Here is a 115343-nt window from a genome sequence, read left to right as displayed (position 1 = left end):
GACGCGAGAAAATTCTCGAAGTTCACATGCGCGGCAAGCCGATGGCGGCTGACATTGACGTCAAATATATCGCACGCGGCACGCCCGGCTTCTCTGGCGCGGATCTGGCCAACCTCGTCAATGAGGCAGCCCTGCTGTCGGCACGGCGCAACAAGCTCAAGATTACCATGCGTGAGTTCGAAGATGCGCGCGACAAGGTGATGATGGGGGCTGAACGCCGGACGCTTGCCATGTCCGATGAAGAAAAGGCGATGACCGCCTATCACGAAGCCGGTCACGCCATTGTCGGCTTGAACATGGAAGGCAGCCTGCCGATCCATAAGGCGACGATCATCCCGCGTGGGCGTGCGCTCGGTATGGTGCAATATCTACCCGAGCGTGATCAGATCAGTCAGAGCCGTCAGGAAATGATTGCCCGCATGGCGATGGCGATGGGCGGCCGCGCCGCCGAAGAACTTCACTTCGGCTATGACAAGGTTACCTCTGGTGCGAGCTCGGACATCGAGCAGGTCACACGGATTGCAACGGCCATGGTTACGGAGTGGGGCCTGTCAGATGAAATCGGCCCGATCGCCTATAAGGATACAGACCAGCAGAGCTTCCACCCCGGCATCGGGCGCGGATCTGCCATTTCGCCTGAGACGGCAAAACTGATCGAGAGCGAGATCAAGCGTTTCGTGACCGAAGCCCATGACAAGGCGCGTGAGATACTGACCGATAAAAAGGATGACTGGATCGCGCTGGCCGAAGCCCTGCTGGAATATGAGACGCTGTCCGGTGATGAAATCAAGGCGCTGCTGGACGATGGGACCAAACCGAAACGGCCCGACCTGTCCGGCGGAAAGCGCCCGACCGTCAGCCCCGTGCCGACGACGAAATCCAGCAAAGGGCCTAAGACCATCGGGGGCCCCTCGGAAGCGTAATACCGTTCGCAGCAATGAAATAGGAGGCCGGGGCGACCCGGCCTTTTTCTTTGACCGGGGAGAGGCTAAGCTCTGAGCATGTTTACACGGCCGAAGATCATGGGGATCCTCAACGTTACGCCGGATAGTTTTTCCGATGGCGGACAATTTGTCGATCTCGATCGGGCTGTGGCGCAGGCGCGGCGGCTGATCGATGACGGCGCAGATATGCTCGATATTGGCGGTGAAAGCACGCGCCCCGGTGCGCAGGCCGTGCCTTGGCAAGTAGAACGCGACCGGGTCGTTCCCGTCATTCAGGCCATTCGCGACGCAACCCGCGATCAGGACCCCGAACCCATCATCAGCATCGATACGCGCAAGCCCGAGGTCGCCGAGGCGGCTGTTCTGGCGGGGGCCGATATATGGAACGATGTGTCAGCCCTGACCTATTCGGACGACAGCTTGACGCTCGCCGCCGAGCTCGGCTGCCCCGTCATCCTGATGCATGCCCAAGGCACGCCGGAGACGATGCAGGACCGTCCCCATTACACAGCGGTCGTCGAGGAGGTGCTGGACTGGCTCGAGGGCCGGATTGCGGCCTGCGAGTCCGCCGGGATCGATCGCGCGTCAATGACCATCGATCCGGGGATCGGGTTCGGTAAGCGGCTGGAGGATAATCTCGTCATCCTGCGTCACACGGCCCGCTTCGCAGCCCTCGCGCCGACCCTGATTGGCACGTCGCGGAAGAGCTTCATTCAGAAGATCGACGGGAGTGCTGTGAACCAGCGTTTGGGAGGCTCACTGGCGAGTGCGCTCTATGCGGCGAAGGAGGGGGCCGCGATATTGCGCGTCCATGACGTGGCAGAGACGCGGCAGGCGTTGCGGGTTTGGGAGGAAATATATGCCCACTGATCTCGACCTCTTCAGAGCGCAAACGTCGTTAAAGTCAGAGTTTCAAAACATTGAAGTGAATAGTTCAGTCTTTCTATCTTCAGAGATGAGGAAAGAAGGTGTCTCGTTACGAAAGACGCTTTTCCTAGGAAATACCGCGGCTGCAGGGGCCACCTTCCTGTTTTCAATTTCGACTATTGCTGACCCATCAATAGCTAGCGAGTTTAAGCATTTGTCTAAGTACTCAGCGTTGTGGTCGCTATTATCGTTAATAACCTCATACCTATGTATGATGAGTTTCACATCGCACCTAATTTATGGATATGAACACAATAGACTGCACGAAAAATCCAAACAATTGGTAGATTTGAATGTCAGAACTCTCGAAGCGCAGTCATTGAGCTCAAACCATCAAGGCACTCAAGACAACAGGATCGCATACGATAACTACATCAAGACAACGCTGACAGAACTTAAAAGTATGTTCGAGACTTCTGAGGCTGACAGAAGAACTAATGAGGTCAAGGCTGAGCGAAGTCGTCTCTTTGCGACTAAATTATTTTGCTTGTCAGCCGTTTTAATTTTCCTTTCTTGGGTAACTCCACTGGCGAGTTTTCTAGTTTATGAATACTTCTGACACACCGACGGCCCGCGTCCTTATCATCGCTGGGTCTGATTCCTCCGGGGGCGCGGGTATCCAGGCCGACATCAAGGCCTGCGCGGCGTTTGGGGCCTATTCCATGACGGCGGTTACAGCCGTGACAGCGCAAAATACCCTGGGTGTGCATAAGGTGGATTTGATGAGCCCCGACATGGTGCGGGCGCAGATCGAAGCTTGCGTCAGCGATATTGGCGTCGATGTGATCAAGCTCGGCATGCTGGGATCGGAAGCCATTATCCGCACCGTATATGAGCTGATCGAGCCGCTGGACGCGACCGTTGTGCTGGACCCGGTCATGGTGGCGACATCCGGCGACCGGCTTCTGGAAGAAGGCGCTGTTGCCGCCATGAAAGAGCTGCTGGTGCCGATTGCCGATCTGGTAACGCCTAACGTGCCCGAAGCGGAAATCCTGACGGGTCTGTCCATCACCGATACGGATGATCTGGCCAAGGCGGGCGAAACGATTCTGGCGATGGGGAGCTATGCCGCGCTTATGAAGGGCGGGCATCTGGACATGACGTCCGTGGTCGATGTGCTGGTGTCCGAAGACGGGGCCAGTGTGATGACGGGGCCGCGCATCCATTCGCGTCATACGCACGGCACGGGGTGCACGCTGGCCAGCGCGGTCGCTGCCGCATTGGCGTTAGGCGCCAATCTGGACGAGGCGGTCAGTTCAGCCCGAGACTATGTGTTCGAGGCGATCCGGACCGCGCCGAAACTGGGCGGCGGCAGCGGGCCGCTCAATCACGGTCTGGCCGTACCGCAGGGATCGGCGGACGGGGACGACCCTGATCCGGATCCGGCCAATCCATTTGCGGCGCTGAAGGGTCTGTCCTCCTGATCCGGCTGACGAAGACGCCGAGAATGATGATGGCGAAGGCGAGGGCGATCTTCCACGTGAACGGTTCGTGCAGGAACCAGACGCCGAAGACGACGCTGGCGACAGGCGGGAAATAGTTCAACCGCGCCATCGCGCTCGGCCCGACCCTTTCGATGAAGACCAGATAGAGGATCGTCGCGATCCCCGTCGCGCCAAAACCCAGCAACAGGATCATGATCAGCGCCGTCAGATTGGGCACATGGCCGCCGGGATCGACGATCAGGGCGGACCCCACGCCTGCAACACTGGCGGCGATCATCATGATGGCCGCGCCCACCGCGGCGTTAGTGATGGGCGCATTCTTCGCCGCCACCGTTGTGCCGCCATAGCAGAAGGCTGCGCCGAGGATCAGCAATTGCGCTTTCCAGTCGCCCGTCAGCCCGACAGCGAAGTCATCCGGCAGGAACAGGACGGCTACGCCCAGAAAGCCGATGAAGAAGCCGACTATCTTGAACAAGGTCAGTTTTTCGGATGTGAAGAAATGCGCCAGCAAAATGGTGATTAGCGGCATGGCCCCGACGATGACAGCGGTCAGTCCGCTATCGACCGTCTTCTGACCTTGCGCCATCAGCAGGAACGGCACGACTGCCCCTGTCAGCCCCAGGCCGGAATACCAGACCCAGCGTCGATCGGTTAGCGCTGGGAAGCGGGCTCCGCTGAGCAAGGCATAGGCTGTCAGGAACAGCGCCCCGACGACCAGACGCCATGCCGTCAGCCAGAACGGGCTGATATGATCCACCCCAACGCCGACGAAATTGAACGCACTGCCCCAGATCAGGATCAGTGACAGGCAGAGGGTCAACAGGACTGGACGGCTGAGGGGTTTGGGCTGCACGACCTGCCCCGTGGCAGCTTGGTCCAGACCGGTCAACGCATCTGTTTTCCGATCTTGTGAATAGGGCTGCGGCATCTAAGGGTGGCGTAAACCGAGGGAAAGACGCGCGAAAATGAAACGAATTCTGGCATCGGCCCTAGTTCTAAACGCGTTCGCCGCCGGCGCTTTTGCGACCGCGCCGGGACCGCTCAATCCGCTCGCCCCGAAGGCGATGCTGGCTTACACCAATGGATCGGACGTCGTGCCGGGACCCGCCATTCCACAAGCCGATCTGATCGCCGCGCTGGAAAGCGTCGTGGATCACGGGCTCGACCCGACGGATTATCACCTGGCGCTGATCCGGGACAAGGGCACCTCTGGCGAGATGGCGCTCTATGCCGTTGATGCGTGGATGAGCGCGGCGTCGCACATCGCATTCGGTAAGTTGTCGCCGACATCGGTTGAACCTGACTGGACCGCAAAAGGGCGACAGGCCGATCTGGTTGCGTCATTGCGCGGGGCGCTGGCGGAGGGGCAGCTTGCGGGCAGTCTTGACGCGCTGGCACCACAACATTCCGCTTATCAATCGCTCGTGACCGAGATGCGCCGCCGCCGCTCTGCGCCGCAGACGAACGACATCGAAATTCCGTCTGGGGAGACGCTCAAGCCGGGCATGAGCTCACCCCGTGTCGAGACGCTGCAAAGACGTCTGAGCATGGATCCGACGGGCCAATTCGATACGGCGACGGCGGATGCAGTCATGACGTTCCAGTCCGAAAATGGCCTGGATGCAGATGGTCTGGTCGGTCCTGCAACCCTGCGGGCGCTCAATCGCGGGTCGTCGCAGGCGATCGATCAGCTGCGTGTCAATCTGGAACGCTGGCGCTGGCTGGCGGATGATCTGGGTCGTCGACATGTGCGTGTCAACATTGCCGATTTCTCCGTTCAGGCTTGGCAGGACGGCGCGATCCACCGGGTTCACGGGGCCATCGTCGGACGCCCTTACCGGAAGACGCCCGTCTTTTCCGATCAAATCCGCTATGTCGTGCTCAATCCCTGGTGGGAGACACCGGCCAGTCTTGCCCGCCGTGACAAGCTGCCGCTGTTTCAGAAAGACCCCGCAGCCGTGAAACGCCTCGGTTTTCAGGTTCTGGACCGCTCAGGCGCTGTGATCGATGCGTCGACGGTTGACTGGAAAGCGGTACCTGCCGGAACCATGCCCTATCGTATCCGTCAGGCTCCCGGCGATCAGAATGCGTTGGGTCAGGTCAAGATCATGTTTCCGAACAGCCACAATGTCTATCTTCATGACACCCCCAATCGGGGCCTGTTTGCCCAGCGACAGCGCGCCTTTTCCTCAGGTTGCATCCGGACGCAGGATCCCATCGATCTGACGGAGTGGCTACTCTCGGAAACGCCAGACTGGAACCGCACTCGGATCGACGCTGCGCTGGATGGCGGGCGGGAAACACGCGCCAATCTCTCCCAGCCGGTGCCGGTCCACATTCTCTATATGACGGCGGTCAGCGATGCTTCGGGCGTGCGGTATCTTGACGACATTTATGACCGGGATGGGGCCGTGCTGGCCGGCCTTAAAAAGACGGCGAAAACCCGGTGACGACCGTCCTGACCAAGGTCACGGCAGGAGTCCTGCTGATTGGTGACGAATTGCTGTCGGGACGGACGCAGGATACCAATCTGGCGACGATTGCAGACTTTCTCGCGCCGCTGGGCGTATCGGTCGGCGAGGCACGCATTCTGCCCGACGACGCGGCGATCATCACCCGCACGGTGCGCGATTTCTCGGATCGGTTTGATTATGTCTTTACCACAGGGGGCATCGGACCGACCCATGACGATATCACGGCGGACTGTATCGCCGCCGCCTTCGATCTGACGATAGCCGAACGCGCCGACGCGCTTGCATCGCTGCGCGAGCGGTATGCGGAAGGTGAGCTCAACGCCGCGCGGCGGCGTATGGCGCGTATTCCGGACGGGGCGTCCCTGATCGCCAATCCGGTCAGTCAGGCCCCCGGATTTCAGACCCGCAACGTCTTCACGCTCGCCGGTGTACCGCAGATCATGCGGGGCATGCTGGCCGACATTGGTCACCGGATCGAAGGCGGCGCCAGGACCCATCAGATCAGTGTCACTTGTGAAGGCATTGGCGAGGGGGACGCGGCAGAGCCGCTGGCCGGGATCGAAGCGTCCTATCCGGACATCTCCATCGGCAGCTATCCCTTCTTTAATGATGCACTGCGCGGTGTGACATTCGTGGCGCGGGGACCGGATCAAGAGCAGCTGGCGCGTGTAAAAGCCGACCTTGAAAGGCTTGTCGCACGACTGACGGACGGTTAGGTCGAACGCGCTGTTCCGCGGGCGTGGTGGAATCGGTAGACACGACAGACTTAAAATCTGTTTTCCGAAAGGAAGTGCCGGTTCAAGTCCGGCCGCCCGCACCAAACTTGACGACCCGGAAAGAAATGACCTTCGTCGGCTGTTTCGGAATGGCCTGAAATAGACTGGGAAGGATGCTTCGTGACATGCCTCATGGGAGTCCGTTGGGTGCCAACAGCTCATGACGTGGGGCAGCCCACATGACGTGGGGCAGCCCACAAAAGGCGGGCATGATGGCTCAACCCTGTTAGTCGTAAGTAAGGTACGAAGGGGCGAACTTGCGATCGATATTCTCAGAGCTTCAACGACGAAACTGTCAGAAAACAATTCATCGCAATTTTGGACCAGTCAATAGACCCGGATTATCCCGTCACGAGCAGCACTGTCGGCGCATGGCGTATGTTGGGCGAAGTTGATCGGTTCATGGATGCCATCGATAGTCACATCTATGCCCACACGCCGACAAATCTGATTTTTGTCTGGGGCGAAGGTGAGGGAGGAAGGACGATCCGGCAGCACCCCAGATCTGCCGCATGGGCCGACAAGGTTGGCCTTGTGACGGCCTGGCAGGAAACCGGATGGCCTGACACGTGCAAGCCCAACGCCGGGACAGACGGGAGCGGTGGGCAGTTCACCTGCGTCTGATCGCCGGGGTCAAACACATCCCCGGATCTTGCAATTGCGGCTGATCGCAGGACGTTGGCAAGCCGATCTGCGAGATGTGATCTTGAGGTGATCGCATCCGCGGCAGGAATGCGCTACGCCACGCATATGAAAACCGAACGTTTCACATTTCCCGGCGCGCTGGGTCACGATCTCGCTGGGCGACTGGACTTGCCGGATAATGGCGAGGTGCTGGATTACGTCGTGTTTGCGCACGGCTTTACAATCGGGAAGAATTTCAAACCGCTGCAGACGATCGCCAAGGCGCTGGTCGAGCAGGGCTACGGCATGCTGCGGTTCGACTTCACCGGGCTGGGCGACTCGGGCGGTGATTTCTCCGACACGAATTTCTCGACCAATGTCAGCGAGATTCAGGCCGCCGCTGGCTATCTGGCGGATCATTACGGAGCGCCCGGTCTGCTGGTCGGCCATAGTTTTGGCGGGACGGCTGCATTGAAAGCGGCGGAGAGTCTGCCATCCGTGACTGCCGTGGCAACGATCGGCAGTCCCTGTTCGACCTCCCACATCGTGCATAATTTTGCCGACAAGCTGGAGGAGATCATCGAGAGTGGCCAGGCGGAAGTCATGCTGGCGGGGCGGCCTTTCGTAATCAAGAACCAGTTTCTCGACGACATCAAGAAACATGATGTAGCCGAAGGGCTGGCCGACCTGAACCGGGCCTTGCTGGTCTTTCATTCACCGCAGGACCGGGTCGTGAATATCGACAATGCGAGTCACATCTTCCGCTATGCCAAACATCCGAAAAGTTTCGTCAGTCTGGACGGGGCCGATCATCTGCTTCTGAAAAATGATGACGATGCCGATTATGTCGGCCGCGTCCTCGCGGCGTGGGCCTTGCGCTATGATCGCGGCAGTCCGGACAGAGACTCGACCAGCGCCTGATAATCCGCTGGCGGCGGCGTTTCGAATGTCATCGCCTCCTTCGTCATCGGATGGACGAAGCCTAGCAGGCGCGCATGCAGGGCCTGCCGTTTGAAGGTGGCGATGGCGTCGCGCACCCGACCTTCAACCGCGGAGCGGTTGGACAGAAAGGCGCGCTGATTGCCGTAAAGCGGATCACCGAGCAGCGGGCAGCCAATATGCGCCATATGCACACGGATCTGGTGCGTCCGGCCTGTCTCCAGGCGACATTCGACTTCGGCGACGACGGGCGTACCGACGCTGGCATTCTTCTTCTGACCGAAGCCGCGCAGGCTGGCGTAATGGGTGATCGCGTGTCGACCATGATCCGAGGCGTCGAGATTGTCATCCGTGCCCCGGACGACCGACTGTTTTTTGCGGTCATGGGACGAGCGGGCCAGTCGCGTCGCGATCCGCCCGGATCGCGGATTGGGCCGCCCCCGCACCAGGCAGATATAGGCTCTTTCAATCGTATGCCGGGCAAACTGCTTGGCCAGTCCGCGGTGCGCCTTGTCCGTCTTGGCAACGACCATGACGCCGGACGTATCTTTGTCGAGACGGTGCACGATGCCAGGGCGCATCACCCCGCCAATTCCCGATAGCGTGTCGGCGCAGTGGAACAGCAGCGCATTAACCAATGTCCCGGCACGTGATCCGGGGGCGGGATGGACGGTGAGGCCAGACGGCTTGTCGATCACGATCAGATGCTCATCCTCATACAAGATGGAGAGCGGGATGTTTTCGGGCCTGGGTGTATCATCGACAGGGGGCGGGACCAGAACGGCATATTCGACGCCCTCGCGAACCTTGCCAGTCACTTTTCTGATGATGTCGCCATTGGCGCGGACATGATCGCGCTCAACCAGATCGCGCACGCGTGCCCGGGACAGTTCGGTCCAGCTGGAAAGCCACTTGTCGACCCGTTCGCCGGCTTCGGGGGCTTCCGCGATACGGGTTTGCCAGTGACCGTCAGTCATGCGGCATTCCGTTACAGGCTGGACGACAGGCCGACATGGTGAGCTTACGCGGCAATGAGCGCCGCCGCACATAACAGATAGGCACGACCCGTTGCGGAGCCGAGCTTGGCCTGCAAGGCGTCGTCGCTATGTATCGATAGGAGCGTATCGGAATAGGCCCGGCGAAAACTCTCTGCTCGCAGCTTGAATTCCAGATCTTCGTTCAGGACCCGCTGCAAATGCGCGATCGGCCCGTCCAGCCGCGCCTGCACGCAGGCATTCTGGGCTTCTTCGCCCCCGGTCCGGCGGACGGCGGCCGCTTCGTAGATCGTCCCCTCATCGACGACGGCACTCGGGGCCAGCTGCACTTCACAAAGGCGCGCGACGATATCCGACCCGTCATTGACGGACTGCAAGCCTGTGACAGGCGGGCTCAACGGCACGCCGGCCGGGGGGCGATCGACACCCTGTTGTGGCAATGCGGGCTGTATTGATGCGGGTTGCGCAGCTGCGTCATTTGACGGCGCCTCATGGAGCGGATCGATCCCGCCCAGCATGTCGCGCCAGCGCCAGCTGCCAGTCTTCGCGCTGTCGGAATTATCGCTGCGCTTGGGACGACCGAAGGGGCCTTTCGCCGACGCGTCAAGACCGGGTCTGCGGACGACATCGTCAGCGGGCGTGACGCGGCCCGACAGGTCTGCGGGCGGCGAAACTTCGACGATTTCGACGAGATCCAACAAGGATTCGTTCGCATCATCCGTCGGTTCTTCCGGAATATCCAGACTTTGCGGTTCGAGCGGCGGGAAATCGGTTTCGAGCGGCTGCAGATGGATGCGAGCGGATGGAGCTTCGAGAAGGCTCTCCTGCTTGTCTTCCAGTCCGAGCGTCATGGCGGACTGGTCTTTCATCCGGGATTGAAGAACGCGCAATTCGCCTTCCATTATCGAGAGTTCGCGGCGCGTCTGGGCGATCGAGTCGTTGACCCGGTCCGACATGTCGGCGGTAAAGGCGCGCGAGCGGCGGTCGGCTTCGGATAGCGTACTGTCAATGTCAGACAGGCGTGAGGCCAGTTGCGACTGAATGCCCCGGGCATGGTCCAATACGGCGGTCAGCCGGTCATGCGTCGATGCGATCTGGGTGTCGATCGCCTCGAGCTGTCCGATCTGATGCGTCAGAGCGTCGTCCGTGCGGCTCGTTTCTGCCGTCATGCGATCCGACAGATCCTTCAGATGTTGCGAACGGCGGTCATAGGCGGACGTCAATTCCGTCGTCCGTTCCGCAACGCGGTCCGAGATCGCCTGCAGGCGCGCTTCCGCTGCCGAAAGGGTCTGGTCGGCGCTTTCGACATGACCGGACAGATCGCGCCCCCGATCGGAGACGGTATTGATCGTTTCACTGAGTGATTGCGTGACGGTTTCCATACGTGCCGCACTATCCATTCCCGCTGTTTCGAGCAGGGTTGCATGACGTTCGACGCTTTGTGCCAAGCTTTGCAGCCGGATTTCAAACTCGGACAGAAGGGAACGGAATTGTTCGCGGTGGCTGGTCACGGCCCGGTCGATCGCTTCGGCATTGTCCGCCGCGCTCTGTGTCATCTGCGCCAGTTCCGCACCCTGCACGGCGGCCTGTTCGGCGACGCCCAGCAAATGCTGGCGCGTGGCAGACAGATGGGTGTCGACATGGGTCAGCTCGGACCGGATGGCTGCGGACATGCTGGCCACATCTTTCGCAACGCGATCATCGACATGGGTCAGCCGTTCCGCTGCAACGGCCAGATGGTCGGCCTGCTGCGTCACGCGCGACAGGGCCCGCAGCGCAGCCCATAGCGTGCCGACTGTCGCAGCCGGAACGATGGCGGCCATCGCAATGATGGCCATCTCCATCGGGGTGAGCGCGCTGTCAGCAGCCAGCATGACATATACCAGCCCGCCAATGCAGCCCGCGGTCAGTACGGTCAGAATGAAGCCGATCCAGCCATAGGCTCGGCCCGGCTTCGGCGAAGCCGGATAGCGATCGTCAGTGCGTTCGCGCGGGGCAAGGGCGGCGACGAGGCTGGGCGAGGGGCCCGGATCCGGCGTTATCGTGGCGGGCGGGCGGTCGATGACGGGATGAACAGGGTCGCTTGCGATGGACTGTTCGGTGTGATCAGCGGTGATCGGCGCAAAGGGTCTAGAGGAGCGGATTGACTGGACGATGTCGCGATCGGTCAGCTCGTCGACCGGACGCAGCTGAATACGACTGCGTTGCGGCGTGTCGACATCGGGTGTGTCCAGATCCAGTATGTCGTCCGGCGCGTCCGGCTTAGTGTCATCGGGCAAGGGCGGAACGATCGCGATCGGGTCTTCGTCCGGGTCGGGATCGATGGAGAAGATCTTCTTGCTGATATCCGACACGATCCCCTGACCATCCTCTCTTCGCCATATTGTCAGCGATTCTTACTGACCGCGCTATCATAGGGCCGGAATGAACAAAAGCGACGATAGGCGCTGATAATCAATCCGCAGCCCCGACCGTCGCGGGCGTCACGTCACGGTTTTTCTGTCGTGTCAGGTAGAGCAGTCCCAGAACGATACTCAGGATCAGGATCGTCGAAATGGCATCCCCGGTCGGTTCTGCCCGGACCTGCCAGATGGACGGTGTCGGCAGAACAGAGTTCTCATAGTTCACGAAGATCGCCGCGAACGTGTTATTTGCCGCATGGACGCCGATGGCGGATTCCAGACCGTCATCGATCAGGACCATCAGGCAGGCCGCAAAGCCGAAGAAGAAATAGCCGCTCATGACGATGGGTAGATTGCCGGATGCAGCTCCGGCAGAAGCTTCGGGGTTGGCCAGATGCAGGGCCATGAACAGGCCGCTGGTCAGAATGAATGCGACCCATTTATTGCCGAGAAAGCGGATCGCAGCCTTGTTCATATAGCCGCGGACGACGATTTCTTCCGTCGCGCTCTGAACCGGCAGTAGCAGCAGCGACAGAATGGCATAGGGTACGAAACGGGCCGCATCGAAGACGAATTGCGGGGCATTGTCGGTGAACTGGCTCAAGGTCAGACCGTAAAGACCCAGGACGATCCACATGATCAGAAATGACTGCGCCACGCGCAGCCAACGAAAACGTTTGGCTGTCGTATGCAGGGCTCGCAACGTGCCTTTGTGAACCCGCGTCCAGCCCCAATACAGGCCGATCAATGCAACCGGGAAGGTCAGAAGCATCAACATATAGGCAAAGGGTGATAGACCGATGACCGACAGGACGAGTTCATTGGCTTCCGTCATCTCTGCGCTGCTCATGAAGAAGGGGACGAGGCCGAAGAAGGTCAGGAAAATACCGATCATCGCGATCCACAGCGCGCCTTTTTCGCGCCCGCCCAGAAAGTAAGCCAGCAATCCAAGGCCGCCGGTCAGCGTGCCGACGACCAGAGACGGTGTGCCGATACGTTCGAATAGCGATTTAGGTCGTGCCGTTTCGGCATCGAACAGCTCGAACAGGCGGGCAAAACCCTCCGGGTCATAGGCCCCCAGCATGAAGGGCAAGGGCACCGTCAGGATCAGCTGTCCGCCAATCCAGACGATGATCGTCATCCACAGGACGATGGGCCAGGTGAACCAGCGCGTATCGCCGATCGGGCTAGGGTCATAGTAACGCATGGCTAGATCAGCCCTTTCCATAGTCTGCCGACTCGCATAGCCGTTGGCGCGCCCTAACGACAGAGTTCCTTTTCATGTCACAGACAGAAATCGATTTCGACCATTTGAACCGCTATGTGGGGGGCGATGTCGCGCTGACGCGCGAAATATTCTCGCTCTTCACCCATCAGACCGAAATGTGGGGCAAGGGGCTGACCGCTGATGCCGATGACGAGGTCTGGGCGTCCGTGACCCATTCGCTGAAGGGATCGGCTAAGGCCGTGGGCGCGACGCGTCTTGCCGCGCTTTGCGAGGATGCTGAGCAACTGATAGGGCCTGAACGTCGCATGGGCGCGCGCGACGTAGCCGTTCAGAATATCGAATTTTCGATCGAACAGGTCCGGACGGAAATCCAGCGCTGGGAGCATCGCCAAGGCTTGCGTGACTTGCGGACATGAAAACGCCGCCGCCAGGGGGAATGGCGGCGGCGACACAAGAGAAGAATGCGTGAACGTTTTCTCTAGGGCCCAACCTCTGTCGAGGTCAGTCTGTACGCAAGATGAATAGCCATCGACCCTTAAGACGGGTTTGAGGTATAGGCTTAAGCCGACGTAAAATAGACGGACGCCAACCCCGTTTTCGCCTCGCTTTGGACGTAAAGCGCTTTCACTATAGAGAAATGACGATCATACCGATTCACTAGATAGCGGAGGTGCGGCTTGTGAGCACGGGTAAGGGCTGGGTACTTGGACTGATTTTGGTCGGACTATTGGGGGCGTCCGGGCTGGCCGGTTATTATCTGGGCCCGACGCTTGGCTTTGCAGCAGGTCCGGATGACGCTGCGGATATCCGTTCATCCAAAAATCCGGACGTCGAAATCACGACGCCTGCGGACTCTGGTGTGACTGGAGATCGTTCGGTAAACACCCCCGTATCCGATGTGCTGCTTTATCGTGGTCTCGATACGCGACGGAATGATGGCGTGCCAAAAGCCTGCTTCCGGTTTTCGGAGGCGCTCGATGCGGATGGCGTGATCGATGACCGGGCCTTTGTCCGGATCGAACCGGATCAGCCCATCTCCCTGCAGGTCGACGGCTCGACGCTGTGCGTCCTCGGACTGGACGAGACTCAGACATCGACAGTGACGATCCGGGCCGGCTTTTCCGCCACGAACGATGCCCAGCTGCGCGCCGATCTGACCGAGACCGTCAGTTTCGATCCCAAACCGGCCATGGTCGGCTTTGTCGGCGACGGGATCATCCTGCCCCGCCAAAATGATTCCGTTCTCGGCATCAGGGCGATGAACAGCGATCAGGTGCAGCTGACGCTGTACCGAGTCAATCACCGGGCGCTGTTCGATCAGAGCCCGGAAATCGGTGAAACCAGCATCGAAGGTGACTGGTCCTGGAACTCAGCCGCTTGGTCGACGCGGGTCGAAATACACAGCGAGACTCTGGATATGTCCGGAGCCGTCAATGAAATTGTCGAAGCTGGCTACGCCATGGAATCGATCGTCTCCGAACACGGACCTGGCGCCTATGTCGTTCAGCTGGATCAGCAATCCGGTGATGATAACCGCCGCAATGCGTCGTCCTGGCGATGGCTCTATGTCACCGATCTGGCGATCGCCTCCTACCGGAGCGCGGACTCGCTGCATGTCACTGTCCGGTCGATCACTTCGGCAAGGACTGTGGGCGACGTCAAACTGACACTGATCGCGCGCAATAATGATGTGCTGGCCGAAGCGCGGACGGACGCCACAGGACGCGCGAAATTTCCGGGCGAAGCCTTGCGCGGGGCAGGGAATATGGCACCGAAAATGCTTCTGGCCTATGCGGGCAATGATGACTTCGCAGCGCTGGATCTGGCGCGAAGCCCACTTGATCTGACGGCCTATGACGTCACCGGGCGAGAGGCGACCGGTCCCGTCGACGCCTGGCTCTATACGGAGCGCGGGGTCTATCGGCCTGGAGAGACGGTCAATCTGACTGCTTTGATCCGCGACGGTGCTACGCAGGCGGCTTTCGATCGGGACGGTCTGCTAATCGTGCGTCAGCCGGACGGCACGGAGTGGCTGGAACGACGTATCAGCCCCACCGATATGGCGGGTGCGATGATCGAAACGATCCGCATTCCCCGCGACGCACCGCGCGGTCGCTGGACGGCTATCGTGCAGCTGGACGGGCTGGACAAGGTCGGCACTGTTCGGTTTGCCGTCGAGGATTTCATTCCGGAACAGCTGCGCCTCGATCTGCGCGCAGACAAGGCACCGCTCCGGCCGGGCGAGGCGCGAGAACTGACCGTGGCTGCTGATTTTCTCTATGGCGCAAAAGGTCGGGATCTGGACGCGGAAGCAGAAGTGCGCATCAGTGTCGACCCCGACCCCTTCCCGCAATGGGACGGTTACCAGTTCGGCGATGCGGTCGAAACCTACCGCGAGCAGTTTCTGCGGCTGGGTGACGGCCGGACGGATGCTGACGGGCTTTATACAGCGTCCATCGATCTGGCGGGGGACGAATATCGCTCCCGTTCGCCCTTGCGGGCCTTCGTGACGGCCGGGATCGCAGAACCTGGTGGACGATATGTTCGGGACAGCCTGTTCCTGCCGCTACGCAGCGAAGACGTCTATGTCGGCTTCAATCCACTCTTCGATGGCGGTTATGCCAAGCGCAACACCCCTGCCGAGATCGATCTGATCGCCGTGAACGCCACTGGCGACGTGGTGGCTGCGGATGCGACAATCGCTCTGATCCGCGAAGATTACGATTATCACTGGTACCGGGAAGATGGCCGTTGGCGCTATCGTCGTGACCGCCGCGATTTCGTCCTGGAGGAAGCAAAGGTCAGCCTGGGCGCGGATAGGCCATACCGTTTTGCGCAAGCCTTGCCTTACGGACAATACCGTTTGCAGGTGACAACCTCTGAAGGGGCGCGCTTTTCCTATCAGTTCGGCTCGGGCTGGCGTCGCAGTGGCGGCGAAACCGCCGCGCCGGACCGGATCGATATGGGGCTGAGTCAGTCGGATGTCCGCCCCGGCGATACGGTGGTGCTGAGCGTCAATTCACCCTTTGGCGGCGTAGGCGAACTGGTTGTCGCCGACCGCGATGTGCGCACGGTGCAAACGGTCCGCATCGATGCGGGCGAGTCGCAGATCCGCTTGCCGATCGACCGGGACTGGACGACCGATCTCTACGCCATGCTGACCGTCTATACGCCGGGCGAAGACGCGCAGCCCCGCCGGGCTGTCGGGTTGGTTCACATTCCGGCCGATCGCAGCGATCAGCGCCTGAGCGTAACCCTGGATACTCCGGAGAGGATCGCGCCGCGACAGATGCAGGACATTGTTGTGCAGGTTGCCGGTCTGGACGGGGAGGAGGCCTTTCTGACACTGGCTGCCGTCGATAGCGGGATCCTGCAGATCACGGACTTCACGCCTCCCGATCCGGAAGGACACTTTTTCGGCAAGCTGGCCTTTCCGATCGATGTGTTCGACGATTATGCGCGCATGCTGGCGCCGTTTTCAGGTGCGGACCGCGTCGGCGGGGACAGTTTGGGCGGGGCTGGCCTCTCTGTTGTGCCGACACAGATCGTCAGCCTGTTTCACGGCCCGGTCAGGGTCCGCAACGGACGGGCGACCATCCCGCTCGATATACCGGACTTTCAGGGGGAGCTGACGATCATGAGCGTCGTCTGGTCTGAGACGAAGATCGGCAGCGCAGCGTCGCGTATGGTCGTTCGCGATCCGGTCACGGCACAGCTGGCCCTGCCACGCTTCCTCGCGCCGGGCGACAATGCTGTGGCAACCGTCGCGCTGGACAATATTGATGGCGCAGACGGGGATTATGTCGTCACCGTGTCCCGGGATGACGATTTGGTCGATGAGCTCACCGTGCCTCTGACCAGAGGGCAGCGCCGTGAAGGCGGGGTGAACATTCAGGGCGGCGATCGCGGTGTTTCCACCTTCAATCTGTCAACGACCGGGCCAGACTTTGACGTGACGCGCAATTACCAGATCGAAACGCGTGCAGCGACTTTGCCGGAGACCCGCACCCGCTTCATCCAGATCGATCCGGGGCAATCTCTGTCACTTGACCTGACAGCGGATCGTAGCGGTTTTCGACAGGGGCAGACGGACACACTGATTTCGGCCTCATTCTCGCCGGGGCTGAGCCCGCAACCTTTGCTCGCTTCGCTGCAGCGCTATCCATATGGCTGCTCGGAGCAGACCACGAGCGTGGCCATGCCGCTGCTATTGTCCGAAAGTCTGGGCCGCTTGCCGGACTTTTCTGATGCGCAACGACGCGCCTCCATTCAGTCTGCCGTGGAAACCCTGCTGAGCCGACAAAGCCAGAACGGAACGTTCGGGCTGTGGCGGCGCGATGACGGGGCCGCCAGTCCCTACCTCCAGCTCTATATCAGCGATTTCATTCTCCAGGCTGATGCTGACGGGTTCGACATCGCGCCCAGCGCCCGCGAACGGACGCTCGATGCCGTGCGGCAGCTCGCTCAGCTTGACGGGTCATCCTCCTTGTCACTCGATTATAATTTTGGCTTGGATTCCGAGGCTCCGGATTATGCGCTCAGGACGGCGGAACGGGCTGCCTATGCGTTTGCGCTACTCGCGCGTCATGACCGGGTCAAGAAAACGGAACTGCTCTATCTGGACCGTCGTTTCGGCGACCGGTTCCGCAGTTCCGCCGCGCAGTCGCATCTGGGTTACGCGTTGGCAGCCATGGGCGCGGACGAGCGCGCGAATGCGGCTTTCCAGCGCGCCGCGGATCGGCTGAACGACGACCCGGTCAGCTATTACGATACGGATATTCGCAATGCGGCCATGTTGCTCGCCCTGTCGGACGACCTCTCCGAATCCGCTCTGACGGATGCCATGCTGACCCTGCAGACCGACAGCCCGGAGCAGTTGAACACCCATGAGAAAGCCTGGGTGCTGCGGGCACTGGCAGGACGCCGAACCAGCGGTGTTCCCTTTGTCCAGCAGAAGGATTGGACGGCCTCTGGCATGACAGCGACGCGCTCCGTTCCGAGCGATCAATCCGTCATCAGCATAGGCAATGACGAGAGTGCTCCCGTCTGGCTGCAAGTGTCCGTCACAGGCTTGCCGGACGGGCCGATGCAGGCGCGCGCGCAAAGTGCCGAACTCCAGAAGTCGCTTTTTGCCATGAATGGACAGCGCCTGTCGGGCGCGTCCGTTTCGCGCGGAGAGCGAATGGTGGTTCTGCTCGAAGCCAGCGGAACGAGTCGGGGATCGGCCATGTGGGTCCTGGCCGATCTTCTACCGGCAGGGTTTGAAATCGAAACCGTCCTGAATGCAGACGATGCGGGGGACACCGGACCGTTTGGCTGGCTCGGCGTGCTATCGTCGGTCGACATGACGGAAGCCCGCGATGACCGGTTCGTTGCGTCCTGGCGCACGGATACGCGCTGGGACGAACCGGCGCGGCGTCTGGCCTATGTGCTGCGGGCGACGACGCAGGGGGATTTCGCCCTTCCGGGCGCGCATCTGGAAGATATGTACCGCCCCAGCCGCATGGCATCGACGGCGGGTGGCCGCATAGCCGTGACTCCGCCGCCAACCCTGTGATCAGACGCCGCACCATAGCCGCGATCGCCTGCGCCGTACTGGCGCTAGGCTGGCTGGCGTCCCCGGTCCTGCCCGAGGATGCCGACAGCGTATCGTCCGTTCTGCAGGCGCGGGACGGGACGGTGCTGCACATGGCGTCTGTCGATGATGGGCGCATTCGACTGCCGGTCGATCTGGCGGCGGTCGATCCCGCATTCATTGCGGCTCTGATCGCGATCGAGGATCGGCGCTTTCATCGGCATGTCGGCGTGGATGTGCTGGCGATCGGGCGGGCTCTGCGCAGCAATCTGAGCGCCGGGGAGATCGTGTCAGGCGCATCGACCATTACCCAGCAGCTGGGACGCCAATACAGGCCGCGACCGCGAACCGTCCCCACCAAGATGATCGAGGCGCTGGAAGCCGTCCGGCTTGATCTGCGCATGGGTAAGCGCGAGCAGTTGGAGCGTTATCTGACGCGGATTTCCTACGGATCCAACATTGAAGGGATCGAAGCGGCAAGCCGGATCTGGTTGGGCAAGTCGGCGCGGTATCTGACGGTTGACGAGATCGCTTTGCTGCTCGCCTTGCCGCAGTCGCCGGAAGCCAGACGGCCCGACCGCAATCCCGTGGCCGCCAAGGCGGGACGCGACCGGATCATCGACAGAATGCTGGATGCGGATCTGATCGACCCTGACATGGCGACAGCGGCCAAGTTGCAACCCGTTCCCACGGCCAGACAGGCCCTGCCGGATCGGGATATTCTCGCCCATCAGACCTTCGGCGACGGGATCAGTACGCTGGACCCGGATGAGCAGGCGCGCGCAACGCGTCTTCTGGCCGCCTGGACGACCAGACAGGCCGTCCCCGTCAATGCTGCCGCTCTGATCGTTCATGCCCCGAGTCGTGAGGTGAGAGCGCTTGTCGGGACGGGCGCGCGGCATCATGCAGGGGGCTGGATCGACATGACGGACCGGGTCCGCTCGCCTGGCTCAACTCTGAAGCCATTCATCTATGCCATGGCCCGCGATGACGGTACGCTCGATCTGCAGAGCGATGTGCGCGATGCGCCAACCCGGTTCGGTTCCTATCGTCCGGAGAATTTCACGCGGCGCTATCATGGTCAGGTTACGATCCGTGAAGCGCTTCAGCATTCGCTGAATGTCCCGGCCGTGATGGCGCTTCATGCCGTCGGGGCTGATCGGTTCCGCGCCGCCATGTCGGCTGCGGGGCCGCAGGCGCGAGGACGGATCGGCGATGCACAGGGAGACGGCCTCGCCCTGGCGCTCGGTGGAACGGGATTGTCGGCGCGCGATCTGGTCGTGCTCTATACGGCCTTGGCCAATGGTGGGGAGGCGGGACCTCTCCGATGGACGCCCGACGCGCCGGAGGGGGATCGCTATAGACTGGTTTCAGAGGCAACCGCCGCCGCGATCGTCGACGCCTTGCGGGACGCGCCCGTGCCGAAAGGCTTTGCCAACATGCAGGGTGTCGGACGTGTCGCCTACAAGACCGGGACCTCCTACGGCTTCCGGGATAGCTGGGCAGCAGGTCTTGCGGGTGATTACGTCATTATCGTCTGGACCGGTCGCCCTGACGGTGCGCCGCGTCCGGGACAGACAGGGCGCGCGTCGGCAGCGCCCTTGCTGTTCGATCTTGCAGCGCCGTTCCTGGACGATGACAGTTCACAGCGCGTGACGGAGGCGCCCGAGGCCTTGTCTACTCTGCCGTCAGAGACGGATAGGGGGCCTGTCATTCTGTTCCCGGCAGACGGGACGGACGTTCTGGCTAGCGATCGCGGCCTGTCGATCGCTGTCGACAGCGACGAGCCCGTGACACTCTTCGTTTCCGGTCAGGCCGTGCGCAAAGAGGCGGGACTGGCGGTCTGGACCCCCCGCAATGCCGGTTTCTATAAAATCAGTGCGGTTGATCGTCTGGGGCGTTCAGCGAATGCCAATATCCGCGTCGTGACGCGTGACCAGATCGTCGACGCGCCGCCGCAATTCCGCTAATTCATCGGCAAACCAGTCATGCGTTTTGATCCAGGCATTATTGCGCCATGACGGATGGGGCAGGGGCATGATGCGGGGGCCGTAGTGGCGCCAGTTTCGGACGGTCTCGGTCAGCGTTCGCTCGGCGGTCGGGCCCAGATAATGTTTCACGGCATAAAGCCCGACCAGCAGGATCAACTCCACATTCTGGAGCTTTGCATCCAGCCTGGCCTGCCATAGCGGGGCGCATTCAGGGCGCGGCGGAAGGTCACCGCCTTTCGCGTCCTGACCCGGAAAGCAGAAGCCCATCGGCGTGATCGCAAAATTGTCAGTGTCATAGAAAGTCGCCGGATTGACCCCCAGCCAGTCCCGCAAGCGCCGCCCGCTCGGATCGTTGAACGGCAGGGAACTGGCATGCGCGAGCGTTCCCGGAGCCTGGCTGATGATGCGTATTTTCGCGTGTTCGCTGGCGCGCAGGATCGGGTTTGGCGTCACTGGCAGGGGCGGTGTCGAATGGGCGCACACGTCGCAGGCGCGAATGGTCTGAACCAGGGACTGCAGTGACGACATGGAAGGTTCCTTTCGGGTGACGGCATGGCCCAAGGGGCATAGCTTTCCACCATGATGACAAGATAATAGGTGAAGTCCCGGTTTGTTGCCTTATTCAGGGTTCACGATTCAGGATTTAATATTCAGGGTTCACGCCTTGGCCGCTTGGTCGAGACTGCGATATTGGAGCTGCAACATGACTCAGACGATGAAAGCCCTCGTCAAGGCCAAAGCGGAAAAAGGCCTCTGGATGCAGGACGTGCCTGTGCCGGAGATCGCGCCCAATGAAGTCCTGATCCGGATTGAGCGCACAGCGATCTGCGGCACGGACATGCATATCTACAAGTGGGACGACTGGGCACAGAACAACGTCCCCGTTCCGATGGTGGTCGGCCACGAATATGGCGGAACCGTCGCCGCTGTCGGGAGCACCGTCACGCGGGTCAAGATCGGCGAACGTGTCAGCGGCGAAGGCCATGTCGTCGGGCGGAAGTCCCGCAACGCACGGGCCGGCAAGTTTCATCTCGATCCGGACACGAAAGGCATCGGTGTCAATCTGCCGGGCGCTTTCGCCGAATATCTGGCTTTACCGGAATTCAACGTGATCCCGCTGGGCGATGATTTCGATATCGAAGTGGCTGCGATTCTCGATCCGCTGGGCAATGCGGTCCACACGGCTCTCGCCTATGATCTGGTGGGCGAAGATGTCCTGATTACGGGTGCAGGTCCGATCGGCATCATGGCGGCGCGCGTCTGCGAACGCGCCGGCGCACGCCGTGTCGTGCTGACCGACATTAATGACTGGCGGCTGGACTTTGCGAAAACGCTGACGCGGCGAACGACGATGGTCAACACGATGAACCAGGATCTGAAAGCGGTCATGGCTGACATCGGAATGACAGAGGGGTTCGATATCGGTCTGGAGATGAGCGGCGCAAAGCCCGCCTTCGATCAGATGCTCGATACGATGCTGATGGGCGGCAATATTGCCATGCTCGGCATCCCGGCGCAGCCCTATCCGGTCGATCTGGCCAAGATCGTCGGCAAGGCCCTGAACCTGAAAGGCATTTATGGCCGCCAGATGTATGAGACCTGGTACAAGATGCTCGCCATGCTGGATAGCGGTATGGATATGAAGCCGATGATTACGCACCGCTTCGCTGCGCGGGATTTCCAGCAGGCCTTCGATCTGATGGAGACAGGCAAGACCGGAAAGGTCATTTTGGACTGGACGCAGTTGTGAGTGCCCGGACCGTTCCACTGACCGGGTATGAAGCCCTCTCAGAAGACGAAATGGCGATGCGGCTTGAGGCCTTCCGCGCACACATGGCCAAGCGCCGAACGATCCGTGACTTTTCTGATCAGGTCGTGCCGCAACACCTCATCGAAACGGCTATACAGGTCGCTGGAACGGCACCGAGCGGCGCGAACTTCCAGCCTTGGCACTTCGTCGCCATTTCCGACCTGACGACGAAAAAGGCGATCCGCGAAGCGGCAGAAGCCGAAGAGCGCGCCTTTTACGCCGGTCGGGCGTCCGATGAATGGCTGGACGCGCTGGAACCGCTTGGAACAGATGATCACAAGCCGTTTCTGGAAACCGCCCCTTGGCTGATCGCAGTCTTCGCGCAGAAACGCGGCGATCACGGCAAGAACTACTATGTGACGGAATCGGTCGGTCTGGCGACCGGCATGTTGATCACGGCGCTTCATTCGGTCGGGTTAGGAACCTTGACCCACACGCCCGCACCGATGACATTCCTGCGGGAGATTTGCGGTCGGCCCGATACGGAAAAGCCCTTCGTGCTTCTGGTTGTCGGCTACCCGGCGGAGGGCTGCACCGTCCCGGCCCATGCGCTGGAAAAGAAGTCACTAGACGAAATCGCGACATTCAAAACTTAGTTTGATCTATACTCGCCAGATATTCTCATCTCTTCCATGGCGCTGATTGTCGATCTCACAAGTTGTGCAGAGTCCATTCTCTCTTTTGAAGCAAGTCGTTTCTGAATTATGCTAATTGGATAACAGACGATTTGAGGATCCGGGAGACCAACGGCTGTTTCTTCACCATATTTGTCTTCCACTCTCAACCATATGTAGTCGCTTTTCGAGAGAATAAGATCGCCTAAAGCTATGCCTAATGCAGACTGGAATAAAATGTTGCTCGCGGTATTTTCAAGGACATCAGCATAGGCTTGGTCAAAGGCATTCGTCGTAAAATCTGTGGTCGCGTTCATCAATCGCAAAGCCAATTTACGAGACTGATCTAACCCTTCCATCTCAAGTTTGTTGAGATTACGGACATTCATTGTTGATCTCACCTCATGTCCTTAAAGCCCGCTCCAGCACGTCCGGGTCGACGTTTCCGCCCGATAGTATGACGGCCACGCGCTGATAGTGATCTGGCAACCGACCCGTCACGACCGCTGCCATTGCGGCGGCCCCGCCAGGTTCGAGTGTCACATCCAGATGCGTTCTGGCCAGTTTCATTGCGTAAAGACAGTTCTCGTCGGAGACGTCGAAGACGTCCGTGAGCAATTCTGCGTTGATCGGCCAGGTCATCTGCCCAGGCGTCGGAGTCATGATGGCATCACACAGGGTCGGTGGTGCGTCGTCGCGGATCCGCTGTCGCGAACCGCTGCGCAGGCTCATCTGATGGTCATTGTAATGGGTCGGTTCGGACCCGAAGATATGGGTCTCGGGGCTTTCCTGTCCCATGGCGAGGCTGATTCCTGCACAGAGCCCGCCACCACCCATACACGTGACAAGCGCATCGAAATCCAGATCGGAGCGCGCGATCTCCAGCCCGACCGTCCCCTGTCCGGCTATGATGTATGGATCATCGTAGGATGGGACGATGGTGCGCCCGTCTTCCTCTGCGATCTGGGCGGCGATCGCTTCGCGGCTTTCGTTGAGGCGATCATAGCTGACAATGGTCGCCCCATCGCGGCGGACACCGGCGACCTTCACCGCAGGCGCATCCGACGGCATGACGATGATGGCATCGATGCCCAGTTCTTTTGCAGCGCGGGCCACACCTTGCGCGTGATTGCCGGAGGAAAAGGCGACGACGCCGCGTTCGCGTTCAGTGTCCGACATGGCCGCCAAGCGGTTGCGCGCGCCGCGATATTTGAAGGCCCCGACATGTTGCAGGCACTCGGCCTTGAAGTGGATTTCCGCGCCTGCGATCGCGTCAATATCCGGCGAGTGCAACAACGGTGTCTTCACAGCGTGACCGTCGATACGCTCCGCCGCTTTCAACACATCTTCGTAAGATGGGGTGTTCATCGCGCTCTCCGAGTTGACCCATCCGCCCATGTCTGAAAAAGACGCCCACAATCAAGAGAAACATAACCGGGGAACCTGCCAATGCTGGGCCTTATGATGAGCCGCGAGCTCATGATTTCAGATCTGATCGAACATGCCGCGACGGTGCATTCGAAACGCGAGATCATGTCTGTGAACACCGACCTGACCGAGCACCGCTACGGATGGGCGGATTGCGCCGTCCGTGTGCGCAAACTGGCGAATGCGCTGCTCGACGCCGGTGTGAAGATGGGCGACCGCGTCGCCACCATCGCGTGGAACAATTACCGTCACATAGAAATCTACTACGCCGTCAGTTCCATCGGCGCGATCGTGCACACGATCAATCCGCGCCTGAAACCCGAACAGATCGCCTGGATGGTCAATCATGCCGAAGACAAATATGTCATGTTCGATACGACCTTCGCGCCCATCGCCGCCGGCATTCACAAGGTCTGCCCGACAGTCGAACGCTGGGTCAGCCTGACCGATGCGGATCAGAAACCTGACAGCGTGCCCTTCGCAATCGACTATGAAGGCTTCATCGCAGGCGCAGCGGATACGATCGACTGGCCAAGGTTTGACGAAAACACCGCCTGCACCCTCTGCTACACGTCAGGTACGACCGGCGATCCGAAAGGGGTTCTCTACAGTCACCGCTCGACCATCCTGCATGCCATGGCCGGCTGTGCGACGGATGTTATCGGCGGCGGCGGCGCAGACACAATCCTCGGCGTCGTCCCGATGTTCCATGTGTCCGCCTGGGGTCTCGTCTATTCGGCGGCCATGGTCGGGGCGAAACTGGTCATGCCGGGTCCGGCACTGGATGGTCCGAACCTGACACGCGTGATCCTGCAGGAAGGCGTGACGCTGATGGCGGGCGTGCCGACCGTCTGGCTCGGCATTTACAATCACTGCAAGGCGGAAGGCATCAACCTGCCCAAGGTCAAGAAGGCACTGGTCGGTGGTTCGGCACTGCCGGAAAGCCTGCTGCGCGCCTATGAGCTCGATCTCGGTATTCCGATGCAGCAGGGCTGGGGTATGACGGAAACCTCTCCGCTCGGCTCGACCTATGCGCCGCATCCGGACACGGACATGGATGATTACGAAGCGACAGTCCGGCACAAATTGCTGGCTGGCCGCCGTATCTACGGCGTCGAAATGCGTATTGTCGATGATGAAGGCCATGAGTTGCCTGCAGACGGCGAAGCTTCCGGACACCTGCATGTGCGCGGCCCTTGGGTTGCGTCCGGCTATTTCAAGGGTGCCGGTTCCGACGCATTTACGGATGATGGCTGGTTCGCGACAGGCGACGTCGCCGCGCTGCATCCCGAAGGCTATATGGAGATCACGGACCGGTCCAAGGATGTGATCAAATCCGGTGGCGAGTGGGTCTCTTCGATCGAAGTCGAAAATGCTGCCTGTGATCATCCGGATGTGGCCATGGCGGCCTGCATCGGCGTGCGTCACGAAAAGTGGCAGGAACGGCCCATGTTGATTGTTCAGCCCGTGCCCGGCAAGGAGCCGAACAAGGACGAGATCAAATCCTGTATCGCCAATAAATGCGCCAAATGGTGGATGCCTGATGCCATCGTGTTCCAGGACGAACTCCCACTCGGCGCGACAGGCAAGATCCTGAAGCGCGAGTTGAAGGTGCAATATAAGGACTTCGATCTGGAAGGTGCCGACTAGGGCCGTGTTCGAGACGTGATCGTGTCAGCCCTCGCTTCGGCGAGGGCTTTTTTATGCCTTACCCGCGCCGATTTCGAACAATTTTCCACGCTCCGTGATCAGAATAATGGTGAGCGATGTCAGGCCCAGGCCGACGAAGCCGATCAGGATCGGTATAACGGTGCCGTTGAACTGCTGCGCGATGAACAGGCCGATCAGGCTCGCCCCGGTGGAGGTGAAGAAGCCATAAACCGCATTGGCGGTCCCGGCGATATCACCCATCGGTTCGAGCGCCAGGCTGGCGAAGTTCGCGCCCATCATGCCGAAACAGGCAAAACTGACGATGAACAAGGTGTAGAACACCCAGAAATTCTGCCCGATGAACTGCATATAGGCGAGGTTCAGACCAGCCGACAGGATGAAGATGATCACCATGGTATGGCTGATCCGCCGCATGCCGAGCTGTTCGACAACGCGGGAGTTCAGATAGTTCATGACGGCGAGGCCGCCCGCAATGCCGGCGAAATACGCCCAGAACAGGTCGGCGCGGTCAAAGACTTCGTCAAACACCTGCTCGCTGGCAGCAATGAAGGCAAAGAGCGAACCGAAGATCACGCCCGAGGCGCACATATAGCCGAAGCTTGTCCGGTGGCTGAAGACACGGCGAAATCCGTCTACCACATTGGCCAGATTGATCGGACGCGGTTCTTTCATGGTCGCGGGCAATCGGAATGCCGTCCAGAAGAAGACAAGGAAGGCAAACACGCCGAGCATCCCGAATGTCCACGGCCAGCCCATCAAGGCGATAATCAGCGTGCCGATGCCGGGCGCAAGGATCGGAACGACCATGAAAACCGTGAAAACCAAGCTCATGATTCGGGCCATGGCACGGCCAGCGGAGACATCGCGGATGATCGCGCCGGCGCTGACCCGCGTCCCTGAGCAGCTGATGCCCTGCAGCAAACGGAAGAGTAGTAGCATCTCGAAGCTTGGCGCAAACATGCAGGCAATGCCGAAAATGGCATAGCCGACGAGCGAACATTGCAATAGAATCTTGCGACCGTACCGATCAGCAACAGGTCCCCAGATGAGCTGCGGAAAACCAAATCCGAGAACAAATGCGACGACGATCCATTGTTGATCATTCGGATCGGCGATCTGGTAAAAGGTCCCGATCTGCTCCAGCGCGGGCAGCATGATGTCGATGCCCAGGGCCTGCAGCCCAAAGATAGCCGCCATCATGGCCACGAACTCGCGCATGCCGATATTGAGAGTACTCTCAGGGGCTTTGGGATGTGTGGCGGGATCGCTCATTCATGGCGACTAGGCCCGGTGCCGAGGCTTAGCAATTGCAAAATCGCAAGTCAGAGCATCATAAAAGCGGGGCATCACAGCGAAAGAATGGCACGTCTAAACGGCCCGTTAATCATTTCGGGCGAGACACACTTAACTATACGTTGACCATATTGGGTGCTGTCGATGCCGATCACGTTCCAAATGCCGCAATCCGTTGAACTCAAGCCGCGTATCGTCGTCATCGGCGTTGGCGGGGCCGGAGGGAACGCCGTCAACAATATGATCGAGGCCGGCCTGGACGGGGTCGAATTCGTCGTCGCCAATACGGACGCTCAGGCTCTGGCGCTCTCCAAGGCTGATCGTCGGGTGCAGATGGGTTCCGGGATCACCCAGGGTCTGGGTGCCGGTATGCGGCCTGAGGTTGGCGAGCAGTCCGCCGAAGAAAGCCTGGACGAAATTCTGGTGCATCTGGACGGCGCGCACATGCTCTTCGTTGCCGCTGGTATGGGCGGTGGCACCGGGACAGGCGCAGCCCCCGTCATTGCACGTGCAGCCCGCGATCGCGGCATTCTGACCGTCGGCATTGTCACCAAACCCTTCATGTTCGAAGGCTCGCGCCGCATGAAACTGGCGGATCAGGGGATCGAAAATCTCTACGCCTCCGTCGATACGATGATCACCATTCCGAACCAGAACCTGTTCCGTGTTGCGACAGAGCGCACCACAATGGCTGATGCCTTTCAGCTGGCCGACGAAGTGCTTTATTCCGGTGTTCGCGGTGTGACCGACCTCATGGTCGTGCCCGGCCTGATCAATCTCGATTTCAACGATGTCCGCACGGTTATGGACGAAATGGGCAAGGCCATGATGGGGACGGGCGAAGCGACCGGCGAATCACGCGCCGTCGAAGCCGCACAGAAGGCCATTAACAATCCGCTGCTCGATGACGTGTCGCTCAAGGGCGCGAAAGGTGTTCTGATCAATATTACGGGCGGTGACGACCTCACGCTTTACGAAGTGGACGAAGCTGCGCAGATGATTCGCAACGAAGTCGACGAAGATGCCAATATCATCGTCGGCTCGGCGCTGGATGCGGCGCTGGACGGTGTCGTGCGCGTGTCCGTCGTCGCGACGGGTGTGGATGCTGCGATCCGGGCTGAATCGCCGGGCCGCTTCACCGAAGCGCCTGTTGCCGAACCGGCCCCGATCGTCGAACTGGGTGCACACGAAAAGGCCGAGGCCGAAGCCCGCGCCGCCTACAAGGACTACGGTTTCGAGGACGAAACTGTCGCGGAACCGATCGCAGTCAACGGCCCGCCGCCATTCCAGTCGCGAAACGACACAGCCTATCCGCCACGCGTTCAGGGCGGCAGTGCGCAGCCCGCTCCGACGCCTCCATCGGCAGGCGTGACGCCTGTCGCCGAGGTTCAACCGCAGATCCAGCCAGTCGTACCGATCGCGGCACCCGCCGTGCCGGAAACCCCTGTAGCTGCAGAAACACGGCGTCCCTTCGGTCTCTGGGGACGAAAATCGCGCCGTCCGGTTGCAACGCCGGAGCCGCGCGCCACAGAAACCAAAAGCCGATCAGGCGATCTGTTCGGCGATGACATGGATGACGAGCTTGAAATTCCGAGCTTTCTGAGGCGTCAAAACCGCTAAAGCGCCCCATATTCGCCTGACAGGCGATGGTTTGATTTCGATTCCCCTTTCGGGATAAGTTTTCAACAATTTCAATGACATTGCTTCGTAACATTGCGTCACGGAGCGTTGCTTGTTCTCGCGCGTTACACGCCGTAGCAAACTTGCGAGAACCTCTATGGCCAATGTCAGACGACAATCTACGCTTCGCGCTCCGGCAGTCTGCGCCGGTATTTCGCTTCATGGCGGACAGCAGACGCGATTGGTGATGACGCCTGCTGCGCCCGATACGGGTCTGATGTTCCGTCGCAGCGACATTACGGACCGCGACAATCTGATTCCGGTCACGCCTGAATCCGTTACGGGCGTCCGGAACTGCACGACCATTTCCAATGCAGCCGGAATTGGAGTCTCCACGATCGAACACCTTATCGCCGCTCTATGCGCAGCCGGGGTCGATAATCTTCTGATCGAACTTGATGGGCCTGAACTGCCGGCGCTCGATGGCTCGGCGGAACCCTTTTTGAAACTGATCGAACAGGTCGGCCTTGAGCGTCAGGCGGCGGCTCGTCGTTACGTCCGTATCCTGAAACCGATCGAAGTATCCGACGGCTACGGGTCGGCTCGGATCGAGCCCTGTGATGCGTTCGAGCTGGATGTGACGATCGACTTTGACGATCCGGCCATCGGGCGACAGCGTCTGCAAATCGCACCAGACGTCCGGGCCTTTCGTGAACGACTGGCGTCGGCGCGGACCTTTGCCCGCATGCATGAGGTCGCCGCCCTGCAAGAGGCCGGTCTGTCCAAGGGCGGCTCGCTGGATAATGCGGTCGTGGTCGAAGATGGCGCTGTTCTCAATCCCGGCGGTCTGCGCTTCGATGATGAATTCGTTCGCCACAAGGCTTTGGACCTGATGGGCGACATGTATCTTGGCGGTCCCATTCTGGGCCGGGTCACGACTGTAAAATCGGGTCACGGTCTCAACCATGATCTGCTGACCAAATTGTTCGCGACGGGTGATGCCTGGGATTATGTGTCCTTGCCGGGGACGAAGGCGATTATTGCCATGATGAAGGCCAGATTGCGCGATTTGACCGGGCCGAACTCTGCGATTGCCGTTCCGGCTTAAGATATTCTCACTTTCGTCTATTGAACGCGCCCGCTAAGAGCCAGCGACACACTTTTGTGCGCACGGGATTCCGATGACCTCAACACTTATAAAAGGCCTGCTGGCATTATCGGCCGTCATGGTGCTTTCGGCATGCTCGACCCTTGGTATCGGCGGCGACAGGGGTGAGCGGCTGGCTTATATCGAGCGCCCTGCGGAACTGATCTATAACGAGGCCGTGGAACGACTCGAAAAGGGGCGCTGGGATGAAGCCAAGCTCTTTTTCGAAGAAGTCGAACGTCAGCACCCATTTTCGGAATGGGCGCGTCGGGCGCTGTTGATGAGTTCCTATGCTTCCTATCGGGCTGCTGATTACGAAGACAGTATTGCGACGGCGCAGCGCTATATCGGCCTGCATCCCGGCTCCGATTCTGCGCCTTACGCCTACTATCTGATTGCCATCAATTTCTATGACCAGATCTATGATGTCGGTCGGGATCAGGAAACGACTGTGAATGCGGCCTCCGCTTTGCAGCAGGTTGTCCGTCGCTACCCGGAATCCGATTATGCGCGCGACGCGCGTCTGAAACTGGAACTGACGCAGGACCACTTGGCCGGTAAGGAAATGTCCGTGGGCCGCTTCTATCTGCGCCAGAACCAGCCGCTTGCCGCCATCATACGGTTCAAGAATGTCGTACGCGACTATGATACGACGTCACAGGTGGAAGAGGCCATGCACCGCATGGTCGAGGCCTATGTGACGCTGGGCGTCATCGAAGAGGCCCGCAAAGTGGGCTCCGTACTCGGCTATAACTACCCGCAGAGCGAATGGTACGCAGACAGCTACGCGCTGCTGGCGGAATATGGTGTCGATCTGGACGACGAGATCACCAAACCCCGTGATCGCGGTTATTTTGAGAGGCTCCGCGACCGTCTCTTCTAGAGTGCGTGGAAGGAAAGCTGCTGCATGCTCAACGGCCTGTCTGTCCGCAATGTCGTCCTGATCGAAAGCCTCGATTTGACCTTCGAAGCGGGGCTGACTGCGCTGACGGGTGAAACCGGGGCCGGGAAGTCCATTCTGCTCGACGCATTGGGTATGGCTGCCGGGGCGCGGTCTGATCGCGGTCTGGTCCGGGCCGGAACCGACAAGGCCTCGACGACGGCCAGTTTCACATTGTCCGCAGATCACCCTGTCTGGGGACTCCTGTCCGACAATGACATTGACGGCGATGCGGCAGAGGATTTGCGCCTGAAACGTGTCGTGTCTGCGGATGGCCGTTCACGGGCCTATGTCAATGACCAGCTGGTGGGCGTCAAAGTCCTGTCTCGCATCGGACTGCTGTTGCTGGAAGTCCATGGTCAGCATGACGGACGTGGACTGCTGGATCCGCAGACGCATATGGGGTTGCTCGATATGTTTGGCGGCTATGACGACGTCTTGCTGACCGTGTGGAGCGCGTTTCAGGACCGGCGCGACACCCAGACGAAACTCGACACATTGCTGGCGCGACAAGCCAAGGCCGGGGACGACAGGGACTTTCTCGTCGCGGCCATGGCGGAACTCGACAGGCTCGATCCGCGCGCAGACGAAGAGGATGCGCTGGTCGAGCAGCGCCGCTTTCTGCAAGGGGCTGAAGGGGCGCTGACCGAGCTAACGGCCGCGCAAGATACGCTCGGTGAAGGGGGAGAATTCGAACAGCGTCTGACGCGCGCTTTGAGCGGGATCGAACGCGTGCGGGCGAAGTTTGGCGACGGGGAAGGCCGTGCGGCCACAACACTGCAGGCCGCTGCCGATGGTCTGGAAAGAGCGCTGCTGGAAACCAATGAAGCGCGCGCCGCGGTCGGTCACGCCGCCGAAACATTCGATGTCGAGCCCGGAAAGCTTGAACAGGTCGAGGAGCGTTTGTTCGCCCTGCGGGCGGCGTCGCGAAAATATGGTGTTCCGATCGGGCAGCTCATCGGCAAGCGGGCTGCATTCGCACAGGAACTAAGTGACATCGAAACAGTCGATGCCGATATTCAGGCCGTGAAGGCGGCACGGGACGCTGCGAAGCAGCGTTATGATCAGGCCGCGGGGACATTGACGGCAGCGCGGCAAAAGGCGGCCCATTTGCTGGATAAGGCTGTGGCGACCGAACTGCCGCCCCTGAAGATGGACCGGGCCCGATTTGTCACGGACATTGCGCCAGCCTCGGAAACGGCGGCTGGAATGGATCAGGTTCGTTTCACCGTGTCGACCAATCCGGGCACGCCGCTGGGGCCTCTCGACCGGATTGCATCTGGCGGCGAAATGGCGCGCTTTGCATTGGCGATCAAGGTCGCGCTGGCCGCGCGGACGCAAAGCGTAATGGTCTTTGACGAAGTTGATCAGGGTGTTGGCGGCGCCGTTGCGGCGGCGGTCGGGCGGCGTCTGGCCAAACTGTCCGAAACGGCGCAGGTTTTCGTCGTGACGCATAGTCCTCAGGTCGCAGCAGCAGCTGACCATCAGTTCCGCATCGAAAAGACCTCCGCCGACGCGACGACGACGACGCAAGTCCACGCCATTTCGGAGTCCGAACGCGAAGAAGAGATTGCCCGCATGCTGGCTGGCGCCACGATTACCGATGCGGCCCGGGCGGCGGCGCGGCAATTGATGGACCCGACAGCATGAAGGAAAAGCAGGCCGCCTATGACGATCTGGTCGCCAGGATAAAGGCAGCGGATGCGGCTTATTATCAGGATGATGCCCCGGAGCTGACGGATGCACAGTATGACGCGCTCCGCATGGAACTTCGTGCCTTGGAGGACCTCCATCCCGAACTGATCCATCCGGACAGCCCGACGCAGACGGTTGGATCGACCCCAGCCGGGCGCTTCGGAAAGATCAGTCACGTCGTGCCAATGCTGAGCCTCGACAATGCGTTTACCGATGACGATGTCCATGACTGGGCGAGCCGGGCCCGCCGCTTTCTCGGCCTGCCCGAAACAGAGATCATGGCGTTCACGGCGGAGCCCAAGATCGACGGTCTGTCCGCCGCTATCCGCTATGAAAAAGGGCAACTCGTGCAGGGGGCCACGCGCGGCGACGGCAGGGTCGGCGAGAACGTGACCCGGAACCTCCGCACACTGGACGACATTCCGAAAAAGCTTGAAGGTAAAGGCTGGCCGGACGTTCTGGAGGTGCGCGGCGAAGTCTATATCGAGCATGACGCATTTGCGGCCATGAATGTCCGACAGGAAAAGGCCGGCGACAAACTCTATATGAACCCGCGCAATGCGGCTGCAGGCAGTCTGCGCCAGATCGATCACCGCGTCACGGCAGAGCGCCCGTTGCGCATGTTTGCCTATGCCTGGGGTGAGGTCAGCGAGCCGATCGCCGCGACGCAGTATGATGCGGTTCGGCGACTTCAGGACTGGGGTTTTCAGGTCAACGATCTGACCCGGAAACATCGTCAGCCGGGCGATCTGATACAGCATTACGGATCGATCGAAGCGCAACGCGCGGATCTCGGCTACGATATTGACGGGGTCGTATACAAGGTTGACCGTCTGGATTGGCAGGAACGGCTTGGCTTTGCGGGCCGGGCGCCACGTTGGGCGATCGCGCATAAATTCCCAGCCGAAAAAGCGATCACGACCTTGCTCGGTATCGATATTAACGTTGGCCGCACCGGCGCGCTGGCACCCTTGGCGCGTCTTCAGCCCGTCAATGTCGGTGGCGTGCTTGTCTCCAATGCGACGCTACACAACGAAGACGAGATTGCGCGTCTGGGTGTTAAGCCAGCGGACGTCGTGCGCATTCAGCGGGCCGGCGATGTGATCCCGCAAATCCTTGAAGTCGTCGAGGACGGCGGCGGAGAGCCATTCATCTATCCCAAGGTATGCCCGTCCTGCGGATCGGACGCCATCCGGGCTGTTGATGAGAAAGGGAAGCGCGATGTTGTTCGACGCTGCGTCAATACGCTATCCTGTCCTGCACAAGCCAAGGAATATCTGAAATATTTCGTCTCCCGACCAGCCATGGACATTGACGGACTGGGTGAGCGACAGATCGAGGATTTCTATGAGCGCGGCGATGTGCGCGAGCCTGCGGATATCTTCACGCTGCGGGACCGCAATGACACTTTGAAACTCGAAGCTCGTGAAGGCTTCGGTGAAAAAAGCACGCAGGCCCTGTTCCGGGCGATTGAAGAGCGCCGCACTGTCGCTCTGCCGCGCTTTCTGCGTTCACTCGGGATTCGTCATGTCGGGCAGGGGAATGCGAACCTTCTGGCGCGGCATTTCGGCGATTGGCACTCTCTGTATCAGAGTGCCAAAGCTGGAATTGACGAGATGCTGACGATTGACGGTATCGGTCAGGCGGCAGCCACGGCGCTGTACGATTTCCTGCATGGGGACCAGTCGCGTGACGCGCTTGATCGCCTGCTGGAACAGGTTTCAGTGGAGGATGTCGAAGCCGTCGACACGGGATCGCCTGTCGCCCGGAAGACCGTCGTGTTTACTGGCAAACTGGAACGTTTCACACGCGATGAAGCCAAGGTAAGAGCGCAGGCACTGGGCGCGAAAGTGGCCGGATCCGTCTCTGGCAAGACCGATTATCTGGTCGCAGGTCCCGGTGCGGGCAGCAAGTTGAAAAAAGCCGAAGCGCTCGACGTTGCCGTCCTGACGGAGGATGAGTGGCTGGAACTGATCGGACTGTAGGCCGGCGACTATTCGGTCGGGCTGACTTCGGCGAAGGCCCCGGTGCGTTCCATCATCAGCAGCTTGGCCGATATGATCGAGAAATAGGCCCCTTGGAGGACGAGTTCTCCGTCGCGCACCTTTTGCGCGATGAAGTCGAAACTCATCAGGTTCTGCAGGCTCATCCGCACGGCTTCCAGCTCCAGTTCGGTCTGTGCATCCTTGCCCGTCAAGCCCCGCGCCAGTATCCGGTCGCGTGCGGGGGACAAATGCCGGATCCATGCGCCGACATAGCCGTCTTCGATCCCGTTCAGGCACCCCTCGATCCCGCCGCAGCTCTCATGACCCATGACAAGGATGACCTTCACCCCGAGAATGTTGACCGCATATTCCAGCGCAGCTGCCGTACTCGGGGTCGGTGTTTCGACATCGCCGCGAGGCACGATATTCGCGACATTGCGCAGCACGAACATCTCGCCAGGGTAGGCGTGAAAGATGTCGGTCGGATCGACCCGGCTGTCGGAGCATGAGATCAGCATGACGCGCGGCGACTGTCCGCTCCTGCCGAGCGTTTCGTAGAGATTCTTCTGCTCTTCGAAATCGGAGAGGCGAAACTCGCGATACCCTTTGATTAACTTATCCGGCATGGTCCCAATCTTTACGTTTTGGGCTGTTCTATCCCGCCTTGTCGGCGGGTCAAGCCGGGTGAAGGCACCGCATTGACTTGACTGATCATGACGCGCAATTTGCCCGCATGGGAGCGTCTGCCTCATATCTGCGTCGCGAGACCGTTCAAGCGCTGTCCCGGCGGTCCGATCTATGGGGCCTCTGGCTGACATTGCATGTCTGGGGTGTGATCATCGCGGCCTGGGTCATGGCCGCGGTCTGGACCCACCCGCTGACCCTGCTGCTCGCGATCCTGCTGGTCGGATCCCGGCAGCACGGCATGGCGATCCTGATGCACGATGCCGCGCACGGGGTTCTATTCAAGACCCGCGTCCTCAACGAATTTGTCGGCAAGTGGCTGCTGGCGGCGCCTTATGGGGGCGATCTGATTGCCTATCGGCATTATCATCTGAAACATCATCGCTACACTCAGTCCGACGATGATCCGGATTTGCCGCTCTCGGCCAAGTTTCCCGTGACGCGGGCGAGCCTGCGCCGGAAGTTCATCCGCGATCTGACCGGGCAGACGTTCTTTCGGCTGCGCATGGCGGGACTGAAAGCGGCACCGGAGCCGGGGATGGAGGCCTTCCAGAAAACCTCGCCGGTGCCGACGCTGGTGACCAACGCCGTCCTGTTTGCGGGACTCGCCGCAACGGGTCACTGGTGGATCTATCCGGTTCTCTGGCTGCTACCGCTGGCGACCTGGTTCATGGCTGTGCTGCGTAACCGCAATATCGCCGAACATGCGCTGACCACGACGGACGGCAATGTTCTGACACAGGCGCGGACGACGAAAGCGGGTTGGCTGGCGCGTGTTTTTCTCGCGCCCTACTGGGTCAACTATCATGTCGAGCATCACGCCTATATGTATGTGCCGTGCTGGCAGTTGCCGCATTTGCACAGCGCCATGGCGGCGCAGCATGGTGAGATGGAAATCCAGCCATCCTATCGACAGGTTCTGAAACTCGCCGCAACAGGGTGAAAACTATGCGCTCTCTTCTTCTTGCCAGCGCGGTTGCGCTGATTGCCATGCCTGCATCGGCGCAACCTGCACCACCCGGAGAAGTGACCGCGCTCTATGATATTGCGACGGCGGCCAGCCCGGACCGTATTCGCGCCGACATTCAGACTCTGGTTGACTTCGGCACGCGCCACACGCTCTCAGAGACACAGAGCGACACACGCGGCATCGGCGCTGCACGGCGCTGGATCTACGACGAGTTCGAACAGATCAGCGCAGACTGCGGTGGCTGTCTCGAAGTGATCTACGTGTCGGACACAATCAGTGGCGAACGGCGCATTCCCGATCCAACGGATGTGGTGTCGGTCTTGGCCATTCAGCGTGGCACGACGGATCCGAACCGGTTCGTCATGATGAGCGGCGACATTGATAGTCGGGTGACAGACCCGCTTAACGGCACATCCGACTCACCCGGTGCGAATGACAATGCCTCGGGCATGGCCGGCGCGATCGAAGCCGCGCGCATCCTGTCCAAATATCAGTTTGCCGGGTCCATCATCTATGCGGGCCTTTCGGGGGAAGAGCAGGGCCTGTTTGGCGGTGAAATCGTCGCTGCCCATGCGCTGGCGCAGGGCTGGGAGATCAAAGGCGTCCTGAACAACGATATGATCTCAAACATTAGCGGAATTGACGGCGTGATCGACAATACGACCGCGCGAGTCTTCTCCGAGGGCACACGCTTCGTCGAAACCGAGCAGGAAGCCCGCAGCCGCCGCTTTACCGGCGGCGAAGTCGACAGCCCGTCGCGCAATCTGGCGCGCTACGTCAAGGCGCAGGCCGATCAGTACATGACCAATCTGAACGTGATGATGGTCTACCGTCTGGATCGCTTCGGGCGCGGCGGTCATCATCGGCCCTTCAATCAGGTCGGAATCCCGGGCGTCCGCATCATGGAAACGCACGAACATTATGATCGCCAGCATCAGGATTTGCGTACGGAAGACGGCGTTGTCTATGGCGACACAATGGACGGCGTTGACGAGGATTATGCCGCCAAGCTGACGGGCCTGAACATGATCACGCTCGCGGGAATGGCTGGCGCGCCGCCGTTTCCGGCCAATGTCGCAATCGAAGGCGCGGTGCAGCCATCCGCCAAAATGACGTGGGAAACGCCTGAAAATGCAGGCAATCTGGCTGGCTATCGCGTCCACTGGCGGCTGACGACGGACCCTGAATGGACCCGCTCGCGCTATATCGGCAACGTCAATGAGTGGACGTTCGATAATCTGGTGATCGACAACTATTTCTTCGGCGTCAGCGCAGTCGCCAAGGACGGCAGTGAGACACCGGTCGTCTTCCCGGGGCCTGCAGGGCGCTTCTAGTCAGACCGGTTTTCTTCGGGCGTCCCAGCTTGCAGGGCGACGACGCGTTTTGCGGCTGCGATCGCCCGTGCCTGCAATGTGTCATGCTCATCCCAGACGGCGTCGAGTGACTGATAGACTGGTCCCCATTTGGGATCCGTCAGGCGACCGGATGTGACATAGATCGGCTGATAGGGCTCACCCAGCGTTTCCATCGCAGCACGTCCCGACGCATACCAGAGCAGGGCATGCCAGTAGCGGTTCATGTCCAGACCGGACGCTGCAAATGCGGCTTTCTCAGCCGCGTCGAGCTGGTCGGACATGGGAGATGCGTGAGACGCTTCGTGAAACAGGGTTTCGAAACTGCTGTCCAGAGCCATATCCTGGAGCGCACCGATGGTGAGATGGTTGACGGGCCGCGTTCCCGTATAGGCACCGGCCCAGCTCGCATAGGGGACGATGTCGACCCGCATCGGCTCGCTGGACCAGTCTGACTCCAGATAATCCGTCAGACGACGGGCCATGTCGTCGCCATGATGGTGCAGATCGGCTGAAAAACTGTCGATCAGTCGCTGGGCAGCTGCTTCATGACGATCCCAGAAATGTGTTTTGTAAACAGGCATGACGTCAATCAGTGCCTGTTTCAACGCAGGGTCTTCCAGGCTGTCGACGCCGCCCATGACGATCGCCACGGAAGAATAACGCAAGGGCGCGCTACGCAGCAATGACATCTCGTAATAGGGTTCATAGGCCTTGGCGACGGGCTCGAAGGCCGCGACGACGTCCGGCGTGAAGGCATCCAGATCGTCATGCGTCAGCGGTGTATAGCCTCGCACCCGCAGTCCGCTATCATTGCGCGCATAGTGAAAGGCGAGATGGTGCAGCGATAGCCACGGGTCGGCATGGATTTCAAAACGGGACGTCTTGGTCACAAGACTTGTCCCCGCTGCCTTATCCGTCGCCGTAGCGACTTTAACATCGCTGGCTGTGTATGTCGGGGAAGTTTGCGTTGCGCAGCCACCTATCGCGGCACAGCCGGACACCGCCATCGTAACTATCGCCTGTCGCATGTCTCGCTCCTTGATGTACAAGCTAGGCGAGAGGGCGGCGATCCGTCAAATTCGAGGCTGTCGGCGGATTGCGCCTAGATCGAAAAACTCGTGCCGCAGCCGCAATTCGCCGTCGCATTTGGATTGTTGATCTTGAAAGCCGCGCCGATGATTTCCCGCGAATAGTCGATTTCGGAGCCTGCGAGGAATTCCAGGCTCATTTCGTCGATAACGATTTTCGCCCCGTCGCGTTCGATCAGCAGGTCGTCATCATTGCGCGTATCGGCAAATTCGAACCGGTAGGAGAAACCGGAACAGCCGCCGCCATCCACAGCCACGCGCAACATGCGGCCCGCTGGCGCGTCAGCGCCCTGTTTCGCCATAATGGCGTTGATCTGCCTGGCGGCAGAAGCGCTCATGGTGATTGGTGCGGTTTCGGTGGCGGTCATGGTCATAAGGTCTATATAGCGCGCGAGTCCCTCTTAAAAAAGGCGCTAACGAAAGGTTGACTGTGACAGTCTTCAAACCCACCCGCCAGTCACGCGCCCCTTATGCGTCCGATCCCTATAATGCGCGGGGCCGTGCGATCGCGCAGCCATCCGGGTCGGAACGCAGCCCGTTTCAACGCGATAAGGACCGGATCATCCATTCGTCCGCTTTTCGCCGCCTGAAAGGCAAGACTCAGGTCTTTGTCGCGCATGAAGGGGATTATTACCGCACCCGGTTGACCCATTCCATCGAAGTCAGTCAGATCGCGCGGTCTATTGCACGCGTCCTGGGCTTGGATGAGGATCTCGCCGAGTGTCTTGCGCTGGCTCATGATCTCGGCCATCCGCCCTTCGGCCATTCCGGAGAGGACGCACTATCCGCGGCCATGGCGCCTTATGGCGGGTTCGATCACAATGCGCAGACCTTGCGCATCGTCACCCATCTGGAAGGACGCTACGCCGAATTTGACGGGCTGAACCTGACCTGGGAAACGCTGGAAGGGATCGCCAAGCATAATGGGCCACTGGTGCGACGGGAGGCCGATCTGAAAACGCTGCCTTGGGCCTTGCGCGCCATTCCGGACTTCGAAGCGCTCGAACTGCACACATTTGCGGGTCCGGAAGCGCAGGTGGCCGCGATTGCGGACGATATCGCCTATATCAATCATGATATTGATGATGGTTTGCGTGCCGGTCTGTTCACGATCGAAGATATCATGAATGTGCCATTCGTCGGAGATGCCTTCGTCGATGTCCGCCGCCGCTATCCGGATATTTCACGCGACAAGACGATCCACGAAGCGGTGCGGGACATGATCGGGATCATGGTGGCCGATGTACTGGCAGAAACGCGCCGTCGGCTAGAGAAATATGATCCGAAAAGTCCGGACGATATTCGCAACCTGCCCGAAGCCATCTGTGATTTCAGCGCGGACTTCCGGGAAAAAGAGCGGCCCTTACGCGAATTTCTGATGACGCGCATGTACCGACACTATCTGGTCAATCGCATGATGGGGCAGGCTTCGCGCGTGGTGGGCGAACTGTTCGAGCTGTTCATCGCTGATCCGTCCATTCTGCCAACAGATCAGCAGGCGCAGGCCGGAGGCGCACACGAGATTGCGACCGCTCGTGTCGTCTCGGACTATATCGCGTCCATGACCGACAATTTTGCCATTGAGGAACATCGCAAACTGTTCACAGTCTCCGGCTATCTCTCACGATAGACCCTGCAAAAAGCCATTAACGCTGGCTTCAAATTCCCCTATCGGTTGTCTGCGCCGGGGATGGCATGAGGCAGAGCAGGCACAGGCCGGGTCTAGACAGCAAGGGGATAGAGCGGGATGACGACGAATGGGCCTGAATTTAATCCGGCCATGCAGGCTGAAGAGCCGCTGACGCCTTTCGACGTGACGCGATCATCGGATCGCTCCGGCCTGTTCAAGCTGGTCATCGGTGTCCTGCTTCTGCTGGCCGTCGCTTTCATCGTACTGAAAATCTACCAGCCCGGCGTTCGCGACCGGGCCGATCCGCCGCTGATCACCGCCGATAATACGCCGTTCAAGATCGTGCCGGATGATCCCGGCGGTCTGCAAGTGCCCGATCAGGATAAGGAAGTCTTCGATATGATGGCCGGTACGGAACCCAGCCGCGACATCGTGACCTTGCCGCAACCCGAAACACCGGTCGATCGCACCACCATAACACCGGAGACGACCAATGATGGGACGGACCCGGTCGCGGTCGAACCGCTGCAGCCGGCCGAAACCAGCCCACCAGCTGTGCGCCAACCCGTTGAAACCCCTGTCGTGCGACCAGATCCCGCCCCGGCGACACAGCCTCCGGCAACCCCGTCGGACTGGGTCGTCCAGGTCGCTTCGCTGCGCAGTCAGGCCGAGGCGGACCGCACCTATGACGCGATCGCAAACCGCCACAGCGCCTTGTCTGGCTATCAGCGCGACATCGTCCGCGTCGATCTGGCGGAGAAGGGGATTTACTACCGGGCCCGGGTCTCCGGACTGGCGTCCAAGTCGGCGGCGGATGATGTCTGCCGCCAGTTGAAAGCGGCAGGGCAGGCCTGTTTTGTGACGCGCCGCTAAGTGTCGCAGCTTGCGGCCATTCTGGGCCTGTCAGGCCCTGCACTGACGGCGGATGAAGCGCGATTTATCCGGGATGCCGACCCGTGGGCCTTCATCCTGTTCGCCCGCAATATCGACACGCGGGCGCAGGTTCGACGCCTGACCGGCGATTTGCGCGATGCCGTCGGGCGCGATGCATTGATCTTCGTCGATCAGGAGGGTGGTCGTGTCCAGCGGCTACGCGATCCGCACTGGCGACGCTATCCGCGCGCATCCGCTTATGGCGCGGTCCATGCGAAGGATCCGGACGCGGGACGCCGTGCGGCCTATCTGGGTTACCGTCTGATTGCGGACGATTTGCGCGCGGTCGGAATCGACGCGGACTGCGCCCCGGTGCTGGATCTGCCCCAACCCGGTGCCGATCCGATCATCTCCGACCGGGCCTTCGGCGACGACATTGACCGCATTGTCGATCTGGCACATGCGGCGATGGCCGGTTTGATGTGTGGTGGCGTTGCCCCTGTCATCAAGCATATGCCCGGGCACGGACGCGCAACGGTCGATAGCCATTTGTCCCTGCCCAGGATCGACGCGGATGCGCAGACATTGGCGGAGAGTGATTTCGTGCCGTTCAAACGGCTGAATGCCGCACCGATGGCCATGACGGCGCATGTGGTTTTATCGGATATCGACCCCGATCCCGTTACCCTGTCGCGTCACGCAATCCAGTCTGTCATCCGCGACCGGATCGGCTATGATGGATTGTTGATGACGGACGATCTGGACATGAAGGCGCTGACTGGAAACAATCTGGCCGCCAAGACAACAGCCGTGCTCGAGGCGGGCTGTGACGTGGCCCTGCAATGTTCAGGGAAATTGCCGGACATGAAGGCGGTGGCGGAGGGCGCACGTCGTTTGTCCGGCAAATCGCTGGAGCGTGCCCGGATAGCGGAACTCTCCCGGCTCTCGCCCCAGACTTTCGATCGCACTGACGCGGAAGCGAAGTTCGACCAGCTGATGATGCAGGTCGCATGATGGCTTCGATGGCCGATACAGACACGCACGAAGCGTTTCAGGAGGACCTTCGCTTCGAGGCTTCGGACGCAGCGGAGGATAGCGACGCCGCGCTCCTGCTTGATATTGACGGCTATGAAGGCCCGCTGCACCTGCTGCTGGAACTGGCGCGGACGCAGAAGGTCGATCTGGCGCGTGTATCGATCCTCGAACTCGCCGATCAGTATATTGACTTCATCAAGACCGCTCAGGACCTGCGGATCGAACTGGCGGCCGATTATCTGGTGATGGCGGCTTGGCTGGCTTATCTGAAATCCAAGCTCATCCTGCCGACGGAAAAGACCGAACTGGAAACCCCCGAAGCGCAGGAAATGGCGGCGATACTGGCCTTTCGCCTGGAAAGACTGGATGCGATGCGCCGCGCGGTCGACGGCCTGATGCGACTGCCTGTGACGGGTCACAGCGTCCACGTCCGCGGCGCGCCCGAAGGCCTGCGGTCCCGCACGACGCCCCTGTTCGAGGCGGAACTATTCGACTTGCTGAAAGCCTACGGGACCTCCCGCTCCCGCTCGGCGTTCAAGCATCACACTCTGCCGCGCCCGAAAGTGCTGAGCATGGAGGATGCGCGGCTGCGATTGAAGCGCGCCATGTCGGCCTCAGGATCAGATCTGACAGAATGGACGACGCTGGACAGTCTGATCGACCGGACAGACCTGTCCGCCGATGTGCCGCAGAGTTCCGTTCGTGCATCGTCTTTGCTGGCCGGACTGGAACTTGCCAAGGAAGGCGATATCGAGCTTCGTCAGTCATCGGCCTTTCAGCCGATCTATCTGCGATCGACTGCCAAGGATGTATCATGACCCGCCCGACTTCCTCCCGTCTCGATCAGGCGTCCCGTGGTATCGAGGATGATATCGTGCAGCTGACCGAACGGCTGAAACAGTCGGGTGATGAGGCCGCGCCGGACGCGGATCTCCGCCACCTGGAAGCGCTGCTGTTCGCGGCCTCCGAGCCCATCGATACGGCCACATTGCGCGAACGCCTGCCAAAGGGCGTGGACGTCGGAGCCTTGTTGGCCCGGTTGCAGCATGATTATGCCGGACGCGGGATCAATCTGGTCCATGTTGCCGGACGTTGGCGCTTTCAGACGGCGCCGGATCTGGCCGACAATCTGGTCGATGTCCGCGAAGCTCCTCGCAAACTCTCGAAGGCCGCCCTCGAGACGCTCGCGATTATCGCCTACCACCAGCCCGTCACCCGCGCCGAGATCGAGGATGTGCGCGGTGTGGCTGTGTCCAAAGGCACGCTGGACGTGCTGATGGAGCTCGGCTGGGCGCGTGTGCGCGGTCGTCGCCGGACGCCGGGCCGCCCCGTCACGTACGGAACGACGGAAGGCTTCCTGGCGCATTTCAACCTCGAGCAGATCAGCGATCTGCCGGGACGGGAAGATCTGAAAGCTGCCGGTCTGCTGGATCCGCGCCTGCCCAAGGATTTCGAAATGCCAGAGCCCGCCATGCTGGATGCGCTGGCGACCGACGAGGACCCGCTGGAAGTGGAACCGGAAGACACGGATTTCTTCGAAGATTTTCTGGCCGATGATGACGACTAGGCTGTCTTGTCACGCGATTGTCGCCGTGAGAGCCGCTTCACGCGATTGACCCATCCGCCTACCGCCCCTACATCGGGCTCATGTTTACAGCTCATCCCATCGGCATCATCGCCATTCTGATCATTGCGCTGCTCGTCTTCGGTGGGCGCGGCAAGATCAGTTCGATCATGGGCGACCTCGGCAAGGGGATCACCTCGTTCAAGAAAGGCCTCAAGGATGAGGCTTCGGACACGAAAGAGGCGGCGACGGACCCTGCCGACGATGCGCTGGATGTGACCCCGCGCAAGAAAGACTAAGCCGCCGCCATGCTGCCCTCCTTCGGTTTCGGAGAGATGGTCATCATCGTCCTTCTGGCCGTGATCGTCGTCGGACCGAAAGACCTTCCCAAAGTCATGCGCACCCTGGGTGGCTTCATGGCCCGTCTGCGTGTGATGGGGCAGGAATTCCGCGATGCGTTCGATGAAATGGATGCGGACGATGAAATCAAGGCGCTAAGGGCCGAAATTGCGGAGATGAAATCGCTCGGACTGCTCGATGACGAGCTAAAAGACGATATTCGCGACATCAATACAGAAATCCGTGAGTCCACGGACATGTCGTCGGGCAAAAAGTGATAGATCAGGCGAAACTCGAAAGCGACGATGTCGAAGCCTCGCGCGCCCCTTTGCTCGACCATCTGAATGAGCTGCGGTCACGTCTGATCAAAAGCGTGCTCGGTGTCGTTGCCGGCATGGTCATCTGCGCCCCATTTCTGGCAAAGATCGTGGAATGGCTGCTCTGGCCGTTCGAGCAGGCGCTGCTGCGCTACAATACGCGCATGCTCGATGCTGGAAAGCCGATGATCGATATGGAGATCATCGCGACACAGCCGCTGGAAACCTTTTTCGTGAAGCTGAAAATCGCTCTGTTCGGTGGTGTCGTGTTGGGCTTTCCCGTGCTCGCCTACCAGCTTTATCGCTTTGTCGCGCCCGGCCTCTACAAGAACGAAAAGGGGGCATTTCTGCCTTATCTGATCCTCAGTCCAGTTCTTTTCATCGCCGGGGCGAGTTTGGTCTTTTTCTTCGTTTTCCCCTTCGTGATGGAATTCGCACTCGGCCAGCAGGCGATCGGCGGTGGGCAGGAGATCAAGCTGCTGCCAAGGATCGCGGATTATCTCAGCCTTTCCACCACCTTGTTTCTGGCGTTTGGCCTGTCCTTCCAACTGCCTGTTATTCTGTCGTTGCTGGGCCGGGCCGGCATCGTCCGATCCGAACAGCTGCGGCGCTGGCGTAAATATGCGGTGCTCGGCATCGCTGTCTTCGCAGCCTTCGCAACGCCGCCCGATCCGATCACGCAGTTCATCCTCGGCGGGGCGATCTATCTGCTCTACGAATTGTCGATCGTGGCCGTCCGCCTGGTCGAGCGAAAAGACCAACCCAAAGGGATGGAATCTTAGTCCGATATTAACCCTGATCGGGCGATTTTAAGGCTCCTGATTTAATCGGAGCGTCCCATGCGTATTTTTCTCTCCGCCGTGGTTTTAACTTCACTCTCGAGCGCCGCCCTTTCGCAGGACAGTGCCGCGCTGTCGGATGATCAGTTGCAGGCCAAGATCGACGCGGCTGTCATGGAGCGGCAACAGGCCGCCCTGAAAGGCGGGCAATATCAATTCGCGCTGCCCCTGATAGAAATCCCGCTCTATGCGGGAACGGAGAGTTCCGATGGCCAGCACACCGTGGCGGATGGGGACACGCTTTATGGTTTGTCAAAGCGCTATGGCGTCAATATTGCCGACATCCAGCAGGTCAATGCGCTGAAAGGCTACAGTCTGGCGCTGGGTCAGACATTGCGGATTCCCAGTCAGTCAGCGACCCGGACCATCCCGGCTACATATCAATCCGGTGTATCGTCCTCACAGGCCAAGCCAGGCGAGTCCGTTTACATGATCCAGTCCGGCGACACGCTTTTCGGGATTGCCAGGCGATATTGCCTGAAACCCGCGGACTTTATGACAGTAAATCGGGGTGTGAGCGCCAATAGACTGCGCATCGGATCGTCATTGCAGATTCCGGCTGCGGCTTGCACACCGAAATCGACCGACATCGACTAAACAGTCTGCCGCGATTGCTTGCGGTTGAACATTCCGCCTCTATATAGCCCGATAAAGAATTGATCGGGGGCGGACGCCCCGATCCTGACGCAGGCGGAGCCACCATGATTATCACGCTGATTCAGCAAGCCGCACCAGCGGGCGGCGCGGGGACTGCGGTTGGGGGCCAGATCCTCATGCTGGCCGTTATCGGTCTGATCTTCTACTTTCTGCTGATCCGGCCCCAAAGCCAGCGCATGAAGAAACACAGGGCCATGCTCGAGGCGATCGTGCGAGGCGACGAAGTTGTCACCAATGGCGGTCTGATCGGCAAGGTCAAGAAAGTCACCGAAGACGAAGTCGTCGTGACCTTGGGCGCGAACCAGGATGTGAAAGTCGTCCGGAGCATGATCGCTGATGTTCGCAATCGCAAGTCAGCGGCGAACGACTGATGCTATTTTTCAGCCGCTGGAAGACGATCTTCATCGTCGGATTGGTTGCTCTGGGGATCATCCTCGCGGCCCCAAATGTAATGAATTCGGACACGCGCGCCAAGCTTCCGACATTTCTGCAAAAGACGATCAATCTGGGGCTCGACCTGCAAGGCGGCGCGCATATGCTGCTGGAAGTCGATCTATCGTCAGTTCTGCAACAGGCGCTGGTCAATGAGCGGACGGGCATTCTGACCGAATTCCGCGATGCCAATCCCCGCATTCAGGGCGATCAGATCCGCATTCAGAACGGGCTTGTCGTCGGGCGGCTTCGCAATGCCGCCGATCAGGACCGGGCGCTGGCCGTGCTGCAGGAAATGAGCACGCCCGTCGATCCGACACAGATCGGATCGCCGCGCCGGACCGAAGTTACATCCGTCGGCAATGATGGTTTCTCCGTGCGCATTACGGACGCACAGATCGAGGCTATTCGTAAACGCACGATCGAGCAATCGATCGAAGTCCTGCGCGACCGGATCGATCCATCAGGTACGACAGAGATGACGCTGGTACGCGAAGGCGATGATCGCATTCTGCTGCAGGTTCCCGGCGCGAAGAATATCGATGAGATCAAGGCGGCCATCAACCGGACGGCCAACCTGTCCTTCCACCTCGTGCACCCCGACAGTAATCAGGAGCGTGCGTTGGCGCAGGCCGTTCAGACGTTCGATCCTGAAACGGGCGATGCCCGTCTGGCCAGTATCGGGACGCGCTACTTCCCGCATCAGGATACGGCAGGCGGCCTGATCGTTGAGGAAAGCACGCGAATTACCGGTGAATGCCTCGAAAACAGCTCTCCTGGCGTTCATCCGGACAACGGTTCGGCCATCGTCAATTTCAGCTTCAACTTCCGGTGTTCGCGCCTGTTCGGTGAGATGACGGCCAAAAATATCGGTAAGCCCTTTGCGGTTGTCCTGGATGGCGAGATCATCACAGCGCCGAATATTCGCGGCGCGATTACGGGCGGTCGGGGTTTTATCGAAGGATCCTTTACCCCTGATTCCGCCTCGGAACTCTCGCGCCTGCTCAATGCTGGTGCCTTGCCTGCCAAGCTGGTTATCGTCGAAGAACGAACCGTCTCTGCGGAACTTGGCGAAGCGTCGATCCGGGCCGGGCAGGTCGCTTCGATCATCGGTCTGATGGGCGTCGCGGCCTTCATGTGGCTTTCCTATGGTCTGCGATTCGGCACGATCGCCAATCTGGCGCTTGCAACCAATATCGGCCTGATCGCCGCGGCTCTGACGGTGCTCGGTGCGACGCTAACCCTGCCGGGCATTGCCGGGATCATCCTGACGATCGGTATGGCGGTGGATGCCAATGTGCTGATCTTCGAACGCATTCGCGAAGAGACCCATAATGGCCGTCCACCAGTCAGTGCGATCGAGACCGGCTATCGCCGTTCGCTCGCGCCCATTCTGGACGCGAACATCACGACGCTGATTGCCGCAATCACACTCTACTTCGTTGGGTCCGGTCCGGTCCGCGGCTTTGCCGTGACGCTGGCGATCGGGATCGTGACCTCCGTCTTTACGGCGGTCGTCTTTGCCCGTCTGCTGACGGCCACATGGCTGCGCGGTACGCGGCCCAAATCTCTGCCGATCTAGGACCTATCGCCATGCGTGACATTTCCCTCGTCAGAATTCTGCCGGTCGAACCGCGTGTTCCGTTTATCTCGGCCCGCCTCGTCGCCGGGGTGATTTCGATTATTGCCGTAATCATTTCCATGACGCTCTTCATCACCAAGGGCCTCAATTACGGCCTCGATTTCACCGGTGGTGTCGTGACGACGGTGGATTTTGGTGTTGAACCTCCAGCCGACGTGCAGAACTTCGTTCAGACACGCTTCGAAGGTTCACAGGTGCAGAACATTTCGCAGCCGGCTGGATCGTTGATCGACCATGACTATTTGCGGATCAGCCTGCCGCTCCAGATCGAAGAAGGCGGCTCCGACGATGCGTCGGCCGATGGCGAAGCGGAACGTCAGGCGCAGACAGACGCGCAACAGGTGGCGCAGGCCGCTCTCTTCGAGGCCCTCGAAGGACAGTATGACAATTTGAAACTGATTTCGACCGAAACCGTATCAGGCAAAGTCTCGGGTGAATTGCGGCGCAAGGGCCTTATTGCCGTGGTGCTCGCGCTTGGCCTTGTCTTGGCCTATATCTGGTTCCGCTTCGAATGGCAGTTCGGTCTGGGAGCGGTTGCGGCGCTGCTGCACGATGTGATCCTGACCCTGGGCGTATTCGAACTGTTCCAGATCGAATTCAACCTGGCGATCATCGCGGCCATTCTGACGATTGTCGGCTACTCCCTCAACGATACGGTGATCGTCTATGACCGCATTCGGGAGAACTTGCGAAAATATAAGAAGATGCCGCTGGCCGAAGTCATCAATATCTCGATCAATGACACCTTGTCGCGGACCATTCTGACATCGATGACGACATTGCTCGCTCTGACGGCGCTCTATGTGCTGGGCGGACCGGGTCTGGAAGGCTTCTCATTCGCCATGATCTGGGGCGTGATCGTCGGGACCTACTCGTCCATCTTCGTCGCCAGCCCGCTCCTGCTTGTCCTCAAGCTCAAGCGTGGGTCCCGGATCGACGCCCCGAAAGACGACGTAGCCAAAACGGTCTGAACGTTATCTGGGGCGTTCCATACCTACAAAAAAAGCCCGCCTGAGCGGGCTTTTTCATGTCTGGCGGGGTGTTCGCCCTATGCCAGATTGCTCTCAGCAAAGTCCCAGTTGACCAGCTTGTCGAGGAAGCTGTTCATATAGGACGGACGGGCGTTCTGGTAATCCAGATAATAGGCATGCTCCCACACATCCATCGTCAGGAGCGGCGTCACCTCTTCGCCTTCGACAGGGGTGTGAGCATTGGCCGTATTGGTCACGTCAAGCGTGCCGTCAGCCTTCTGCACCAGCCAGGCCCAGCCGGATCCGAACTGGCTGCCGCCCTTATCCTTGAATGCGGTGACGAAGTCATCATAGCTGCCGAAATCGCGGTCGATCATTTCGCCGATCTTGCCAGTGGGCTTGCCCCCACCGTTGGGGGTCATGGAGTGCCAATAGAATGTGTGGTTCCAGACCTGAGCAGCATTGTTGAACAGACCGCCATCGGACTTCCGGATGATCTCTTCCAGGCTCATATCTTCGAATTCCGTGCCTTTGATGCCGTCATTCAGCTTGTTGACATAGGCCTGATGATGTTTGCCGTAATGGTAGTTCAGCGTCTCTTCGCTGATGGTCGGGGCGAGGGCATCGCGTGCATAGGGAAGGTCGGGAAGTTCAAAAGCCATTCTATAATCTCCTTGGTTGTCAGTTCATTCTACGGGACAGACCGGTTGATGGTTCCTATTCCCGGGGAAAGTCGTCAGCGATGCGGAAGTATTTTCCAGCCGAGGGAGGGGCAATGATGATCACGACCCACTTTCCGACAGGAAATCTTGCTTCGAAGGCCCGGGATAGGCATTTGGTCGGCGCTTCGCAAGATTAACCCGGGACTCTCGTGCCAATCCATATCGACAGTTCAGTTCTGACGCGGTTGGAACAGCTCGACCCGGACCGGGTTCGTGCCGCACGGATGGCCGATCCGGACATTCGTGACCGTCTGCTCACGCTCTATGCGTTTCACGCGGAACTCGCCAAAGTCCCGGAACTGGTTAGCGAGCCGATGATGGGCGCAATCCGCTATCAGTGGTGGCGCGACGCGCTGGGCGAGATGTTCGACGGTCGGACAGTCCGCGCGCATGAAGTGACGACGCCGCTGGCTGAGATGATCGCGCAGACAGGAATAAGCCGCTTTCTGCTCGACCGCATCATTGACGGGCGGGAGCGCGATCTCGATCCTCAACCCTTCGCTACGATCCAGGACGGGATCGATTATGCCGATGCCACGTCTGGCGCACTGGCGCGGGCGGCTGTGTTCCTGTGCGGCGGGCAGGGCGGTCTGATGGCCGGTCGGGCGTGGGGGATGACGGGGCTGGCCCGGAGCTACCGCTATTACACGCAAGGTATACTGTCCGGACTGGCCTTTGAAGACATCGCCGATGCAGCGAAGAGCGCCTACTCAGAGGCCCGGAAAGATCCGCTCGGACCTGCCATTCCGGCTTTGGCCTATGGGGCCCTTGTGCCGGGGTTTCTGAAACGGATGGCCAAGCCCGGCTATGATCCGGCCGGCAATGTGCCTGACTACTCGCCTTTTGCGAAGCAGCTTCGCATGCTCAGAACGGTCGCGACAGGGCGGCTCTAGGGCGCCCAGCTGCCGATATCGGCCAGGGCGCGTTCCGCCATGGCGCGGCGTTTGACGCGGGTCTTCTGCTTGCCTCTGGCGCGGCTGCCATCCGGGTTTTTCATAACCAGATTGTCGACCGGCGGCATCAGGCCGAAATTGACGTTCATCGGCTGGAACTTGGCTTTCGGCCCGTCCATGAAACCGCCCGTAACATGTTCAACCAATGCGCCCAGCGCCGTCGTGGGCGGCGGCGGATCGAGCGCATCGCCTTTGGCCTGGGCCGCAGCCATTCGTCCGGCGATCAGGCCGAGTGCAGCACTTTCCACATAGCCTTCGACCCCCATGATCTGACCAGCAAAGCGCAAGTCAGGTCGCGAGCCTAGTCGCAGCTGCCGATCCAGCAGTTTCGGGCTGTTGATGAAGGTATTGCGGTGAATACCGCCCAGCCGGGCAAAAACAGCCTTTTCCAGTCCTGGGATCATCCGGATGACGTCGGCCTGCGCGCCATATTTCATCTTCGTCTGAAATCCGACCATATTGTAGAGCGTACCGAGCCCGTTATCCTGTCGCAGCTGCGCGATCGCATAGGCTTTGACGGTCGGATTATGCGGGTTGGTCAATCCGACCGGCTTCATCGGTCCGAAGCGCAGCGTTTCCGGGCCACGTGACGCCATGACTTCGATCGGCAGGCAGGATTCGAAATAGGGTGTATCCTTCTCGAAATCCTTGAATTCCGTCTGATCCGCAGATGTCAGCGCGTCGATGAAGGCGTAATACTGGTCCCTGTCGAGCGGGCAGTTGATATAGTCCGCCCCGTCGCCGCCAGGCCCCTTCTTGTCATAGCGGGACTGGAACCAGGCTTTGTCGAAGTCGATACTGTCCTTATAGACGATCGGGGCGATGGCATCGAAGAAGGCCAGACTGTCTTCGTCCGTCTCAGCGAGAATAGATTTGGCCAGCGAGTCCGATGTCAGCGGTCCCGTCGCGATGATCGTATTGCCCCATTCGCGCGGCGGCAGGCCAGCCACTTCGCCATATTCGATCGTAATGTTCGGATGCTGCGACAGCAGGGTGGTCACAGCGTCGGAGAACGCATCGCGATCGACCGCCAGCGCCCCGCCTGCAGGAAGCTGGAACAGATCGCCCATGCCCATGATCAGCGAGCCATTGCGGCGCATTTCCTCATGCAGCAAACCGACCGCATTGCCGAGATGATCATCCGAACGAAAGGAATTGGAACAGACCAGTTCAGCGCAGCCGCCGGTCTGGTGCGCGGCTGTCATGCGCTGGGGCCGCATTTCGTGCAGGATGACGGGCACGCCCGCTTCGGCGGCTTGCCAAGCGGCCTCGGATCCGGCGAGACCGGCGCCGACGATATGGACAGATGCAGGCATCCGCGCGACCTAGGGCTTTGATCGCGCTTAGGCAATATGGGCGCGCATCAAGTGTGTCGTTCATAGCCTGAAGGTTGCGCAGTCAATGTGTCGCCTGTAAGTTGAAACGTGGAGGGCAGCATGAAACCAATCGAACCGACACCCTATACAAGGGATTACGAAATTACGGACGCCATGTTTGGCGCGTTTCGATCACCGGGGGGAGCGAAGCTTTTCTGGATATTGACGGCTTATCTGACGATCGCACTTACCATCATCTACCTATTGCTTTTGCCGCCTATGGCCGCGTCCTATGGCCGCATGATCCTGTCGTCGATGGATAGCTCGACGGGCGCGATGATGTCGGAACTGGGCAAAGTGATGATGTTTGTCTTTGTACTGATTGTATTGAGTTTTTCGGCCAACGCCATTGTCAGAGCCGCCTTTTACAGGGCCTATTTTTTCGGTGTCGACGACGGGCTTTTCCCTTTCCGGTTTGGTCGGGACGAAGTCCAACAGGCTCTGGCGATCCTGGGATTTTACGCATTGGTCTATGTCGTAGCAATTGCGGGCGGTATCATCATAGGCCTCGTCTTTGGTTTTGCCGGGGTAATGATGGGTGAATCGGCTTTCGGTTTTGCAATATTCCTGGGATTTATCTTCATGATCGCGCTGATGGTCGTGATCTACTGGTTCATGGTGGTGATCTCTCCAGCGGGCGCATTGACCGCTCTGCGGGGTAACACGCACGTTCTCGCGGCGCGTCATGTGTCGAAGGGCAGGCGGGGTGCGATTTTCGGCTCTATCTTTGTAGCCGGACTGATCGGTTATATCGCCTATTATGCGCTCTCCACTGCAGGTTTTCTGTCAGGCCTGTCAGGTTTGATGTCTGCGGAATTGTTCTCGGCGATCTTGGCCGAGGATTCACAAGAAGTTGTTGATCTGGTCCAGCAGGCGGTCAACTCGCCGGGATTTAAAGCCGGCCTGGCGGTCGCGCTTTTCCTCATGTCCGCCGGTATGGCTTTCTTCTACATGATCATTGCTGGTCCGCAGGCCTATTTTACGAAACAGTGGGCGGATGCCGCGCAAGATGTCCCTTACGGGCAAAACCCTGAACAGGAGGCATTATGATCCGGGCACTTATAACGCTCTGTCTGACTCTGGCTTTTGTCGGCCTGCCTGTCGCGGCTGCGCAGGCTGCGATCCCGCCTGATGTCGTCAAGGCTTACCGCGCCTATGAAACGGCAATGACGGAAGGCAAGATTGACGTTGCCCGAACGGCAGCCCGGATTGCCTGGGAACGGGCGGAAGCGAAAATGGGCGATACGAAGACGACGGGCGACCTCGCCAATAATTATGCGTCGCTTCTGACGGGCGATGTTGAAAAAGAACAGTTGAAAGCCGCGTCGCGGGCCATGGAACTGGTCACGGATTATGGCGCGGATGCGCCGCTGGTCTATCTCGAGCGAGGCATTGTCCGACTGACTTTGCTCGGTGTGTTCGATGATAACTGGAAAAGGCTGAAGGAAGGTGAAGACCTTGTCGAATACGCGGAGGCGAGCGGTCTGTCCGGCAGCACCTTCACGGCTGAAATCATGACTATGGTCGCAGGCGCACATGCCGGGCGGGGCAATGCTGACAAGGCGGTCGATTATGCCGAGCGCGCTCTGACCGTATTCGAAAATGCGACTGACGGGATCGAGAGCGGTTACAAGATCAGGGCGCAACTCTATCGGGGTTATGGCCACGAATATGAGCAGAACTATATGGATGCGGCGCTCAGCTATCAGGAGGTGATGGAAGCGACGGATGGGCTCGACCCGGAAAAATACCCGCTCGTCGGCGCTGCCTTGGGGCGTTGGATATACATGCGGTCCGCCTTGTACGATCAGGGCGATCTGGACGAGGCCGAACAGAACGGCCTGTGCCAATGCTGGCCCTATGACAAGGCGCGCAATGAAAGTGTCAAGCCGATCCACCGTGTGCCGCCGATCATGCCGCGCCGGGCGCAGCAGTCAGGCTATGTGGTCGTCGAATTCGATCTGACGGATGATGGCAAGCCGACGAACAAGCGTGTCGTCACCGCCTGGCCGGAATATTTCGAAAAACCCGCTCTCAAAGCCGTGGAAAAATGGCAATATTCTCCGAGGACCGCGGATGAAGATATGTCCGACCGGACGGATATCGTTACCACAATCCGGTTTGTCCTGTCTGACGGTAGCGGCAATACGATCTGGTAGGGTGAGGGAAAGAAGCTTCGGCCGCTGACAGGGCGGTCGTGTTTTCCCCGTTCTACTCGCCTAAGTTCTGAGCTTCCGCCTTGTTGGCAATTCTCTGATTGTCGATAATCGCGTCGATCCCGACTTTCAGGCAGGCATCTTCCATCAAGGTGATGACTTCCTGGTCATTGGTTGCGCGGCCCGACATCAACAGTTCAATTGCAACTCCGCCTGCTGCTTCCCCGAGAAGATCGGATTCGTCACCGTCCATTTGTGCCATGTTGTATAGGTCCGTCCCGTCCAGATAGGTCAGCAGACTCTGGGTCATCTCCGACAGAAGTTCGGGCTTCTGGCCTGTCATCATATCGACGAAGTTCTGCATGGTCAGCGGCAGCATGAAGTCGACCATGGCACCACCGAATTTCCCGTAGGTTTTGCACATAGCTGCATCATTGGCGGCGGCGGGCATGGCTGTCGCGACAGCCAGTGTCAGTCCAAGAGCCAGTTTTTGAAATTTCTTCATGATAATCAGCCTATGTCTCACGCTTTTTTTTGCATCGTAGCAGTCGATTGGCAGGTTACAATGGAAACTACTCCGCCGCGGCCTGGCGGGCGGAGGCCTGGTCGAGCATCGGCTTGAGATAGCGCCCGGTCCAGCTGGCTTCGACAGCGCTGATCTGCTCCGGCGTGCCTGTTGCGACGACCGTACCGCCGCCGTCACCGCCTTCCGGGCCGATATCGATGACCCAGTCTGCGGTTTTCACCACGTCGAGATTATGCTCGATGATGACCATGGTGTTGCCTGTGCCGACCAGCTCTTGCAGCACGGAGAGCAGCTTGTTGACGTCCTCGAAGTGCAGGCCCGTCGTGGGTTCATCAAGAATGTAGAGCGTGCGACCAGTGGCGCGTTTTGAGAGCTCCTTGGCCAGCTTGACGCGCTGCGCCTCGCCGCCCGAGAGCGTCGTCGCTTGCTGCCCGACCTTGATATAACCGAGGCCGACGCGCTGTAGCGTGACCATCTTGTCCCGGATCGAAGGTACCGCCTTGAAGAAGTCGGCGGCCTCCTCGATGCTCATGTCGAGCACGTCCGCGATGGACCGACCCTTGAACTTGATCTCCAGCGTTTCGCGGTTATAGCGCGCGCCGTTGCAGACATCGCAGGTGACATAGACGTCCGGCAGAAAGTGCATCTCGATCTTGATAACGCCGCCGCCTTGGCACGCCTCGCAGCGCCCACCCTTGACGTTGAAGGAGAAGCGACCCGGCTTGTAGCCTCGCGTCTTGGCTTCGGGCAGCCCCGCAAACCAGTCCCGGATCGGCGTGAACGCCCCCGTATAGGTCGCCGGGTTGGAGCGCGGCGTGCGCCCAATCGGCGACTGATCGATATCGATCACCTTGTCGAGCTGGTCGAGGCCGTGAATGGCACGGTGCGGCATGGGCGGTTTCGTCGCCTTGTTGAGCTTGCGCGCAGCCGCCTTGTATAGCGTTTCCACTGTAAGGGTCGATTTGCCCCCGCCGGAAACGCCCGTAACGCAACTCATCACGCCGAGCGGAATGTCGACGTCGACATTTTTCAGATTATTGCCTGAGGCGCCTTCGATGCGAATGACCTTGTCCGGGTTGATCGTGCGGCGACGGGCGGGAATGTCGATCGCTTTCGCCCCTGTCAGATATTGTCCGGTCAGGGACTTGCTGGACTTCTTGATCTGACCCGGTGTGCCCTTGGCGACGACTTCGCCGCCGTGAATGCCGGCCTTGGGTCCCATATCGATGACATAATCGGCCGTCAGGATCGCCTCTTCGTCATGTTCGACGACCAGCACCGTATTGCCAAGATCGCGCAGCTCCTGCAGCGTCTGCAGCAGGCGCGCATTGTCGCGCTGATGCAGACCGATGGAGGGTTCATCCAGCACGTAGAGCACGCCCGTCAGGCCGGAGCCGATCTGACTGGCCAGCCGGATACGCTGGCTTTCACCGCCGGAGAGTGACCCCGATCCCCGGCCTAGTGTGAGGTAGTCCAGTCCGACCGCATTCAGAAACTTCAGCCGATCCGTAATTTCCTTAAGGATGCGCTCCGCAATCTCCATATCCTTGTCGGACAGGGTGGTTTTTAGCGTTTCGAAATGGGCCAGCGAGGCCGCAATGCTCATCTCGCCGGGGGCCGCAATGTCGAGCCCGGCAACCTTGACCGAGAGCGATTCCGGCTTCAGCCGCTTGCCGTCACAGCTATTGCAGAGCGCATTCGACATATATTTGCTCAGTTCCTCGCGCCGCCAGCTGCTTTCAGTATCGCGGTAGAGACGGGCGAGATTGGGCACGACGCCTTCGAAAGGCTTGCGTGTCTTGTAGCTCCGCTTGCCGTCCTTGAATTCGAACTGGATCTTGGTGCCGCCCGTTCCGTTCAGCACGACATTGCGGGCCTTGGTCGGCAGGTCGCGGAAGGGGGTGCTGACGGAAAAATCATAATGTCTGGCCAGTGATTGCAGCGTCTGCGCATAGAGGCCCGACGGGGTCTTGGACCAGGGCAGGATGGCACCGCCCGCCAGCGAGCGACTATCATCGGGAATGATCAAGGCCGGATCGAACTTTAGTTCCTTACCCAGACCGTCACAGGTCGGGCAGGCGCCTTGCGGACTGTTGAACGAGAAAAGGCGGGGCTCGATCTCCGCAAGGGTAAAGCCGGATACAGGGCAGGCGAACTTTTCCGAAAACAGCAGCCGCTGATCCGGATCATCCGCCTGTTCGGCAACGGCCAGACCGTCGGCAAGGCGCAGCGCCTGTTCCAGTGAGTCCGCAAGACGCGTCTCTACGCCTTCGCGCACAACGACGCGGTCGACGACGACATCAATGTCCTGCTTGAACTTCTTGTCGAGCTCCGGCGCGTCTTCCAGCCGGACCAGTTCGCCATTGATCTTGGCCCGTTGATACCCCGCCTTCATCCATTCTGCGATGTCCTTACGGAACTCACCCTTGCGATTGCGCACGACCGGCGCGAGCAGATAGAGCTTGGTGCCCTCGGGCATCGCCATGATCAGATCGACCATCTGGCTGACGGTCTGGCTCTCGATCGGCAGGCCCGTCGCAGGCGAATAGGGAACCCCGACCCGCGCCCAGAGCAGGCGCATATAATCATAGATTTCCGTTACCGTCCCGACAGTGGAGCGCGGGTTCTTGGACGTCGTCTTCTGTTCGATGGAAATGGCGGGCGACAGCCCTTCGATGGAATCCACATCCGGCTTGCCCTGCAATTCCAGGAACTGACGCGCATAGGCGGACAGGCTCTCGACATAGCGCCGCTGCCCTTCGGCGTAGATCGTATCGAAGGCGAGGGACGACTTGCCCGATCCCGACAGGCCGGTGATGACCACCAGCTTATCGCGCGGCAGATCGACATCGACGTCTTTCAGATTATGCTCGCGCGCGCCGCGAACCTGAATGTTTTTCAGCATGGCCATAGGGCTTTAACTCACAGCGGAAGAACGGGCTCCAGGACTGGACTTTCCGGCCAGAACAGATAAGGAACATTGGCGCTACTCCAAACAGCGAGTCGCGGCAAGGTCATGTCTGTATTGGATCGGGCTACCTCTTCTTACGTGCTAGCAGATGGGAGAGGGCAGTGGAAATGCAATGCGATCCACAGCTATCGGTTCCGACAGTGATGACGATGCCCCGGCCTGGTGCCAGTAGACGTTCATAAACCGCCCGCAGGGCCAGTCCAACGCTTAACGGACCCTGCGCACTCACAAGGAGATTATCATGGCAGGTTCAGTCAATAAGGTCATTCTCGTCGGCAATCTCGGAGCCGATCCCGAAGTTCGCACCTTCGGCAATGGCGGCAAGGTCGCCAAATTGCGCATGGCCACATCCGAAACATGGAAAGACCGGCAGAGCGGCGAACGCCGAGAGAAAACAGAATGGCATACGGTCGAAGTCTTCGGCGAAGGCCTGGTCGGCGTCATCGAACGCTACGTCAATAAAGGCTCCAAGCTCTATATCGAAGGTCAGCTGACAACCGAGAAGTGGCAGGACCGGGACGGCAATGACCGCTACACGACCAAGGTCAAGGTCGCGGGCCCGAACAGCAACCTGACGATGCTGGACAGCCGCAGTTCCGGCGGCGGTGGTGGCGGTGGCCGAAGCGGTGGCGGCGGCGACTTTAATCAGGATCGCGGCTATAATCAGGGCGGCGGCTCCCGCTCGGCGGCGAATATGGACGGGCCGAAGGGCGACTTCGACCTGGACGACGAGATCCCGTTCTAGGCGCATATTACTGGGCCAGACCCTTCTTTACGACACTGCAAAAGCGCCCCCTTGCTGGGCGCTTTTTTCTTATGCGCGTCTTGTGCTAGTCTTCCAGCAAGGAGGATTATACATGCCCTATATCGATGTCTTCATGGCCGCTGTGCCGCGGGCGCGCAAAGCGGACTATATCGCTCACGCCGAACAGTTCGGACAAATGTTCAAGCGTTACGGCGCGCTCGACTACCGCGAAGCCTGGGCCGAGGACGTGCCGGACGGCGAGGTGACCTCCATGCCGATGGCCGTGCAGAAAAACGATGATGAAGACGTTGTCGTGGGTTGGACGATCTGGGCCGACAAAGCCACGCGTGACAAGGCTTGGACCGACTGCGAGACGGATCCGGTCATGAAGGAATTCGGGTCCACCATGCCATTTGACGGTAAACGCCTCATCTATGGCGGCTTCGACCAGATCGTCGGGGATTAGGACAAGCTTTCAAGCCGCGCCCAGCGTTGCGACGAGCGTTTGATCGCCATGTGTCGCTACCTTTCGAGTTTGCGCGACGACTCCCCTTTTATCCGCTCCCACCGACCCTCCGCGTCGATCAGTCCTCCGGACTGATCTTAATCGCTCCGACGGCGAGCCTGTCACCCAACCCTCTCCGCCAGACGCGACAGCAGGAGATGGGCAGGCCGGTCGAGCCGGCCTGAGCGGGTCAGGTGGCGTATTCAGTCCCCGCTTATGGCTTTCAAGAAGACTGTTGCTTCAATCACCTACCACCAATCCCACAAACCTAATCCCCGGACCCTCATTTCCATGCTCTTTTATCCTTGTCCGTCACGGACACGGGGTGGGGCATAACCCTCGGTGTGGCGGATCGGTGTGAGGGCTTCGGCCCGTGTTGCGGACGGACATGTCCGCGACCGGTGAAAGCCGGAAAGGTCCGTCAGGTGATGGCGGAGCGACCGGGCCGATAGCGGATGTGTCGGCGGTTTATGCTGCCGCTGATACCCTTCCTTGTCTCTGCCGCCTCTGAGGCTGGTCCCTCGCGGACCGCGCGTGAGCCAAGCATCCGCCGCTGCCATGATCCGGCATCGGGGGTTAGGCCGCGGAATCCGCAGGCGATGGGTCGCAGGCGCGGCAGGCGAAACGAACCAAGCGCCGCGCGCGGGCTCCGTCTTGCGACGAAACGGTATTTATCTTTTGCTCCGGTCACGGGGCAGAGTCCGCGCCTCGTGTCACTTCTGATGATGAGGGTTCACGTCAAGCGTGATGCTGATGACCCGCTCTCAGCCGCAGGGTGGCGGTTGCCTGCAAACCGACCCCCGTTCCCGGCATTCATTGCCGAGGACAGGTGAGCGGCTCGTGATGACAGAGGTTAACGGGCAGACGACCGTGTCAGAGTGTGATCTGACCGCGCACCAGAGCATCATAATCGGCGGCGAGTTGTTTGACCGTGTCACCGACGGTAAAATGAGAACCCTAAATCTCGCGCACAGGGGTCACTTCCGCTGCTGTACCGACGACGAAGCATTGTTCGAAATGCGAAATTTCGCTGGGATAGATGTCGCGCCGATGCACGGTGATACCGCGTTTTTCGGCGAGCTTGATCACCGTGTCATAAGTGATGCCTTCGAGCAGGATATCGTTTGTGGGTGTGTGGAGCTCTCCGTCACGGACAAAGAAGATATGCGCGCCCGTACATTCAGCGACGCGACCGCGATAATCATACATCAGCGCGTCGTCCCAACCCGTTGCCGCCGCCTTGTCCTTGGCCAGCGTGCAGATCATGTAGAGACCCGCCGCTTTGGATTTGCATGGGATCGTATCGGGTGCCGGGCGTTTCCAGTCCGAGATCATCAGCCGGATGCCCTTCATCTTGTCGGGGAAGTAGTTGCCCCAGTGCCAGGTCGCGACAGCCAGATGGATGACATTGTTCTTCGACGCCACTCCCATCATTTCGCTGCCACGCCAGGCGACGGGCCGCACATAGGCGTCGCCCAGTCCGGACTTGGCGAGCGCGTCGAGGCAGGCCTGATCGATTTCTTCGACCGAATAGGGGATTTCGTAGCCGAGATGCTCGGCAGAGCGTTTCAGTCGGGCTGAATGATTGGTCAGACGGAAAATCTTGCCGTCATAGGCGCGGTCGCCTTCGAATACGGCGGAACCATAGTGCAGGGAATGTGTCAGAAGGTGGATATTGGCGTCGCGCCAGTCCACGAACGACCCATCGACCCAGATATGGCCGTCACGGTCGTGATAGGGTTTTTCCAGCATGGGGCGTTCCTTCGGGCACGTCAGTCAGTGTTGGTGTCTTTCTTGTCTTGGAGCGGGGCAAGTCAACCGTCATAAGGCCCTTGAAGGAGTAAAGTTTGGACAAGCAAGCCACCTATATCGAACGCAGCGACACGCATGTGCTGGTGATCGACGATGACGACCGGATTCGTGATCTCCTGGCGCGCTATCTGGGGCGAGCGGGTTATCGTGTCTCGACGGCCCGGGACGCGGCGGATGCGCGCGCCAAGATGGAAGGTCTGTCCTATGATCTGCTGATCGTCGATGTGATGATGCCGGGCGAGGATGGTGTCGCCCTGATTGCCGATCTGCGTACCCATCTGGACATTCCGATGATCCTGCTGACAGCGCTGGGCGATCCGGCGCACAGGATCCGGGGCCTCAAAGCGGGTGCGGACGACTATCTGGCAAAGCCATTCGAACCCGAAGAGCTTCTGCTGCGGATGGACGCGATTTTTCGCCGGACGGGCCGCAAGACGGTCAGTGACCGCATCCGTTTCGGTGCGTTCGAATATAGCTTGGAAAACAGCGTGCTGATGAAAGAGGGGGAGATTGTCCGCCTGACGACCAGTGAAACGGCGCTGCTTGATCTCCTGGCCCGTCAGGGCAGCGGAACCGTGTCGCGCTACATGCTGTCGCAGAACGTCAATGGTGATAGCGAACGCGCCGTCGATGTGCAGATGACCCGCCTTCGCCGCAAGCTGGAGCCCAATCCGTCGGAGCCGCAATATCTGCTGACGGTGCGGGGAAAAGGCTACAGGCTGGTGGCTGAACCTGCGCTGGACCCGGCGGCGCGGTAAGAACCATGGCGGGACGCCCTAGCCTGAAGCAATTCGTGCCCAAGTCGATCTTCGGGCGCAGCCTTCTGATCATCATCCTGCCCGTCGTGGTGATGCAGATGATCGTGGCCTATATTTTCTTCAATGCGCATTGGGCGACGGTAACGGCCAATCTGACCGAGTCGGTGGCCGCCGATGTCGCAGTCGCAACGGAGCTTTACAGCCGCGACCCGTCCATCGACACGGCGAAAGCGCTGGATGATCTGCTCCGGCCCGATATGCAGCTCTCGGTCCGTTTGAAGCCTGGGGAAGCGCTGCCGCAATCGCGTCGGCGAAACTTCTTTTCCGTGCTGGATCAGTCGATCGGTCGCGCCCTGGCCAATGCCATTGATGAGCCTTTCTGGTTCGACACGACACGCTACCCGCACCATATCGATATCCGCGTCGCGGTCGATGAAGGGGTGCTGCAATTTTATGCCGCCCGCGACCGTGTCTTTGCGCCGACGGGGTTCGTCTTCATCTTCTGGCTGGTGACGGCGACGATCCTGCTGACGCTGGTGTCAGTTCTCTATATCCGGCGACAAAGCGTTCCGATCCGCGAACTGGCAGACGCAGCTGACGCTTTCGGTAAAGGGCAGGATGTGTCCAACTACAAGCCGCACGGGGCAGCCGAAGTGCGTCGGGCCGGTCAGTCATTCATGCGGATGCGGCAGCGTATTCGTCGCCATCTGGATCAACGCACATTGATGCTGGCCGGTGTGAGCCATGACCTGCGGACGCCACTGACCCGCCTCAAGCTGGCGCTGTCCATGGCCGAAACCAAGGAGGATATCGCCGAAGCGCGCCATGATGTCGACGAAATGGAAGCGATGCTGTCGGCCTATCTCGATTTTGCGCATGGGGCGGGGCGCGGGGACGCCATTCCCGTCCGACTGGATGAGCTGCTGCTCACCCTCGGGGAGGAGGAGTCCGTGCCGGTTACCGTGTCCGAACCCGTGACCATCGATGCGCGACCGCAGCAGATTCGCCGTGCCGTACTTAACCTGGTCAATAATGCTCGCAAATATGCGCGCGACCCCTCGATCGCTCTCTGGACGACACCGGATCACCTTCTGATCCGGATCGACGATGCCGGTCCGGGCATTCCGGAAGATAAGCGTGAAGATGTGCTGCGGCCCTTTGCGCGCATGGATGATGCCCGCACGCAGAATGTCGAGGGTGTCGGTCTGGGACTTGCCGTGGCGCGCGACATTGCGCAGATTCATGGAGGGCGGCTAAAGCTCGATGACAGTCCAAGAGGGGGATTGCGCGCGACAATACAGTTGCCGCGCTAGCATTCGGCTGCCGCTCAGCCCGACAGTTCCTGCGCGCGATCGAACGCCGCCTGCACGGTTTGACGCATCAGGTTGATCAGTGCGCCATCCGCCATCAACACGTCCAGAGCCGCCTGTGTCGTGCCACCCGGGGAGGTGACGGCTTCGCGGAGTTCCGTTGCAGACCGCTCGGATGCTTCAAGCAATGCGCTGGATCCCGTCAGTGTCGCCCGGGCAAGCTGCGCCGCTGTCTTGGCGTCGAATCCGACCTGCATGGCGGCATCGGTGAGAGCTTCGCAGAGGTGGAAGATATAGGCCGGACCGGATCCCGATATGGCAGTCACAGCATCGATCGCACGGTCGTCCGCCACACGGATGACCTCGCCATTCGCACCGAGCAGGGCCTCGCATAGCTTGGCCTGCTCCTCGGACAGACTGTCACCCGCCGCATAGGCCGTGATGCCTCTGCCGACAGCCGCGGGCGTATTCGGCATGGCTCTGACGATAATCGCGTCGGGAAAGGCGCGGGCCAGCGTATCGGTCGCCGTGCCGGCCATGATGGAAATGATGAGGGGTTCGGCCGGAAGAGCGGCCGCCAATTTACGGCTGAGGCCAGTAAAAAGCTGCGGCTTGATCGCCAGCAAGACAACGCGCACCGATTTCGGAATATCGTCGGCATCCTCGATATGCCGTGCGCCGCGTTCGATCAGATAGACCGCCTCACTGCCCGGCTTGGGGTCGAGAATGACAAGGTTGCGCGGATTGACCAGCGAGTCCCCCACCCAGCTGGACAGGAGAGCCCCGCCCATATTGCCAGCACCAACGATGAGGTGAGTCTGCGCCATAAGGCGGGCCTATCCGTGGGAAGCGATATCCACAAGGGCTTCGGCCAAGGCATCTTCAGGAGATTTGCCAGCCCAGATAACGTATTGGGCCGCCGGATAACCCCGTTCCGCAGCGTCCAGACTCTAACTCATGACGTCGAGCGCCTGATCGAGCGACAAGGCCGCGCCGCCTCGTAATGAGACGGAGTGACGGAAGACGAGATTGCCGTTGCGTTGCCAGAAATCGAAATGACCCGCTGCCAGCCGCTCATTCAGTAGTGACAGGAGGCGGCAGATCGCATCGGACCGTCCGCCCGGTACGCGACCATCGAATAGAATGAAAAGGGAGAGCTGTTCTTCCTTGGAATTCCAGGACAGCGAGAGATCGTGATCGCACCACAGACCATGCAGACTGATGTGAACCTCATGATCGCCAATCCGCTCATAGGCGTAGTTCTCGGCTACAGCGATGCGGATGAAGGTCTCGATCGGATTCGAACGGAGCCGGGGCGCAGCCTTCAAGGTCGGCACGGGTCTGATACAACGGTCGTCGGCAAATGCCATGTCAGTGTCCACGAATCTTCTCACCCCACGGCTAAGGGTTAATCGAAACTTGGCAAGCTATTCGGCTATCTGGCGTGTTGATAACCACGGGGCAGGTGCGAACATTAACCCTGTTCGCCGACGCGTTCAGCCCGTCGATTCAGGTGTCCAGACCCTATGTTTCGTCATGATGCGTTGAAAACGATCCGACTCTAACCAGTGTTTCAACCAGTCCTGCAAATCTTGCGGAATGCTGGCAGCCCACCAGTCAGGTTCAACGGCGGCGAACTGACGCACGAACGGGAATGTCGCGACATCGATCAGCCGTGGCCTGTCGGCACGTAGAAATGTCGTGTGCGAGAGATTGGAGGCAAAATCGAGCAGGACGGCAAGGGCTTCGGCCCGCTGCTTGTGATCGACGGCTTCGCGCGCGATGCTCTCGTCGTAGCGACTGGCATATTTGTAGCGGTCGAGCCGGTCCTTGAAAGCTTCCAGAAACTGCTCGACGTCTCGACGATCCGCTTCGGTCTCGCTCGTCCAGCCTTCCGGGTCATGGCGGGACAGGGCCCATATCATGATGTCCAGGCTTTCATCGATGACTGTGCCGTCTGGCAGGACGAGGACGGGGACGGTTCCCTTGGGCGAAGCGGCGAGCATGGCGGCGGGTTTGTCCCGCAGCAGGACCTCGCGATGGGCGACCGCAATCTCCGCCGCGTCCAGCGCCATCCTGGCCCGCATGGCAAAGGGACAGCGCCGAAAGGAATAGAGGACGGGTTGTGTCACGTCTGTCGACCGAGATGGACCATGTCGCGTGTCTGCGCGAGATCGATCTGTTTCTGGCGCTCTTCAAAACGCGACTTGTCCGTATCAGCGTCGGCGCAATGCGGACAGCTCACGCCCTTCCTGTAGCTCGGGTTCTGCAGGTCGTCTGGTGAGAGCGGCATGCGACAGGCAAAACACTGCGACCAGTCCGTTTCCGACAGGCCATGCCCAACGGCAACGCGCTGATCGAACACGAAGCAGTCTCCGTCCCAGAGACTGTCCTTGGGCGACTGGGTCTCGAGATATTTGAGGATGCCGCCTTTCAGATGCATGACCTCCGGAAAGCCTTCACCGAGCATGTAGGATGAGGCTTTTTCGCACCGTATTCCGCCGGTGCAGAACATGGCGATACGCCTGCCCTCGAGCTGCGGGCGATTGTCAGCGACCCATTGCGGAAAGTCGCGGAAGGATTCTGTGTTCGGATTGATGGCACCGCGAAATGTGCCGACGGCGACCTCATAATCATTGCGCGTATCGATCAGCACCGTATTGGGGTCTGTAATCACATCATTCCAGTTTTCAGGCTGGACATAGGTGCCGACCCGGCAGGTCGGGTCGACATCTGAGCGGCCGATCGTGACGATTTCGCGCTTGAGACGGACTTTGAAACGCAGAAAGGGCTGGTCCGCACTGTCACTGAACTTCACATCGAGATCAGACAGTCGGGGGTCGGCCCGCATATAGGTTAGAATGGCATCGATATCGTGAGATCGGCCTGCAATCGTACCATTGATGCCTTCATTGGCCAGTAGCAAGGTGCCGGAGATATTCAGCATATCGCCCATCGCCTTCAACCAAGGCTGAAGGTTCTTGTGATCCGGAAGACTGACAAATTTGTAGAGGGCGGCGACGGTGTAGGTCATGGCGACGGCGCTATGGCAGGCGAGGCTCCAGGGTCAACCATTTGGGTCAGAGGCATCACCCCGTTCAATCATCTCGACCGCCCGGTTCAGCAGGCCGGTGCGGTCCAGAAACAGAACCATCCTGTCCGGAATATCGGCGCGCTCCAACAATGCCGTGACCTGTTCGCTGATAAAGTCCGGGTCGCTGCAGGTCGCCGCCAGTAATCGCAAGTCACGCGAGCCAGGCCCCGATTTCAGTTCTGTCTCGAGCGCGTCGAACGCGCGCGACAGACGATACATCTGGAGCGGACCCGGACTCTCTCCAGATAGCCAGGTCTCACTGACCGATTTGAAAGCCTCGATGGACTTTGCGGCCCGTTTCTCGATGCGATCAAGCGCGCGCTCGCTGCGCGGTTCGATCCATTCCGCAGTGCAGATCTCGGCAGGGTCAGGGGTCGAAGCGCAGGCGGGTAGCAGCAAGAGCAAAGCCAAAAATTGTGTCTTCACGACATCTCCGGATAAAAAAATCGACGACAAGGCGTTCGTCTATCACGCCTATCCAATGGCGACGATTGCTGGATAAGTGTATTTGCAGTATCATAGGTCAGAACGGAGGCGCGATGTCAAAGCCAGCACGGGCGATTGACGATACTGCTTGCGGCCTGTCCGATATGCAGGCCGAAGCCGTTCGCGCACAACTGGCCCGCATTCTTGATCACGCGCTGTTTTCCGACACGACACGCATGAAGCGGTTTCTGACCTATGTGGTCGAGGAGGCGATCGCCGGGCGTGGTGCGCGTCTGAAGGGCTACACAATCGGACTGGAAGTTTTTGACAAGCCCAGTGACTTCAACTCGCAGACCGACACGATCGTGCGTGTGCAGGCAAGCCAGTTACGACGCCGGTTGGATCTGTATTACGCAGATGCCGGAGAGAGTGACCCCATTCGGCTGACCATTCCAAAAGGACGTTATGCCCCGCGGTTCGAAGTCCGGTCGCCACGGACTCAACAGGGGGACTCAAGCGTGGACGACGATGCGGAAGCGTCGGGCGAAGAACGCGGCTTGTCCCGGCCAGGCCTTGCCGTTGTTACCTTCGTCGATGATACTGGGCCGTCTGATTCTGCTTTCTTTGCAAAGGGGCTGACAGCCGAGATCATTTCAGCGCTGGTTCAGTTCAGGCATATCCGCGTCATCGCGCAGCATCCCGATGTTCCAGGGGAAGTGGTAGCAGCGTCCCTGTCGACGATCGACATGACCCGTGATGTCCAGTTCGTCCTGTCCGGAAATGTGCGCCGCTCAGCTGATGTGTTCCGCGTGGTGGCCACGTTGAGCGCAGCCGACACCGGCCAGGTCCTGTACCGAGAGACGTTCGACCGGGTCTATGCGCCCGATACCGTATTCGAATTGCAGGAATCCATCGCTTCCAACGTGGCTGCTGCTGTGGCTGCCCCGTTCGGACAGATTAATCGTCACAATCGTCGCCTTAATTCCGGTCGGCGTCAGTCCATATCGGCCTATGAGGCTGTCTTGCGTTTCTATGAAATGGGGCTGGGACCCAGCCGGGAGGACGCCGCGAGCCTGTTGCATGATATTGAAGTCATCACGGATGCCAGCCCGAATTTTTCGACGGGCTTTGCCATTCGCTCCATGCTCAATAGCTATATGTGTACACAGTGCATTCCACCTGGCAGTCCTGACCATTTCCTCGTGAATGCGCGGGGTCTTGCGCAGAAAGCCATGTCCATCGACCCGATGAATTCGATGGCTTATTTTGCGGCATTTCAGGCACTACATCATTCCGGAGATGTGCGCGCGGGCGAGCAGATGGCGCAGAAAGCCATGACGCTCAATCCGAATGATTATGCGATGCTGGCCTATTTTGCACTCACGCGTGCTGCCATGGGCGATGTCGAAACGGCGGCGGCCTATGACGCGTCCGCCAGACGTCTCGTGACGTCGCCACCCGCCTGGTTCGACGCGGCCAGTCTGCTAATCGACTTTGTCGGCAAAGATTATGAGGGGGTCATTGCGCGGATTGGCGAGATCAAACCCAGCAGTCCGGTTCATCTGATCATGCTTAAAATCGCCTGCTTGGGCCTGACGGACGAAATCGAGAGCGGCATAAAGACATTCCAACGCGTCTCGGATGGGGCCTCTACCTATGCGCAGGAGGCGATGCGAATGCTGCAATTCTGGCAAGTCGACCGGGTGATCGAAGCCATGATTATCGAGGGCTGGTCGCGACTGGGCCTGATGGCAGGGCCTGACGTAACGGCTCAGTGAATATTCTTGGAGTTTAGAAAGCTCATATCCATTGGCTCAGCAACAAGCATCGCCCAATAGGTCGAGTAGGTCGTGCGCGGTTCGTAAACGAGCGCGATCCCGAATTCGGATACATCAGGCCGCAAGAGATTCTGATTATGACCCGGGCTTTCCTGCCAGGCCTTGAAGACATCGTCCCAGCTCTTCTGACCCGTGGCGACATTCTCGCCTGCAATCAGGAAGTTATAGCCGACGCGACGGGCGCGGTCGCCATGGGTCGACCCATCTGTACCATTGTGGGAGATGATGCCCGCTTTGGCGAGATCATCCGCATGCATGCGCGAAGCTTCGATCAGTCGCGTTTCCAGTGTCACAGGTCCCAGGCCATGTCGCGCACGATAGGCATTCAGATCGGACAGAGCCTCGCGCAGGTCGAGTGGCTCCGGCGGTTGCTGTGGAAAGACGGGGTTGGCGCCGAAACCGTTATTGAGACGGCAGAACGCGTCGGGTTTCGTCACGTCGGGTTGATATGTCACAGCGCCGCGGCAAACGGAGTCGCCTTTGCATAGAGCCGAGCATTGTTCGGCGGAGCTGACAGGGACAATCCGGTATGTTCCGTCGTCAGGCTTGAACGCACCCTTGAAGGCGCCGGTCGTGGCGGATGCCGGTAACGTCGTCAAAGCGATGATCGGCAAGGCCATTGCCGCAAAAATCCCCAACCTCATACGCCCGAACATAAAGAGCCTCCTGTAGATCGAAAGCGCATTTCACAGCCAAAAAGCTAGGAAATGGTTGAAGAGACTGCATTTACTGCAAAAAACATACCAACCATTTGAAACTCGGGGAATTTAGCTCAGCCGACTTCGGGCTCTGATAGAAGGAGATAGCGTTACTGTCCGGCTGGCGCAGGGGCAGGAGGAGGCCGAACGCCCGCCGCGAGGTCGCGTTCGTTGCGTAGGGCTGCGGCTAAGCCCAGATAGAAAGCCATCATCTCGGACGCGCGTGCATCCGCAGGCGTGACCTCAAGGTCCGTCAGCGCGACGATCGGTTCGCCCTCGTGAATTTCGGTCATATAGGCCTTGAACACATCAGCGGGCAGCAAGCCGCCCGTCACTTCGTTCATCGTGCTGTTATTGTCATTGCCCATCCAGATGCCGGTCGTCATCTGACCCGTAAATCCGATGAACCAAGCATCGCGGTAATCCTGTGACGTTCCTGTCTTGCCCCCTGCAGGGCGACCCGGAAGACGCGCGCCGTGGGCGGTGCCCGACTCCAGCGTTTCCTGCAAGATCGACGTGATCTGCTCGGCATAGGGCAGGGGGTAGACGCGGTCGCCCGCCCGGTCTGTGCGATTGTAAAGTTCCTCACCGCTGGTCGTCTCGATCCGCTCAATCATATAGGGCTGACGCAGCAGCCCCTCATTGATGAAAACGGAGTAGGCGGCCGTCAGCTCCATGAGATTAACTTCGCTACTGCCGAGCGAGAGCGACAGATGCGCTTTCAGAGGAGAGGTGATGCCGAACCGTTTCGCCGTCGCCACGATGCGGCTGGGCCCGATTTCAGCACCGACTTGCGCCGCGACTGTGTTGATTGAGAGCTTTAAGGCTTCACGTATGGTGATCGGCCCTCTGTAGCGAAGCGTATAATTCTCAGGTTCCCATCCGCCGATCGAGCGCTTCTGATCGATCCGGACCGTTGCGGGTGTAAATCCGTCTTCGAAAGCTGCGGCATACACGAATGTCTTGAAGCTCGACCCCGGCTGTCGTTGCGCCTGAGTCGTACGGTTGAACATACTGTCGAGATAATTGCGGCCACCGATCATGGCGAGAATACCGCCTGTCTGATTGTCGAGCGTCAGGACGGCACCCTGACTGACGTTGCGGGTCTCGCCGCTCTTGTCCAGAACCTCATTAAGCGTTTCATGCGCGCTCTTCATCAGCTTGGCGTCCAGCGTCGATGTGACAACCAGATCGGGATAGCGAGGGCCGGCGCGCCGCCGGGCGTCTTCGGACAGATAATCGAACGCATAGCCGAGAATGCGCTCATCGATAGGCGAGCGTGATTCCTCGAGGATCCGCGGTGGATTGGCCAAGGCGGCTTCATATTCCAGTTCTGAAATCAGCATGTTGACCCGCATGCGTTCAAGCACGACTCGCGAGCGTGCGAGTGCTCGGTCCAAATTGCGAACCGGATTATAGCGGCTCGGGGCCTGTGCCAGACCCGCCAGCAAGGCCGCTTCGGCCAAGGTCAGATCGCGGGCGCTCTTGCCAAAATAGCGCTGACTGGCAGCCTCGGCTCCGAATATCTGCGGTCCCAGACTGATCCTGTTGATGTAAAGTTCGAGTATTTCGGGTTTCGAGAGGATCGCTTCAAGATCGCGGGCCAGAAGGGCTTCCTGAAACTTGCGGCGATAGGTCTTCTCTGGCGTCAGTATCATGATCTTGACGAGCTGCTGCGTCAGGGTCGAGCCGCCCTGACTGCGCTGACCGGACCGGGCATTGCTGATCATCGCGCGCAGGATAGCTTTATTGTCGACGCCTTCATGTTCGAAGAAGCGTTCATCCTCGATCGCCAGAAAGGCATTGGGCAGATAGGCCGGCATGTCGTTGAGTTTTAGCGGCTCCCCGATCCAGGGGCCGCGATGACCGATTACGACGCCATTCCGGTCGACTAGCGTTATGGTCGGTGCCAGATTCATCTGCCACATCGTCGCCTTGTCCGGCAGCGTCGGCATACCGCTGAGAAGATAGGCGCGTCCGACCCCGAAGACGAGAGCCGCCATGGCGACGACGAGCCCGACCATGGCCATGGCAAAAGCGCTGCGGCGGCTGTGCCCCCGGCGTTCTGCCACATTGATATCGGCCCGATAGGTCGCCATAGAGGTTATCATACCTCGCTTTACGTTAATTGATAACTATCCTTTCGCATGACGGATTTTCCAGACTCCCGCCCCTTTTGGGAAGCCAAAACCTTGACCGACATGTCGGCTGCGGAGTGGGAGAGCCTGTGCGATGGGTGCGGCAAATGCTGTCTGATCCGACTGGAAGATGACGAGACCGGACAGGTTCATACGACCGATGTACATTGCAAGCTATTCGACAATAAGACGTGCCTGTGCAGCGATTATCCTAGGCGCAAGGAGAAGGTACCGGACTGTGTCATTCTGAAGCCCTCGACCGTCTCGGCATTAAAGTGGATGCCCAGAAGCTGTGCCTACCGTCTGCTGTCAGAAGGTCGGCCCTTGCCGGACTGGCACCATCTTCTGACCGGCGACCGGGACACCATCCATGATCGCGGGATGAGCGTGCAAGACGGCACCATCAGCGAAGTGGGGCTGAGCGACGATGAATTGCTCGGTCGGATCACGGTCTGGCCGGGGGAGCCCAGTTGGGAGGACGGATAAGATCGACCGATAGAAGCTCTTCTATTCCGCAGTTGCGGGTCATTCTCATTAAGGCTGTCATTCCAGACGGCTAGAGGATGTTTCGTCGCAGCAATTGGATCGGTTTCCACTGATTACGCCGTTGCAATGGACAAAGCCCCCAACTAGGTTCGCCCTCGATTTCAGGCTGCCTGTGAGTCTCTTCGAGGACTCGTTCTGGCGGTTGCCCATGCCTCGAGGTTTGCATGCCCGATCTGTTGATCGAATATATGCCAGTCGTGATGATGTTCGCCATCGCGCTGGTCCTGTCTCTATTGTTTCTCCTGGTCCCGACCGTGATCGCGCCCGCAGACCCCGATGCGGAGAAAGTCTCGACATATGAATGCGGGTTCGAGGCGTTCGATGATTCACGGATGAAGTTCGACGTGCGCTTCTATCTGGTGGCGATCCTCTTCATCATTTTCGACATCGAAGTCGCATTTTTGTTTCCGATTGCTGTCAGTCTCGACGTGGTCGGTCTATACGGTTGGATCGTGATGGTGATCTTCGTTCTCGAACTGATTGCAGGCTATGTCTACGCGCTGAAGATCGGCGCGCTGGACTGGGAGTAGGGGCATGACCGATATTCTCGCGCCGAATGGCATGGCTGCCCGTGACATGGGGTCGAGCGCCTATGACCCGCGCCTTCACGATCAAGGCTTTGACGGTCTGTCCGATCAGCTGGCGGATAAGGGATTCATTACTGCTGCGTCGGATGATCTGATCACGTGGGCGCGCACGGGCTCGCTGATGTGGATGACGTTCGGACTGGCCTGTTGTGCCGTCGAAATGATGCAGGCGTCAATGCCACGCTACGATTTGGAACGGTTCGGCTTTGCGCCGCGTGCGTCCCCGCGTCAAAGCGACGTCATGATCGTCGCAGGCACGCTGACGAACAAGATGGCTCCGGCGCTGCGCAAGGTTTACGACCAGATGCCGAACCCGCGCTACGTCATTTCCATGGGGTCCTGCGCGAATGGCGGCGGCTATTATCACTATAGCTACAGCGTCGTGCGGGGTTGCGACAGGATCGTTCCTGTGGACGTTTACGTGCCGGGCTGTCCGCCCACCGCGGAAGGTCTGATCTACGGCATTTTGCAACTACAGAAGAAGATACGGCGTGAGGGGAGTATCGTCCGATGAGTGCGGCCATGACAGAGGCCTGGGCCGATATTCGCGACCATATTCAAGCCCACCACGGCGATGATGTGCGCGATGTCAGCGAAGGTTTCGGAGAACTGACTCTGACGGTGCGCCGGGCGGCCATTCTGAAAATTATCGGCTTTCTGCGCGATGACCCGATCTGCAAGTTCAACCAGCTGATCGACCTTTGCGGTGTCGACTATCCAGCGCGCGCGCGTCGGTTCGACATTGTCTATCACTTCCTCAGCATGGCGCATAACAAGCGCATCCGGGTGAAGTGCACGACGGATGAAGATACGCCGGTGATGTCCATCGTTTCGCTCTTTCCCAATGCCGACTGGTATGAGCGTGAGACGTTCGACATGTACGGTATCGTTTTCGATCAGCATCCCGATCTGCGCCGTATCCTGACGGATTACGGGTTTGAGGGCTATCCGCTGCGCAAGGACTTCCCGCTGACAGGCTTTGTCGAGGTCCGCTACGATGAAGAGCGTAAGGAAGTCGTCTACGAACCCGTCGTCCTGCAACAGGAATTCCGCTCCTTCGATTTCCTCAGCCCATGGGAAGGCGCGAAATATATCCTGCCCGGCGATGAGAAAAGTGAGGCGGCGAAATAATGGCCACGACTGAAGCCCTCATCACTGACGAGCAGGATCGTCGTTTTACGATCAACTTCGGTCCGCAGCATCCAGCTGCGCATGGCGTTTTGCGCCTTGTGTTGGAGCTGGAAGGCGAGATCGTCGAACGGGTCGATCCGCATATCGGCTTGCTGCACCGCGGCACGGAAAAGCTGATCGAGCACAAGACCTATTTGCAGGCCATACCCTATTTCGACCGGCTCGATTACGTCGCGCCGATGAACCAGGAACATGCCTTCTGCATGGCGATCGAGCGGCTTGCCGGGATCGAAGTGCCGCGTCGGGCGTCCTTCATCCGCGTCATCTATTCCGAAATCGGTCGCATCCTGTCGCATCTGCTCAACATTACGACCCAGGCGATGGATGTCGGCGCGCTGACGCCGCCTCTCTGGGGCTTTGAAGAGCGCGAAAAGCTGATGGTGTTCTATGAAAGAGCCTGCGGCGCGCGCATGCACTCCAACTATTTCCGTCCGGGCGGCGTGCATCAGGACCTGCCGCCTGCGCTGATCAACGACCTTCTGGTCTGGTGCGAACAGTTTCCGGAGAGGCTGCAGGAAATCGAAACGCTGCTGACGGAGAACCGTATCTTCAAACAGCGCAACGTCGATATCGGTGTGGTGTCCAAGCAGGATTGTTACGATCACGGCTTTACAGGTGTAATGGTGCGCGGCTCCGGTATTCCGTGGGATCTGCGTCGGAACCAGCCCTACGAAGTCTATAGCGAACTCGATTTCAAAATCCCGCTCGGCAAGAACGGGGATTGTTATGACCGCTATCTCTGCCGAGTCGATGAGATGTATGAGTCGGTGAAGATCATGCAGCAGGCTCTGGACATGATGCCGGAAGGCCCTGTCATGACTCAGGACAACAAATTCGTACCGCCGCGCCGTGCCGAGATGAAGCAATCGATGGAAGCGTTGATCCATCACTTCAAGCTCTACACGGAAGGCTTCAAGGTGCCGGAAGGCGAAGTTTACGCTGCCGTTGAGGCGCCAAAGGGCGAGTTTGGCGTCTATCTCGTCTCGGATGGCACCAATCAGCCCTATCGCTGCAAGATACGCGCACCGGGTTTCGCCCATCTGGCGGCGATGGACTATCTCAACAAGGGTCACATGCTCGCTGACGTTTCCGCCATTCTTGGCTCGCTCGACATCGTCTTCGGGGAGGTGGATCGATGAGTGCGCGTCGTCTTGCCATTCGCCAGCCGGATGATGTCAGCCTGTCGCCCGAAGCACAGGCGGGTATTCTGACTTGGACAAAAAAGTATCCCGAAGGTCGGCAGCGATCTGCGCTGATCCCGGCGCTCTGGATCGCGCAGAAGGATGCCGGTGGCTGGCTGCCGGAAATGATCCTGCGCGCCGTCGGGGACATGCTCGGCATGGCCTATATCCGCGTCTATGAGGTCGCGACTTTCTACACCATGTTCAATCTCTCGCCGGTCGGAGACTATCACATCCAGCTCTGCGGAACGACGCCGTGCTGGCTGCGTGGCTCGGAAGCGCTGAAAGAGGTGTTGGAACGGCGTGTCGGGCCACAGAATACGGTGAGCGCGGACGGCAAGTTCAGCTGGCTCGAGGTCGAATGTCTGGGCGCCTGCGCCAATGCACCGATGATGCAGGTTTCGACCGATGTCGATGATGACCCCTATTATGAGGATTTGACGCCAGAAGCGCTGGAAGCGATCCTCGACGCCTTTGCGGATGGTCGTGATCCGGCACGCGGGCCGCAGAATGACCGCATCAATTCGGCTCCGGAAGGCGGGCCGAAAACGCTGAATTCGAAAGATCTGTACAGCGCGACACAGACGCTAAAAACGCTTCCCAAGGCCGACAAGAAGGCGAAGGTCAATCATTACGAATGGGACCCCAAAGAGCGACGTGCGACACGCGGTGGCTGGGTCGATCCCAAACGCAAGGCGAGCCCGGATCCGAAGAAACGGTCCGGCAATCTCGGGCGCGACCTGACCAAGGGGCTTGTCGAAGAAGATCCCTATAAGGGCCGCCCGGAACGATCTGATCCGCAAGTGCTCTATACAGAAGGCGCGACGGACGGTGCGCCGGACGATCTGAAGAAAATCAAAGGGATCGGCCCGGTTTTTGAACGTGAGCTCAATGAGAAGGGCATCTATTATTACCGCCAGATTGGCGCGTGGAAAGTAGCGGACATAAAGATGCTGGAAGCCGATGTGCTGACGCGGTTCCCGGGTCGCATCAAGCGTGACGACTGGGTCAAACAGGCCAAGCGACTGGCGAAGGAGGCTGCCAAATGACCCAGCTTCTTAAAGACGAAGATCGCATCTTCAAGAATTTGTATGGTACGCAGGACTGGGGGCTGAATGGCGCCCGTCATCGCGGTGCCTGGCTCGGGACGGCGGCGATGCTGGCGCAGGGTAAAGACTGGATCATCGATCAGGTCAAAGCCTCCGGCTTGCGCGGCCGGGGCGGGGCAGGTTTTCCGACGGGACTGAAGTGGTCCTTCATGCCGAAGGAAGTGGGTGAACGCCCGCATTATCTCGTTGTCAACGCCGACGAGTCCGAGCCTGGAACCTGCAAGGACCGCGAGATGATGCGCCATGATCCGCATCTGCTGATCGAAGGTTGTCTGATTGCCAGTTTCGCGATGCAGGCGCACGCCGCCTACATCTATCTGCGGGGCGAATATACGTTCGAACGGATGCGTCTGCAGGCCGCGGTCGACCAAGCCTATGAAGCGGGTCTGATCGGAAAGAATGCTTGCGGTTCCGGCTGGGACTTCGATGTCTATGTCCATCACGGCGCTGGAGCCTATATTTGCGGTGAGGAAACCGCTTTGCTTGAAAGTCTGGAGGGCAAGAAAGGCCAGCCACGCCTCAAGCCGCCATTCCCCGCCAACTCAGGTCTTTATGGTTGCCCGACGACTGTGAACAATGTGGAATCCATTGCCGTCGTGCCGACTATTCTGCGCAAAGGCGCGGACTGGTTCGCCGGCTTTGGCCGCGAGAACAATAAGGGGACCAAGGTCTTTTCCATATCCGGCCATGTGAATACGCCGTGTAATGTTGAAGAAGCGCTTTCTATCCCTTTGAAAACGCTGATTGAAACCCATGCAGGTGGCGTGAGGGGCGGCTGGGACAATCTGAAAGCGATCATCCCGGGCGGATCGTCAGTACCGCTCTTGCCGAAAGAGATTTGCGATACTGTTCTGATGGATTTCGACGCGTTGCGTGAGCATCAGTCGGGTCTAGGCACAGCCGCCGTCATTGTGATGGATCAGAGTACGGACGTCATCAAAGCGATCGCCCGTCTGTCATATTTCTACAAGCATGAGAGCTGCGGTCAGTGTACGCCGTGCCGTGAAGGTACAGGCTGGATGTGGCGTGTCATGGAGCGGATGGTTCGCGGTGAGGCGGAAACCGCCGAAATCGATATGCTGCTCGATGTGACCAAGCAGGTCGAAGGTCACACAATCTGCGCTCTGGGTGATGCGGCGGCCTGGCCGATCCAGGGTCTAATCCGCCATTTCCGCCACGAAATCGAAGACCGCATCGATCAATACCGGGCGAACCGACCCGTCTTTGTTCAGGCTGCGGAGTAGAGATGGCGTCCGAGATGGACAATTTGATGCTCGAACACCCTCGGGCGATCCGGTCCGACCTTTCCGAGGTCAGAGCCGACGTGCGCGACATTAAGGTCCGCGTCACGAATATCGAAGAGCAGATTGGCTATCTGCATAGTGCCGTTGCGGGCCTGAACCGGCGGCTGGACAGACATGAAGACCGACTCGGTCGCATTAAAACGCAAATGGGTCTGGTCGATGGGGGCTTCCGCGAAGCGGCAAGCGAATTTAAACATGACTGATCTTAGAAAAATAAAGATCGACGGTGTCGAGCATGAGGTGCCCGCCGAATACACGCTGATGCAGGCGTGCGAGGAGTATGGCGGGGCTGAGATTCCGCGCTTCTGCTATCATGAGCGCCTGTCCGTGGCCGGGAATTGCCGCATGTGTCTGGTCGAATGGGAAGGTGCGCCCAAGCCGCAAGCCTCCTGCGCGCTTCAGGTCAAGGATTTGCGTCCGAACCGGGATGGCTCGCCCGCGCACATCAAGACGAACTCCCCGCTGGTGAAAAAGGCGCGTGAAGGCGTCATGGAATTTCTGCTGATCAACCACCCGCTTGATTGCCCGATCTGCGACCAGGGCGGCGAGTGCGATCTGCAAGATCAGGCCATGGCCTATGGCCGCGATTTCTCCCGCTTCGAGGAGAATAAGCGCGCTGTCGATGACAAGCATATGGGGCCATTGGTCAATACGATCATGACCCGCTGCATCCAGTGCACGCGCTGTGTCCGGTTCGTGACCGAAGTCGCAGGCGTGCAGGAAATCGGTCTCGCCAATCGTGGTGAAGACGCTGAAATTACGACCTATCTTGAACAGTCTCTGACATCGGAACTGTCGGGCAATGTGATCGATCTCTGTCCCGTCGGCGCGCTGACCTCCAAGCCCTATGCGTTCAATGCGCGGCCCTGGGAGTTGGATAAAGTCGAGAGCGTCGATGTCATGGATGCGGTCGGATCAAACATCCGCGTCGATAGCCGCCGTGATGCGGTTCTGCGCATCCTGCCGGTCGTCAATGACGATGTGAATGAAGAGTGGATTTCCGACAAAACCCGCTTTGTCTGGGACGGACTGGCCCGTCAGCGTCTTGACCGACCTTTCATTCGTGAGAACGGCAAATTGCGGCCTGCGGACTGGGATGAAGCGCTAGCCTTGGCGGCAGAACGCCTCAAAGGCGATCCGTCGCGGATCGGCGCGATTGCGGGCGACCTGTGCGATGCGGAATCCATGTTCGCATTAAAGGAACTGATGGGATCGCTGGGCGTGCAGAATCTCGATTGCCGTCAGGATGGCAGTCTGATCGGGACGGATGGCCGCGAAAGCTATCTGTTCAACACGACAATTGCTGGGATTGAGAAGGCAGATGCGATCCTGCTGATCGGAACCAACCCGCGCATGGAAGCGCCCATCATCAATGCGCGCATCCGCAAGCGCTGGCTGACCGGTGAGCTCGAAATCGGCATGATCGGCGAAACTGTCGATCTGACCTATGAGTACGAAACTGTTGGTAGCAGTGCCGCAGACTTGGCGAAGTTCAGCCGCGCCCGGACGGGCTTTGCGAAGATCTTCAAGAATGCAGAAAATCCGATGATCGTCATCGGGGCTGGGGCACTTGTGGGCGATTCAGGTCTGGCTTTGATGTCCGCTATCGCCAACTATATGACGGGCTCCAAAGTCGTTCGCGATGACTGGAATGGTTTTAACATACTCCATTCGGCGGCTGCGCGCGTTGGCGGGCTCGATCTGGGTTTTCTGCCGGGCGAGGGCGGTCTTTCGACTGATGCGATGCTGAGTGTAGCGAGGGCGGGTGAGTTCGATACAGTCTATCTTCTGGGTGCAGACGAAATTGATATGTCCGGCCTCGAAGACACATTTGTTATCTACCAGGGCCATCACGGCGATGCGGGCGCACATGTGGCCGATATTATTCTGCCGGGCTGTGCCTATACGGAAAAAGATGGGCTTTACGTCAATATGGAAGGCCGCGTGCAGATGGGCATGCGGGCCGTGCCGCCCAAGGGGGTTGCCAAGGAAGATTGGGCCATTATCCGCGCCCTGTCCGGTGTCGTCGAGCGTGTTCTTCCTTTCGACAGCCTCTCCGCCCTGCGCGATATGCTGATCGCGGCCTATCCGACCTTTGGGTCGTTGGGATATGCGCCCGGTGCCGTGGCAAGCGAAGGGTTCGACCCATCGGGCCTCGGCGTACCAGGCGAGCTGTCTTCCGACACGTTGAAGAGCCCGATTATCGACTTTTACCTGACCAACCCGATCGCCCGCGCTTCGAACGTCATGGCGGAATGCTCTGCGGTGGCTGACACTGGCGATGCGCGCTATCCGGAGGCGGCGGAATGACCGACGTGATGATGATCATGCAGACGGTCGTCGGCGTCGCTGGCGATGATCCGGAGTGGGGGCTGTGGCTGTTACTCAAGCTTCTGCAGGTTCTGGGTTTCGTAATCGTTCTGGCGCTGCTCGTCGCGGCGCTGGTTCTGGCCGACCGCAAGATCTGGGCGGCTGTGCAGATGCGACGCGGGCCGAACGTCGTCGGGGCCTTCGGTCTTTTGCAGACATTTGCGGATGCGTTGAAATTCTTCTTCAAGGAAATCGTGATTCCGGCGGGGTCTGACAAGTTTCTATTCATTCTAGCGCCGCTGATCGCTCTGGTAATGGCGTTTCTGGCCTGGGCGGTGATACCCGTTGCCCCAGGCTGGGTGATTTCGGATATCAATATTGGCGTGCTGTACGTTCTCGCGATCAGCTCGCTCGGTGTTTACGGCATCATGATTGGCGGTTGGGCGTCGAACTCGAAATATCCCTTCATGGGCGCGTTGCGCTCAGCCGCACAGATGGTGTCCTACGAAGTCTCGATCGGATTCATCATCCTGACGGTCATTTTCATCAGCGGATCCATGAATCTGAGTGTGATCGTCGATACTCAAGCCGGCGGGATCTGGAACTGGAACATGTTCCGCCTCAACCCGTCGACCGAATTCGGCTTTGCCAACTACATTCTCACGCCAGTGCTGTTTTATATGGGTGTGCTCTTCTTCATCAGCGCGCTGGCCGAAACAAACCGCCCTCCATTCGATCTTCCTGAAGCCGAATCCGAATTGGTGGCTGGCTATCAGGTTGAATATTCCTCGACCCCGTTTCTGATGTTTTTCTTCGCCGAGTATGTAAACATCATGCTGCTCTCGGCGATGATGGTCATTTTATTCCTCGGCGGATGGCATGCGCCTATCGATATTGGTGTGCAGTTCCTGCCGCCCGTCTTCTGGTTTGTTCTCAAGACGGCCTTCATCTTCTTCCTGTTTGCTATGGTGAAGGCGATCGTCCCGCGTTACCGCTATGACCAGCTCATGCGCCTCGGCTGGAAAGTGTTCCTGCCGACCTCGCTTGTCGCCGTCCTGATCGTTTCCGGTGTCGTCGTCCTTACGGGGGCCTCATAATGTCTCGCGTCAAACAATTCATTCGCGGTGCGCTGCTGCTGGAGTTTGTCAGCGCCTTCAATCTGGCCATGCGCTACTTCTTCCGGCCCAAAGTCACGGTGAACTATCCGTTCGAGAAGGGGCCGCTAAGCCCGCGTTTCCGGGGCGAACATGCCCTGCGCCGTTACGCATCAGGCGAAGAGCGCTGCATCGCCTGCAAGCTCTGCGAAGCGATCTGCCCGGCTCAGGCGATCATCATCGAGGCCGAACCCCGCCCCGACGGATCGCGCCGGACAACCCGCTACGACATCGACATGGTCAAATGCATCTATTGCGGTCTGTGTCAGGAAGCCTGTCCGGTCGACGCCATTGTCGAAGGGCCTAACTATGAATTTGCCACTGAAACCCGGGAGGAGCTTTATTATGACAAGGATAAGCTGCTCGCAAATGGGGACAGATGGGAAACCGAAATCGCCAAGAACCTAGCCATGGATGCGCCCTACCGTTAAGGGGGCGCGATTCACTGCCGACCCCGTCGGCAGATAGATAAAAAAGAGAGCCAGTCGTGATCGCGGCCATCGCATTTTACATCCTTGCAACGATCGCTATTGCAGCCGCCGCCATGGTTGTGGCGTCGAAAAATCCCGTGCACTCGGTCATGTATCTCATTCTGACGTTTTTCAGTGCGGCGGGCCTCTTCATTCTGCTGGGGGCGGAGTTTCTAGCCTTGCTTCTTGTGATGGTCTATGTCGGGGCTGTCGCCGTCCTTTTCCTGTTTGTCGTGATGATGCTGGATGTTGATTTCGTCGAACTGAAGAGCGGTTTTCTGCGCTATGCGCCGATCGGCGGGATCGTGGCCGGGATCGTTTTCATTGAGATGATCTTCATCGGGGCCGCCTACTTCACGGACGGTGGACGTCCGATCGTGAAAGCCGATGCGGAGATGACCAATCTCGAAGCCTTTGGCGCGGTTCTTTATACACAATATGCCGGCGCTTTCGAAGCCGCCGGATTTATTCTTCTCGTTGCGATGATCGGGGCCATCGTCCTGACGCTTCGCAGCCGTGAAGGCGTGCGCCGTCAAGACGCGAATGCGCAAATGGCGCGCACACGTGAAGAGGGCGTCGAGCTTGTCGATATCGAGCCCGGACAAGGGCTGGGCTAGCCCGCGCGGCTGGGAGGGGAAAAGATGGTAATCGGACTGTCTCATTATCTGATCGTCGCGGCGATCCTGTTCATGATCGGTGTGTTCGGCATCTTCGTGAACCGTAAGAACGTCATCGTCATCCTGATGTGCGTGGAATTGATCCTGCTGGCCGTGAATATCAACTTCGTGGCGTTTTCAGCACATATGCCAGACATGCCCGGTGTGAACCCTATTGACGGACAGATATTTGCGCTGTTCATCCTTACAGTCGCCGCCGCCGAGGCCGCTGTCGGCCTTGCCATTCTTGTTGTCTACTTCCGTAACCGCGGCAGTATCGAGGTCGAAGATATCGACCTGATGAAGGGCTGATCTCTTGCTTTATCAGACCATAGTCTTTGGGCCGCTGATCGGCTTCATCATCGCTGGCATGGCCGGAACCCGTTTCGGGCGGGGTTGGCTGTCTGAGACGCTTAGCATGGCTGTCACGACGGGACTATTGTTCCTGTCGGCGATCCTGTCATGGGTCGCCTTTTTCGCGATCGCTTTCGGCGATGCGCCGGACACCGTTATCACATTGATGCGCTGGCTGGATATTGGCGGACTGGAAGCGAACTGGGCGCTGAAGATCGACACGCTTACGGCGATCATGCTGATCGTGATCACGACAGTCTCTGCGCTCGTTCACCTCTATAGCTACGGTTACATGGAGGACGACGACTACAAGCCGCGCTTCTTCTGCTATCTGTCGCTCTTTACCTTCGCCATGCTTATGCTGGTGACATCTGACAATTTCATTCAGCTTTTCTTCGGCTGGGAAGGAGTTGGTCTCGCCTCCTATCTGCTGATCGGTTACTACTACAAAAAGCCTTCGGCCAATGCCGCCGCCATCAAGGCCTTCGTGACCAACCGGGTCGGTGATGTCGGTCTGGCACTGGGTGTGATGACGATTTTCCTGGTCTTCGGCTCTGTCGAATTTGACGTGGTCTTCGCTGCGATTGCGGAGAATAGCGATCGTCGCCTCGATTTTCTGGGCATGAACCTCAACGCGATGGAACTGATCGCGATGCTCCTTTTTATTGGGGCGATGGGCAAGTCGGCGCAGTTCATTCTGCATGTCTGGCTACCTGACGCGATGGAAGGGCCGACACCGGTTTCTGCCCTGATCCATGCTGCAACCATGGTAACGGCGGGTGTTTTCCTCGTCTGCCGCGCATTCCCGATCTATGACGCCGCCCCCATCACGGCTGGGTTCATCACGGCGATCGGCGCGTTTACGGCCTTCTTCGCGGCGACTGTCGGTCTGGTTCAGAACGACATCAAGCGGGTCATCGCCTATTCGACCTGTTCGCAGCTTGGCTACATGTTCTTCGCTGCCGGTGTCGGCGCCTACAATGCGGCGATGTTCCACCTCTTCACCCATGCATTCTTCAAGGCGCTGCTGTTCCTCGGAGCGGGTTCCGTCATTCATGCGCTGCACCATGAGCAGGATATGCGTAAAATGGGTGGCATCTGGCGCAAAGTGCCATGGACCTATACTGGTATGATTATCGGAACACTGGCCCTGACAGGGGTCGGTATACCGCTGCTGGGCTGGGGCTTTGCGGGCTTCTTCTCGAAGGACTTCGTGATCGAAGCTGCCTATGAAATCGGCGCTGCTGGAGGCCATAACACGGCGGTGTTCGCTTTCTGGATGGGCCTGGTCGCCGCTCTGATGACCAGCTTCTACAGCTGGCGCCTGATCTTCATGACCTTCCACGGTAAATTCCGGGGCGATCATCATACGCTCGAACACGCTCATGAGAGCCCCTGGACGATGCGCATTCCGCTGATCGTGCTGTCGATCGGCGCGCTCTTTGCCGGGGCGGCCTTCTATGAGAGTTTCCGCTACGGCGTCGATGGGTTCTGGCACGGCGCATTGCCTGTCGGGGACGCGTATCACGCGCTTGCGCCGACCAATCTCTATGCGGCAGCCGAAGGCTATGAAAGCGCCGGAGATTATAGTGGCGGCCATCACAAATATCCGACCTGGGTCTATTTCGCTCCGCTTGTGGCTACCTTTATCGGCTTCCTGATCGCTGTGTTCATGTACCGCAATGGTGGGACGGAACGCCGTATCGCGGAAGTTCGCGAAACCGGAGGATCACCACTTTACCGGTTCCTGTTGAATAAGTGGTACATAGACGAGCTTTACGACGCGACCATCGTTCGTGGGGCCCGTGCGCTCGGCGATTTCTTCTGGAAGGTTATCGACGTCGGTATCATCGACCGGTTCGGCCCCAATGGCGTTGCCGCTTTCACGGCGGGCGTCTCGCGTCGGCTGTCCCGGATACAGTCCGGCAAAGTTTTCCACTATGCGTTCGTCATGCTGATCGGTGTCTCCATACTGATCCTGATCGGCCTACGCGGTCTGGGAGGGTAAGATCATGTTTTCGAACCTGCCTATTCTGCCGATGCTCGTGATTATTCCGCTGATCGGCGCCCTGTTCCTGTCTCTGGTTTCCCGTCTGACGAGCGATGACGGTCGGGAACAGATTGAACGCAATGCGCCGCGGACGGCGCTTCTGGTCAGCGTGATCGTTCTGCTCCTGTCGATCGTCCTTGTAATTGACTTCGATACCAGCAATCCCGGATTTCAGTTCGTTGACGAGGCTCCCTGGCTGGGTGGCGGCATCGACTTCCGTATGGGTGTGGACGGCATTTCCGTGCTGTTCATCGTGCTCACGGCGTTCTTAACGCCGCTCTGCATTCTGGCATCAGAGACATCGATCAAGACCCGCAAGGTCGATTACATGATCGCGTTCCTATTGCTGGAAAGCCTGATGATCGGTGTCTTCTGTGCGCTGGATCTGATCTTGTTCTACATCTTCTTCGAGGCAGTTCTGATCCCGATGTTCATTATCATCGGCGTCTGGGGCGGGGCGAACCGGGTCTACGCATCCTACAAGTTCTTTCTGTATACGCTGCTAGGCTCTGTCCTGATGCTCGCTGCGATCCTATGGCTCTACGGGGCGTCGGCCGATCAATTCGGCCAGGCGACGACCGATATGCGCGATCTCAAGGATCTGGACATTCCCGGGAATATCCAGACCTGGCTCTGGCTGGCCTTCTTCGCATCCTTTGCAGTAAAGATGCCCATGTGGCCCGTACACACCTGGTTGCCGGATGCGCATGTTCAGGCTCCGACGGCGGGTTCGGTCATTCTGGCGGGCATTCTGCTTAAACTGGGCGGATATGGCTTCCTGCGCTTCTCTCTGCCCTATTTCCCGGATGCATCATTGACATTCGCACCTTTGATTTTCGCGCTCTCCGTAATTGCGATCATCTATACATCTCTCGTGGCCTACAGGCAGACGGATATGAAAAAGCTGATCGCCTATAGTTCCGTGGCTCATATGGGCTTTGTGACGATGGGGATTTTCACCTTCAATCTGCAGGGTATTCAAGGCGGCATTTTCCAGATGATTAGCCATGGTCTGGTGTCTGGCGCGCTCTTTTTCTGTGTCGGTGTCGTCTATGACCGGATGCATACGCGCGAGATCGCCTTCTATGGCGGACTGGTAAAACGCATGCCGATATTCGCCGTCTTCTTCCTGCTGTTCACCATGGCCAATGTCGGGCTGCCCGGAACAAGCGGGTTTGTCGGTGAAATCCTGACCATGATCGGGGCGTATCAGGTTAACCCGTGGGTGGCAGCAGGGGCTGCGCTCGGCATGATCCTGTCTGCCATGTACGCACTCCATCTCTACCGCGAAACGGTCTTTGGCGAGCAGGTGAACGAGAAGCTCGACGTGATCACGGATGTGACGGCACGGGAGTGGTTCATTCTCGGTATCCTGGCGCTCTTCACAATCATTCTCGGTGTCTACCCGGCGCTTGTGACCGATGTGACGGCAGCAAGTGTGGAACAGCTCATCACAGACTTCCAGACCGATACGGCAGTGCCTGAACTGGCCGGAGGGAATTAAGATGGAAACGCTCTCCCTTATGGCGCCGGAACTTCTGCTCGCCGGCCAGACTCTCTTCGTCGTCCTGCTCAGCCTCTTCGTCGCGAATGAGCGACAGGCCGATGTCATGCGCTGGTTCGCCATCATCGTTCTGATCGTCTTCGCTCTGCTTGGTTTCCTCCTGGGGCGTCCGGAGGGTCTGTCTTTCAACGGTTTGCTGATCGTCGACGATTTCTCGCATTATTCGAAACTGATCATCGGTCTAACGGCGGCAGTCGCTCTGGTTTTCATGCGGCCTTATTTCAAAGCCGAGGGACTGGACCGGTTCGAATTCTCCGTGCTGATGATCTACGCCGTACTAGGTATGTCGATCATGGTCAGCGCCAATAACCTGCTGGCTCTTTACATCGGGCTGGAGATGCAGGCGCTGTCGCTTTATGTGATGGCCGCGTTTAACCGTGACAGTCTGCGTGCATCCGAAGCGGGTCTGAAATATTTCGTGCTTGGCGCTCTGTCGTCCGGCCTTCTGCTCTACGGTGCATCGCTGATCTACGGCTTTACAGGGCACCTCGATTTTGCCGGAATTGCGGCGGCGATTGAAACTGACGGCCTGAACCCCGGCATTGTCGGCGGTATGGTCTTTATGATGTGTGGTCTGGCATTCAAGATATCTGCGGCCCCGTTCCACATGTGGACGCCGGACGTGTATGAAGGCGCACCGACGCCGGTCACGGGCTTCTTTGCCTCGGCTCCCAAATTTGCGGCCATGGCTCTGATCGCCCGCCTGCTATTCGGCCCTCTGGAGGATGCATTCATGCAATGGCAGCAAGTGATTGCCGCCTTGGCCATCTTCTCCATGTTTGTGGGCGCGATCGGCGCGCTGATGCAGACGAATATCAAGCGTCTAATGGCCTATTCTTCAATCGCGAATATGGGTTACGCGCTCGTTCCACTGGCAGCAGGAACCGTGTTCGGGCTGAAAGGCATGCTGATCTTCATGACGATTTACGTCATTACATCGGTGGGTGTGTTTGCAACCATCCTGCAAATGCGGATCCGGAACGGCATGGTCGAACAGATTTCCGACCTGTCGGGTCTGGCGGAGACGAACCGGCCAATGGCGCTGGTTCTGACAGCCTTTTTCTTCTCGCTGATGGGTATACCGCCCTTGCTTGGCTTCTGGGGTAAACTGTTTGCGTTCTGGCCCGCTGTCGATGCAGGTCTGTGGTGGCTCGTTGTCGCGGCTCTGCTAGCCTCCGTTATCGGTGCTTTCTACTATCTGCGTATCATAAAGACGATCTGGTTCGATGACCCCGCTCAGGAATTTGTCGATGCCCCCGCCAGCCTGCGTTTCGTTTCGACAGGATCGGCTCTTGTCATTCTTCTGCTGTTCCTGCTGCCCTTCCTGACCATCCCGGCTCAGGGCCTTCTCGACAGCGCTGCTGCAGCCTTGTTCTAGCCGCTTGCAGTTCATTCATCGCGACAGGGTTGGATCGACCCAGGACGAAGCCCGTGCGCTCTATCAGGCGGGTGAACGAGGCCCGCTCTGGGTGCGTGCAGCGCAGCAGACTGCAGGGCGGGGCCGCCGGGATCGGCAATGGGTCAGTGCTGTTGGCAATCTGTATGCGACACTGCTCCTGCCGAATGATTTGCCACCGGCCCAGTCGGCGCTGCATGGGTTTGCGGCGTCTCTGGCAATCGCGAGTACACTGGACGTTTACCGTCCGGTGCAGCCGGTTACGCTGAAATGGCCGAATGATGTCCTGCTCGGGGGCGCCAAGGTTAGCGGTCTGCTGGTCGAGCGAGAAGCCGAAGCGCTTCTGATTGGCATCGGTATTAATCTGGTGTCCCACCCGGACGACCTGCCTTACGCAGCGACCCATTTGGTCGCTGGAATGTCCCCAATGGACCTCGCAGAGCCTCAACCGCTCTATACGGGCGCAGAGTTTGTTCTGGCTGTCCTCTCAGCTCAGGTGATGGATCAGATCGAACGGTTAAGGCTGAGAGGTTTCGATCCGATCAGAACAGACTGGCTGGCACGTGCGCATCATCTGGGTCGACGAGTCACGGTCAACGGCATGTCGGGCATATTCGAGAACCTGGCCCCGGATGGTGCATTGTGTCTAACCCTCGACAATGGCACACAGACGCGCGTCCATGCGGGCGATGTCGCATTCGGGTAAATTATGCTGCTGGTCATCGATAGCGGAAACACCAACACGCTCTTCGCCATCTATAATCAGAATGGCTGGGCGGGGCAGTGGCGTATTGCGACGGACTCCGCCCGGACGGCGGATGAATATGCGGTTTGGTTCTACCAGCTTATGGACATGGCCGGTTTGCGCTTCGCCGATATTGGCGACTGCGTGATTTCCACTGTGGTGCCCCAATCTCTGTTCAATCTTCGCAACCTTGCGCGTCGCCATATGGGTGTCGAACCGGTCATAGTCGGCGAAGTCGGCGTTGATCTCGGCGTGAAAGTGCGTCTGGATAATCCGGAACAGGTCGGCGCTGACCGCCTCGTCAACGCGTTAGGGGCGGCGGTGGTCTATGATGGACCACTGATCCTGATCGACAGCGGTACGGCGACGACCTTCGACATCGTGTCCGCCGATCGGCACTTTGAAGGCGGCATCATTGCTCCTGGCATCAATCTGTCCATGCGTGCCCTGCATGAGGCCGCCGCACAGCTTCCGCGGATCGAAATCAAGCGACCTGCGGCTATCATCGGCACGGATACGGTCTCCGCCATGCAGTCCGGAGTCTTCTGGGGCTATATCGGACTGATCGACGGCCTTGTCAGGCGGATCATTGAAGAGGATGGGCGTCCGTTCACGGTTGTAGGGACAGGCGGCGTGGCAAGCCTGTTCGACGGAGCCAGTGAAACAATTGAGCATTATGACCCGGATCTGACGATCAGGGGACTCCTCGAAATCTGGAAACTGAACGGACCGAATGGCCAAAACTGATACAGACTTTGTCTTCCTGCCGTTAGGCGGATCGGGCGAAATCGGCATGAATCTTAATCTGTTCGGCCATGGCCGTCAGGATCATCGCAAATGGGTCATTGTCGATATCGGAGTGACCTTCGGCAATGCCTCGACGCCCGGCGTGGACATCATCATGCCCGACACGGCCTTTATCGAGGCCCATCGTCACAATCTGCTCGGTATTGTCCTGACGCATGCGCATGAGGATCATATGGGTGCCTTGGCCCGACTATGGCCCCGTCTGCGTTGTCCGGTCTATGCGACGCCCTTCACCATGTGGCTGGTTAAGGACCGCCTGGCCGAAGCCGGTCTGCTGGATGAAGTCGAACTGATCGAAATTCCCCTGAAGGGACAATTTGATCTTGGACCTTTCCATTTCGAGCTCATCACACTGACCCACTCCATTCCGGAGCCGAATGCCCTGGTGATCCGGACCGATCTCGGCACAGTTTTGCATACGGGCGACTGGAAGATCGATCCGAACCCGCAAATCGGCGACGGCGTGGATGAAGCCGCATTGAAAGCGCTGAGCGATGAGGGCGTGCTCGCCATGATTTGCGACAGTACGAACGTATTTTCGCCGGGTGAGAGCGGGTCCGAGGAGGGCGTTCGCGAAGAACTCACACGATTGATCGGTGAATATGAGGGACGTGGTGTAGCGGTCGCGACCTTTGCGTCGAACGTGGCACGGCTTCAATCCGTGATGTATGCGGCGCGTGCGAACAACCGATCCGTCTGTCTGATCGGGCGGTCGATGAAGCGGATGACTGCGGCTGCGAAATCAGTCGGCATGCTCTCGGATGTCGGACATTTGCTGAGTGAGGACGAAGCGGTTGCCATGCCAGCGGGTCACGTCCTTTATCTCTGTACGGGCAGTCAGGGCGAACCGCGCGCGGCTCTGTCCCGGATTGCCGAAGGCAACCACCGGACGGTCAAGTTCAAGCGCGGCGATGTCGTGATCTTCAGTTCCAAGATCATTCCGGGCAATGAACTGGGCATTTTCGCGCTGCAAAACGCGCTGGCCGACGATGGCGTGGAAATCGTCACTGAAAAGGACCGTCCGATACATGTGTCCGGCCACCCGAACCGGGACGAACTGGCGCGCATGTATGAATGGGTGCAACCCGAGACAGCCATTCCCGTGCATGGTGAGCGCCGACATCTTCTAGAGCATGCGCGCTTTGCCAAGTCTGTCGGCGTATCCAAGGCACAACCCGGTCGTAACGGTGAAATGGTCAAACTCGCGCCGAAAGGGCCTGAGGTGATCGACATTGTTCCGAGCGGACGCCTGTTCGAAGATGGCGGTGAGATCGTTTCTGCGTCGGATGACGGTCTTCGTCTGCGCCGAAAGATGGCCTATGCGGGGCATGTCGGCGTGAGCCTTGTCGTCAATGAGAAAGGCAAGATGATCAGCGGCCCGGAGCCTCGGATCACCGGTTTCCCGGAGGGCGAGAACGGTATGATCATGGATGAATTGATCGATGCGGTGATTGATGCAGCAGATGATGCTTTTAACGAGCTGCCATCAAAAGCGCGCAAGGACGAGGACGCTATCGAGGACAAACTTCGTGGGCGTGTGAAACGTATCGTCCGGGACAGAACCGGCAAGCGGGCCGTTGTCGACATTCACGCCCATATCGTCAGAAAGGCGGCATGACATGATCGGACCTCTTAACCATGTCGGTGTCGCCGTTCCGGACATCCGCGAGGCGATAGCTTTTTATCGCGACATCCTCGGCGCGACGGATATCACGGAACCAGAACCGCTTCCGCCACAAGGTGTCAGTTTCGCTTTCGTCAATCTTCCCAGCGGTCAGATCGAGCTGATCGAACCATATGGCGAGAGTTCACCGATCCTGAAATTTCTGGAGCGCAACCCGAGGGGCGGACAGCATCATGTCTGTTTCGAGGTCGCCGATATTCATGTCGCGAAGGCGCTGATGGAGGATCGCGGCATGCGGGTCCTCAATGAACCTCGTATTGGTGCCCATGGTACGCTCGTCATTTTCCTGCATCCGGGTGATAGCGGCGGGGTCCTGATCGAACTGATGGAAACAGCTAAAGCTGGGCACTAAGCCATTCCGAGACCAGCAACATTGTCGAAAAGCTGCAGGAAAGTGAAGGATATCACATGAACTGGTTCACCGGCTTGGCGACCTTCATGATCTTGTGGTGGCTCTCGCTCTTTATCGTGCTGCCGATCGGGATACGCGGGCAGGCGGAGGAGAACGCCATCGAACCGGGTACGGAGCCCGGGGCGCCAACGCGCCCGGATATGGTCCGGAAGGTGATCTGGGCCACCGGTCTGGCCTTGATCTTTTTCGTTCTTGTCGTCCTGGTCGTGAATAGTGGCTGGCTGACATGGGAACGTCTGGGATCATGGATGCGGGGCGAGAATGCGGGGTAATCAACGCTGCAAGCGCTCGCTTGCGGCAAGCTGATCACGCCGCTAAGCGCGCATAATGAAATGCATGGCTGATATGATGGTGGTTCGACCCTCCGTGATTGCGTCAAAGCGCAATAATCCGTGGAAACGCCATGTCTAGCACGCAACAAAATGCGGCATTCGGTGCCGTCGAACGTAAGATATCCATGCGATATTTGCGGGCTAAGAAAAGTCAGGGGGGCGTCGGTTTCATTGCCGTCATCAGCTTTACTTGCATCATGCTCGCAATTGCCGCGATGATCACCATCATGTCGATCATGAACGGGTTCCGGTCCGACATGATCCGCCTGACGATCGGGAGCGAAGGCCATGTCTATGTCGCGACGGCCCAAGCCAGTCCGACGCGTGAACAAGTCGCGGATCTGGAAGCCAGAATGCAGATGGTGCCCGGTGTGGAAAATGCGTTTCAGTTTACGCAGCATTATACAGGCGTTCAGGCCAATGGTCAGTTTGCACTCGCGCAGGTTATCGGGATCGCGCCTGACGATCTGATGGCGTTCGAACTGATTGCCAGCGGAGTGATCCAGGGCGACTTGCGTTCGCTTGGGATGGGCGACGGGTCTGAGCAGGCCATAGCGATTGGGTCTGCCATGGCGCAGGGGCTAGGCCTTCAGGTCGGCGATCCGCTGCTCGTCTATTCCCCGCGAACGCGACAGACTGTATCCGGTGCTGTGCCGATCCGGAAGACCTACACGATAGGCGCGATCTTCGATGTCGGCCTGTTCATCACTAATCAGACCTACATCTATATGGATCTCGACGAAGCCACGCTGCTTTTTGAAGGCGGGCAGGCGGCTGGTGACGTTCAACTTCGTCTTGAGGATCCAGACGAGATCGAGACCCTGCGTGACACGATTTTCGAAGCTGCCGGGCAGCCGATCTACCAATCGACCTGGAAAGACCGCAATCAGTCGACTGCCAGCGCCCTCCGCGTCGAACAGATCGCCATGCGCTTGATCTTCATGATCGTGGTCGTTATCGCAGCTTTCCCCGTTCTGGCTTCCATGATCATGCTGGTGAAGAACAAATCGCGCGATATTGCGATCCTGCGCACTATCGGGACGACACGCAGCGGAATTCTGCGCATCTTCCTCATGAGCGGAGCGACAGTCGGCATTCTCGGAACGCTGGTCGGCCTTGTGGTCGGCGTGATGTTCTGTCTGAACCTCTACCCGATCCAGCGCTTCATCGAGAGTATTATGGGCGTTCAACTCTTCCCGCAGGACGTTTACCAGCTGACGGACCGTATTCCGGTCAAGATTGTCTGGTCGGAAGTCGCCTCGGTCGCACTCTGGGGGTTCCTGATTTCGGCGCTCGCCGTGTTCTGGCCGGCTTGGCAGGCTTCCAAGATCGATCCTGTCGAGGCCCTGCGCTATGACTAGACCTGTTCTATCCGTTCGCGGGCTACATCGTTCCTACAAATCCGGTGCGGGGCTGCTGAAAGTCCTAGCCGGAGCCGATGTCGATATTTTTCCGGGCGAGATGGTTGGGCTGATCGGTCCTTCCGGGTCCGGCAAGTCGACCATGTTGCATGCGGCAGGTTTGCTCGAAAAGCCGAATGACGGCGAGGTCTTCATCAATGGCCGCGAGTGTCTGGCCCTGCCGGATGATGAGCGGACGGCCATCCGCCGTGACCGGATCGGCATGGTTTATCAATTCCATCACTTGCAGAAGGAGTTCACGGCGGAAGAGAATGTCATGATCCCCCAGATGGTGGCCGGGAAGGGCGCCCGCGAAGCCAAGTCGGAAGCCCGCCGCCTGCTGGGCGAGATGGGGCTTGCCGAGCGCCTGACGCATCGTCCCAGTCAGATGTCGGGCGGGGAGCAACAACGTGTAGCGATTGCGCGCGCGCTCGCTAACAAGCCGCAAGTCCTGCTGGCTGACGAGCCGACGGGCAATCTTGATCCGGCGACAAGCGCGACCGTATTCGATCAGCTTTACCGCCTGACGCGACAGGAAGGCGTGGCCGCGCTGGTCGCCACGCATAATATGGAACTCGCCTCCTATATGGACCGTCTGCTGACCGTGCGCGAAGGCTTGATCGTCTCATACGTTCCTACTCTTCCGTCCTATTGAACAGTCTGTTTCTGACGCTCTAACGTATCTCTGCAGTATACTTACGATCATCCTTAATATCCACATTGCGTGCGGCGCGATGGGGGAAACCAATCCCGCTCACTTGACTGCGGAACAAAATAAGAACAGAACAAAGTGGCAGCACCTGAATAAGTAAGGGGATAACCATGATGAAACAGTTCGCGCACGACCTTGGGGCCGCTATCGTTCTCGCAGCATTTGTGACCATGATGTCGGTCTGGATAATGGTAATCGGAGGCTGAACCCTATGATCCGCGACTTCGTTCATCTGAGGATGCGCTCGCCCTATTCCTTGCTGGAAGGCGCGCTGAAGATGAAAGAGACGGCGGATCGTCTTAACAGCTATCGACAGCCCGCAATCGCGATTACCGATACGAACAATCTTTGCGGCGCACTCGAATTTTCAGAGGTCATGGTCGGCGCGGGAATTCAACCGATTATCGGTGTGACCCTGTCCATGGATCTCGAGGGGGAAAGACAGCCCGGACAGTTGCACAAAGACCCTGATGGGTCCCTCGTTCTGCTTGCCCAGAACGAAACTGGCTATGAAAACCTCATGGCGCTCTCATCCGAAGCGTTTCTGGATGTTGACGGAATGGAGGTGCCTCACATCAAGGCCAGCCGCCTGACAGGACGGACGGAGGGCGTCATCGCTCTGACGGGAGGGACGGACGGAGCGCTCGACCGTCTTCTGATCCAGGGACGCCCTGATGAAGCCAGACGCTGGCTCTCCATCTTGGCGGCACAGTTTCCGAACGCACTCTATGTCGAACTGCAACGACACGGCCTGCCGGAGCAGTCACGCATTGAGCCCGAGTTGATCGACCTTGCCTATGCGATGGATTTACCGCTTGTCGCGACGAACGATCCCTATTTCCTGGGTCCGGAAATGTATGACGCGCACGATACCTTGCTCGCGATGAGCGAGGGGTCATATGTCTTGGAGCAGGATCGCCGCAAGCTGACAACCCGGCACTATCTGAAGTCGTCCGAAGAAATGCTGGCGCTGTTCTCGGATCTGCCCGAAGCGCTCGCTAACACGCTTGCCATCGCCCAGCGTTGCGCGTTTCGCGCCCCGAAGCGTAAGCCGATCCTGCCGCATTTTGGCGACGGCAGCCAGTCCGAGGACGACATTCTGTCGGTCGAAGCGCATGCAGGCCTTGAAGCCAGGCTTGAGTCAGTGCCGCTGGCTGAACCGCGTGAGGTCTATTTCGAACGGCTCGAATTCGAACTCAACGTCATTCGGGAGATGGGCTTTCCAGGATATTTCCTGATCGTCTCGGACTTCATCAAATGGGCCAAGGCCCAGAATATTCCCGTCGGCCCAGGTCGCGGGTCCGGTGCGGGCTCTGTCGTCGCCTGGGCCTTGACGATTACGGATCTGGATCCGCTTCGCTTCGGTCTGCTGTTTGAGCGCTTCCTCAATCCCGAACGTGTTTCCATGCCCGATTTCGATATTGATTTCTGTCAGGAACGGCGTGGTGAGGTGATCGATTATGTTCGCCACAAATATGGCGATGGCCAAGTCGCGCAGATCATCACCTTCGGAACATTGCAAGCACGGGCGGTGGTGCGCGATGTCGGTCGAGTCATGCAGATGCCACTCGGCCAAGTCGACAGGCTGGCCAAGCTTGTCCCGAACAATCCTGCCAGTCCCGTCACGTTGCAGCAGGCAATCAATATGGAATCGGCATTACAGGACGCTAGGCGGTCCGATCCGACCGTGCGTCGCCTTCTGGACACGGCGTTATCGCTGGAGGGGCTCTACCGCAATGCGTCGACCCATGCGGCGGGGGTCGTCATTGGCGACCGGCCACTGACCGAACTTGTGCCGCTTTATCGCGATCCGAGGTCCGAAGTGCCAGCGACACAGTTTACAATGAAGTGGGCGGAAAAGGCCGGCCTCGTGAAATTCGATTTCCTTGGCTTGAAAACGCTCACAGTGATCGATCGCTGTCTTGGACTGCTGCGCAAGGACGGTATAGAGGTCGACCTGGCCTCCGTCGATACATCTGTGCCGGAACCGTACAAGCCGCTGGCCGACGGGCTTACGGCGGGTGTATTCCAACTGGAAAGTTCCGGCATGCGGGACGCGCTGCGCAAGCTGGCGCCGGATTCGATCGAAGAGTTGACCGCCATCATCTCCCTCTACCGACCCGGACCCATGCGCAACATTCCGGATTTCATCGAACGCAAGTTCGGGCGGCAGGATATCCGCTATCCGCACCCGAAGCTCCAGGAGTTGCTGGAGGAAACATACGGTATCATCATCTACCAGGAGCAGGTGATGGAAATCGCCAAGATCCTGTCCGGCTTTTCACTGGGTGATGCCGATCTTCTGCGACGGGCCATGGGCAAGAAGGATCAGGCGGAAATGGACCGCCAGCGCGATAAATTCATCGACGGCGCCGTTGCGCGCGGTGTCGATCGGGACCAGGCCGCCGGCATCTTCGATCTCGTCAATGAATTTGCAGGCTACGGTTTTAACAAGTCGCACGCTGCGGCCTATGCGATGATTTCGTTCCAGACGGCCTATCTGAAAGCGCTGTATCCGGCCCATTTTCTAGCCGCGATCATGAGTCTTGACCTCGGTGTTGCCGAAAAGCTGGCCTTCTTCTTCCAAGAAGCGAAGCGCATCGGGGTCGAAGTCCAGCCGCCTTGCGTCAACCGCTCCATGGCTGACTTCGACGTCAAGGACGGGAAGGTCCTCTATGCCCTCGGCGCCCTCAAGAATGTCGGGCTTGAGGCGATGAAACATGTCGTCTCGGTTCGCGAGAGCGGCGGACTCTTCACGGACATTTATGATTTTGCCCGGCGTGTCGACATGCGGATCGTCAATAAGCGGGCCATGGAAAACCTCGCTCGGTCAGGCGCCTTTGACGGGCTTGGCGTATCGCGTGCGACAGCCTTGGCATCCGCCGAAATTCTGCAGAAGATCGGTGCGCTGGCGACCCATGAGCGTGAATCTGCTCAGGTCAATCTCTTCGGGGGTATCGAAGACGCGACGCCCGATCCGGACCTGATCGTACAGTCTGACTGGTCGACTGTCGAAGCCCTGGAGCATGAATTAGGGGCTGTCGGTTTCTATTTCGGCGGACACCCTCTGGATGAGTATCTTTCCGATGATACGCATTCAGTCGTTCTGTCAAACCAGCTCGAAGAGTGTGTGGCCAAGGGCAAGAAGAATTTCCGTGTTGCCGGGATCGTCAGGCGCCGCCAGGAACGCAGTTCCAAACATGGCAAGCGTTTCGCCTATCTGGGTCTGTCTGACCCGACAGGCGAATATGAACTCTTCATCCGCGAAGACCTGCTTTTTTCGAAACGTGATACCATGTCTGCAGGCAACGCCGTGATCTGCGAGGTTCGGGTCGAGGGTGAGGGCGGCGACGTGCGCTTCTTTGCCCAGTCTGTCTCCTTACTGTCTGGTTCCGATCGGTCCGAGACAGGGACGGCTCCGCCTAGAGGCTTGCGGATCCGCTTGCGCGACGCCCGCGCAGAGACGCTGGACGAACTCGAAGCCATGCTTTGCAAGCTGCGGGATGCACCGCATCTGCAATCCGGAGTGATCGAGCTGTCCGCGCCGTTGACCCCGGAACGCGAGGCGCGGTGGCAACTCAGCGGCAGCTGGGCGATCGATCCGGGTATTCGAAAGGCGCTCAAAGCCAATCGGGCGATTGAAACGATTGAAGAGATTGCCGCCTAACGGTCTGACGGTTTGTTCGTAACCGCATAAACTGCTTGCATCCACTGTCCGCGCCGTTATAGCGCGCGCCATCAATTCGCGTGCGGGTTTTGGCCCTGTGCATATAGCGCAGATGTCAGTTCCGGTGGGATCAGATTGTTTTCTGGCTCCCTCAACCCCGCATTCAGGCTAACCGGAAGAAGGAGATATCCAATGGCTCTTCCCGATTTTTCTATGCGTCAGCTCCTCGAAGCTGGTGTTCACTTCGGTCACCAGACTCACCGCTGGGATCCGAAAATGGCTCCGTACATCTTCGGTGCCCGTTCCAACATCCACATCATCGATCTGTCGCAGACTGTTCCGCTGCTGCATCAGGCGCTCAAGGAAGTTCGCGACATTGCCGCCAAGGGTGGCCGCGTTCTTTTTGTCGGCACGAAACGTGCTGCGTCCGATCCCGTTGCGCAGGCCGCACAGCGTTGCGCCCAGTATTATGTGAACCATCGTTGGCTCGGCGGCATGCTGACCAACTGGCAGACCGTGTCCAATTCGATCGCCCGTCTCAAACAACTCGAAGCCATGGGCGAAGAAGTTCAGGGTCTGACGAAAAAGGAAATGCTCAATCTCGACCGTGAGCGCGAGCGTCTGGACCGTACACTGGGCGGGATCAAGGATATGGGCGGAAAACCCGACATCATGTTCGTTATCGACACGAACAAGGAAGCGATCGCCATCAAGGAAGCGCGTCGTCTGGGCATTCCTGTCGTCGCCATTCTGGACACGAACTGTAACCCGGCCGAAGCTGATATTCCGATTCCAGGCAATGATGACGCGGCCCGCGCCATCCAGCTTTACTGTGAATTGATGGCCGATGCTGTGCTTGACGGCATGACCGAAGCCGCTGCGTCCGTCGGCATGGACCTCGGCGCTGCCGAAAACCCCGAAGAGCTCGCAATAGATATGGCTGCACCGGAAGAAGCTGCTCCTGCTACGGAAGACGCTGCCTCTGTCGCAGAAGACGCTGCACCAGCTCCGGCGGCCGAGCCGCTCACGACTAAGCCTGCAACATCCGAACAGATGGCTGAAGTCGCTCCGAAACTGGAAGACATCGCCCTGATCGACGGCATTGGTCCGGTCTACAAGGAAAAGCTCGAAGGTGCCGGTATCAATTCGCTCGAAGTCCTCGCCAATCTTTCGGACGAGAAAGTCGCCGAGATCGACGAGGCGCTGGGTCTGAACGGCAAGCTGAAAGACGGCGATTTCCGTCAGCAGGCCAAAGACATGCTGGCCGGTGGTGCCCCGCGCGCCAAGACGGATCAGGATGCGCTGAAAGCGGCGACCTAAGCCGCCCTCTTTAAAAGACCACGCGCCGCCCTATCTGCGGCGCGAACCCCCTTATAAACAACTGTGTGCCGATATGGCCGCAGTATCGACTGATGGAGAGACCCATGGCGATCACTGCCGCAATGGTCAAAGAGCTGCGCGACAAGACAGGCGCAGGTATGATGGACTGTAAAAAAGCCCTGAACGAGAACGATGGCGACATCGAAGCCGCAATCGACTGGCTTCGCAAGAAAGGTATCGCGAAAGCGGACAAGAAAGCCTCTCGCGTCGCTGCCGAAGGTCTGGTCGCGGTTGCGACGGATGGAAACAAGGGCGTTGCCGTCGAAGTCAATTCCGAGACGGACTTTGTTGCTCGTAACGAAATCTTCCAGGCTGCTGTCGCCAAGATCGCGCAGCGCGGGCTTGATATGGATAGTTCCGATGCTCTGGCAGATGCCGAGCTGGAAGGTGGCAAGTCGGTCAAGGAGTATCTGACAGAGCTGGTCGGCAAGATCGGTGAGAACATGTCGTTCCGCCGGATGGAGTCGCTCAGCGTGTCGGAAGGCGTCGTGTCCAGCTACATTCACAACGCGGTTGCGACCGATATGGGTAAGATCGGCGTTCTGGTCGCGCTTGAATCCTCAGGCGATAAGGCGGCTCTCGGCGAACTGGCTAAAAAGATTGCCATGCATGTCGCCGCGACCGCGCCTCTGGCCAATACGGTCGAAGATCTTGATGCCGCGATTGTCTCGAAAGAACGCGAGATGCTGAAAGCCGAGGCCTTGGAATCTGGTAAGCCGGAAGCGATTGTCGACAAGATGGTCGAAGGTCGCATGCAGAAATTCTTCAAGGAAAGCGTGCTGGCAACGCAAGTCTTCGTCATGGATGGCGAACGCACGATCGAAACCGTTCTCGCCGATGAAAGCAAGACGCTCGGCGCTGACATCAAGCTGGCTGGCTTTGTCCGTATGGCCGTCGGTGAAGGGATCGAGAAGAAAGAAGAGAACTTCGCCGAAGAGGTCGCAGCAGCCGTCGCAGGCTAATTGCCCTCGTTCATGGCATTTCGCCCGTCCCGGTTTAGATCGGGGCGGGCTTTTTTGTGACTGCGGCTTGGATATGCCGACGGTGTGGGATAGAGCCGCGAAAATTCTTCGCCAGAGGACCTTATGTCGACTTACAAATATAAGCGTGTCTTGTTGAAGATATCAGGCGAAGCGCTGATGGGCGATCAGGATTACGGTATCGATACGGATACGGTGAAGCGGATTGCGGGCGAAGTGGCCGCTGCCAATGATAAAGGGTTACAGATCGCTTTGGTGATCGGTGCGGGGAATATTTTCCGGGGCTTATCGGCTCAAGCGACAGGGATCGAGCGGTCTACGGCAGATTATATGGGCATGCTGGCGACGGTCATGAATGCGCTTGCCATGCAAAGTGCGCTCGAACAGATGGGCGTGGACACACGCGTTCAGTCGGCCATTCCGATGCAAACCGTCTGCGAAAGCTATATTCGCCGGAAGGCCGTGCGTCATATGGAAAAGGGCCGAGTCGTCATATTTGCAGCTGGAACCGGCAATCCCTATTTTACAACAGATACGGCCGCTGCGCTCCGCGCTGCGGAGATGGATTGCGATGCCTTGCTGAAAGGAACACAGGTTGACGGCGTCTATGATTCAGACCCGAAGACGAACCCTGATGCCAAGCGCTATGAAACGCTGTCCTATCATAAGGTTCTGACCGATGATCTGAAGGTCATGGATGCATCGGCAGTCACATTGATGCGGGAAAACGATATTCCAATTATCGTCTTTTCAATTCACGAACTGGGTGGTCTTGATGCGGTTATGGCCGGTGAGGGAACATCGACCCAGATAAAGGCTTGATTTGGCCATGATGAATGCCACTAGACAGTAAAGGAGCGGCGTAATGACATTTAAGCTATCAGATTACCGGAAGCGGATGGATGGCGCGCTCAACTCACTGCGCAAGGAGTTTGGCGGTCTGCGTACAGGACGGGCCAATGCGGCTCTGCTCGACGGTGTCGTTGTGTCTGCCTATGGCTCGGAAATGCCGCTTAACCAGATCGGGTCCGTTTCCGTTCCGGAACCCCGCATGCTGACCGTATCTGTCTGGGACAAAACCATGGTTGGCCCTGTCGAAAAGGCGCTGCGCCAAAGCTCGCTAGGCCTGAATCCTGTTGTCGACGGCACGACCCTTCGCATTCCCATGCCGCCCCTGACAGAGGAGCGTCGACGGGACTTGGCCAAAGTAGCGGGAACATATTCGGAGAATGCCAAGATTGCCGTTCGCAACGTCCGACGCGACGCGATGAACACGCTCAAGCGCCTCGAAAAGGACGGCGAAATGAGCGAGAATGAGCAGAAGGCACATGAAAAAGATGTGCAGTCTGCAACGGATGAGGTTGTCGGAAAGATCGACGACGCGCTGGCCCACAAATCCGAAGAGATCATGCAGGTCTAGATCATCGTCGGAATATCTGCATATCGAGGGGCCATTCCAGATCATGTCGCCATCATCATGGATGGCAATGGGCGCTGGGCGCAGGCCCGCCGCCGTCCGCGCAGCTTTGGTCACCGCGCAGGCGTGGAAACCGTACGGCGAATTGTCGAAGATGCATCAGAAATCGGTATCAAGCATCTGACACTCTACAGTTTTTCAACAGAAAACTGGACACGACCCAAGGCGGAGATTGCAGCGTTGATGGCGCTGATGCGCGAATATATTGAGGCGGATCTGAAACGGCTTGCGGATGAAGGCGTCCGGATACGCATTCTTGGCACCCGGCAGGGCCTGAAGGCTGACGTTCTCCGCCTCATCGATATGGCTGAGTCGCAGACGGCGACCAATTCGGATTTCAATCTCAACATCGCATTCAATTATGGTGGACGTGACGAACTGCTGAGAGCCGCCGCGAAGGCGGTCGCTTCAGGGGCCGATATGTCGACCATGGACGAAGCCGGGTTCGGGGCGTTCTTCGATACGGCAGGCCAACCTGATCCGGATCTCGTCATACGCACAAGCGGGGAGCGAAGGATTTCGAATTTTCTGCTCTGGCAGGCCGCTTATGCGGAGTTCGTATTTACAGATGTGTTGTGGCCTGATTTCCAACGGTCTGATCTAATCGATGCCCTGACAGAGTATACACATCGCGAGCGCCGCTTCGGAGCGGCTGATACGTCGGAAGTCGCCTGATGGTCGAGGTCCCCGGGACACGCTGGAAAAATCTTGGTCCGCGATTGCTCACAGCCATCGTTCTTGTCCTGATATGTATCGCGCCCTTCTATATTGGCGGGTTTGTCTGGGCTCTTCTGGTTGCGCTAATTGCTGTCAGGATCATGTATGAGTGGATGCGGATGACGGATCCGGATGCGGGTCTGATCGGCCAATCGATCGCCATGATCGGATTGGTCGTCTCGCTTGTCTATGCCGTGCAGGGTCTGCCGGTCTGGGCGATTGCAGCTCTGTGCGTGGCGACCTTCTTCGCCGTGGCGGAACGATTGCCACGCGGAGGGACCGGCTGGACAGCTATCGGACTGCCCTATGTGATTTTGCCAGCGGTGCTGCTGATCCTATTGCGGGGCTCAGATGTCGGCTTTGATACGCGCGGTTTTACGCAACTCATCTTCATCATCGTCATCGTAATTGCGGCCGATGTCGGAGCCTATTTCGGAGGCTCATCCATTGGTGGGCCCAAGCTGGCACCTAAATTGTCACCGAACAAAACTTGGTCAGGGGTCGTGTGTGGACTGATCTTCGCGTCCGTCGTGGCTGTCATAGCTGGGCTTTTCATCGGCCTGCCAATATCACTGTCTGTTCTGCTGGCCGTGCCGATCGTCGTTTTTTCCGTGGTCGGGGATCTTCTCGAGAGCACCGTCAAACGCCGTGTCGGCATTAAGGACACCGGTACACTGCTGCCTGGACATGGCGGATTGCTCGACCGACTGGACAGTTTGATGCTGGCCGTCGTCGGCGGAGCCCTGTTGTTCATGTTGATCGGCGATAGCTGGCCCATCGCATGACGCGGCGTATTTCGGTATTAGGATCGACCGGGTCGATCGGTCTCAGCACGCTTGATCTGCTGGAACGCGCTCAGCCCGGTGAGTTCAAGGTGGTCGGCCTTTCGGCCAATCGGAATGTCTCGCGTCTTGCCAGACAGGCTATCCAGTTCGACGCCGATTGTGTGGCAATTGCCGATGAGACCTGCGCTGCAGAGCTGAAGTCCGCTCTGTCGGGCCATGATATCGACATTCTTTCAGGACCCGACGGTGTCACCGAAATGGCGGAACGGCCCGTTGACATCACGATGGCCGCGATCGTCGGTGCAGCCGGACTCCCCCCAACATTGGCTGCGGTGTCCCAAGGCAATACCGTTGCCCTCGCTAATAAGGAATGTCTTGTCTGTGCGGGCGCGACCTTCATGACTGCCGTGAAGCGTCACAAGACGACGCTATTGCCGGTCGATTCCGAGCATAACGCCATCTTCCAGGTCCTGGATCGTGACCGGCCAGCAGGCGTACGCAGGCTGATTCTCACGGCTTCGGGCGGCCCTTTCCGGGAGACGTCGCTGGATGATCTGCAGCGTGTCACACGGGAAGATGCGCTGGCGCACCCCGTCTGGTCGATGGGGTCGAAGATCAGCATCAATTCCGCGACGTTGATGAATAAAGGGCTGGAATTGATCGAAGCGGCCTGGCTGTTCGACCGTCCGTCACATGAAATCGATGTCGTGATCCACCCGCAATCCGTGATCCATTCCATGGTCGAATATGTTGACGGTTCCGTCCTGTCCCAGATGGGGTCGCCCGATATGCGCACGCCGATTGCCTATGCGCTGGGCTGGCCCAACCGGATGGAAACACCGGTCGCGCCGCTGAACTTCCCTGAACTTGGGGCGCTGACATTCTTCAAGCCGGACCTGGTCCGGTTCCCGGCGTTGCGCCTGGCACGTGAAGCACTGGAAGCTGGCGGGCAGGCGGCGTGTGTCCTTAACGCAGCGAATGAAGTGGCTGTCGAAGCTTTTCTACAGGGTCGTATCGCGTTTCTCGACATTGCGAAGACTTGCGAACTGGCGTTGGAAAAATTGAGTGCAGAGAGCGATTTCGCCTGCAGCTCGGGTGCCATGCAGTCAGTTATGCATTTTGATGGCCTGGCGCGCGCTGCTGCAAATGAGCATATTGTAAACTTGTAAGCGCCTTCTAATGCGCTAATCGCCTGACAGACCCGGAATCGGGCCGCCAGTGTCAGGACCCCGTGCTCGCCGAACTTTTATATCTCTTCCTTGCCGCGATCGCCTTCTTTGTCGTGATCTCTGCATTGGTCTTCTTTCATGAGCTCGGCCACTATAGCGTGGCCCGTGCCTTTGGAATGAAGGTCGAACGGTTTTCTATCGGTTTCGGCAAGGCCATCTGGCAGCGTCGTTCCAAATCTTCCGGCACCAACTGGATGATTTCGCGCATTCCTCTGGGTGGCTATGTAAAGTTTGCAGGCGATGCCGGAGCGGCTTCCAACCCTGATCAGGCGGCACTGGAGCAGATCCGGGCTGATCATGGCGATGTGAGCGATATTTTCCACTTCCGTCCTGTCTGGCAGCGTGCTCTCGTCGTTCTCGCCGGCCCGATCGCAAATTTCATTCTGGCGGCCATTCTGTTCGCGATTGCCGTAATGTGGGTCGGTACGACCCATCCGGAAGCCCTTATCGGCGAAGTCGAGGCCGAGAGCGCGGCCGCGCAGGCCGGAATATTGCCGGGCGACAAGATTGTCGCAATGGACGGGCGAGACATCTCTGACTGGGTGGATATGGCGCGACATATTCAGCTGCGCGGGAATACTCCAATCGAGACGGTTATTGAGCGGGGTGGCCGTCTGGAAACGATAATCGTCGTTCCTCGTATGATAGAGGACAAGGATTTCATCGGTGGCCGAATGACGCGCGGCAAGTTTGGCGTCGGCCTGTCGCCGGACGCGGAGATGGAGACGCGCACATATAATCCCGTTACGGCCCTAATGTTCGGAACGCAGCAGGTCGGTAATACGATCAGCGCGACGGGCCACTATATTGGTCGGATTTTCAACGGGAAAGAAGATGGTAAGCAGCTTGGTAGCGTTGGGCGTATTGCCACGATGGTCGGCAAGTCGACTGTTGATGTCGCGCGAACCGAAATACCGGTCAGCGACAAGGTCAAGGCCTTCACATTTCGTATGTTGCAGCTGGCAGCAGCGATCTCCGTTGCCTTGGGTTTCGCGAATTTAATCCCGATCCCTATGCTCGACGGTGGACATCTGATGTTCTACGCGTATGAAGCGGTCGCCGGGAAACCGTTGAGCCAAAAAAAGCAGGAGCTCGGTTTCAGGGTGGGAATGGCTGTGTTACTTGCGCTTTTTGTCGTTCTTACCATTAACGATATCGGCTATTTCAGAAGCTTGTAACCGGACTGCCGCGAATGGGACCTCTCCACATACGGACGGAATTGCGCACCTTGTCGTCGCACTGCGCGTCGCTGTTGTTTGTGCTGGCTATCTTGGGCGCATTGGCGCTTCCAGGCGCGGCATCAGCCCGACAGGATGCTGCTGCCGCTGCGCCTGAGACGGCTCCAGCCTATCAACCCCCGACGCGTATCCGCAGTATTCAGGTCACGGGCAATCAGCGCGTCGAAGCCAATACGGTCGCCTCTTATCTGCTGTTCTCCCCGGGCGATCCCTATTCCGAAGAACGCATCGATTTGAGCCTGAAAACTCTGTATTCGACAGGCCTGTTTGCAGACGTGCTGATCGATCCGCGTGACGGAAACGTTCTGATCCAGGTCATTGAAAATCCTATCATCAACCGCGTTGTCTTCGAGGGAAACCGCTCTCTGAAGAGTGACAAGATCAATGATGAAATCAGCGCGGAACCACGCTCTCTCTTCACGCGTGCGCAGGTCCAGGAAGATGTTCAGCGTATCATCGAACTGTATCGGCAGTCTGGTCGTTTTGGCGCCACAGTCGAGCCGAAGGTTGTCGAGCAGCCTCAGAACCGGGTCGATCTGATCTTCGAGATTTCCGAAGGCCCGGTCACCGGCGTCAAGAGCATCAATTTTATTGGCAACACTGAATTTTCAGACCGTAAGCTTCGTAAGGAAATCGCGACGTCGGAATCAAGCTGGTACAAGTTCTTCGACTCGAACGATAATTACGATCCAGCCCGGCTCGAATTCGACCGTGAGCAGTTGCGCACCTTCTATACCAATCGGGGCTTCGCGGATTTCCGCGTCGTGTCCGCAGTCGCGGAGCTAACCCCCGATCAGGAAGATTTCTACATCACCTTTACGCTAGATGAAGGCGGCGAGTATCGTTGGGGGGATATCAGCGTTGAAACGGAGCTGGAGGCGCTGAATAAGGACTTCCTAGAAAGACTTGTCAATATCGAGGAGGGGGAAGTCTATAACTCCTCGCAAATCGAGAATGCGATCGACAATCTCAATTTTGCAGCCGGAACTAGTGGTTACGCCTTCGTCGATATTCAACAGGATCTTCGTCTAGATCGCGAGACGAAGACGGTCGATCTCGTCTTCAACGTCGTTGAGGGGCCGCGCGTCTACATCGAGCGGATCGATATTGTCGGCAACACGACGACACTGGACTACGTCATCCGTCGCGAGCTCGAACTGGTCGAAGGCGATGCGTTCAATAGGATCCTGCTGGATCGGTCGCGCAATCGTGTTCGGGCGCTTCGCTTCTTTGAAGAAGTCGAAATCGAAGAAAGCCAGGGATCGTCGCCTGACCGTGCCGTTGTCGAAGTCCGCGTGACAGAGCAACCTACGGGTGAACTGTCTTTCTCTGCCGGTTTCTCCTCTGCAGATGCATTCTTGGTCGACCTGTCCATTACGCAGCGTAACCTGCGCGGTCGTGGACAGTTGCTGCGTGCGGTCATCCGAGCTTCATCGAACCGCCGCGAAATCGATTTGCGCTTTACGGAACCACGCTTTCTCGGACGAAATCTTGCAGGCAGCATCGAGCTCTTCGATGTTGTTATCGACTTCCTGGACGAAGCCGGTTTCCGCTCGACGCGGACGGGTGGTCAGGTCAGTTTGGCTTTCCCACTGACTCAGAACACAAGTCTGTCTGCGCGTTATTCGTTACGATCGGAATCGATCGAGTTTCCTCAAGAAAATCAGTGTGATCAGGTGCTACAGGCCTCGCAGACCGGTCAGTTGTCCGCCCAGAGCACACAGCTTTTGTCGCTCTGTCAGCAGGTTGGCGGGCGTCTGTCATCCATATTCGGCTACACGTTCGGATGGGATCGGCGGAATGATCCGATTACGCCCACCGGTGGTTTCGATGCGCGATTCAGCCAGGATGTCGCCGGTATTGGCGGCGATGTCCGCTACCTTCGCACGGATGTCCGCGGTAACTATTATAAAGGCCTGTTCCCAGGTGTTATCGCGTCGGCCTCGCTTTCAGGGGGCTATATCCGCGGCTGGGGTGGTGACCCCGTTCAGATTAATGACCGGTATTTCAAGGGCAACTTCGATTTCCGCGGCTTCGATAATGCCGGTATCGGTCCGCGCGTGGTCAATTATGTGGCGGAGACAGGTTCGACGCTCATTCCGACCGCTGCGGGTGGCTTTGACGGCCGCGCGCAAGCTCAGGGCGGCAATTTGTTCGGACTGGCTGCGGCTGAGGTGAGTTTTCCTGTTGGATTACCCCAGCTTCTCGGTTCATTCTTCATCGAAGCTGGCACAGTCGGCCTACTGGATGAGAGTTTCCAGTATAACATTATAACGGATCCCGGTGCTTCGGGCCTGACAGCTGGTGCCAGCTGCGACGGCGTGACGGCGGCGGGGGTTATCTGCCAGCGCACGGTCGACACGCTCGACCCACGCGTAACGGCGGGAGCCAGCATCTTTTGGGAGAGCCCGTTTGGCCCGATCCGCTTCGATTTCGCGCAGCCGATCGTCAAACAACCTTTCGACGACAGACAGTCGTTCCAGTTCACAACCCGTACGAGGTTCTAGCATGCTTACATTGACAACCCTTCGCCGCGTCGCCATTGGCGGGGCCATTGCCATGGTCACCAGCGCAGCCGCCTTCGCGCAGAGCACAATCCTCGTCGTCGATACGACCAAGGCTTATAATGATAGCGCGGTCGGGCAGCATATTGCCCGTCAGGTCGAAACCATGGCGAAAAGCACAGGCGCGCAGCTGAGCGCACAGGCGACTCCGCTCGAGTCACAGAAGAAAAATCTGGAACTGCAGACGGACGGTAAGTCCGAAGCGCAAATCCGTCAGGACGCCGCCTTGGTGTCTCAACTTCAGACCTTCCAGAAAAGCGCTCTGAAATTGCGTCAGGACACGGCTGTTGCTCAGCGCGAGCTCCAGATGACAGAGGCCAAAGCGCGTCAGCTCGTCTCGGCCAAAATGAAGACGATTATCGATCAAATCGCCAGAGAGCGGAATGCCGATGTTGTTCTGGAAAAGCAGCTGGTGATCTATGGCGAACCGGCCGACATCACGGCGACAGTCCTTTCCCGTCTGAATGCGGAAATGACGACCGTTCCTGTCGTCCGGGAGCGCATCCCAGTTGATCGCACAGGATCCTGAGATATCGCGATACGCGTTACGTGCTGACACGGGACGTGTTTTGAGGGGCGGTTATCCGCCCCTTATTCGTTCGATATGATCGATACGCGTTTCTATGAACTGATCGAGGGCGGGCTGTCAGTGTCCGATCTCTGCGCGCGACTTGATCTTGCTGCACCCGAAGGCTCTCTCGCCGAAACCCGTATTTTCGAACCGGCGCCGCTTGTGACATCACAGGCGGGCTCGTTGGCATTTCTCGAAAGCCGGAAGCATTCTCCAACGCTAGAAACCGCGAAAGCCTCGGCCTGTTTCGTCACTGATGCCTTAGCAGACGCTGTGGCGGAGCGGAACATCGTCCCGCTGATCTGCAAGGCCCCCAAATATCAATTGGCCCGTGCCACGGATATTCTGGTTAAAGCGGCGAAGCGGCCTGCCGAGATCGCACAGGATAGCCATATCCACCCCTCGACGATCATCGGTCCGGGGGTCGTCATTGGATCTAATGTATCGATTGGCCCGAATTCGGTTATTACGAATGCCATCATCGGCGATGACACACATATCGGTGCATGTACCGTCATCGGTGGGACCGGCTTTGGTGTGGTTACAGGACCGGATGGCGCGATAATGTCAGTTCCACATGTGGGGCGCGTGCTGATTGGCCGGAATGTCCGAATCGGTTCCAACACCTGCATCGATCGTGGCCAGTTAGGCGATACGGTGATCGGCGATGATTGCCAGATCGACAATCTAGTCCAGATCGCCCACAACTGCGTACTGGAACGGGGATGTGCTTTGGCAGGTCGGGTTGGAATTTCAGGCTCATGTCATATCGGCGAGGGGGTGCTGATGGGCGGCAGTGCCGGGCTTGCCGATCATATTACGGTCGGTCCCGGCGCGCGTCTGGCCGCCTTTGCAGGTGTCATGCATGATGTTCCCGCAGGCGAGACCTGGTCCGGTATTCCGGCTATGCCGATCCGAGATCATATGCGTATTGTTGCCAAGGCAAAACGGGATATTCGGAAATGACGCACACACTCCCGCTGGAACGCGACGATGTCGCCGGGCTTTTGCCACACTCCGCTCCCGCGCTGCTCGTCGACCGCGTGCTTGCCTTCGATGGGCGCGCAACGCATGCACAGGTTCACGTCGCACCTGACTGGGATGTCTTTCGGGGACATTTCCCGGATCGGCCCATTCTGCCTGGCGTCTTGATGATTGAGATGGTCGCGCAGACAGGGGCGCTCACCGGGCTGCTCGGCGGCATGGTTCATGACGGCGCTTTTCTTGCCTTTACAGGGATTAACAAGGCGCGGTTCAGGCGTCCGGTCGTGCCCGGCGAGACGCTGGACTTGTTTGCGGAACTGCAGGATGTTCGCCGCAATATTTACCGCTTCGTCGGTCGGGCGGAATGTGAAGGTCAGCGTGCGCTGACGATCGAGTTCCTCGCCAGCCCGCTGACGTTTGACGAATAGGCATGTCTGTCACCATACACCCATCTGCAATTGTCGATGCCAAGGCTGAATTGGGCGCGGATGTCGAGATCGGTCCCTTCTGCACGATCGGGCAGGGCGTCACGCTAGGGGATCGATGCAAGTTGGTTAGCCATGTGACGCTGGATGGTTATACGCGTGTTGGTGCGGACTGCACGCTCTACCCACAAGTCTCCATGGGTTACCCACCGCAGGACTTCAAACACGGCGGTGGCGGTCAAGTCGGCATCGAGATTGGTGAACGCTGTGTGTTTCGGGAAATGGTCAATATACATCCCGGAACGGATGTCGGAAAACCGGTCACACGCATCGGCAATGACGGCTATTTCATGGTCGGTTCGCACGTCGCGCACGAATGTCAGGTCGGCAACAATGTCACTCTGTCCAATTACGCGCAGCTTGGCGGAAACGTCCAGATTGGTCATTATGTAACGCTGGGCGGGGTCAGCGCGATCCACCAGCATACGCGCATTGGTGATCACGCCTTTGTCGCAGGCATGGCGCTCGTGACGAATGACGTTATTCCCTATGGTCTCGTCATGGGGAATGCCGCCCATCTTCAAGGCCTGAACGTCATTGGCTTGAAACGCCGGGGCTTCGACAGGACGCAAATTCACCGGATGCGCGCAGCCTACCGCCTTCTGTTTGCCTATGAAGGCACTTTTGCTGAGCGTATCGAGGATGCAGCCAAACTCTATGCCGAGGAGCCGTTGGTGATGGAGATTATCCAGTTCATCAAGGCTCAGAGCGGTCGTAACCTGACTTTGCCGGACATGCGGCGGTGAGTACGAAGTCGATCCCGCATGTTGGATTGATCGCTGGTGGCGGCGATTTGCCGGTTCATGTCGCACAGGCCGTGGCCGAAACTGACAGCATGTTGACGATCGTTGAAGTGGAGTCCGATTCACCGCCGGGACGGTTTACGGGGTCTCTTCGCATGCCTTTATCAAGCTTTGGCAAGCTCCTGAAACTCTTCACGAAATCAAAAGTAACTCATGTCTGTCTGGCAGGGACGGTTGGTCGTCCCGACTTCTCGACTTTTAAGCCTGATTTTGCGGCCATGCGCTATCTGCCCGGCACACTGAATGCAGCTCGGCAAGGCGACGATGTGTTATTGCGGCATGTGATGGGCATCTTCGAGCAGAAAGGCTTTGAAATTATTGCGCCGCAAGCGCTTTGCGCGCGATTATTGCTAGCTGATGGCCCCCTCGGCACGCTGACAATGTCAGAAGGTCATCGTGCCGATGCGCAGCGTGCCATGGAAGTCGCGGAACTGATTGGACGTTCCGATATCGGGCAGGGCGCTGTCGTCGTGGACGGCGTCGTTCTGGCGGTCGAAGCCCAGGAAGGTACGGACGCGATGCTGGAACGTGTTGCCGGTCTACCTGCCGCACTCAGGGGAACTGCGTCGGATCGCCAGGGCGTGCTGGCCAAGCGGCTGAAGCCAGGTCAGGATCAGCGCGTGGATCTGCCGACATTGGGGCCACGGACCGTCGAGCTTGCCGCCATAGCCGGGCTGGCAGGGATCATCGCTGATGCGGGCGAGGCCTTTGTCATCGACAGGGTTCAGACGGCCGCATTGGCCGACAAGTTCGGCCTGTTTGTCATTGGATTGCCGAAGCGTCCGGTTCGTGATCTCGACTGATCTTCTCATCGTTTCGGCAGAGCCGTCTGGAGATGCATTGAGCGCAGGCCTCATTCAGGCGCTCAGACAGCATTCCCCTGAATGTTCCATCGCGATTATCGGAGGCGAGGCCGTCGAAACGAGCGGTCAGAAGAGCCTCATGCGTGTCGAGGAACTCGCAATTCTGGGGTTTGTAGAGGGGCTTACAGCCTACCCGTTTGTTCTGAAAAAGGTTCAGGAAGCCGTTGCGATCATCATGGCCGAAGATCCGCGTGCGGTCGTTCTGATCGATAGTTGGGGTCTGATGGTTCGGATTGCCAAAGCCCTTAAGAAACAAGGGTACAAAGGCAAGATCATCAAATATGTCGCGCCACAAGTCTGGGCAATGCGATCCGGACGCGCCAAAGTTCTCGCACGCTATATCGACCATCTCTTGTCGACGCAGCCGATGGATGCCCCCTATTTCGATGCGGTTGGTCTGCCGCAGAGCTTTGTCGGCAATCCGGTTCTGGATACGGACTATGGTAGCGGCGACGCGCAAGCCATGAGGGCTGATCTGGGCATCGCGCCGGAAGAGACCGTTATCGGCCTGTTCCCCGGCAGCCGTCCGTCAGAAATTGAAAGGGTTGCCCCCGCCATTCTGGCTGCGGATGATGTCTTGCAGTCGTTGACCGGGGGGCACCGCTCCATTTGTATCGTTGCGGACAATATCCGTACTGAAATCGACGAATTGCTGAAAGGCAGTCAGATCATGGCCGTCGGACAGAACCGCTTGCTGGATGTACTGCCCGCTCTCAGTGGTGCCATTGCCTGTTCCGGCACGATTACGACACAACTGGCGGCTGCAGGTGTGCCGACTGTCGTGATGTACAGACTGTCGCCTCTAACCCATGCGATTGCGAAACGCCTGATGAAGCCCGATCACATCTCGCTCGTCAATATTGCAGCCGGGGAAACCCTGATGCCGGAATATATACAGGACGCCGTCGATGGCCCTGAACCTGCGAAGGCGCTTTTCGACATGATCAGGACTGATGAGCAGCGAGTAGAAATCGCGAAGCGACTGATCCAGCAAACGCGCGAGATGGGTGCTGGAGGAGAGAACGCGTCCGACAAGGCCGCACGCGCCGTTCTTGATCTACTGGTTTAGCGGTTGTCGAGCGAAACGTAATCGCGTTCCGTCGGTCCGGTATAGAGCTGCCGTGGCCGACCGATACGCTGGCTCGGATCTTCCAACATCTCGTTCCACTGACTGATCCAGCCTGTCGTCCGAGCCAGGGCGAAAAGAACGGTGAACATGTCGGTCGGGAAACCGAGAGCGGATAGAACGATACCGGAATAGAAATCGACATTCGGGTAAAGACCGCGCTGGACGAAATAGTCCTCATTCGTCGCGATCTTTTCCAATTCCATAGCGACTTCGAGCACAGGGTTCGTAATGCCGAGCTCTCCGAGAACCTCGTGCGTCGTCTTGCGCATGACGTTGGCCCGCGGGTCCGTGGCTTTATAGACACGGTGACCAAAGCCCATCAGGCGGAACGGGTCGGACTTGTCCTTGGCCCGGGCAATATATTCGGGGATGCGGTCGACCGAGCCGATTTCGCGCAACATGTTGAGCGCTGCTTCATTCGCGCCGCCATGGCTGGGGCCCCACAGGCAGGCAATACCGGCGGCGATGCAGGCATAGGGGTTGGCACCCGAAGATCCAGCCAAGCGCACCGTCGATGTCGACGCGTTCTGTTCGTGGTCGGCATGAAGAATGAAAATCTTGTCCATCGCGGATTCGATGACCGGATTGACATGATAAGGTTCAGCCGGAACGGCAAAACACATGCGCAGGAAATTGCCAGCATAGGACAGGCTGTTGTCTGGATACATGTGCGGCTGTCCGACCCGGTATTTGTAGCAGCGGGCTGCGAGTGTCGGAATCTTCGCGATGATGCGGTGAATGGCGACGTTGCGGGCTTCATCTTCCGTCGTGTGTTGATCGTCATGATAGAAACCGGACAGGGCACCGACCGTCCCAGTCAGCATGGCCATCGGATGAGAATCTCGTCGGAAGCCATTGAAAAAGCTTTCGACCTTGTCGTGCAGCATCGTGTGATTGGTGATCGTCGCCGTGAATGAATCGAATTGTTTCTTGTTCGGCAACTCGCCATTCACGAGCAGATAGGCGACTTCCAGGAACGTGGATTTTTCGGCGAGCTGCTCGATCGGATAGCCGCGATAGAGAAGCTGACCTTTTCCGCCATCGATGAAGGTGATCTGGGATTCGGTCGAACAGGTCGATGTGTAACCGGGATCGAACGTAAAATGACCGGTTTGTTTGGACAGGTTGCGCACATCGATGGCAGGTTGACCCATCGTTCCGGATAGAACGGCAAATTCGGCAGGATCACCGCCATTGACGCTGATCGTTGATGTTCCGACTTGTTTGACTTTGTTTTCCATAGCTCTCTTCAATTCAGCCCATCAGGGGCATTGCATCCTCAATTCGGCCCAAGGTTTCGTCACGCCCCAAAAGCGCCAGAACCTCGTGTAAATCCGGTGACGGCGACCCGGCTGTCAGTGCAGCCCGAATGGGCGCTCCGATCTTGCCGAAACCGATATTTTGCTCGCTGACGAAATCGGTCAGGGCCGTATGTAAGACGTCAGACGTCCACGTCTCATCTTCTAAGGATTCCAGTCTGGATGTCAAAGCGCGCGCCAACGTCGCAGTTCCTTCCCGTCGCAGTGATTTCGCTGTCTTACCGGTGATTTCGAGTGGTCTACGGGTAAAAAGATAGGCTGCGTTGTCGGCCAGTTCGATCAAGGTCTTGGATCGGGGGCGCAAAGTCGGGAGTGCTTTCTCGATACGCTCGAGAACAGGCGTGGTGAGAGGGGCTTCCGCACGTACTGCCAGGAAGGGCCTTGCCGCGTCCAAGAGTGCCGGTGCGGGCATTTCGGCAATATGTTGCGCGTTGATGAAAGCCATCTTGTCGAAATCCAGCCGGGCGGGCGCCGAATTGATTCCATCGAGGCCGAATACCTCACTAATGGCCCGATCATTCAGGAAGATTTCACTGTCGCCATGGGCCCATCCCAATTTAACGAGATAGTTTCTAAGGCCGGATGGCAGATAGCCCATTTCCCGATAGGCTTCGATGCCTAACGCGCCGTGGCGTTTGGAGAGTTTCTTGCCGTCGGGGCCATGAATAAGCGGCACATGCGCCCAGCTCGGCGCGTCCCACTGCAAGGCATCATAGAGTTGCTGCTGTCGGCCGGCATTGATCAGGTGATCATCGCCCCGAATGACGTGCGTGATGCCCATATCATGATCATCCACGACGACCGAGAGCATATAGGTCGGGGTGCCGTCTGAGCGCAGTAGAACCAGATCGTCAAAGGTCCGGTTGTCCCATTTCACCTGTCCTTGGACGGCGTCTTCGATGATCGTGACGCCATCAGGCACTTTGAACCGCACAACGTAATCGCCACTGCCCTCGTCGCCATCGCGATAGGGTGAGCGGAAGGCCGCGCCAATTTCGCGGGCCGTGTCACGCAGTGACTGGACGTCATCGTCGCACAGATAGCAGCGATAGGCTGCGCCGGATTTGATCAGCGCCTCTGCTGCCTCGACATGTTGGTCTTGCTGCTGGCTTTGATAGATTATGGGACCATCGTGATGCACGCCAAGCCAGTCAAGACCATCGATAATGGCTTGGGTCGCTGCATCGGTTGAGCGCTCGCGGTCCGTATCTTCGATCCGGAGACACATTTCGCCGCCAACATGGTCTGCAAAATACCGATTGAACAAAGCTGTCCGTGCACCGCCAATATGCAAAAAACCCGTCGGCGAAGGCGCAAATCGGGTGCGGACGGGTCGGGTCATGTCGAGGGCGTCTCTTGCGATCTAGAGCAGGGTGCGCTCTATGCAAGAACATGGAGGCGTTTGAAAGCCAATTCCGGTCGCGCCTGCAGTTTCCGGCTGCGTTTATAGACATGGCGAAAACGGTTCTGCCCGCGCAAATCGGTTTCGAACTGGCGGTTATGTCTATGGCCATTGGCATCGGCCTCTATTTCGCTTGGCCGACGGAGCCTTCCCTCTGGGTTATCGGTCTCGTTCTGGGTCTGAGTCTGGCCTTGTTGCGCTTTATTCCCGACCTGTTTGCCGGACTGATATTGTGCTTTGTTTTTATGTGCGCTGGCCTCGCCTGGTCCGTCCTTCATACCGCACAATCCGACACAAATCCGCTCCTCGACGAAAGGCGCTACACGGTCACCGGTTGGGTGTCCGACATCGAACAGCAGGGCGGTCGCTCCCGTCTCCGGATCGAATTGACGGCGATTGATCCGGTGCCGGATACGGGAATGCCCTCCGCAGTGCGGATCAGGGGTGGCCGTGTGCTGCAATCGCTTGATGTCGGCGAGCATATTGCCATCGAGGCCGTTCTGGGTCCCCTGCCAGGACCCGCCGTGCCAAATGGCTACGACCCGGCGAGACGGGCTTTTTTCGACGGCCTGGCTGGATCAGGCTTTGCGATATCCGACCCGCAGAGGCTCACGGAGGACATGTCAGTCAGGGCCCGACTGCAACGGCTCATTCACGCCACGCGCCACACGATCGCCAATCACGTCATGACGCGCGCGCCGGATCGAACCGCCGGAGTTCAGGTTGCTCTGTTGACGGGGATTCGCCATCATATTCCGGACGACCAGACGGATAGTCTTCGCGCGTCCGGATTGGCGCATATTCTAGCCATATCCGGGCTTCATATGGGTCTGGTCGCG

General features: G+C 58.7%; 105 protein-coding genes and 1 tRNA gene (2 of these 106 cut by a window edge). 81 read left to right on the top strand and 25 right to left on the bottom strand.

Annotation, left to right across the window (positions count from 1 at the left end; translation table 11 throughout):
- From ftsH to thiD, 3 genes are all read left to right on the top strand, one after another.
- Nucleotides 1–923 carry the 3' end of an ATP-dependent zinc metalloprotease FtsH gene (gene ftsH / locus AB6B39_RS10680; RefSeq protein ID WP_284370544.1) on the top strand. The gene continues 1024 nt to the left of window position 1, outside the view, so 923 of the gene's 1947 nt are visible here — the last part of the coding sequence; its start codon lies beyond the left edge, outside the window; the stop codon is at nt 921–923.
- Between the two features lie 78 nt (nt 924–1001).
- Nucleotides 1002–1814 carry a dihydropteroate synthase gene (gene folP / locus AB6B39_RS10675; RefSeq protein WP_284370546.1) on the top strand — a complete coding sequence of 271 codons (813 nt, stop codon included), beginning with the start codon at nt 1002–1004 and terminating at the stop codon, nt 1812–1814.
- Nucleotides 1815–2416: 602 nt separating this feature from the next.
- Nucleotides 2417–3295 carry a bifunctional hydroxymethylpyrimidine kinase/phosphomethylpyrimidine kinase gene (thiD, locus tag AB6B39_RS10670; protein ID WP_284370548.1) on the top strand — a complete coding sequence of 293 codons (879 nt, stop codon included), beginning with the start codon at nt 2417–2419 and terminating at the stop codon, nt 3293–3295.
- Here thiD and AB6B39_RS10665 read toward each other — a convergent pair.
- Entirely contained in the window at nt 3195–4244 is a 1050-nt protein-coding gene (locus AB6B39_RS10665; protein ID WP_371398564.1) for a DMT family transporter, read from the bottom strand. The two genes, thiD and AB6B39_RS10665, sit on opposite strands and share 101 nt — an antisense overlap.
- A 37-nt stretch (nt 4245–4281) precedes the next feature.
- Here AB6B39_RS10665 and AB6B39_RS10660 point away from each other — a divergent pair, with 37 nt between their 5' ends.
- The 5 genes from AB6B39_RS10660 to AB6B39_RS10640 all read left to right on the top strand — a co-directional run bounded on the left by AB6B39_RS10660 (nt 4282) and on the right by AB6B39_RS10640 (nt 8111).
- On the top strand, nt 4282–5766 hold the full coding sequence (locus AB6B39_RS10660) for a L,D-transpeptidase family protein (protein WP_284370552.1): 1485 nt from the start codon (nt 4282–4284) through the stop codon (nt 5764–5766).
- Nucleotides 5763–6506: a competence/damage-inducible protein A gene (locus AB6B39_RS10655; RefSeq protein WP_284370553.1), complete on the top strand. Its 744-nt coding sequence runs from the start codon at nt 5763–5765 to the stop codon at nt 6504–6506. Before AB6B39_RS10660 ends, AB6B39_RS10655 begins: the two co-directional genes overlap by 4 nt.
- Nucleotides 6507–6523: 17 nt before the next feature.
- A tRNA-Leu gene (locus tag AB6B39_RS10650) sits at nt 6524–6610 on the top strand.
- Between the two features lie 334 nt (nt 6611–6944).
- Entirely contained in the window at nt 6945–7190 is a 246-nt protein-coding gene (locus AB6B39_RS10645) for a hypothetical protein (protein WP_284370555.1), read from the top strand.
- A 126-nt stretch (nt 7191–7316) separates the two neighbouring features.
- Nucleotides 7317–8111, top strand: coding sequence for an alpha/beta hydrolase family protein (locus tag AB6B39_RS10640; RefSeq protein WP_284370557.1), 795 nt, complete (start codon nt 7317–7319; stop codon nt 8109–8111).
- Here AB6B39_RS10640 and AB6B39_RS10635 read toward each other — a convergent pair.
- The 3 genes from AB6B39_RS10635 to AB6B39_RS10625 form a co-directional block, all read right to left on the bottom strand.
- Nucleotides 8069–9106 carry an RluA family pseudouridine synthase gene (locus tag AB6B39_RS10635; RefSeq protein ID WP_284370560.1) on the bottom strand — a complete coding sequence of 346 codons (1038 nt, stop codon included), beginning with the start codon at nt 9104–9106 and terminating at the stop codon, nt 8069–8071. The two genes, AB6B39_RS10640 and AB6B39_RS10635, sit on opposite strands and share 43 nt — an antisense overlap.
- 44 nt (nt 9107–9150) lie before the next feature.
- Complete coding sequence (locus AB6B39_RS10630) at nt 9151–11478, bottom strand: hypothetical protein (RefSeq protein WP_284370562.1); 2328 nt, start codon at nt 11476–11478, stop codon at nt 9151–9153.
- A gap of 100 nt (nt 11479–11578) precedes the next feature.
- A complete protein-coding gene (locus tag AB6B39_RS10625) occupies nt 11579–12733 on the bottom strand; it encodes a CPBP family intramembrane glutamic endopeptidase (protein ID WP_284370564.1) in 1155 nt (384 codons plus the stop codon).
- A gap of 74 nt (nt 12734–12807) precedes the next feature.
- On the opposite strand from AB6B39_RS10625, the gene AB6B39_RS10620 reads away from it, so the two are divergent.
- The 3 genes from AB6B39_RS10620 (at nt 12808) to pbpC (ending at nt 20299) form a co-directional block, all read left to right on the top strand.
- On the top strand, nt 12808–13170 hold the full coding sequence (locus tag AB6B39_RS10620; RefSeq protein ID WP_284370566.1) for an Hpt domain-containing protein: 363 nt from the start codon (nt 12808–12810) through the stop codon (nt 13168–13170).
- A gap of 263 nt (nt 13171–13433) precedes the next feature.
- The gene (locus tag AB6B39_RS10615) at nt 13434–18311 is read left to right on the top strand and encodes an alpha-2-macroglobulin family protein (protein WP_284370567.1); all 4878 of its coding nucleotides are present in this window, start codon (nt 13434–13436) and stop codon (nt 18309–18311) included.
- Nucleotides 18308–20299, top strand: coding sequence for a penicillin-binding protein 1C (gene pbpC, locus AB6B39_RS10610; protein ID WP_284370569.1), 1992 nt, complete (start codon nt 18308–18310; stop codon nt 20297–20299). Before AB6B39_RS10615 ends, pbpC begins: the two co-directional genes overlap by 4 nt.
- Here pbpC and AB6B39_RS10605 read toward each other — a convergent pair.
- Nucleotides 20231–20848 (bottom strand): uracil-DNA glycosylase family protein, encoded by a 618-nt coding sequence (locus AB6B39_RS10605; protein ID WP_284370571.1) that lies wholly within the window; start codon nt 20846–20848, stop codon nt 20231–20233. The genes pbpC and AB6B39_RS10605 overlap by 69 nt on opposite strands.
- 187 nt (nt 20849–21035) lie before the next feature.
- Between AB6B39_RS10605 and tdh the strand changes: the two genes are divergently transcribed.
- Together tdh and AB6B39_RS10595 are read left to right on the top strand one after the other, a co-directional pair.
- Nucleotides 21036–22070 (top strand): L-threonine 3-dehydrogenase, encoded by a 1035-nt coding sequence (tdh, locus tag AB6B39_RS10600; protein ID WP_348520161.1) that lies wholly within the window; start codon nt 21036–21038, stop codon nt 22068–22070.
- A gap of 50 nt (nt 22071–22120) precedes the next feature.
- Nucleotides 22121–22726 carry a nitroreductase family protein gene (locus tag AB6B39_RS10595; protein ID WP_348520162.1) on the top strand — a complete coding sequence of 202 codons (606 nt, stop codon included), beginning with the start codon at nt 22121–22123 and terminating at the stop codon, nt 22724–22726.
- Here AB6B39_RS10595 and AB6B39_RS10590 read toward each other — a convergent pair.
- Both AB6B39_RS10590 and AB6B39_RS10585 read right to left on the bottom strand, forming a co-directional pair.
- The gene (locus AB6B39_RS10590) at nt 22723–23133 is read right to left on the bottom strand and encodes a DUF3806 domain-containing protein (protein WP_284370577.1); all 411 of its coding nucleotides are present in this window, start codon (nt 23131–23133) and stop codon (nt 22723–22725) included. The two genes, AB6B39_RS10595 and AB6B39_RS10590, sit on opposite strands and share 4 nt — an antisense overlap.
- A gap of 13 nt (nt 23134–23146) precedes the next feature.
- The gene (locus tag AB6B39_RS10585) at nt 23147–24112 is read right to left on the bottom strand and encodes a threonine/serine dehydratase (RefSeq protein ID WP_371398563.1); all 966 of its coding nucleotides are present in this window, start codon (nt 24110–24112) and stop codon (nt 23147–23149) included.
- Nucleotides 24113–24193: 81 nt separating this feature from the next.
- Here AB6B39_RS10585 and AB6B39_RS10580 point away from each other — a divergent pair, with 81 nt between their 5' ends.
- Nucleotides 24194–25822, top strand: coding sequence for a long-chain-fatty-acid--CoA ligase (locus AB6B39_RS10580; RefSeq protein WP_284370581.1), 1629 nt, complete (start codon nt 24194–24196; stop codon nt 25820–25822).
- Between the two features lie 51 nt (nt 25823–25873).
- Here AB6B39_RS10580 and AB6B39_RS10575 read toward each other — a convergent pair whose 3' ends face one another.
- Complete coding sequence (locus AB6B39_RS10575) at nt 25874–27115, bottom strand: multidrug effflux MFS transporter (protein WP_284370583.1); 1242 nt, start codon at nt 27113–27115, stop codon at nt 25874–25876.
- Between the two features lie 165 nt (nt 27116–27280).
- Here AB6B39_RS10575 and ftsZ point away from each other — a divergent pair, with 165 nt between their 5' ends.
- The 5 genes from ftsZ (at nt 27281) to ligA (ending at nt 34523) form a co-directional block, all read left to right on the top strand.
- Nucleotides 27281–28756 (top strand): cell division protein FtsZ, encoded by a 1476-nt coding sequence (ftsZ, locus tag AB6B39_RS10570; protein WP_284370585.1) that lies wholly within the window; start codon nt 27281–27283, stop codon nt 28754–28756.
- Nucleotides 28757–28913: 157 nt separating this feature from the next.
- Complete coding sequence (lpxC, locus tag AB6B39_RS10565; protein WP_284370587.1) at nt 28914–29864, top strand: UDP-3-O-acyl-N-acetylglucosamine deacetylase; 951 nt, start codon at nt 28914–28916, stop codon at nt 29862–29864.
- A gap of 73 nt (nt 29865–29937) precedes the next feature.
- Complete coding sequence (locus tag AB6B39_RS10560; protein WP_284370589.1) at nt 29938–30786, top strand: outer membrane protein assembly factor BamD; 849 nt, start codon at nt 29938–29940, stop codon at nt 30784–30786.
- A 24-nt stretch (nt 30787–30810) separates the two neighbouring features.
- Nucleotides 30811–32493: a DNA repair protein RecN gene (gene recN / locus AB6B39_RS10555; protein WP_284370591.1), complete on the top strand. Its 1683-nt coding sequence runs from the start codon at nt 30811–30813 to the stop codon at nt 32491–32493.
- Complete coding sequence (ligA, locus tag AB6B39_RS10550) at nt 32490–34523, top strand: NAD-dependent DNA ligase LigA (RefSeq protein WP_284370592.1); 2034 nt, start codon at nt 32490–32492, stop codon at nt 34521–34523. Before recN ends, ligA begins: the two co-directional genes overlap by 4 nt.
- 8 nt (nt 34524–34531) lie before the next feature.
- Here the strand turns inward: ligA and AB6B39_RS10545 are convergent, their stop codons facing one another.
- The gene (locus AB6B39_RS10545) at nt 34532–35149 is read right to left on the bottom strand and encodes a carbonic anhydrase (RefSeq protein WP_284370594.1); all 618 of its coding nucleotides are present in this window, start codon (nt 35147–35149) and stop codon (nt 34532–34534) included.
- 77 nt (nt 35150–35226) lie between these two features.
- Here AB6B39_RS10545 and AB6B39_RS10540 point away from each other — a divergent pair, with 77 nt between their 5' ends.
- Both AB6B39_RS10540 and AB6B39_RS10535 read left to right on the top strand, forming a co-directional pair.
- Nucleotides 35227–36150 carry a fatty acid desaturase family protein gene (locus tag AB6B39_RS10540; RefSeq protein WP_284370596.1) on the top strand — a complete coding sequence of 308 codons (924 nt, stop codon included), beginning with the start codon at nt 35227–35229 and terminating at the stop codon, nt 36148–36150.
- A 5-nt stretch (nt 36151–36155) separates the two neighbouring features.
- The gene (locus AB6B39_RS10535) at nt 36156–37511 is read left to right on the top strand and encodes a M28 family metallopeptidase (RefSeq protein WP_284370599.1); all 1356 of its coding nucleotides are present in this window, start codon (nt 36156–36158) and stop codon (nt 37509–37511) included.
- Here AB6B39_RS10535 and AB6B39_RS10530 read toward each other — a convergent pair.
- Both AB6B39_RS10530 and erpA read right to left on the bottom strand, forming a co-directional pair.
- A complete protein-coding gene (locus AB6B39_RS10530) occupies nt 37508–38422 on the bottom strand; it encodes a hypothetical protein (RefSeq protein ID WP_284370601.1) in 915 nt (304 codons plus the stop codon). The two genes, AB6B39_RS10535 and AB6B39_RS10530, sit on opposite strands and share 4 nt — an antisense overlap.
- A 212-nt stretch (nt 38423–38634) precedes the next feature.
- Nucleotides 38635–38988 carry an iron-sulfur cluster insertion protein ErpA gene (gene erpA / locus AB6B39_RS10525; RefSeq protein ID WP_284370603.1) on the bottom strand — a complete coding sequence of 118 codons (354 nt, stop codon included), beginning with the start codon at nt 38986–38988 and terminating at the stop codon, nt 38635–38637.
- 56 nt (nt 38989–39044) lie between these two features.
- Here erpA and AB6B39_RS10520 point away from each other — a divergent pair, with 56 nt between their 5' ends.
- From AB6B39_RS10520 to secF, 12 genes are all read left to right on the top strand, one after another.
- The gene (locus AB6B39_RS10520; RefSeq protein ID WP_371398562.1) at nt 39045–40250 is read left to right on the top strand and encodes a deoxyguanosinetriphosphate triphosphohydrolase; all 1206 of its coding nucleotides are present in this window, start codon (nt 39045–39047) and stop codon (nt 40248–40250) included.
- A gap of 117 nt (nt 40251–40367) precedes the next feature.
- Nucleotides 40368–41123, top strand: coding sequence for an SPOR domain-containing protein (locus AB6B39_RS10515; protein WP_284370607.1), 756 nt, complete (start codon nt 40368–40370; stop codon nt 41121–41123).
- Nucleotides 41124–42137: a beta-N-acetylhexosaminidase gene (gene nagZ, locus AB6B39_RS10510; protein WP_284370609.1), complete on the top strand. Its 1014-nt coding sequence runs from the start codon at nt 41124–41126 to the stop codon at nt 42135–42137.
- Nucleotides 42138–42145: 8 nt separating this feature from the next.
- Entirely contained in the window at nt 42146–42976 is an 831-nt protein-coding gene (locus AB6B39_RS10505) for a segregation and condensation protein A (protein ID WP_284370611.1), read from the top strand.
- Nucleotides 42973–43725: an SMC-Scp complex subunit ScpB gene (scpB, locus tag AB6B39_RS10500; protein WP_284370613.1), complete on the top strand. Its 753-nt coding sequence runs from the start codon at nt 42973–42975 to the stop codon at nt 43723–43725. Before AB6B39_RS10505 ends, scpB begins: the two co-directional genes overlap by 4 nt.
- A gap of 80 nt (nt 43726–43805) precedes the next feature.
- Nucleotides 43806–44021: a twin-arginine translocase TatA/TatE family subunit gene (locus tag AB6B39_RS10495; RefSeq protein WP_284370615.1), complete on the top strand. Its 216-nt coding sequence runs from the start codon at nt 43806–43808 to the stop codon at nt 44019–44021.
- A 9-nt stretch (nt 44022–44030) separates the two neighbouring features.
- Nucleotides 44031–44339: a Sec-independent protein translocase protein TatB gene (gene tatB, locus AB6B39_RS10490; protein WP_284370617.1), complete on the top strand. Its 309-nt coding sequence runs from the start codon at nt 44031–44033 to the stop codon at nt 44337–44339.
- On the top strand, nt 44336–45160 hold the full coding sequence (tatC, locus tag AB6B39_RS10485; protein ID WP_284370620.1) for a twin-arginine translocase subunit TatC: 825 nt from the start codon (nt 44336–44338) through the stop codon (nt 45158–45160). The genes tatB and tatC overlap by 4 nt, the downstream gene beginning before the upstream one ends.
- A 57-nt stretch (nt 45161–45217) precedes the next feature.
- Nucleotides 45218–45814: a LysM peptidoglycan-binding domain-containing protein gene (locus AB6B39_RS10480; protein ID WP_284370622.1), complete on the top strand. Its 597-nt coding sequence runs from the start codon at nt 45218–45220 to the stop codon at nt 45812–45814.
- 104 nt (nt 45815–45918) lie between these two features.
- Nucleotides 45919–46245 (top strand): preprotein translocase subunit YajC, encoded by a 327-nt coding sequence (yajC, locus tag AB6B39_RS10475; RefSeq protein ID WP_284370623.1) that lies wholly within the window; start codon nt 45919–45921, stop codon nt 46243–46245.
- The gene (gene secD / locus AB6B39_RS10470) at nt 46245–47888 is read left to right on the top strand and encodes a protein translocase subunit SecD (protein ID WP_284370624.1); all 1644 of its coding nucleotides are present in this window, start codon (nt 46245–46247) and stop codon (nt 47886–47888) included. Before yajC ends, secD begins: the two co-directional genes overlap by 1 nt.
- An 11-nt stretch (nt 47889–47899) precedes the next feature.
- The gene (gene secF / locus AB6B39_RS10465; RefSeq protein ID WP_284370625.1) at nt 47900–48919 is read left to right on the top strand and encodes a protein translocase subunit SecF; all 1020 of its coding nucleotides are present in this window, start codon (nt 47900–47902) and stop codon (nt 48917–48919) included.
- A gap of 77 nt (nt 48920–48996) precedes the next feature.
- Here secF and AB6B39_RS10460 read toward each other — a convergent pair whose 3' ends face one another.
- Nucleotides 48997–49581: a superoxide dismutase gene (locus AB6B39_RS10460; RefSeq protein ID WP_284370626.1), complete on the bottom strand. Its 585-nt coding sequence runs from the start codon at nt 49579–49581 to the stop codon at nt 48997–48999.
- Between the two features lie 209 nt (nt 49582–49790).
- Between AB6B39_RS10460 and AB6B39_RS10455 the strand changes: the two genes are divergently transcribed.
- The gene (locus AB6B39_RS10455; protein WP_284370627.1) at nt 49791–50534 is read left to right on the top strand and encodes a squalene/phytoene synthase family protein; all 744 of its coding nucleotides are present in this window, start codon (nt 49791–49793) and stop codon (nt 50532–50534) included.
- Here the strand turns inward: AB6B39_RS10455 and trmFO are convergent.
- Nucleotides 50531–51910, bottom strand: coding sequence for a methylenetetrahydrofolate--tRNA-(uracil(54)-C(5))-methyltransferase (FADH(2)-oxidizing) TrmFO (gene trmFO / locus AB6B39_RS10450; RefSeq protein WP_284370628.1), 1380 nt, complete (start codon nt 51908–51910; stop codon nt 50531–50533). The genes AB6B39_RS10455 and trmFO overlap by 4 nt on opposite strands.
- A gap of 108 nt (nt 51911–52018) precedes the next feature.
- Between trmFO and AB6B39_RS10445 the strand changes: the two genes are divergently transcribed.
- Entirely contained in the window at nt 52019–53020 is a 1002-nt protein-coding gene (locus AB6B39_RS10445) for a hypothetical protein (RefSeq protein WP_284370629.1), read from the top strand.
- Nucleotides 53017–54129, top strand: a complete 1113-nt coding sequence (locus tag AB6B39_RS10440; RefSeq protein ID WP_284370631.1) for an energy transducer TonB — start codon at nt 53017–53019, stop codon at nt 54127–54129. The genes AB6B39_RS10445 and AB6B39_RS10440 overlap by 4 nt, the downstream gene beginning before the upstream one ends.
- Nucleotides 54130–54181: 52 nt before the next feature.
- Here AB6B39_RS10440 and AB6B39_RS10435 read toward each other — a convergent pair whose 3' ends face one another.
- Complete coding sequence (locus AB6B39_RS10435) at nt 54182–54631, bottom strand: hypothetical protein (RefSeq protein WP_284370633.1); 450 nt, start codon at nt 54629–54631, stop codon at nt 54182–54184.
- A 67-nt stretch (nt 54632–54698) separates the two neighbouring features.
- Complete coding sequence (gene uvrA / locus AB6B39_RS10430; protein WP_348520146.1) at nt 54699–57563, bottom strand: excinuclease ABC subunit UvrA; 2865 nt, start codon at nt 57561–57563, stop codon at nt 54699–54701.
- Nucleotides 57564–57864: 301 nt separating this feature from the next.
- Between uvrA and ssb the strand changes: the two genes are divergently transcribed.
- Together ssb and AB6B39_RS10420 are read left to right on the top strand one after the other, a co-directional pair.
- Nucleotides 57865–58368, top strand: coding sequence for a single-stranded DNA-binding protein (gene ssb / locus AB6B39_RS10425; protein ID WP_284370641.1), 504 nt, complete (start codon nt 57865–57867; stop codon nt 58366–58368).
- 112 nt (nt 58369–58480) lie between these two features.
- On the top strand, nt 58481–58834 hold the full coding sequence (locus tag AB6B39_RS10420) for a DUF1428 domain-containing protein (RefSeq protein ID WP_284370643.1): 354 nt from the start codon (nt 58481–58483) through the stop codon (nt 58832–58834).
- A gap of 996 nt (nt 58835–59830) precedes the next feature.
- Here AB6B39_RS10420 and AB6B39_RS10415 read toward each other — a convergent pair.
- Entirely contained in the window at nt 59831–60625 is a 795-nt protein-coding gene (locus AB6B39_RS10415) for a branched-chain amino acid aminotransferase (protein WP_371398561.1), read from the bottom strand.
- A 95-nt stretch (nt 60626–60720) separates the two neighbouring features.
- On the opposite strand from AB6B39_RS10415, the gene AB6B39_RS10410 reads away from it, so the two are divergent.
- Nucleotides 60721–61443, top strand: coding sequence for a response regulator (locus AB6B39_RS10410; protein WP_284370646.1), 723 nt, complete (start codon nt 60721–60723; stop codon nt 61441–61443).
- Between the two features lie 5 nt (nt 61444–61448).
- A complete protein-coding gene (locus AB6B39_RS10405) occupies nt 61449–62756 on the top strand; it encodes an ATP-binding protein (RefSeq protein WP_284370649.1) in 1308 nt (435 codons plus the stop codon).
- Nucleotides 62757–62770: 14 nt separating this feature from the next.
- On the opposite strand, the gene proC is transcribed toward AB6B39_RS10405, so the two are convergent.
- The 5 genes from proC to AB6B39_RS10380 all read right to left on the bottom strand — a co-directional run bounded on the left by proC (nt 62771) and on the right by AB6B39_RS10380 (nt 66273).
- Nucleotides 62771–63580 (bottom strand): pyrroline-5-carboxylate reductase, encoded by an 810-nt coding sequence (gene proC / locus AB6B39_RS10400; RefSeq protein ID WP_284370651.1) that lies wholly within the window; start codon nt 63578–63580, stop codon nt 62771–62773.
- A gap of 123 nt (nt 63581–63703) precedes the next feature.
- Entirely contained in the window at nt 63704–64123 is a 420-nt protein-coding gene (locus AB6B39_RS10395; protein WP_371398560.1) for a YbjN domain-containing protein, read from the bottom strand.
- A gap of 126 nt (nt 64124–64249) precedes the next feature.
- Nucleotides 64250–64885, bottom strand: a complete 636-nt coding sequence (locus AB6B39_RS10390) for a glutathione S-transferase N-terminal domain-containing protein (RefSeq protein WP_284370656.1) — start codon at nt 64883–64885, stop codon at nt 64250–64252.
- Entirely contained in the window at nt 64882–65787 is a 906-nt protein-coding gene (locus tag AB6B39_RS10385; RefSeq protein WP_284370658.1) for a rhodanese-related sulfurtransferase, read from the bottom strand. Before AB6B39_RS10385 ends, AB6B39_RS10390 begins: the two co-directional genes overlap by 4 nt.
- A 33-nt stretch (nt 65788–65820) precedes the next feature.
- Nucleotides 65821–66273, bottom strand: coding sequence for a hypothetical protein (locus AB6B39_RS10380; protein WP_284370660.1), 453 nt, complete (start codon nt 66271–66273; stop codon nt 65821–65823).
- 113 nt (nt 66274–66386) lie between these two features.
- On the opposite strand from AB6B39_RS10380, the gene AB6B39_RS10375 reads away from it, so the two are divergent.
- Nucleotides 66387–68051 (top strand): tetratricopeptide repeat protein, encoded by a 1665-nt coding sequence (locus AB6B39_RS10375; protein ID WP_371398559.1) that lies wholly within the window; start codon nt 66387–66389, stop codon nt 68049–68051.
- Here the strand turns inward: AB6B39_RS10375 and AB6B39_RS10370 are convergent.
- Complete coding sequence (locus AB6B39_RS10370; RefSeq protein ID WP_284370665.1) at nt 68045–68767, bottom strand: CAP domain-containing protein; 723 nt, start codon at nt 68765–68767, stop codon at nt 68045–68047. The two genes, AB6B39_RS10375 and AB6B39_RS10370, sit on opposite strands and share 7 nt — an antisense overlap.
- 152 nt (nt 68768–68919) lie before the next feature.
- Entirely contained in the window at nt 68920–70920 is a 2001-nt protein-coding gene (locus tag AB6B39_RS10365) for a transglycosylase domain-containing protein (RefSeq protein WP_371398558.1), read from the bottom strand.
- A gap of 36 nt (nt 70921–70956) precedes the next feature.
- Here AB6B39_RS10365 and AB6B39_RS10360 point away from each other — a divergent pair, with 36 nt between their 5' ends.
- The 39 genes from AB6B39_RS10360 (at nt 70957) to lpxB (ending at nt 111723) form a co-directional block, all read left to right on the top strand.
- Entirely contained in the window at nt 70957–71433 is a 477-nt protein-coding gene (locus AB6B39_RS10360) for a YcgN family cysteine cluster protein (RefSeq protein WP_284370669.1), read from the top strand.
- A 233-nt stretch (nt 71434–71666) separates the two neighbouring features.
- Nucleotides 71667–72023 carry an NADH-quinone oxidoreductase subunit A gene (gene ndhC / locus AB6B39_RS10355; RefSeq protein WP_348520163.1) on the top strand — a complete coding sequence of 119 codons (357 nt, stop codon included), beginning with the start codon at nt 71667–71669 and terminating at the stop codon, nt 72021–72023.
- Between the two features lie 4 nt (nt 72024–72027).
- Nucleotides 72028–72594 carry a NuoB/complex I 20 kDa subunit family protein gene (locus AB6B39_RS10350; protein ID WP_284370673.1) on the top strand — a complete coding sequence of 189 codons (567 nt, stop codon included), beginning with the start codon at nt 72028–72030 and terminating at the stop codon, nt 72592–72594.
- A gap of 8 nt (nt 72595–72602) precedes the next feature.
- Nucleotides 72603–73211 (top strand): NADH-quinone oxidoreductase subunit C, encoded by a 609-nt coding sequence (locus tag AB6B39_RS10345; protein WP_284370675.1) that lies wholly within the window; start codon nt 72603–72605, stop codon nt 73209–73211.
- Nucleotides 73211–74410: an NADH-quinone oxidoreductase subunit D gene (locus AB6B39_RS10340; protein WP_284370677.1), complete on the top strand. Its 1200-nt coding sequence runs from the start codon at nt 73211–73213 to the stop codon at nt 74408–74410. Before AB6B39_RS10345 ends, AB6B39_RS10340 begins: the two co-directional genes overlap by 1 nt.
- Nucleotides 74407–75501 carry an NADH-quinone oxidoreductase subunit NuoE gene (gene nuoE / locus AB6B39_RS10335; RefSeq protein ID WP_284370679.1) on the top strand — a complete coding sequence of 365 codons (1095 nt, stop codon included), beginning with the start codon at nt 74407–74409 and terminating at the stop codon, nt 75499–75501. The genes AB6B39_RS10340 and nuoE overlap by 4 nt, the downstream gene beginning before the upstream one ends.
- Nucleotides 75498–76805 (top strand): NADH-quinone oxidoreductase subunit NuoF, encoded by a 1308-nt coding sequence (nuoF, locus tag AB6B39_RS10330; RefSeq protein WP_284370681.1) that lies wholly within the window; start codon nt 75498–75500, stop codon nt 76803–76805. The genes nuoE and nuoF overlap by 4 nt, the downstream gene beginning before the upstream one ends.
- A 26-nt stretch (nt 76806–76831) precedes the next feature.
- A complete protein-coding gene (locus tag AB6B39_RS10325) occupies nt 76832–77068 on the top strand; it encodes a hypothetical protein (protein WP_284370683.1) in 237 nt (78 codons plus the stop codon).
- Nucleotides 77061–79175 carry an NADH-quinone oxidoreductase subunit NuoG gene (nuoG, locus tag AB6B39_RS10320; RefSeq protein ID WP_284370685.1) on the top strand — a complete coding sequence of 705 codons (2115 nt, stop codon included), beginning with the start codon at nt 77061–77063 and terminating at the stop codon, nt 79173–79175. The genes AB6B39_RS10325 and nuoG overlap by 8 nt, the downstream gene beginning before the upstream one ends.
- A 17-nt stretch (nt 79176–79192) precedes the next feature.
- On the top strand, nt 79193–80272 hold the full coding sequence (gene nuoH, locus AB6B39_RS10315; protein ID WP_348520164.1) for an NADH-quinone oxidoreductase subunit NuoH: 1080 nt from the start codon (nt 79193–79195) through the stop codon (nt 80270–80272).
- On the top strand, nt 80272–80760 hold the full coding sequence (nuoI, locus tag AB6B39_RS10310) for an NADH-quinone oxidoreductase subunit NuoI (RefSeq protein ID WP_284370689.1): 489 nt from the start codon (nt 80272–80274) through the stop codon (nt 80758–80760). Before nuoH ends, nuoI begins: the two co-directional genes overlap by 1 nt.
- 56 nt (nt 80761–80816) lie before the next feature.
- The gene (locus tag AB6B39_RS10305; RefSeq protein WP_284370691.1) at nt 80817–81416 is read left to right on the top strand and encodes an NADH-quinone oxidoreductase subunit J; all 600 of its coding nucleotides are present in this window, start codon (nt 80817–80819) and stop codon (nt 81414–81416) included.
- Between the two features lie 24 nt (nt 81417–81440).
- Complete coding sequence (nuoK, locus tag AB6B39_RS10300) at nt 81441–81767, top strand: NADH-quinone oxidoreductase subunit NuoK (protein ID WP_284370693.1); 327 nt, start codon at nt 81441–81443, stop codon at nt 81765–81767.
- Between the two features lie 4 nt (nt 81768–81771).
- Nucleotides 81772–83817: an NADH-quinone oxidoreductase subunit L gene (nuoL, locus tag AB6B39_RS10295; RefSeq protein ID WP_284370695.1), complete on the top strand. Its 2046-nt coding sequence runs from the start codon at nt 81772–81774 to the stop codon at nt 83815–83817.
- Nucleotides 83818–83821: 4 nt separating this feature from the next.
- Nucleotides 83822–85363: an NADH-quinone oxidoreductase subunit M gene (locus tag AB6B39_RS10290; RefSeq protein ID WP_284370697.1), complete on the top strand. Its 1542-nt coding sequence runs from the start codon at nt 83822–83824 to the stop codon at nt 85361–85363.
- Nucleotide 85364: 1 nt separating this feature from the next.
- Entirely contained in the window at nt 85365–86801 is a 1437-nt protein-coding gene (gene nuoN, locus AB6B39_RS10285; RefSeq protein ID WP_284370699.1) for an NADH-quinone oxidoreductase subunit NuoN, read from the top strand.
- A gap of 4 nt (nt 86802–86805) precedes the next feature.
- Complete coding sequence (locus AB6B39_RS10280; protein WP_371398557.1) at nt 86806–87525, top strand: biotin--[acetyl-CoA-carboxylase] ligase; 720 nt, start codon at nt 86806–86808, stop codon at nt 87523–87525.
- On the top strand, nt 87526–88311 hold the full coding sequence (locus tag AB6B39_RS10275) for a type III pantothenate kinase (protein ID WP_348520165.1): 786 nt from the start codon (nt 87526–87528) through the stop codon (nt 88309–88311).
- Entirely contained in the window at nt 88298–89989 is a 1692-nt protein-coding gene (locus tag AB6B39_RS10270; RefSeq protein WP_371398556.1) for a ribonuclease J, read from the top strand. Before AB6B39_RS10275 ends, AB6B39_RS10270 begins: the two co-directional genes overlap by 14 nt.
- A gap of 1 nt (nt 89990) precedes the next feature.
- On the top strand, nt 89991–90407 hold the full coding sequence (mce, locus tag AB6B39_RS10265; RefSeq protein ID WP_284370708.1) for a methylmalonyl-CoA epimerase: 417 nt from the start codon (nt 89991–89993) through the stop codon (nt 90405–90407).
- 56 nt (nt 90408–90463) lie between these two features.
- Nucleotides 90464–90739, top strand: a complete 276-nt coding sequence (locus AB6B39_RS10260) for a DUF1467 family protein (protein ID WP_284370710.1) — start codon at nt 90464–90466, stop codon at nt 90737–90739.
- A gap of 131 nt (nt 90740–90870) precedes the next feature.
- Nucleotides 90871–92160, top strand: coding sequence for an ABC transporter permease (locus AB6B39_RS10255; RefSeq protein WP_284370712.1), 1290 nt, complete (start codon nt 90871–90873; stop codon nt 92158–92160).
- Entirely contained in the window at nt 92153–92854 is a 702-nt protein-coding gene (locus AB6B39_RS10250) for an ABC transporter ATP-binding protein (protein ID WP_284370714.1), read from the top strand. The genes AB6B39_RS10255 and AB6B39_RS10250 overlap by 8 nt, the downstream gene beginning before the upstream one ends.
- Before the next feature lie 268 nt (nt 92855–93122).
- Nucleotides 93123–96578 carry a DNA polymerase III subunit alpha gene (dnaE, locus tag AB6B39_RS10245; protein WP_284370716.1) on the top strand — a complete coding sequence of 1152 codons (3456 nt, stop codon included), beginning with the start codon at nt 93123–93125 and terminating at the stop codon, nt 96576–96578.
- A 192-nt stretch (nt 96579–96770) separates the two neighbouring features.
- The gene (gene rpsB / locus AB6B39_RS10240; RefSeq protein ID WP_348520147.1) at nt 96771–97898 is read left to right on the top strand and encodes a 30S ribosomal protein S2; all 1128 of its coding nucleotides are present in this window, start codon (nt 96771–96773) and stop codon (nt 97896–97898) included.
- A gap of 104 nt (nt 97899–98002) precedes the next feature.
- The gene (gene tsf / locus AB6B39_RS10235) at nt 98003–98920 is read left to right on the top strand and encodes a translation elongation factor Ts (RefSeq protein WP_284370718.1); all 918 of its coding nucleotides are present in this window, start codon (nt 98003–98005) and stop codon (nt 98918–98920) included.
- Between the two features lie 123 nt (nt 98921–99043).
- Entirely contained in the window at nt 99044–99760 is a 717-nt protein-coding gene (gene pyrH, locus AB6B39_RS10230; RefSeq protein ID WP_284370720.1) for a UMP kinase, read from the top strand.
- 43 nt (nt 99761–99803) lie between these two features.
- Nucleotides 99804–100358, top strand: a complete 555-nt coding sequence (frr, locus tag AB6B39_RS10225; RefSeq protein WP_371398555.1) for a ribosome recycling factor — start codon at nt 99804–99806, stop codon at nt 100356–100358.
- A gap of 12 nt (nt 100359–100370) precedes the next feature.
- Nucleotides 100371–101090 (top strand): polyprenyl diphosphate synthase, encoded by a 720-nt coding sequence (gene uppS / locus AB6B39_RS10220; protein ID WP_348520166.1) that lies wholly within the window; start codon nt 100371–100373, stop codon nt 101088–101090.
- On the top strand, nt 101090–101917 hold the full coding sequence (locus AB6B39_RS10215) for a phosphatidate cytidylyltransferase (RefSeq protein ID WP_284370723.1): 828 nt from the start codon (nt 101090–101092) through the stop codon (nt 101915–101917). Before uppS ends, AB6B39_RS10215 begins: the two co-directional genes overlap by 1 nt.
- Nucleotides 101914–103086, top strand: a complete 1173-nt coding sequence (locus AB6B39_RS10210) for a 1-deoxy-D-xylulose-5-phosphate reductoisomerase (RefSeq protein WP_371398554.1) — start codon at nt 101914–101916, stop codon at nt 103084–103086. Before AB6B39_RS10215 ends, AB6B39_RS10210 begins: the two co-directional genes overlap by 4 nt.
- Before the next feature lie 62 nt (nt 103087–103148).
- Nucleotides 103149–104324, top strand: a complete 1176-nt coding sequence (locus AB6B39_RS10205) for a M50 family metallopeptidase (protein ID WP_284370727.1) — start codon at nt 103149–103151, stop codon at nt 104322–104324.
- A gap of 14 nt (nt 104325–104338) precedes the next feature.
- Entirely contained in the window at nt 104339–106891 is a 2553-nt protein-coding gene (gene bamA / locus AB6B39_RS10200; protein WP_284370729.1) for an outer membrane protein assembly factor BamA, read from the top strand.
- Between the two features lies 1 nt (nt 106892).
- Nucleotides 106893–107477, top strand: coding sequence for an OmpH family outer membrane protein (locus tag AB6B39_RS10195; RefSeq protein WP_284370731.1), 585 nt, complete (start codon nt 106893–106895; stop codon nt 107475–107477).
- A 75-nt stretch (nt 107478–107552) separates the two neighbouring features.
- Nucleotides 107553–108485 (top strand): UDP-3-O-(3-hydroxymyristoyl)glucosamine N-acyltransferase, encoded by a 933-nt coding sequence (locus tag AB6B39_RS10190; RefSeq protein ID WP_284370733.1) that lies wholly within the window; start codon nt 107553–107555, stop codon nt 108483–108485.
- Complete coding sequence (gene fabZ, locus AB6B39_RS10185; RefSeq protein ID WP_284370735.1) at nt 108482–108931, top strand: 3-hydroxyacyl-ACP dehydratase FabZ; 450 nt, start codon at nt 108482–108484, stop codon at nt 108929–108931. The genes AB6B39_RS10190 and fabZ overlap by 4 nt, the downstream gene beginning before the upstream one ends.
- 2 nt (nt 108932–108933) lie before the next feature.
- Nucleotides 108934–109734, top strand: a complete 801-nt coding sequence (gene lpxA / locus AB6B39_RS10180) for an acyl-ACP--UDP-N-acetylglucosamine O-acyltransferase (protein ID WP_284370738.1) — start codon at nt 108934–108936, stop codon at nt 109732–109734.
- Entirely contained in the window at nt 109731–110594 is an 864-nt protein-coding gene (locus AB6B39_RS10175; RefSeq protein WP_284370739.1) for an LpxI family protein, read from the top strand. The genes lpxA and AB6B39_RS10175 overlap by 4 nt, the downstream gene beginning before the upstream one ends.
- Nucleotides 110581–111723: a lipid-A-disaccharide synthase gene (gene lpxB / locus AB6B39_RS10170; protein ID WP_371398553.1), complete on the top strand. Its 1143-nt coding sequence runs from the start codon at nt 110581–110583 to the stop codon at nt 111721–111723. The genes AB6B39_RS10175 and lpxB overlap by 14 nt, the downstream gene beginning before the upstream one ends.
- Here lpxB and AB6B39_RS10165 read toward each other — a convergent pair.
- Together AB6B39_RS10165 and gltX are read right to left on the bottom strand one after the other, a co-directional pair.
- Entirely contained in the window at nt 111720–113024 is a 1305-nt protein-coding gene (locus tag AB6B39_RS10165; protein WP_284370744.1) for a citrate synthase, read from the bottom strand. The genes lpxB and AB6B39_RS10165 overlap by 4 nt on opposite strands.
- A 13-nt stretch (nt 113025–113037) precedes the next feature.
- Complete coding sequence (gltX, locus tag AB6B39_RS10160; RefSeq protein WP_284370746.1) at nt 113038–114444, bottom strand: glutamate--tRNA ligase; 1407 nt, start codon at nt 114442–114444, stop codon at nt 113038–113040.
- 110 nt (nt 114445–114554) lie between these two features.
- Here gltX and AB6B39_RS10155 point away from each other — a divergent pair, with 110 nt between their 5' ends.
- Nucleotides 114555–115343, top strand: partial view of a ComEC/Rec2 family competence protein gene (locus AB6B39_RS10155; protein ID WP_371398552.1) — the 5' portion only. Its footprint extends 1245 nt past the window's final position; the window shows 789 of its 2034 coding nt (coding positions 1–789); it begins with the start codon at nt 114555–114557; its stop codon lies off the right edge, out of view.

The sequence above is a fragment of the Algimonas porphyrae genome, from assembly GCF_041429795.1.
Classification (GTDB): Bacteria; Pseudomonadota; Alphaproteobacteria; order Caulobacterales; family Maricaulaceae; genus Litorimonas; species Litorimonas porphyrae.
The sequence above is the reverse complement of the archived record's forward strand: the minus strand, read 5'-3'. Positions and strand labels throughout refer to the sequence as shown.

Bases quoted from the DNA above. Each gene is read 5' to 3' on its own strand.
- proC (WP_284370651.1), bottom strand. From the start codon at position 63,580: ATGGCGCAGACTCACCTCATCGTTGGTGCTGGCAATATGGGCGGGGCT.
- AB6B39_RS10395 (WP_371398560.1), bottom strand. From the start codon at position 64,123: ATGGCATTTGCCGACGACCGTTGTATCAGACCCGTGCCGACCTTGAAG.
- lpxA (WP_284370738.1), top strand. From the start codon at position 108,934: ATGTCTGTCACCATACACCCATCTGCAATTGTCGATGCCAAGGCTGAA.
- tdh (WP_348520161.1), top strand. From the start codon at position 21,036: ATGAAAGCCCTCGTCAAGGCCAAAGCGGAAAAAGGCCTCTGGATGCAG.
- AB6B39_RS10350 (WP_284370673.1), top strand. From the start codon at position 72,028: ATGACCGATATTCTCGCGCCGAATGGCATGGCTGCCCGTGACATGGGG.
- AB6B39_RS10660 (WP_284370552.1), top strand. From the start codon at position 4,282: ATGAAACGAATTCTGGCATCGGCCCTAGTTCTAAACGCGTTCGCCGCC.
- AB6B39_RS10575 (WP_284370583.1), bottom strand. From the start codon at position 27,115: ATGAGCGATCCCGCCACACATCCCAAAGCCCCTGAGAGTACTCTCAAT.
- uvrA (WP_348520146.1), bottom strand. From the start codon at position 57,563: ATGGCCATGCTGAAAAACATTCAGGTTCGCGGCGCGCGCGAGCATAAT.
- AB6B39_RS10195 (WP_284370731.1), top strand. From the start codon at position 106,893: ATGCTTACATTGACAACCCTTCGCCGCGTCGCCATTGGCGGGGCCATT.
- thiD (WP_284370548.1), top strand. From the start codon at position 2,417: ATGAATACTTCTGACACACCGACGGCCCGCGTCCTTATCATCGCTGGG.
- recN (WP_284370591.1), top strand. From the start codon at position 30,811: ATGCTCAACGGCCTGTCTGTCCGCAATGTCGTCCTGATCGAAAGCCTC.
- AB6B39_RS10370 (WP_284370665.1), bottom strand. From the start codon at position 68,767: ATGTTCGGGCGTATGAGGTTGGGGATTTTTGCGGCAATGGCCTTGCCG.
- ligA (WP_284370592.1), top strand. From the start codon at position 32,490: ATGAAGGAAAAGCAGGCCGCCTATGACGATCTGGTCGCCAGGATAAAG.
- AB6B39_RS10645 (WP_284370555.1), top strand. From the start codon at position 6,945: ATGTTGGGCGAAGTTGATCGGTTCATGGATGCCATCGATAGTCACATC.
- nuoG (WP_284370685.1), top strand. From the start codon at position 77,061: ATGACTGATCTTAGAAAAATAAAGATCGACGGTGTCGAGCATGAGGTG.
- tatB (WP_284370617.1), top strand. From the start codon at position 44,031: ATGCTGCCCTCCTTCGGTTTCGGAGAGATGGTCATCATCGTCCTTCTG.
- fabZ (WP_284370735.1), top strand. From the start codon at position 108,482: ATGACGCACACACTCCCGCTGGAACGCGACGATGTCGCCGGGCTTTTG.
- AB6B39_RS10365 (WP_371398558.1), bottom strand. From the start codon at position 70,920: ATGATAACCTCTATGGCGACCTATCGGGCCGATATCAATGTGGCAGAA.
- mce (WP_284370708.1), top strand. From the start codon at position 89,991: ATGATCGGACCTCTTAACCATGTCGGTGTCGCCGTTCCGGACATCCGC.
- nuoF (WP_284370681.1), top strand. From the start codon at position 75,498: ATGACCCAGCTTCTTAAAGACGAAGATCGCATCTTCAAGAATTTGTAT.
- ftsZ (WP_284370585.1), top strand. From the start codon at position 27,281: ATGCCGATCACGTTCCAAATGCCGCAATCCGTTGAACTCAAGCCGCGT.
- AB6B39_RS10440 (WP_284370631.1), top strand. From the start codon at position 53,017: ATGATCCGGGCACTTATAACGCTCTGTCTGACTCTGGCTTTTGTCGGC.
- gltX (WP_284370746.1), bottom strand. From the start codon at position 114,444: ATGACCCGACCCGTCCGCACCCGATTTGCGCCTTCGCCGACGGGTTTT.
- AB6B39_RS10545 (WP_284370594.1), bottom strand. From the start codon at position 35,149: ATGCCGGATAAGTTAATCAAAGGGTATCGCGAGTTTCGCCTCTCCGAT.
- bamA (WP_284370729.1), top strand. From the start codon at position 104,339: ATGGGACCTCTCCACATACGGACGGAATTGCGCACCTTGTCGTCGCAC.
- lpxC (WP_284370587.1), top strand. From the start codon at position 28,914: ATGGCCAATGTCAGACGACAATCTACGCTTCGCGCTCCGGCAGTCTGC.
- AB6B39_RS10605 (WP_284370571.1), bottom strand. From the start codon at position 20,848: ATGTCGTCACTGCAGTCCCTGGTTCAGACCATTCGCGCCTGCGACGTG.
- secF (WP_284370625.1), top strand. From the start codon at position 47,900: ATGCGTGACATTTCCCTCGTCAGAATTCTGCCGGTCGAACCGCGTGTT.
- AB6B39_RS10580 (WP_284370581.1), top strand. From the start codon at position 24,194: ATGCTGGGCCTTATGATGAGCCGCGAGCTCATGATTTCAGATCTGATC.
- AB6B39_RS10625 (WP_284370564.1), bottom strand. From the start codon at position 12,733: ATGCGTTACTATGACCCTAGCCCGATCGGCGATACGCGCTGGTTCACC.
- scpB (WP_284370613.1), top strand. From the start codon at position 42,973: ATGACCCGCCCGACTTCCTCCCGTCTCGATCAGGCGTCCCGTGGTATC.
- AB6B39_RS10665 (WP_371398564.1), bottom strand. From the start codon at position 4,244: ATGCCGCAGCCCTATTCACAAGATCGGAAAACAGATGCGTTGACCGGT.
- nuoK (WP_284370693.1), top strand. From the start codon at position 81,441: ATGGTAATCGGACTGTCTCATTATCTGATCGTCGCGGCGATCCTGTTC.
- AB6B39_RS10590 (WP_284370577.1), bottom strand. From the start codon at position 23,133: ATGAATGTCCGTAATCTCAACAAACTTGAGATGGAAGGGTTAGATCAG.
- AB6B39_RS10640 (WP_284370557.1), top strand. From the start codon at position 7,317: ATGAAAACCGAACGTTTCACATTTCCCGGCGCGCTGGGTCACGATCTC.
- ssb (WP_284370641.1), top strand. From the start codon at position 57,865: ATGGCAGGTTCAGTCAATAAGGTCATTCTCGTCGGCAATCTCGGAGCC.
- AB6B39_RS10165 (WP_284370744.1), bottom strand. From the start codon at position 113,024: ATGGAAAACAAAGTCAAACAAGTCGGAACATCAACGATCAGCGTCAAT.
- erpA (WP_284370603.1), bottom strand. From the start codon at position 38,988: ATGACCGCCACCGAAACCGCACCAATCACCATGAGCGCTTCTGCCGCC.
- yajC (WP_284370623.1), top strand. From the start codon at position 45,919: ATGATTATCACGCTGATTCAGCAAGCCGCACCAGCGGGCGGCGCGGGG.
- AB6B39_RS10340 (WP_284370677.1), top strand. From the start codon at position 73,211: ATGGCCACGACTGAAGCCCTCATCACTGACGAGCAGGATCGTCGTTTT.
- AB6B39_RS10535 (WP_284370599.1), top strand. From the start codon at position 36,156: ATGCGCTCTCTTCTTCTTGCCAGCGCGGTTGCGCTGATTGCCATGCCT.
- AB6B39_RS10255 (WP_284370712.1), top strand. From the start codon at position 90,871: ATGTCTAGCACGCAACAAAATGCGGCATTCGGTGCCGTCGAACGTAAG.
- AB6B39_RS10375 (WP_371398559.1), top strand. From the start codon at position 66,387: ATGTCAAAGCCAGCACGGGCGATTGACGATACTGCTTGCGGCCTGTCC.
- nuoH (WP_348520164.1), top strand. From the start codon at position 79,193: ATGCAGACGGTCGTCGGCGTCGCTGGCGATGATCCGGAGTGGGGGCTG.
- AB6B39_RS10495 (WP_284370615.1), top strand. From the start codon at position 43,806: ATGTTTACAGCTCATCCCATCGGCATCATCGCCATTCTGATCATTGCG.
- AB6B39_RS10360 (WP_284370669.1), top strand. From the start codon at position 70,957: ATGACGGATTTTCCAGACTCCCGCCCCTTTTGGGAAGCCAAAACCTTG.
- AB6B39_RS10270 (WP_371398556.1), top strand. From the start codon at position 88,298: ATGGCCAAAACTGATACAGACTTTGTCTTCCTGCCGTTAGGCGGATCG.
- AB6B39_RS10290 (WP_284370697.1), top strand. From the start codon at position 83,822: ATGTTTTCGAACCTGCCTATTCTGCCGATGCTCGTGATTATTCCGCTG.
- AB6B39_RS10385 (WP_284370658.1), bottom strand. From the start codon at position 65,787: ATGACCTACACCGTCGCCGCCCTCTACAAATTTGTCAGTCTTCCGGAT.
- nuoI (WP_284370689.1), top strand. From the start codon at position 80,272: ATGTCTCGCGTCAAACAATTCATTCGCGGTGCGCTGCTGCTGGAGTTT.
- AB6B39_RS10460 (WP_284370626.1), bottom strand. From the start codon at position 49,581: ATGGCTTTTGAACTTCCCGACCTTCCCTATGCACGCGATGCCCTCGCC.
- AB6B39_RS10210 (WP_371398554.1), top strand. From the start codon at position 101,914: ATGACGCGGCGTATTTCGGTATTAGGATCGACCGGGTCGATCGGTCTC.
- AB6B39_RS10560 (WP_284370589.1), top strand. From the start codon at position 29,938: ATGACCTCAACACTTATAAAAGGCCTGCTGGCATTATCGGCCGTCATG.
- trmFO (WP_284370628.1), bottom strand. From the start codon at position 51,910: ATGCCTGCATCTGTCCATATCGTCGGCGCCGGTCTCGCCGGATCCGAG.
- AB6B39_RS10190 (WP_284370733.1), top strand. From the start codon at position 107,553: ATGATCGATACGCGTTTCTATGAACTGATCGAGGGCGGGCTGTCAGTG.
- rpsB (WP_348520147.1), top strand. From the start codon at position 96,771: ATGGCTCTTCCCGATTTTTCTATGCGTCAGCTCCTCGAAGCTGGTGTT.
- AB6B39_RS10405 (WP_284370649.1), top strand. From the start codon at position 61,449: ATGGCGGGACGCCCTAGCCTGAAGCAATTCGTGCCCAAGTCGATCTTC.
- AB6B39_RS10620 (WP_284370566.1), top strand. From the start codon at position 12,808: ATGTCACAGACAGAAATCGATTTCGACCATTTGAACCGCTATGTGGGG.
- folP (WP_284370546.1), top strand. From the start codon at position 1,002: ATGTTTACACGGCCGAAGATCATGGGGATCCTCAACGTTACGCCGGAT.
- dnaE (WP_284370716.1), top strand. From the start codon at position 93,123: ATGATCCGCGACTTCGTTCATCTGAGGATGCGCTCGCCCTATTCCTTG.
- AB6B39_RS10480 (WP_284370622.1), top strand. From the start codon at position 45,218: ATGCGTATTTTTCTCTCCGCCGTGGTTTTAACTTCACTCTCGAGCGCC.
- nuoN (WP_284370699.1), top strand. From the start codon at position 85,365: ATGGAAACGCTCTCCCTTATGGCGCCGGAACTTCTGCTCGCCGGCCAG.
- AB6B39_RS10415 (WP_371398561.1), bottom strand. From the start codon at position 60,625: ATGCTGGAAAAACCCTATCACGACCGTGACGGCCATATCTGGGTCGAT.
- AB6B39_RS10595 (WP_348520162.1), top strand. From the start codon at position 22,121: ATGGCGATGCGGCTTGAGGCCTTCCGCGCACACATGGCCAAGCGCCGA.
- nuoE (WP_284370679.1), top strand. From the start codon at position 74,407: ATGAGTGCGCGTCGTCTTGCCATTCGCCAGCCGGATGATGTCAGCCTG.
- AB6B39_RS10515 (WP_284370607.1), top strand. From the start codon at position 40,368: ATGACGACGAATGGGCCTGAATTTAATCCGGCCATGCAGGCTGAAGAG.
- AB6B39_RS10505 (WP_284370611.1), top strand. From the start codon at position 42,146: ATGGCCGATACAGACACGCACGAAGCGTTTCAGGAGGACCTTCGCTTC.
- tsf (WP_284370718.1), top strand. From the start codon at position 98,003: ATGGCGATCACTGCCGCAATGGTCAAAGAGCTGCGCGACAAGACAGGC.
- frr (WP_371398555.1), top strand. From the start codon at position 99,804: ATGACATTTAAGCTATCAGATTACCGGAAGCGGATGGATGGCGCGCTC.
- AB6B39_RS10325 (WP_284370683.1), top strand. From the start codon at position 76,832: ATGCTCGAACACCCTCGGGCGATCCGGTCCGACCTTTCCGAGGTCAGA.
- AB6B39_RS10420 (WP_284370643.1), top strand. From the start codon at position 58,481: ATGCCCTATATCGATGTCTTCATGGCCGCTGTGCCGCGGGCGCGCAAA.
- AB6B39_RS10345 (WP_284370675.1), top strand. From the start codon at position 72,603: ATGACAGAGGCCTGGGCCGATATTCGCGACCATATTCAAGCCCACCAC.
- AB6B39_RS10215 (WP_284370723.1), top strand. From the start codon at position 101,090: ATGGTCGAGGTCCCCGGGACACGCTGGAAAAATCTTGGTCCGCGATTG.
- AB6B39_RS10635 (WP_284370560.1), bottom strand. From the start codon at position 9,106: ATGACTGACGGTCACTGGCAAACCCGTATCGCGGAAGCCCCCGAAGCC.
- AB6B39_RS10435 (WP_284370633.1), bottom strand. From the start codon at position 54,631: ATGAAGAAATTTCAAAAACTGGCTCTTGGACTGACACTGGCTGTCGCG.
- AB6B39_RS10260 (WP_284370710.1), top strand. From the start codon at position 90,464: ATGAACTGGTTCACCGGCTTGGCGACCTTCATGATCTTGTGGTGGCTC.
- secD (WP_284370624.1), top strand. From the start codon at position 46,245: ATGCTATTTTTCAGCCGCTGGAAGACGATCTTCATCGTCGGATTGGTT.
- pyrH (WP_284370720.1), top strand. From the start codon at position 99,044: ATGTCGACTTACAAATATAAGCGTGTCTTGTTGAAGATATCAGGCGAA.
- AB6B39_RS10250 (WP_284370714.1), top strand. From the start codon at position 92,153: ATGACTAGACCTGTTCTATCCGTTCGCGGGCTACATCGTTCCTACAAA.
- AB6B39_RS10585 (WP_371398563.1), bottom strand. From the start codon at position 24,112: ATGAACACCCCATCTTACGAAGATGTGTTGAAAGCGGCGGAGCGTATC.